The sequence below is a fragment of the Pseudoxanthomonas kaohsiungensis genome (assembly GCF_010211765.1).
Classification (GTDB): Bacteria; Pseudomonadota; Gammaproteobacteria; order Xanthomonadales; family Xanthomonadaceae; genus Pseudoxanthomonas; species Pseudoxanthomonas kaohsiungensis.
The window spans coordinates 167475-250433 of record NZ_PDWO01000004.1 but is presented as its reverse complement, the minus strand read 5'-3'; the positions used below and the strand labels follow the sequence as shown (position 1 = coordinate 250433).

The 82959-nt window shown below is 71.2% G+C and carries 70 protein-coding genes (1 of these 70 cut by a window edge); 22 read left to right on the top strand and 48 right to left on the bottom strand.

All coding sequences use genetic code 11. The features are described 5' to 3' along the window. Positions 1-583: 583 nt before the first annotated feature. Both CSC66_RS06795 and CSC66_RS06790 read right to left on the bottom strand, forming a co-directional pair. Positions 584-2350, bottom strand: a complete 1767-nt coding sequence (locus CSC66_RS06795) for an amidohydrolase (RefSeq protein ID WP_162376631.1) — start codon at positions 2348-2350, stop codon at positions 584-586. 605 nt (positions 2351-2955) lie between these two features. Then, on the bottom strand, positions 2956-3390 hold the full coding sequence (locus tag CSC66_RS06790; RefSeq protein WP_162376630.1) for an OsmC family protein: 435 nt from the start codon (positions 3388-3390) through the stop codon (positions 2956-2958). A 416-nt stretch (positions 3391-3806) separates the two neighbouring features. Between CSC66_RS06790 and fusA the strand changes: the two genes are divergently transcribed. Further along, positions 3807-5867: an elongation factor G gene (gene fusA, locus CSC66_RS06785; RefSeq protein WP_162376629.1), complete on the top strand. Its 2061-nt coding sequence runs from the start codon at positions 3807-3809 to the stop codon at positions 5865-5867. 1013 nt (positions 5868-6880) lie between these two features. Here fusA and CSC66_RS06780 read toward each other — a convergent pair. The 6 genes from CSC66_RS06780 to CSC66_RS06755 all read right to left on the bottom strand — a co-directional run bounded on the left by CSC66_RS06780 (position 6881) and on the right by CSC66_RS06755 (position 13633). After that, the gene (locus CSC66_RS06780) at positions 6881-7789 is read right to left on the bottom strand and encodes a DMT family transporter (RefSeq protein ID WP_162376628.1); all 909 of its coding nucleotides are present in this window, start codon (positions 7787-7789) and stop codon (positions 6881-6883) included. After that, complete coding sequence (gene hutG / locus CSC66_RS06775) at positions 7786-8562, bottom strand: N-formylglutamate deformylase (protein WP_162376627.1); 777 nt, start codon at positions 8560-8562, stop codon at positions 7786-7788. The genes CSC66_RS06780 and hutG overlap by 4 nt, the downstream gene beginning before the upstream one ends. 381 nt (positions 8563-8943) lie before the next feature. Further along, positions 8944-10365 carry a glutathione-disulfide reductase gene (gene gorA / locus CSC66_RS06770; RefSeq protein ID WP_162376626.1) on the bottom strand — a complete coding sequence of 474 codons (1422 nt, stop codon included), beginning with the start codon at positions 10363-10365 and terminating at the stop codon, positions 8944-8946. A gap of 52 nt (positions 10366-10417) precedes the next feature. After that, complete coding sequence (locus CSC66_RS06765; protein ID WP_162376625.1) at positions 10418-11686, bottom strand: NAD(P)/FAD-dependent oxidoreductase; 1269 nt, start codon at positions 11684-11686, stop codon at positions 10418-10420. Positions 11687-11836: 150 nt separating this feature from the next. Beyond that, a complete protein-coding gene (locus CSC66_RS06760; RefSeq protein ID WP_162376624.1) occupies positions 11837-12244 on the bottom strand; it encodes a hypothetical protein in 408 nt (135 codons plus the stop codon). A gap of 147 nt (positions 12245-12391) precedes the next feature. Further along, the gene (locus CSC66_RS06755) at positions 12392-13633 is read right to left on the bottom strand and encodes a DUF418 domain-containing protein (RefSeq protein ID WP_379655870.1); all 1242 of its coding nucleotides are present in this window, start codon (positions 13631-13633) and stop codon (positions 12392-12394) included. A 145-nt stretch (positions 13634-13778) separates the two neighbouring features. Between CSC66_RS06755 and dnaE the strand changes: the two genes are divergently transcribed. The 6 genes from dnaE (at position 13779) to CSC66_RS06725 (ending at position 21861) form a co-directional block, all read left to right on the top strand. After that, complete coding sequence (gene dnaE / locus CSC66_RS06750) at positions 13779-17354, top strand: DNA polymerase III subunit alpha (protein WP_162376622.1); 3576 nt, start codon at positions 13779-13781, stop codon at positions 17352-17354. A gap of 737 nt (positions 17355-18091) precedes the next feature. Then, positions 18092-19051, top strand: coding sequence for an acetyl-CoA carboxylase carboxyltransferase subunit alpha (locus CSC66_RS06745; protein ID WP_162376621.1), 960 nt, complete (start codon positions 18092-18094; stop codon positions 19049-19051). A gap of 81 nt (positions 19052-19132) precedes the next feature. Then, the gene (locus CSC66_RS06740) at positions 19133-19312 is read left to right on the top strand and encodes a hypothetical protein (RefSeq protein WP_162376620.1); all 180 of its coding nucleotides are present in this window, start codon (positions 19133-19135) and stop codon (positions 19310-19312) included. 52 nt (positions 19313-19364) lie between these two features. Then, entirely contained in the window at positions 19365-20690 is a 1326-nt protein-coding gene (gene tilS / locus CSC66_RS06735) for a tRNA lysidine(34) synthetase TilS (RefSeq protein WP_162376619.1), read from the top strand. Between the two features lie 48 nt (positions 20691-20738). After that, on the top strand, positions 20739-20996 hold the full coding sequence (locus CSC66_RS06730; protein ID WP_162376618.1) for an exodeoxyribonuclease VII small subunit: 258 nt from the start codon (positions 20739-20741) through the stop codon (positions 20994-20996). Further along, positions 20986-21861: a polyprenyl synthetase family protein gene (locus CSC66_RS06725; RefSeq protein ID WP_162376617.1), complete on the top strand. Its 876-nt coding sequence runs from the start codon at positions 20986-20988 to the stop codon at positions 21859-21861. The genes CSC66_RS06730 and CSC66_RS06725 overlap by 11 nt, the downstream gene beginning before the upstream one ends. Positions 21862-21947: 86 nt before the next feature. Here the strand turns inward: CSC66_RS06725 and CSC66_RS06720 are convergent, their stop codons facing one another. Both CSC66_RS06720 and pmbA read right to left on the bottom strand, forming a co-directional pair. Then, complete coding sequence (locus CSC66_RS06720) at positions 21948-22358, bottom strand: DUF4870 domain-containing protein (RefSeq protein ID WP_162376616.1); 411 nt, start codon at positions 22356-22358, stop codon at positions 21948-21950. An 81-nt stretch (positions 22359-22439) separates the two neighbouring features. Continuing rightward, positions 22440-23795: a metalloprotease PmbA gene (gene pmbA / locus CSC66_RS06715; protein WP_162376615.1), complete on the bottom strand. Its 1356-nt coding sequence runs from the start codon at positions 23793-23795 to the stop codon at positions 22440-22442. A gap of 537 nt (positions 23796-24332) precedes the next feature. Here pmbA and yjgA point away from each other — a divergent pair. Next, entirely contained in the window at positions 24333-24923 is a 591-nt protein-coding gene (yjgA, locus tag CSC66_RS06710; protein WP_162376614.1) for a ribosome biogenesis factor YjgA, read from the top strand. Between the two features lie 71 nt (positions 24924-24994). Here the strand turns inward: yjgA and tldD are convergent, their stop codons facing one another. Then, on the bottom strand, positions 24995-26440 hold the full coding sequence (tldD, locus tag CSC66_RS06705) for a metalloprotease TldD (protein ID WP_162376613.1): 1446 nt from the start codon (positions 26438-26440) through the stop codon (positions 24995-24997). 139 nt (positions 26441-26579) lie between these two features. On the opposite strand from tldD, the gene CSC66_RS06700 reads away from it, so the two are divergent. Next, on the top strand, positions 26580-27332 hold the full coding sequence (locus CSC66_RS06700; RefSeq protein WP_162376612.1) for a DUF6065 family protein: 753 nt from the start codon (positions 26580-26582) through the stop codon (positions 27330-27332). A gap of 142 nt (positions 27333-27474) precedes the next feature. Here the strand turns inward: CSC66_RS06700 and CSC66_RS06695 are convergent, their stop codons facing one another. The 3 genes from CSC66_RS06695 to CSC66_RS06685 all read right to left on the bottom strand — a co-directional run bounded on the left by CSC66_RS06695 (position 27475) and on the right by CSC66_RS06685 (position 33626). Next, entirely contained in the window at positions 27475-31407 is a 3933-nt protein-coding gene (locus CSC66_RS06695) for a YhdP family protein (protein ID WP_162376611.1), read from the bottom strand. Positions 31408-31524: 117 nt separating this feature from the next. Continuing rightward, positions 31525-33012: a ribonuclease G gene (rng, locus tag CSC66_RS06690; protein ID WP_162376610.1), complete on the bottom strand. Its 1488-nt coding sequence runs from the start codon at positions 33010-33012 to the stop codon at positions 31525-31527. 8 nt (positions 33013-33020) lie between these two features. Further along, the gene (locus CSC66_RS06685) at positions 33021-33626 is read right to left on the bottom strand and encodes a Maf family protein (protein WP_162376609.1); all 606 of its coding nucleotides are present in this window, start codon (positions 33624-33626) and stop codon (positions 33021-33023) included. Between the two features lie 154 nt (positions 33627-33780). On the opposite strand from CSC66_RS06685, the gene CSC66_RS06680 reads away from it, so the two are divergent. Next, a complete protein-coding gene (locus tag CSC66_RS06680; protein WP_162376608.1) occupies positions 33781-34497 on the top strand; it encodes an SIMPL domain-containing protein in 717 nt (238 codons plus the stop codon). A gap of 272 nt (positions 34498-34769) precedes the next feature. Beyond that, positions 34770-35426 carry an energy transducer TonB gene (locus tag CSC66_RS06675; protein ID WP_162376607.1) on the top strand — a complete coding sequence of 219 codons (657 nt, stop codon included), beginning with the start codon at positions 34770-34772 and terminating at the stop codon, positions 35424-35426. A gap of 42 nt (positions 35427-35468) precedes the next feature. Here the strand turns inward: CSC66_RS06675 and rlmH are convergent, their stop codons facing one another. After that, positions 35469-35939: a 23S rRNA (pseudouridine(1915)-N(3))-methyltransferase RlmH gene (rlmH, locus tag CSC66_RS06670; protein ID WP_162376606.1), complete on the bottom strand. Its 471-nt coding sequence runs from the start codon at positions 35937-35939 to the stop codon at positions 35469-35471. Between the two features lie 117 nt (positions 35940-36056). Here rlmH and CSC66_RS06665 point away from each other — a divergent pair, with 117 nt between their 5' ends. Beyond that, positions 36057-37820 (top strand): glycoside hydrolase family 43 protein, encoded by a 1764-nt coding sequence (locus CSC66_RS06665; protein WP_238394309.1) that lies wholly within the window; start codon positions 36057-36059, stop codon positions 37818-37820. Positions 37821-37844: 24 nt separating this feature from the next. On the opposite strand, the gene rsfS is transcribed toward CSC66_RS06665, so the two are convergent. The 5 genes from rsfS to leuS form a co-directional block, all read right to left on the bottom strand. Then, positions 37845-38243 carry a ribosome silencing factor gene (rsfS, locus tag CSC66_RS06660; protein ID WP_162376605.1) on the bottom strand — a complete coding sequence of 133 codons (399 nt, stop codon included), beginning with the start codon at positions 38241-38243 and terminating at the stop codon, positions 37845-37847. A gap of 69 nt (positions 38244-38312) precedes the next feature. Continuing rightward, on the bottom strand, positions 38313-38954 hold the full coding sequence (gene nadD / locus CSC66_RS06655; protein WP_162376604.1) for a nicotinate-nucleotide adenylyltransferase: 642 nt from the start codon (positions 38952-38954) through the stop codon (positions 38313-38315). A gap of 17 nt (positions 38955-38971) precedes the next feature. Continuing rightward, on the bottom strand, positions 38972-40015 hold the full coding sequence (gene holA, locus CSC66_RS06650; RefSeq protein ID WP_162376603.1) for a DNA polymerase III subunit delta: 1044 nt from the start codon (positions 40013-40015) through the stop codon (positions 38972-38974). Between the two features lie 13 nt (positions 40016-40028). Further along, on the bottom strand, positions 40029-40745 hold the full coding sequence (locus CSC66_RS06645; protein WP_162376602.1) for an LPS-assembly lipoprotein LptE: 717 nt from the start codon (positions 40743-40745) through the stop codon (positions 40029-40031). 454 nt (positions 40746-41199) lie between these two features. Next, positions 41200-43851, bottom strand: a complete 2652-nt coding sequence (gene leuS, locus CSC66_RS06640; RefSeq protein ID WP_162376601.1) for a leucine--tRNA ligase — start codon at positions 43849-43851, stop codon at positions 41200-41202. Between the two features lie 237 nt (positions 43852-44088). Between leuS and CSC66_RS06635 the strand changes: the two genes are divergently transcribed. Together CSC66_RS06635 and CSC66_RS06630 are read left to right on the top strand one after the other, a co-directional pair. Continuing rightward, complete coding sequence (locus tag CSC66_RS06635) at positions 44089-45411, top strand: metal-dependent hydrolase family protein (protein ID WP_162376600.1); 1323 nt, start codon at positions 44089-44091, stop codon at positions 45409-45411. Further along, positions 45408-45659 (top strand): SemiSWEET transporter, encoded by a 252-nt coding sequence (locus CSC66_RS06630; RefSeq protein ID WP_162376599.1) that lies wholly within the window; start codon positions 45408-45410, stop codon positions 45657-45659. The genes CSC66_RS06635 and CSC66_RS06630 overlap by 4 nt, the downstream gene beginning before the upstream one ends. Here CSC66_RS06630 and CSC66_RS06625 read toward each other — a convergent pair. Further along, positions 45640-46254 carry a DUF998 domain-containing protein gene (locus CSC66_RS06625; RefSeq protein WP_162376598.1) on the bottom strand — a complete coding sequence of 205 codons (615 nt, stop codon included), beginning with the start codon at positions 46252-46254 and terminating at the stop codon, positions 45640-45642. The two genes, CSC66_RS06630 and CSC66_RS06625, sit on opposite strands and share 20 nt — an antisense overlap. After that, the gene (locus CSC66_RS17580; RefSeq protein WP_274381858.1) at positions 46251-46466 is read right to left on the bottom strand and encodes a helix-turn-helix transcriptional regulator; all 216 of its coding nucleotides are present in this window, start codon (positions 46464-46466) and stop codon (positions 46251-46253) included. The genes CSC66_RS06625 and CSC66_RS17580 overlap by 4 nt, the downstream gene beginning before the upstream one ends. A 248-nt stretch (positions 46467-46714) precedes the next feature. Between CSC66_RS17580 and trxA the strand changes: the two genes are divergently transcribed. Next, positions 46715-47572 carry a thioredoxin gene (trxA, locus tag CSC66_RS06615; protein ID WP_162376596.1) on the top strand — a complete coding sequence of 286 codons (858 nt, stop codon included), beginning with the start codon at positions 46715-46717 and terminating at the stop codon, positions 47570-47572. 86 nt (positions 47573-47658) lie between these two features. Here the strand turns inward: trxA and CSC66_RS06610 are convergent, their stop codons facing one another. The 5 genes from CSC66_RS06610 to CSC66_RS06590 all read right to left on the bottom strand — a co-directional run bounded on the left by CSC66_RS06610 (position 47659) and on the right by CSC66_RS06590 (position 53130). Next, on the bottom strand, positions 47659-47814 hold the full coding sequence (locus CSC66_RS06610) for a hypothetical protein (protein WP_162376595.1): 156 nt from the start codon (positions 47812-47814) through the stop codon (positions 47659-47661). Positions 47815-47857: 43 nt separating this feature from the next. Further along, positions 47858-48646 (bottom strand): LytR/AlgR family response regulator transcription factor, encoded by a 789-nt coding sequence (locus tag CSC66_RS06605; RefSeq protein WP_162376594.1) that lies wholly within the window; start codon positions 48644-48646, stop codon positions 47858-47860. Continuing rightward, positions 48643-49878, bottom strand: a complete 1236-nt coding sequence (locus tag CSC66_RS06600; RefSeq protein ID WP_162376593.1) for a sensor histidine kinase — start codon at positions 49876-49878, stop codon at positions 48643-48645. The genes CSC66_RS06605 and CSC66_RS06600 overlap by 4 nt, the downstream gene beginning before the upstream one ends. Before the next feature lie 129 nt (positions 49879-50007). Further along, positions 50008-51654: a serine hydrolase gene (locus CSC66_RS06595; protein ID WP_162376592.1), complete on the bottom strand. Its 1647-nt coding sequence runs from the start codon at positions 51652-51654 to the stop codon at positions 50008-50010. A gap of 126 nt (positions 51655-51780) precedes the next feature. Continuing rightward, on the bottom strand, positions 51781-53130 hold the full coding sequence (locus CSC66_RS06590; RefSeq protein ID WP_162376591.1) for a formimidoylglutamate deiminase: 1350 nt from the start codon (positions 53128-53130) through the stop codon (positions 51781-51783). Between the two features lie 84 nt (positions 53131-53214). Between CSC66_RS06590 and hutI the strand changes: the two genes are divergently transcribed. Beyond that, the gene (gene hutI, locus CSC66_RS06585; protein WP_162376590.1) at positions 53215-54444 is read left to right on the top strand and encodes an imidazolonepropionase; all 1230 of its coding nucleotides are present in this window, start codon (positions 53215-53217) and stop codon (positions 54442-54444) included. Between the two features lie 75 nt (positions 54445-54519). Here hutI and CSC66_RS06580 read toward each other — a convergent pair whose 3' ends face one another. Together CSC66_RS06580 and CSC66_RS06575 are read right to left on the bottom strand one after the other, a co-directional pair. Continuing rightward, on the bottom strand, positions 54520-54702 hold the full coding sequence (locus CSC66_RS06580) for a 30S ribosomal protein THX (protein WP_162376589.1): 183 nt from the start codon (positions 54700-54702) through the stop codon (positions 54520-54522). A gap of 73 nt (positions 54703-54775) precedes the next feature. Beyond that, entirely contained in the window at positions 54776-55192 is a 417-nt protein-coding gene (locus CSC66_RS06575) for a MerC domain-containing protein (protein ID WP_162376588.1), read from the bottom strand. Positions 55193-55288: 96 nt separating this feature from the next. Between CSC66_RS06575 and CSC66_RS06570 the strand changes: the two genes are divergently transcribed. Continuing rightward, positions 55289-57463, top strand: coding sequence for a TonB-dependent receptor (locus CSC66_RS06570; protein WP_162376587.1), 2175 nt, complete (start codon positions 55289-55291; stop codon positions 57461-57463). Positions 57464-57566: 103 nt separating this feature from the next. On the opposite strand, the gene CSC66_RS06565 is transcribed toward CSC66_RS06570, so the two are convergent. Both CSC66_RS06565 and gltX read right to left on the bottom strand, forming a co-directional pair. Then, complete coding sequence (locus tag CSC66_RS06565; RefSeq protein ID WP_162376586.1) at positions 57567-58055, bottom strand: Fur family transcriptional regulator; 489 nt, start codon at positions 58053-58055, stop codon at positions 57567-57569. Between the two features lie 25 nt (positions 58056-58080). Beyond that, the gene (gltX, locus tag CSC66_RS06560) at positions 58081-59484 is read right to left on the bottom strand and encodes a glutamate--tRNA ligase (protein WP_162376585.1); all 1404 of its coding nucleotides are present in this window, start codon (positions 59482-59484) and stop codon (positions 58081-58083) included. A gap of 275 nt (positions 59485-59759) precedes the next feature. Here gltX and lpxH point away from each other — a divergent pair, with 275 nt between their 5' ends. Next, positions 59760-60497 carry a UDP-2,3-diacylglucosamine diphosphatase gene (gene lpxH, locus CSC66_RS06555; RefSeq protein ID WP_162376584.1) on the top strand — a complete coding sequence of 246 codons (738 nt, stop codon included), beginning with the start codon at positions 59760-59762 and terminating at the stop codon, positions 60495-60497. Positions 60498-60522: 25 nt separating this feature from the next. Here lpxH and CSC66_RS06550 read toward each other — a convergent pair whose 3' ends face one another. The 7 genes from CSC66_RS06550 to CSC66_RS06520 form a co-directional block, all read right to left on the bottom strand. Beyond that, positions 60523-61341 carry a ferritin-like domain-containing protein gene (locus tag CSC66_RS06550; protein WP_162376583.1) on the bottom strand — a complete coding sequence of 273 codons (819 nt, stop codon included), beginning with the start codon at positions 61339-61341 and terminating at the stop codon, positions 60523-60525. A 122-nt stretch (positions 61342-61463) separates the two neighbouring features. After that, complete coding sequence (purF, locus tag CSC66_RS06545) at positions 61464-62936, bottom strand: amidophosphoribosyltransferase (protein WP_162376582.1); 1473 nt, start codon at positions 62934-62936, stop codon at positions 61464-61466. Between the two features lie 24 nt (positions 62937-62960). Beyond that, positions 62961-63596 carry a CvpA family protein gene (locus tag CSC66_RS06540; protein ID WP_162376581.1) on the bottom strand — a complete coding sequence of 212 codons (636 nt, stop codon included), beginning with the start codon at positions 63594-63596 and terminating at the stop codon, positions 62961-62963. A 34-nt stretch (positions 63597-63630) separates the two neighbouring features. Continuing rightward, positions 63631-64656, bottom strand: a complete 1026-nt coding sequence (locus CSC66_RS06535; protein WP_162376580.1) for an SPOR domain-containing protein — start codon at positions 64654-64656, stop codon at positions 63631-63633. 62 nt (positions 64657-64718) lie between these two features. Continuing rightward, on the bottom strand, positions 64719-66002 hold the full coding sequence (gene folC, locus CSC66_RS06530) for a bifunctional tetrahydrofolate synthase/dihydrofolate synthase (RefSeq protein ID WP_162376579.1): 1284 nt from the start codon (positions 66000-66002) through the stop codon (positions 64719-64721). Between the two features lie 24 nt (positions 66003-66026). Then, positions 66027-66671, bottom strand: a complete 645-nt coding sequence (locus CSC66_RS06525; protein WP_162376578.1) for a histidine phosphatase family protein — start codon at positions 66669-66671, stop codon at positions 66027-66029. 167 nt (positions 66672-66838) lie between these two features. Next, on the bottom strand, positions 66839-69004 hold the full coding sequence (locus tag CSC66_RS06520) for a S46 family peptidase (protein WP_162376577.1): 2166 nt from the start codon (positions 69002-69004) through the stop codon (positions 66839-66841). A gap of 218 nt (positions 69005-69222) precedes the next feature. On the opposite strand from CSC66_RS06520, the gene tdh reads away from it, so the two are divergent. Next, a complete protein-coding gene (gene tdh / locus CSC66_RS06515; RefSeq protein WP_162376576.1) occupies positions 69223-70257 on the top strand; it encodes an L-threonine 3-dehydrogenase in 1035 nt (344 codons plus the stop codon). Between the two features lie 81 nt (positions 70258-70338). On the opposite strand, the gene CSC66_RS06510 is transcribed toward tdh, so the two are convergent. The 6 genes from CSC66_RS06510 to CSC66_RS06485 form a co-directional block, all read right to left on the bottom strand. Further along, on the bottom strand, positions 70339-71040 hold the full coding sequence (locus tag CSC66_RS06510) for a TorF family putative porin (RefSeq protein WP_162376575.1): 702 nt from the start codon (positions 71038-71040) through the stop codon (positions 70339-70341). A 186-nt stretch (positions 71041-71226) separates the two neighbouring features. Next, on the bottom strand, positions 71227-72264 hold the full coding sequence (locus CSC66_RS06505) for a sulfate/molybdate ABC transporter ATP-binding protein (RefSeq protein WP_162376574.1): 1038 nt from the start codon (positions 72262-72264) through the stop codon (positions 71227-71229). Between the two features lie 9 nt (positions 72265-72273). Beyond that, entirely contained in the window at positions 72274-73209 is a 936-nt protein-coding gene (gene cysW, locus CSC66_RS06500; protein ID WP_162376640.1) for a sulfate ABC transporter permease subunit CysW, read from the bottom strand. Between the two features lie 31 nt (positions 73210-73240). Next, complete coding sequence (cysT, locus tag CSC66_RS06495) at positions 73241-74053, bottom strand: sulfate ABC transporter permease subunit CysT (RefSeq protein WP_274381859.1); 813 nt, start codon at positions 74051-74053, stop codon at positions 73241-73243. Between the two features lie 133 nt (positions 74054-74186). Then, complete coding sequence (locus CSC66_RS06490) at positions 74187-75212, bottom strand: sulfate ABC transporter substrate-binding protein (protein WP_162376573.1); 1026 nt, start codon at positions 75210-75212, stop codon at positions 74187-74189. Positions 75213-75244: 32 nt separating this feature from the next. Continuing rightward, a complete protein-coding gene (locus CSC66_RS06485) occupies positions 75245-76702 on the bottom strand; it encodes an OprO/OprP family phosphate-selective porin (protein ID WP_162376572.1) in 1458 nt (485 codons plus the stop codon). Positions 76703-76883: 181 nt separating this feature from the next. Here CSC66_RS06485 and kbl point away from each other — a divergent pair, with 181 nt between their 5' ends. Continuing rightward, on the top strand, positions 76884-78080 hold the full coding sequence (kbl, locus tag CSC66_RS06480) for a glycine C-acetyltransferase (protein ID WP_162376571.1): 1197 nt from the start codon (positions 76884-76886) through the stop codon (positions 78078-78080). A 31-nt stretch (positions 78081-78111) separates the two neighbouring features. Here the strand turns inward: kbl and CSC66_RS06475 are convergent, their stop codons facing one another. The 4 genes from CSC66_RS06475 to CSC66_RS06460 form a co-directional block, all read right to left on the bottom strand. Then, positions 78112-78402 (bottom strand): hypothetical protein, encoded by a 291-nt coding sequence (locus CSC66_RS06475; protein WP_162376570.1) that lies wholly within the window; start codon positions 78400-78402, stop codon positions 78112-78114. A 148-nt stretch (positions 78403-78550) separates the two neighbouring features. Next, positions 78551-79357, bottom strand: coding sequence for a pseudouridine synthase (locus CSC66_RS06470; RefSeq protein WP_162376569.1), 807 nt, complete (start codon positions 79355-79357; stop codon positions 78551-78553). Positions 79358-79365: 8 nt separating this feature from the next. Continuing rightward, entirely contained in the window at positions 79366-79878 is a 513-nt protein-coding gene (locus CSC66_RS06465; protein ID WP_162376568.1) for a hypothetical protein, read from the bottom strand. A 149-nt stretch (positions 79879-80027) separates the two neighbouring features. Beyond that, positions 80028-81110 carry an OmpA family protein gene (locus CSC66_RS06460; protein WP_162376567.1) on the bottom strand — a complete coding sequence of 361 codons (1083 nt, stop codon included), beginning with the start codon at positions 81108-81110 and terminating at the stop codon, positions 80028-80030. 321 nt (positions 81111-81431) lie between these two features. Here CSC66_RS06460 and CSC66_RS06455 point away from each other — a divergent pair, with 321 nt between their 5' ends. Both CSC66_RS06455 and CSC66_RS06450 read left to right on the top strand, forming a co-directional pair. Further along, complete coding sequence (locus tag CSC66_RS06455; RefSeq protein WP_162376566.1) at positions 81432-82451, top strand: zinc-binding alcohol dehydrogenase family protein; 1020 nt, start codon at positions 81432-81434, stop codon at positions 82449-82451. A 131-nt stretch (positions 82452-82582) separates the two neighbouring features. Beyond that, positions 82583-82959 carry the start of an NADPH-dependent 2,4-dienoyl-CoA reductase gene (locus tag CSC66_RS06450; protein WP_162376565.1) on the top strand. It continues 1672 nt past the right edge of the window, so only the first 377 of its 2049 coding nucleotides appear in the window; it begins with the start codon at positions 82583-82585; the stop codon falls past the right edge of the window.

Here is an 82959-nt window from a genome sequence, read left to right as displayed (position 1 = left end):
ACGCCATCGCCCGTCCCACGCCCTCGGGTCGCCCATGAGGATGGGCTCCTACAGGAGGCGGCGGCGCGGGCGCCTTTGTAGGAGCCGATTCATCGGCGACCCGAGGGCGTGGGACGGGCGATGGCGTCGGTGATCCCGGCCGCCTCGGGTCGCCAGCAAGCTGTGCTCCTACAAAGGCGGGATCGTCGCGACCGGGGCGCGGTTGTAGGAGCCGGGCTTGCCCGCGACCCGAGGGCGTGGGAGGGGCGATGGCGTCGGCGATCCGGCCGCCTCGGGTCGCCAGCAAAGCTGGGCTCCTACAAAGACGGGATCGCGGCGACCGGCGGCGCGGTTGTAGGAGCCGGGCTTGCCCGCGACCCGGGGGCGCGGGATGGGTGGTGGCGTCGGTAATCCGGCCGCCCTCAGGTCGCCAGCAAGCTGGGCTCCTACAAAGGCGGGATCGCGGCGACCGGCGGCGCGGTTGTAGGAGCCGGGCTTGCCCGCGACCCGAGGGCGTGGAAGGGGCGATGGCGTCGGTAATCTGGCCGCCCTCGGGTCGCCAGCAAGCTGGGCTCCTACAAAGGCGGTGCGCCGCCGGCTGGGGCTACTCCGCCTCGTATACCGGCTGGCCGTCGACCCAGGTGGCCTGGATCTTCAGGTCGTCCAGCTCGGCGGCGGGGACCGCCAGCGGGTCGCGGTCCAGGACCACGAAGTCGGCGCGCAGGCCGGGGGCCAGACGGCCGACCTCGCCCTCGTCGTGGCCGGCCCAGGCGGCGGTGGCGGTGAAGCCGCGCAGGGCTTCGGCGGCGGTCAGCTTCTGCCCGGGCAGCCAGCCGCCGGGCGGGTGGCCGTCGCGGTCGGTGCGGTTGACCGCGGCGAACAGGCCCAGGCGCGGGTCGACCTGTTCGACCGGGAAGTCCGAGCCCAGCGCCAGCGGCACGCCCAGGTCCAGGAACCGGCGCCAGGCGTAGGCGCCTTCCAGCCGGTCGGGGCCTAGGCGGTCGCCGGCCCAGGGCATGTCCGAGGTGGCGTGGGTGGGCTGCATCGAGGCGACCAGCTTGAGCTGGGCGAAGCGCGGGATGTCCTCGGCCGCCACCACCTGCGCGTGCTCCACCCGCCAGCGGCTGTCGGGCTGGGCGGTGCTGCCGGCCAGCGCCTGCGCGTAGGTGTCCAGCACCAGGCGGTTGCCGCGGTCGCCGATGGCGTGGCTGGCCACCTGCACGCCGCAGTCGCGCGCCTTGTACACGGCGATGGCGTAGGCGGCCGGGTCGGTGACCAGCAGGCCGCGGTTGCCGGGGTCGTCGCTGTAGTCGGCCAGCAGCGCGGCGCCGCGGCTGCCGAGCGCGCCGTCGATGTACAGCTTCACGCCCTCCATCTGCAGGCGTCCGCCGGGGTGGCGGTAGCGACCGTGCGCGCACAGGTCGGCCAGGGCGTCGCTGTTGCCGTCGGCGTAGGCGTCGATGCGCAGCGGCAGGCGACCGTCGTCGGCGAAGCGGCGCATCAGCGCCAGGTCGGCGCGCGAGACGCCCATGTCGTGCACGCCGGTGAGGCCGTTGCGCACGGCCGCCTCCAGCGCGCGTTGCAGGGCCAGTTCGCGGTAGGCCTCGGTGGGCGCGGGGATGGCCTTCTCGACCAGGCGCATGGCCGCGTCGACGAATACGCCGCTGGCCTGCCCGCCTTCGCGGACGATGCGGCCGCCGTCGGGCTGCCAGTCGCCGGCCAGCGCGCGCGCGTCGGCGGCCGCCTCGGCCGCGCGCAGGGCGGCGCGGTTGCCCCAGCCGGCATGGCCGTCGATCCGCACCAGCCAGACCGGGCGGTCGGGGAAGGCGGCGTCGAGGTCGGCGGCGGTCGGGAACTGCTGGCCGGGCCAGCGGTTCTGGTCCCAGCCCCAGCCCTGGATCCAGGTGTCGGCCGGCGCGGTGGCGGCGAACGCGCGCAGGCGCTCGATGACCTCGTCCTTGCTCGCCGCGCCGGACAGGTCGGCGCGCAGCAGCGCGTAGCCCAGCTCCATCACATGGGCGTGGGCGTCGATCAGGCCGGGGACGACGGTGGCCTTGCCGGCGTCGATGCGCCTGGCCTTGGGATAGCGCTTGCGCAGCTCCTGCGCGGTACCGGTGGCGACGATGCGGCCCTGCCCGTTCCAGGCGATCGCGGTGACCTGCGGCTGCGCGAGGTCTTCGGTGTGGATGCGCGCGGCAGTGAGGACGGTGATCTGGTCGGCGCCGGGGGGCGTGGGCGGCGGGGTGTCGTCGGCATCCGCGGGCGTGGCGGCGGGCGTCGATGCAGGCGCGGTGTCCTGGGCGGCGTGGGCGCCGGCCCCGGCACAGGCCAGCAGCAGCGCGAACGGGAGGACGTGGGCACGCAGGCGCATCGGTTTCTCCGGAAAGGACAGGCGCCGACTATGCCGGCGCCGGGCATCCGGGGGCAAACGGGGGCCTGCGTCACCGCCCTCTCTCCTCTTGTAGGAGCCGATTCATCGGCGACCCGGGGGCGCGGGACGGGCGATGGCGCCGAGGATCCGGCCGCCTCGGGTCGCCCATGAAGATGGGCTCCTACAGAAAGCGGCGGCGCGGGTAGCCTTTTGTAGGAGCCGATTCATCGGCGACCCGAGGGCGTGGTACGGGCGATGGCGTCGGTAATCCGGCCGCCTCGGGTCGCCCATGAGGATGGGCTCCTACAGAAAGCGGCGGCGCGGGTTGCCTCTTGTAGGAGCCGATTTATCGGCGACCCGAGGGCGTGGGACGGGCGATGGCGTCGGTAATCCGGCCGCCTCGGGTCGCCCATGAGGATGGGCTCCTACAGAAAGCGGCGGCGCCGGTTGCCTTTGTAGGAGCCGATTTATCGGCGACCCGAGGGCGTGGGACGGGCGATGGCGCCGGTGATCGGCCGCCTCGGGTCGCCCATGAGGATGGGCTCCTACATACGGGAAGGCGCCGACATGGCGTAGGCGCCTTCCCGCCTGCAGGGAGCGGCCGCTCAGCCGGCCAGTTCGGCTTCCAGGCTGATCGGCACCGCCGACAGGGCCTTGGACACCGGGCAGTTCTGCTTGGCGTCGTCGGCGATGGCGCGGAACTTCGATTCGTCGATCCCCGGGATCACCGCCTTCATCTTCAGGCGGATGTGCGACAGGGTCGGGCCGCCTTCCATCGACAGGTCCACTTCGGCGCGGGTGTCGATCGAGGTCGGGGTGAAGCCGGCCTCGCCGAGCTTGGCCGAGAACGCCATGGTGAAGCAGCCGGCATGCGCGGCGGCGATCAGTTCTTCCGGGTTGGTGCCCTTCTCGTCGCCGAAGCGGCTGTTGAAGCCGTAGCGGGTGTCGGCCAGCAGCCCGCTCTGCGGAGTGTTGAGCTTGCCCTTGCCGGTCTTCAGGTCGCCTTCCCAATGCGCGGTCGCGTTGCGGGAAATGCCCATGGTTCGTTCCTTGGTGGGTGGAGGGGACGGCCAGCCTAGCGGCGCGGATGTTAGCGGCCTGTTGCCGGGCGCCGTCCCAGAGCCTCGGGTCGCCGATGAATCGGCTCCTGCGAAGGGACCGCGCCACCTCTTGTAGGAGCCCATCCTCATGGGCGACCCGAGGTCGTCGAATATCCGTCGCATGGAGTGGCCGCCTCGGGTCGCCCATGAGGATGGGCTCCTACAACAACAACGCACCGCCGCCCGTTGTGCGCCGCAACGCCGGGCGAACGAAGGACGCGCTAAGGTACCCGTCCGCCATGACCGCCCGCCGGGTCCGCACCCCGGGCTGCACGCAATCGGCACCTCCTGGCACGCGCTCCCGGCCCGGACAGCCATGACGGCCCTTCAGACCCATCCACGGGAGGAACGGCCTCATGTCGTACGCAACCCATGACATCCGCAACGTGGCCCTCGCAGGCCACCCCGGCGCCGGCAAAACAACGCTGTTCGAAGCCCTGCTGCATGCCGGCGGCGCCCTGACATCGGCAGGCACGATCGAACGCGGCACCACGGTGTCGGACTTCGATCCGATGGAAAAAGCCCGCGGGCATTCGATGGACATCGCCATCGCCAGCATCGACCACGCGCCCACCAGCGACCGCGCTTTCCACCTCAACCTGATCGACACCCCCGGGTATCCGGAATTCCGCGGCCCTGCCCTGTCGGCGCTGGCCGCGGTGGAAACGGCGGTGATCGTGGTCGACGCCGACACCGGCGTGGAGCACGGCACGGTGCGGCTGATGGAACGGGCGAAGGAGCGCGGCCTGTGCCGGGCGATCGTGGTCAACAAGATCGACCACGAGCAGGCCGACTGCGCGCGCGTGCTGGCGCAGCTGCGCGAGATCTTCGGCCCGGAGGTGCTGCCGCTGAACCTGCCGGCCGACGGCGGCCGCCGCGTGGTCGACTGCTTCGGCAGCGGCACCGGCGAGTCCGACCTGGGGCCGGTGGCCGACTGGCACCAGCGCATCCTCGACCAGGTGGTGGAAGTGGACGAGGCGGCGATGGAGCACTACCTGGAAAGCGGCGAGGCCGGCATCCCGCCGCAGGAGCTGCACGACGCGTTCGAGCAGTGCCTGCGCGAGGGCCACCTGGTGCCGGTGTGTTTCGTCTCGGCGCGCAGCGGCGTCGGCGTGCAGGAGCTGCTGGAGATCACCGAGCGCCTGTTCCCGGATCCGACCGAGGCCAATCCGCCGCCGCTGCTCAAGCGCAACGGCCACGGCGACGAGCCGCTGGCCACCCGCGCCGATGCCGGCGGCCATGTGATCGCCGACGTGTTCAAGATCGTCAACGATCCCTTCGTCGGCAAGCTGGGCGTGTTCCGCGTCTACCAGGGCACGGTGCGGCGCGACTCGCAGCTGTTCGTCGACGACGGGCGCAAGTCGTTCAAGGTCGGGCACCTGTTCAAGCTGCGCGGCAAGGAGCATGCGGAGATTGAGGAGGCCATCCCCGGCGACATCGCCGCAGTGGCCAAGATCGAGGACCTGCACTTCGACGCGGTGCTGCACGACAGCCACGACGAGGACGGCGTGCACCTGGCGCCCACCGAGTTCCCGCGGCCGATGTTCGGGCTGGCGGTGCAGGCGGCCAGCCGCGGCCAGGAGCAGAAGCTGTCGCAGGCGTTGCAGAAGCTCACCGAGGAGGACCCGGCATTCCTGGTCGACCACAACGTCGAGCTCAACGAGACCGTGATCCGCGGCCTGTCCGACCTGCACCTGCGGGTGATGCTGGACCGGCTCAAGGACCGCTTCGGCGTGGACGTGGCCACCCGGCCGCCGCGCATCGCCTACCGCGAGACGGTGTCGACCCGGGCCGAGGGCCACCACCGGCACAAGAAGCAGACCGGCGGCGCCGGGCAATTCGGCGAGGTGTTCCTGCGGGTGGAGCCGCTGCCGCGCGGGAGCGGGTTCGAGTTCGTCGACGAGGTCAAGGGCGGGACGATTCCCGGCCAGTTCCTGCCGGCGGTGGAGAAAGGCGTGCGCCAGGTGCTGCAGGGCGGCGCGATCTCCGGCCATCCGCTGCAGGACGTGCGCGTGGTCGTCTACGACGGCAAGCACCACCCGGTGGACAGCAAGGAGATCGCGTTCGTCACCGCCGGGCGCAAGGCCTTCCTCGATGCGATCGCCAAGGCGCGGCCGCAGGTGCTTGAGCCGATCGTGGACCTGGAGGTGGGCGCGCCGGAGGCGCAGCTCGGCGACGTGACCGGCAGCCTGGCGTCGCGGCGGGCGCGGATCACCGGCACCGATTCGGTGCACGGCGAGGTCGTGGTCAAGGCGCAGGTACCGATGTCGGAGCTGGACGGCTTCGCCGCCGAGCTCAAGTCGCTCACCGCCGGCAAGGGCCGCTACGCGCTGGACTTCAGCCACTACGAACCGGTGCCGCCGCCGGTGCAGCAGAAGCTGGTGGAGGCGTACAAGCCGAAGCACGAGGAGGAGTGAGACGCCGTGCCGCGCGGGTGCAGGTGCAGGAAGGCGCCACGGCCTCCCCTTGTAGGAGCCGATTCATCGGCGACCCGAGGGCGTGGGAAGGGCGATGGTGGCGCCGATCTGGAGACCAGGGCCTTCCCCTTGTAGGAGCCGATTCATCGGCGACCCGGGGACGTGGGAAGGGCGACGGTGTCGGCGACCCGGCCGCCTCGGGTCGCCCATGAGGATGGGCTCCTACAAGAGCGGGTCGGCGCCGATCTGGGACCTTCCCTTGTAGGAGCCGATTCATCGGCGACCCGAGGGCGTGGGAAGGGCAATGGTGTCGGCGATCCGGCCGCCTCGGGTCGCCCATGAGGATGGGCTCCTACAAGAGCGGGTCGGCGCCGATCTGGGACCTTCCCCTTGTAGGAGCCGATTCATCGGCGACCCGAGGACGTGGGACGTGCGATGGTGTCGGCGATCCGGCCGCCTCGGGTCGCCCATGAGGATGGGCTCCTACAAGAGCGGGTCGGCGCCGATCTGGGACCTTCCCTTGTAGGAGCCGATTCATCGGCGACCCGAGGGCGTGGGACGGGCGACGGTGTCTGCGATCCGGCCACCTCGGGTCGCCCATGAGGATGGGCTCCTACAAGAGCGGGTCGGCGCCGATCTGGAGACCAGGGGCCTTTCCCTTGTAGGAGCCGATTCATCGGCGACCCGAGGGTGTGGGAAGGGCGATGGCGTCGGCGATCCGGCCGCCTCGGGTCGCCCATGAGGATGGGCTCCTACAAGAGCGGGTCGGCGCCGATCTGGGACCTTCCCTTGTAGGAGCCGATTCATCGGCGACCCGAGGGCGTGGGACGGGCAATGGTGTCGGCGATCCGGCCGCCTCGGGTCGCCCATGAGGATGGGCTCCTACAGACGAGGGCCGCGTCGATCTGGAGAACGAGGGCCTTCCCCTTGTAGGAGCCGATTCATCGGCGACCCGAGGGCGTGGGACGGGCGACGGTGTCTGCAACCCGACGCCCCTGCCCGGCCCCGCCCCGTCAACGCCCCGCCGATGGCGCGCGGCTCACCAGCAGCACGCCGCCCAGCACCAGCAGCGTGCCGGCGACCTGCCACGGGCCCATCGGTTCGCCCAAAACCAGCATGCTCAGCACGATCGTCGATACCGGGCCGAGCATGCCGATCTGCGCGGCCAGCCCGGAACCGATCCGGGCGATGCCCAGCATCACCATCAGCACCGGCGCCACCGTGCACAAGGTGCCGTTGAGCAGCGACAGCCAGTACACCTCGCGCGGCAGCAGTGCCAGCGTCGCCACCGGCCGCAGCAGCAGGAACTGGCCGATGCACAGCACGCTGGCCACGCTGCTGGCGTAGGCGGTGAGCCGCACCGCGCCCACCTTCGCCACCATCTCGCCGCTGCCGACCAGGTACAGCGCGTAGGCCAGTGCGCTGCCGAACACCAGTGCCCCGCCGAGCACGATGCCCTTGTCGCCGCCCTGCAGGTCGTGGCCGAAGGCCAGCGCCACGCCGAAGTAGCTGACCAGCAGCGCGAGCCACTGCGTGCGACTGGGCCGGCGCCCGAACGCGAACCAGCCGATCAGCAGCACCAGGGTCGGAGTGAGGTACAGGATCAGCCGTTCCAGGGTGGCGCTGATGTAGGCCAGCCCGGCGAAGTCCAGGAAGCTGGCCAGGTAATAGCCGAAGAAGCCCAGGCCGAGGATGCGCCAGCGCTCGCCTTTCGCCAGCGGCCGCGGCGCACGCCACGCCGCCCACCAGGCCATCAGCGCGAACAGCGGCAGCGCGACCAGCATGCGCAGCGCCAGCAGGGTGACCGCATCGGCACCGAAGCGGAAGCCGAGCTTGACGATGATCGCCTTGCCCGAGAACAGGATCGCGCCGCCGGCGGCCAGCGCGATGCCGGCCAGGCGCCGGCCCTGCGCGGTGCTCACGCCAGTGCGGCTTCCAGCAGCCGGCGGATCACGCGCTGCAGCTTCTCCGCCCTGTCGGGCAGGTACTCGAAACTGTCCTCGTCCATGTAGGCGTGCTGGGCGATCTCCAGCTGCACCGCTTCCACGCCGATCTCCGGATCGCCGTAGTGGCGGGTGATGTAGCCGCCCTTGAAGCGGCCGTTGACCACGTGGGTGTACTCGCCCTGCGCGGCCAGCACCTCGGCCAGGCGCTGCTGCAGCGCCGGCGTGCAGCTGGCGCCGGCGGCGGTACCCAGGTTGAGCTCGGGCAAGGCGCCTTCGAACAGGAACGGCAACGTGCCGCGGATCGAATGGCCCTCCCACAGCACCGCGCGGCCATGCTCGCCGCGGATGCGCTGCAGTTCGGCGTCGAGGTTGTCGTGATAGGGGCGCCAGTAGGTTTCGACGCGCGCGGCGATTTCGGCGGGGTCCGGCTGCATGCCGTCCCGATAGACCGGCTCGCCGCTGAACTGCACCACCGGGCACAGGCCGGTGGTGTTCTGTCCGGGATACAGCGAGGTGTCGTCCGGCGGACGATTGAGGTCGACGACATAACGCGAATGGCGCGGCACCAGGATCGAGGCGCCCAGCTCGCGGGCGAAGGCATACAGGCGGCTGACGTGCCAGTCGGTATCGGGCACGCGGCGGGCGCTGTCGGTCAGGCGCGCGGCGATGGCCTCGGGCACCGCGGTGCCGTCGTGCGGCAGGCTGACCAGCAGCGGCGCGGTGCCCTGGTGGAGTTCGTAGATGTCCATGCCGCGATTGTACGCCGCCCCCTCGGTGTGGCCCGGCAGGCGCAACGTCGCCCGGTCGACCGCCTCGGGTCGCCGATGAATCGGCTCCTACAAAAGCGCGCGCACCCGGCCTCGTCGCGTCTGCCCGGCCTCGTGTAGGAGCCCATCCTCATGGGCGACCCGAGGCGGCCGGACCAACGGCGCCATCGCCCGTCCCGCGCCATCGGGTCGCCGATGAATCGGCTCCTACAAAGGCCAAGCCCCCGTCTCCAGACGGCACCGCCCCTCGTGTAGGAGCCCATCCTCATGGGCGACCCGAGGTGGCCGGACCAACGGCGCCATCGCCCGTCCCGCGCCATCGGGTCGCCGATGAATCGGCTCCTACAAGAAGGCGCGCGACGCTTACCGCATCAGCACCACTTCCTCGGCGCTGGTCGGGTGGATGGCGACGGTGTCGTCGAGCTGGGCCTTGGTCACGCCCAGCTTCAGCGCCACGGCGAAGCCCTGCAGGATCTCGTCGGCCGACTCGCCGAGCAGGTGGATGCCGACCACGCGCTCCTCCTCGCCCACGCACACCAGCTTGAAGAAACTGCGTTGCGGTGAATCGACCAGCGCGGTGAGCATCGGCCGGAAGCGGCTGGTGTAGACCTTGACCGCCTCGCCGTGGCGCTCGCGCGCCTGCTCCTCGGTCAGGCCGACCGTGCCCAGCGGCGGGTGCGAGAACACCACCGTCGGCACGTTCGCGTAGTCCAGCTTCGCCCCGGCGCGGCCGCCGAACAGGCGGTCCATCAGCCGCCGCGCGGCGGCGATCGCGACCGGGGTCAGTTCCAGCTTGCCGGTGACATCGCCCACCGCATGGATGCCGGGCACCGCGGTGTCCTCGAACTCGTCGACCACGATCGCGCCATCGTCGTCGAGCTGCACGCCCAGCGCCTCCAGGCCGATGCCGGCGCTGTTCGGGCGGCGTCCGGTGGCCAGCAGCACGCAGTCGAAGGCATCGGACGGATGGGCCGGGCCCTTGTGCAGCACGCGCACGCGCACGCGCCCGCCGTCGCCGTCCTGGCCCGGCCCGGCGCGCTCCAGCGCCTGCACCGGCGTGTCCAGGTGCAGGCGCACGCCGTGCTGGGCCATGTCGTCCTGCAGCTGGGTCGCCACCTCGGCGTCCATGTGCGCCAGCAGGCGCGGGCCGCGCACGAACAGCTCGACCCGGCTGCCCAGCGCCTGCAGCACCCCGGCCAGCTCCACCGCGACGTAGCCGCCGCCGATGATCGCCACGCGCGCCGGCGCGCCGCAGAGCTTGAAGAAGTCGTCGGACACGCCGGCCAGCTCGGCGCCCGGCATGTCCGGGCGCACCGGCGAGCCGCCGGTGGCCACCAGCACGTGCCCGGCGTGCAGGTGCACGCCGGTGTCGGTCTCCACCGTGCGCGCATCGCGCAGGCGGCCGCGGCAGGGCATCCAGACGATGCCGGCCTCGTCGAGCATGCGCTGGTAGATGGCGTGGATGCTGGCGATGTAACGCTGGCGTTGGGCCACCAGTTCCTTCCAGTCCAGGAAACTCCCGTCCGCGGCCTGCGCCGGTACCGCGAAACCCAGGTCGGCGGCCAGGGCGATCTTCGAGGCGAGGTCGGCGGCCAGCCACATCGCCTTCTTCGGCACGCAGCCGTGGTTGACGCAGGTGCCGCCGAACTCGGCCGGTTCCAGCAGGGCCACGCGCGCGCCATGGGCGGCGGCGCGGAAGGCACCGGCCAGGCCGGCCGAGCCGCCGCCGAGCACCACCAGGTCGAAGTCCATCCGCGATGGATCGGAATCACGCGACGGTTTCATGCACTGCTCCTTTGCGTCGTGCCGCGGCGCGGGCACGCGCGGCGCGGATGGCTTACTGGAACCGCTCGACCCGGTAGGGTGCCGGGTCGATCGCCGGGGCGCGGCCGGTCATCAGGTCGGCCATCAGCTGGCCGCTGGCGGTGCTCATGCTGATGCCCAGCATGCCGTGCCCGGCCGCCAACCAGACGTGAGGATGGCGCGGCGAACGGCCCAGCGCCGGCAGGTCGTCCCAGGTCATCGGCCGCCAGCCGTACCACTTCTCCTGGATCGTGGCCGGATCGGGCGGCTCGCGCAGGTATTCGCGTGCGGCACGCTCCAGCGCCGACAGGCGCAGCGCGTTGAGCGTGCTGTCGCGGCCGGAGAACTCCATCGTGCTGCCCAGGCGGAAGCCGCTGCCCCAGGCGGTGACGCAGACCGAGCGGTCCTTGAGCACGATCGGCCGCTGCGGCGCCAGGGCAGGACGCGCGTAGGTGATCGAGTAGCCCTTGCCCGGCTGGATCGGCAGGCGCAGGCCCAGCGGGCGGATCAGCTCGGGCGTCCACGACGCCATCGCCACCACCGCGTCGCGGCCGCGCCGCTCGCCACGTTCCCCGTCCCGCCCGGCGACGTGCACGCGCACGCCATCGGCGCCCGGTTCGATCGCCTCGACCCGGCAGCCCTCCTCGATCACCCCGCCGCGTTCGCGCACGGCGCGGGCCAGCTCGGCCACGTAGCGGTCCGGGCGCAGGTGGGCGTCGTCGGGGAAGCGGATGGCGCCGACGATCCCGTCCTTCAGCGACGGCTCCTGGCGCAGGTAGTCCGCCCCGTCGATCACCTCGGTGCGGATGCCCATCGCGTTGAGCGGCGCGCACTCGGCGACGTAGTGCTCGAAGTTGCGCGGGTCGCGGAACACGTAGTCCAGTCCGGTCTCGCCGAACTCGCAGTCCAGGCCATGACGGCCGATCCACTCGACCAGGCGCGCGCGCGAATCGTCCAGCAGCGCGGCGCGGCCGCGGGCGCTGGCCATCCACGCGCTGGCGTTGCAGCGGGCGGTGAAGCGGCCCAGCCAGTACCACAGCGCCGGATCGATCCGCGGCTTCAGGTACAGCGGCGCGTCGGGGGTGAACATCCAGCGCAGCGCGCGCATCGGCACGCCCGGCGCGGCCAGCGGCGGCGCGTGGCTGGGCGTGATCGTGCCGCAGTTGCCGTGCGAGGTGGCGCCGCCGACCGTGGCGGCTTCGAGGATGCGCACGCCGCGCCCGGATTCGAGCAGGGCCAGCGCGGTGGCCAGGCCGATGGCGCCGCCACCGAGGATGAGGACGTCGTCGTGGGGGGGATTCACCGCGCAAGTCTACCCGCCGCGGCGGAAGCGCCGCATCCGTTGCCGGCGTATCCATCCGGCGCAGCGGGGCTGCGCGCGGTGGCCGCACGGGCCGCACGCCGGGGTAGCAGCCGGCGCGATGCGCGGTCGGGCGCCGGCCGTGCCTGCCCGCTATTCGCGGTCCAGGCTGATCCGCAGTCCGTCGGCGGTGTTGCGCACGACGATGATCTCGAAGTCCGGCGTGCTGCCGCGCTTCTTGACCAGCACGTCCTCGCCGTCGTCGGTCTCGACCTTGTAGACGTCCTTGCCGAAGGTGGCCTTGAGCGTGTCGCGGACCAGGCGCGCGGCGGCGTTCTCGCCCGTGCCCTTGGCGACCGGGACGACCACGCTGCTGGCGGTGCCGCCCTTGGGCGTGAATGACAGCTCGATCTCGCCGTCGACCTTGGCGTGGCCGCTCATCTGCAGCCGCCACTTGTTCGAGGGCGAGGCCCACGCCGTCGATGCGGCCAGCAGCACGAGCAGCAGCAGGGACGCCAGCGTCCGCGCCGCCCGCCGCGGGGAGTGGGAGGGAGTGCGCATCGGATATCTCCTGTCAGGGCCGGCAGGTGGCGTCCGCGGCCTTCCGGCGCGCACCGCGGACGGGGTTGCTGCCCCATGCTGCCGCACATCCGGCGGCGGCGACATTGGCCCGAAGGGCACCGTCGGCCAAGAACCCTGCCCGGACGCCTACCCCAGGAACGTCACCGGATGGCGCACCGGCTGCAGCTTCCAGTAGGTCAGCGACCGCCACAGCCATTCGACCGGGCCGAAGCGGAAGCGCGCCATCCACCATTGGCTGTACATCACCTGCACCGCGAACAATCCCAGCGCGAACGGCACCTGCCAGAAGCGCGGCAGGTGCTCGAAGAAACCCAGCCCGTAGCCGTAGAACACCAGGGTGCACACGATCGACTGCACCAGGTAGTTGGTGAGCGCCATGCGCCCGGCCGGCGCCAGCAGCTGCAGCCATCGCGCGACCGCGGGCAGCTCGAGGCCGCGCATCACCCAGGCCAGGTAACCCAGGCACATCATCGCCGCGGCGACCGCGCCCAGCGCCTGGGCCAGGCCGGTGCGCAGGTCGAACACGGTCAGCGAGAAGCCCGACGCGACCACGAACGAGGCCAGCATCAGCAGCAGGCCCAGCGGCAGCACCGCCCAGCGCAGCCACGGATACAGGCGCGGGTACAGCTCCGGCCGCTGGATCGCGCGGCTGCGGGTGAACGCGGCGCCAAGCAGGAACATGCCGAAGATCATCACCCCGAACACCATCAGGTTGGACAGCATCAACCCGAAGTCGCGCACGCGCTGGGCCACGGCCTCGGCGTAACCGCCGGAGGCGTAGGCCTGCCGCTGCGCCTCGGCCACTTCGGTCATCTCCTTGCCGGCCTGGGCCATGAACGCATCCCAGCCGGGGACCCACTGCGACAGCAGGCCCAGCCCGAGCAGCATCGCCGGCGCGGCCAGGTAGCAGGCCACGCCCAGCCAGGCCAGCCAGCGCGCCGGCACGTCGCGGAACGCCAGCAGCGGGATCGCCAGCAGTGCGTACGGCACCAGGATGTCGCCGGACCAGATGAGCAGCGAATGGACCAGGCCGATGCCGAGCAGGGCCAGGCTGCGCCGCCAGTACAGACCGGCGAACGGGCGCCCGGCCGCTTCGGCGCGCTGCACCATCATCGCGAAGCCCATCCCGAACAGCAGCGAGAACAGGGTGAAGAACTTGCCCTGCACCAGGAAGTAGACCAGGCCATCGGCGATCCGGTCGGCGCCGGTGAGCGCCGGGTCCAGCCCGGTATTGGCCTGGAACACGGGCCCGACGAAGGACTCCATGTTCATCAGCAGGATGCCGCCGAGGGCGAAACCGCGCAGCACGTCCAGGGTGGCGATGCGCTCGCCGGGGGCGATGGGATCCAGTTGCGTCGGGTTCACCACGGTCTCCATTCCGGGGGAGTCGGGCGATGATGAACGAAAACCCCAGCCGGCGGGGGTCCGGTTGTTTGTAGGAAAAGGCGTGGCGCCGGCACGCCTGACGTCAAGCCTTGTCCCCCCTCCCCCCCGCCGGTACCCTCCCCGGGGCATGTCCGGCTTCGTCCACCTCCACGTCCATACCGAGTTTTCGCTTGCGGACTCGACCATCCGCGTGCCCGAAAAACCCGAGCAGGCCGATCCGGCCAAGGCCAAGCAGCCCAACCTGCTCAGCCGCGCGGTGGAACTGGGGCTGCCGGCGCTGGCGGTCACCGACCTCAACAACCTGTTCGCCCTGATCAAGTTCTACAAGGCGGCCGAGGCCGTGGGCATCAAGCCCATCGCCGGCGCCGACCTGGCGGTGGCCGCGGGACCGGGCGAGGCGCCCTGGCGCCTGACCGCGCTGTGCCGCGACCACCGCGGCTACCTCAACCTGTCGCGGCTGCTGACTCGGGCCTGGATGGAAGGCCATCGCGCCGAAGGCGGGGTGGTGGTGACGCCGGCGTGGATCAAGGACTGCGGCGAAGGGCTGGTCCTGCTGGCCGGGCGCGAGAGCCTGGCCGGCCGGCTGGCCGCCGAACACCGCCATGACCTGGCCGAGCAGCAGCTGGCCGACTGGCAGCGCGCCTTCGACGGCAACCTGTGCCTGGAACTGGTGCGCACCGGCCGCGACGGCGAGGAGGCGTTCAACGCGTTCGCCCTGCACGCCTCGGGCGCGCGCGGCATTCCGGTGGTGGCGTCCAACGACGTGCGCTTCCTGGACAAGTCCGGCTTCGACGCGCACGAGGCGCGCGTGTGCATCGCTTCCGGCCGGGTGCTCGACGACCCCAAGCGCCCGCGCGACTACAGCGACGAGCAGTACCTGAAGTCGGCCGGCGAGATGGCCGCGCTGTTCGCCGACGTGCCCGACGCGATCGCCAACACGGTCGAGCTGGCGCGGCGCTGCAACCTGGAACTGACCCTGGGCAAGTACGCGCTGCCGGCCTACCCGGTGCCGTCGGACGAGACCCTGGACAGCTGGATCCGCAAGCAGGCCCACGACGGCCTGGAGGCGCGGCTGGCGAAGAATCCGCTGGCCGAGGGCAAGACCCGCCAGGACTACGTCGAGCGCCTGGACTTCGAGCTGGACACCATCTGCAAGATGGGCTTCCCGGGCTACTTCCTGATCGTGGCCGACTTCATCCAGTGGGGTAAGAACCACGGCATCCCGATCGGCCCGGGCCGCGGCTCGGGCGCCGGCTCGCTGGTGGCCTGGGCGCTGCAGATCACGGACCTGGACCCGATCCCGTACAACCTGCTGTTCGAGCGCTTCCTGAACCCCGAGCGCGTGTCGATGCCCGACTTCGACATCGACTTCTGCATGGACCGGCGCGACGAGGTGATCGACTACGTCGCGCGCAAGTACGGGCGCGAGCGGGTCAGCCAGATCATCACCTACGGCACCATGGCGGCCAAGGCGGTGGTGCGCGACACCGGCCGCGTGCTCGGCTTCCCGTACGGCTTCGTCGACGGCGTGGCCAAGCTGATCCCCAACATCCTGGGCATCACGCTCAAGGACGCGATGGGCGAAGGCAAGGACAGCGAGATGGCCTCGGCCGAGCTGATCCAGCGCTACGGCGCCGAGGAGGACGTGCGCGACCTGATCGACCTGGCGCGCGAGCTCGAGGACCTGACCCGCAACGCCGGCAAGCACGCCGGCGGCGTGGTGATCGCGCCAGAACCACTCCACACCTTCTGCCCGCTGTTCGCCGAACACGACCAGGACGGCCTGGGCCGCAACCCGGTCACCCAGTTCGACAAGGACGACGTCGAGGCGATCGGCCTGGTCAAGTTCGACTTCCTCGGCCTGCGCACGCTGACGATCATCGACTGGGCGGTGAAGGCGATCAACGAACGCCACGCCCGCGCCGGCATCCCGCCGCTGGACATCGCCACGCTGCCGCTGGACGACGCCAGCGTGTACCGCGACATCTTCGCCAACGGCAACACCGGCTCGGTGTTCCAGTTCGAATCCTCCGGCATGCGCCGCGCGCTGAAGGACGCCAAGCCCGACCGCTTCGAGGACCTGATCGCGCTGAACGCGCTGTACCGCCCCGGCCCGATGGAGATGATCCCGTCGTTCGTCGCGCGCAAGCACGGCCAGGAGGACTTCTCCTATCCGGACCCGCGCACGCAGCCGATGCTCGAGGAGACCTACGGCATCATGGTCTACCAGGAGCAGGTCATGCAGATGGCGCAGATCGTCGGCGGCTACTCGCTGGGCGGCGCCGACCTGCTGCGCCGGGCGATGGGCAAGAAGGTGCCGGCGGAAATGGCCAAGCACCGCGAGATCTTCCGCGAGGGCGCGGCCAGGGGCGGGGTCGGCGAGAAGAAGGCCGACGAGATCTTCGACCTGATGGAGAAGTTCGCCGGCTACGGCTTCAACAAGTCGCACGCCGCCGCCTACTCGCTGGTTGCCTACCAGACCGCGTGGCTGAAGAAGCACTACCCGGCCGAATTCATGGCCGCCACGCTGTCCTCGGACATGGACAACACCGACAAGGTGGTCGGCTTCCTCAACGAAGCCCGCGGGCTGGGCCTGACCATCCTGCCGCCGACGGTCAACGATTCGCCTTTCATGTTCGAGGCCGTGGCCGCCGACACCATCCGTTATGGGCTGGGCGCGATCAAGGGCGTGGGCCGCGGCCTGTGCGAAGCGATCGTGGCCGAGCGCGACAAGGGTGGCGACTACGCCGACCTGCTCGATTTCTGCCGCCGCGTGGACTCGACCAAGCTCAACCGCCGGGCGCTTGAAGCGATGATCAACGCCGGTGCACTGGATGCGCTGGGCCGCAACCGCGCCACGCTGATGCTGCAGCTGCCCGAGGTGGTCAAGGCTACCGACCAGATGGCCAAGGAGGCGGCCGCCGGCCAGGTCTCGCTGTTCGGCATGCCGTCCGGCGACAGCGGCGGCCCGGCGCTGAAACTGGACCTGCCCGAAGCCGACGAATGGCCGCTGCGGCAGCTGCTGGACGGCGAGCGCGACACGCTCGGCCACTACCTCAGCGGGCACCCGTTCGACCCTTACCGCGAGGAAGTGCGGCAGCTGGTCGGCTCGGACCTGGGCGAGCTGGACCGCCTGTGGGGCGCCGCGCCGCAAGGCGAGAAGCGCGGCTGGCGGCCGGAAGTGCAGGTGGTGGTGGCCGGACTGGTGGTCGGCATCCGCCGCAAGGGCGACAGCCAGGTATTCGTGCAGCTGGAGGACGGCCGCGGCCGGCTGGAATGCGGCGTGTTCGCCGAGGCGGCCGCCGACCTGTCCAGCCTGCTGGTGCGCGACCGCGTGCTGGTGGTGCAGGGCGGCCTGCGCGAGGACGAGTTCAACGGCGGCTGGAGCCTGCGCCTGAAGGCGGCCTGGGACTACGAACAGTTGTGCGCGCAGCACGCGCAGCGGCTGTCGCTGCGCCTGGACCTGCGCGACCCGGGCGCCTGGCAGCGCGTGGACGCGGTGCTGGCCCGCCATCGCCCCGGCCCCACGCCACTGCGCCTGCACCTGCAGGTGGGCCGGCCCGGCCAAGACGGCGCGACCGGCGTGCTCGACCTCAACGGCAGCAACTCGGTGCGCATCGCCCCGCCGCTGCTCGACGCCCTGCGCGCCCAGCCCGGCGTGCGCGCGGTGAAGGTGGCCATCGGCCGTCCCTGGGCGAACTGAGCGACGGATCCGCCGGGCACTGCCTGCTACAGCTTCGGCCAAGACAGCAACAGCAACGGCGTCAGGGGCCCCGGCTCCGGCGGGAGCCGCGGCAGGCATGGGGTGTCGCGGTCCCCGCGGCCGGACGTCCTGTCCGGACGCGGTGACGTGGGCCATCCATGGCCCACTGCCGCGACACCCCATGCCTGCCACGTCTTCGGCGACCCTTCAGGGTCGATGCTTCGTTCTTCCGCGCTTCCCGTACCCGCGATGGCTTTCCCGTAGAGCGGGGCTTGCCCCGCTGCTTTCCCCGCCATGGTCCCGGCCCATCAGAGAGCAGCGGGGCAAGCCCCGCTCTACGAGAGCGCTGCGCATTCAACCCACGCGCTGCCTGAGCTCTCGCGCTTCGATCGAAGCCACGACCCCGCCGACACCCGAGGACGTCGTCCCATGGGGGCATGGCGCAAGTGGCACAGGGATGTGCCACGGCCCCTCGTACGGACAGGACGTCCGCCCGAGGGGTAAGCCATGCCCCCATGGGACGGCGGCCCCGTCCGGAGCCGTGCCCCGTCTTCGGCGTTGGCTTTGGCCTTGGCCCACGCTTCGGCTTTGGCTTCGGCTTTCGCCTTGCCTTGGCTCAGGCCGCCAACCCCGATGCGGCGCACCGACCCCTCCTCCATACCGTACGGTCCGGTCCCGCCGGGGGCGTTCGGCTACACTTCCGGGCCACTGCACTCCCCGGCATCGCCGGCCAACGGATGAACCCGAACTACCTCGATTTCGAGCAGCCCATCGCCGACCTGGAAGCCAAGATCCAGGAACTGCGCAACGCCAGCACCGGCCCGGCCGTCAACGTGGACGCCGAAGTGCACGCGCTGCAGGACAAGCTGCGCAAGCGCACCGCCCAGATCTTCCGCGACCTGTCCTCCTGGCAGGTCTCCCAGCTCGCCCGCCATCCGGCCCGTCCGTACACCCTGGATTACGTCCGGGTGATCTGCGACGAGTTCCAGGAACTGGCCGGCGACCGCGCCTTCGCCGACGACAAGGCGATCGTCGGGGGCCTGGCCCGCATCGACGGCCGCCCGGTCGTGGTGATCGGCCACCAGAAGGGCCGGGATACCAAGGAGAAGATCCGCCGCAACTTCGGCATGCCCAAGCCCGAGGGCTACCGCAAGGCCCTGCGCCTGATGAAGCTGGCCGAGCGCTTCCGCCTGCCGATCCTGACCTTCATCGACACCCCCGGCGCCTGGCCGGGCATCGACGCCGAGGAACGCGGCCAATCCGAAGCCATCGCCCGCAACCTGCTGGAGATGGCCGAGCTGAAGGTGCCGATCATCTGCACCGTGATCGGCGAAGGCGGCTCCGGCGGCGCCCTGGCCATTGGCGTGGGCGACTGCACGCTGATGCTCGAGTACAGCACCTATTCGGTGATCTCGCCCGAAGGCTGCGCCTCGATCCTGTGGAAGGATGCCGGCAAGGCCAAGGACGCGGCCGAGCAGCTGGGCCTGACCGCCAAGCGCCTGCACGGGCTGGGCCTGGTCGACAAGGTCGTGCGCGAGCCGACCGGCGGCGCGCACCGCAACCCGCGGCAGATGGCGCGCCGGCTCAAGGCCGTGCTGCTCAACGAACTCGACGCGCTGGCGCAGATCCCGGCCGCCGAGCTCGTCCAGCGCCGCTATGCGCGCCTGCACGGCTATGGCGCGTACGAGGCGGCCTAGTACGCCGTTCGGGGTGGCGTGGCCCGGCAAGGGCCGCGCCCGCGCGCCGTCCCGCCCCGCCCGTGACCCGGAGGACCGCTCATGAGCGCACTGCCCGGCTGGGCCCTGCCGCTGGCGCTGTTCCTGGTGCCGTTGCTGGTGGCGGTGATCGTGAACCGCCTGTTCCGGCACCGTCCGACCAATCCCAACTACGTGCTGGCCTGGTTCGTCGCCGTGTGCTGGATCTCGGCGCTGGTGGTGATCTGGCGCCAGGTGCGTTGAACGCGCCGGCGGCGGCCGCATGGCCGATCCCTGCGCACCTGGCTCCATGGTGATGAACACCGCAGACGCCCGCCCCCTCGCCCTGCCCGCGCTTCCGGTGGAAACGGCCGGCGCGCTGGTGGTCGGCTACAGCGGCGGCCTCGACTCGACCGTGTTGCTGCACCGGCTAGCCGCCGAGCCGGCGATGCGCGCGCGCGGCCTGCGCGCGGTGCACGTCCACCACGGCTTGCAGGCCGCCGCGGACGCCTGGGCGAACCACTGCGAACAACAGGCCGGTGCACTGGGCGTGCCGCTGCAGGTGCTGCGCGTGGCGGTACCACGCGACGGCGGCAGCGGGCCGGAGGCGGCCGCGCGCGAGGCCCGATACGCCGCGCTGACCTCGACCATGGCCCCCGGCGAGGTGCTGGCGACCGCGCATCACCGGGACGACCAGGCCGAGACATTCCTGCTGCGCGCCCTGCGCGCCTCCGGGCCCGAGGGCCTGGGCGCGATGCGCCCGTTGCGGCAGCTCGGCCCCGGCTGGCACTGGCGGCCGCTGCTGGCGCTGCCGCGCGGCGCCCTGCAGGCCTATGCCCAGGACCACGGCCTGGCCTGGATCGACGATCCCAGCAACGCGGTCGCCGACGCCGACCGCAACTTTCTGCGCCTGCAGGTGCTGCCGCTGCTGCAGGAGCGCTGGCCGCACGCGGCCGCGTCGCTGGCGCGCAGCGCGGCGCTGTGCGCCCAGGCCGACGCGCTGCTGGCCGACGAGGACGCGGCGCTGTTGCGGATGCATGCCGGCGACGACCCGCGCACCTTGCGCGTGCCGGCCCTGATGGCGCTGCCTGCCGCGCGGCGCGCGCGGCTGCTGCGCCACTGGATCCGCACGCTCGAACTGCCGCCACTGCCGGCGCACGGCGTGGAGCGGATCGAGGGCGAGCTGCTGCATGCCCGCGCCGACGCCGACGCCCGCTTCGCCTGGGCCGGCGCGCGGGTGCTGCGCTGGCGCGACTTCCTGCATGCCGACACCCTCCGCGCCCCGCTGTCGCCAGGCTGGGAGACCGAGTGGGACGGCCGCACCCCGCTGGCCCTGCCCGACGGTGGACGGCTGCTCTTGCGCGACGACCACGGCACGGCGACCGGCGGCTTCGACGCGCCGCTGCGCGTCCATGCCCGGCGCGGCGGCGAGCGCATCGTCCTGCCCGGCCGCAGCCACTCGCACCTGCTCAAGCACGTGCTGCAGGAGCGCGGCGTGGCCCCGTGGCGGCGCGCGCACCTGCCGCTGCTGTCCGCGGCCGACGGCCGCCTGCTGGCGGCCGGCGACATCGCCTGGGCCGACGACATGGCCCGCTGGCTGCATGCCCGCGGCTGGCACCTGGCCTGGCAACCGCCGGCGTGAACCGCGCCGCGCGTTGACCCTCCCGGTCGCACCGCGCACACTTCGCGCATGCCGAAGAAAGCCCCCCAAGACGCCTCGCCGGTCGCCCAGTTCGAGCACTCGCTGGACGAGCTGGAACAGCTGGTCGAGAAGATGGAACAGGGCGAGATGAGCCTGGAGGATTCGCTGGCCGCCTACGAGCGCGGCGTCGGCCTCTACCGCCGCTGCCAGTCCGCGCTGGAACAGGCCGAACTGCGCGTGCGCCTGCTCACCGACCCCGAACAGCCCGACAGCGCCCAGCCCTTCGCCGGTCCCGATGGGCAGTGAGGCCTTCGCGCGCTGGGCGGCGCGCACCGAAGCCACGCTGGACCGCTTGCTGCCCGATCCCTCGCTGGAGCCGCGCCGCCTGCACGCGGCGATGCGCCATGCCACGCTGGGCGGCGGCAAGCGCATGCGCCCGCTGCTCGTCTACGCGGCGGGCACCGCGTTGGGCGCCGCCGAAGCGCTGCTCGACGCGCCGGCGGCGGCAGTGGAACTGGTCCACGCCTATTCGCTGGTCCACGACGACCTGCCGGCGATGGACGACGACGACCTGCGCCGCGGCCAGCCCACCGTGCACGTGGCCTTCGACGAGGCCACCGCGATCCTGGCCGGCGACGCGCTGCAGACCCTGGCGTTCTCGGCGCTGGCGCGCGCCGAGGCACCGGCGCAGCTGAGGATCGACTGGGTCGACGCGCTGGCCACCGCTTCCGGCGCGACCGGCATGTGCGGCGGCCAGGCGCTGGACATCGATGCCACCGGCCACACCCAGGCACTGGCGCAACTGCAGCGCATGCACTCGCTCAAGACCGGCGCGCTGGTCCGCGCCGCGGTGCGGATGGGCGCGCTGGCGGCGGACGCCGATCAAGACACCCTCGCCCGCCTGGACACGTTCGCCGCCGCATTCGGCCTGGCCTTCCAGGTCCGCGACGACCTGCTCGACATCGAAGCCAGCTCCGAACAGCTGGGCAAGACCGCCGGCAAGGACGTGGCCCAGGCCAAGTCCACCTATCCGGCGCTGCTGGGCATGGACGGCGCGCGCGCCCGGCTCGGGGAACTGGCCACGTCCATGCGCGACGCGCTGGCCCCATTCGGCGCGCGCGCCGCCGCGCTGGCCGCGCTGGGCGAACTGGCGGTCCGCCGCTCGCACTGATCCGCCGCGACATCCACGGACAGAACGAAGCGGGGCCCGGATCGCTCCGGGCCCCGCGCGTATCGCTTGCCGCCAGTCGCCTGGAACTACTTGACCAGCCTCAGCGCGAACGGATACCGGTAGGCGATGCCGTCGTTGGCCTTGACCGCGGCGATGATCGTCAGCACCAGCCAGGCGATGAACACCAGCAGGCCCAGCGGCGCGGTCACGATCACGCCGATGCCGAAGGTCACCAGGGTGATGAGGAACAGGATCACGCCCACGATCAGCAGGGTGATGTTGAAGTTCAGCGCTTCCTTGGCCTGGTCGCTGGCGAAGGGCATGGAGTCCTTCTTAACCAGCCATATGACCAGCGGGCCGACGATGTTGCCGACGCCGCCGGTGAACAACCCGGTCAAGGCCGACAGGTGGCCGAACAGCGCCCATTGCCGTTCCTCGCGGCTGGATTCTTCCTGCGGCGCCGGCGGTGGCGCGGTGTACGTCTCGAATTCGCTCATTGCCTGATCCCCTTTGCGGTGGCGTTCTCTTGGTGACGGAATCGGCGCCGACTCCCTCGACGCCTCACGCCCGAGCATACGTCATTCGCCGCCGGCAACGGTCATGCGCCCCACCAGGATGGGCCCGGTGCGGATGTGCGAGCGTGGGTCGACCTCGCTGCCGACCGCTTCGATCCGGGCGAACATGTCGCGCAGGTTGCCGGCGATGGTCAGTTCGTCGACCGGATACGCCAGCGCGCCGTCCTCGACCCAGAAGCCGGCCGCGCCGCGCGAGTAGTCGCCGGTCACGCCGTTGACGCCCTGCCCCATCAGCTCGGTCACCAGCAGGCCGCGACCCATGCCGCGCAGCAGCTCGTCCTGGGTGCCGGCGTTGGCCCCCACCTGCAGGTTGTGCACGCCGCCGGCATTGCCGGTGGTCTGCAGGCCCAGCTTGCGCGCCGAGTAGGCGCCGAGCACGTAGCGCTGGAGCACGCCCCCGGCCACCAGCGCACTGTCGCGGGTGGCGACGCCGTCGGCGTCGAACGCGGTCGAGCGCAGTCCGCGGCGCAGCAGCGGCCGCTCGTCGATGTCGAACCACTCCGGGAACAGCCGGGTGCCGACGCTGTCGAGCAGGAAGCTGGCGCGGCGGTACAGCGCACCGCCGGAAACGGCGTTGAGCAGGTGGCCGACCAGGGAACGTGCGATCTCGGCCGAGAACAGCACCGGGAACTCGCCGGTGGGCGCGCTGCGCGGCTGCAGCCGCGCGACCGCGCGCTCGGCCGCGCGGCGACCGATGGCCACCGGCGCCTCCAGGTCCTCGCGTGCCAGGCCGATGCTGTACCAGCCATCACGCTGCATGCCGTCGCCGCGGCCGGCGATCAGGGCCACCCCGAGCGAATGCTGGGTTTCGCGCTCGCGGCCGACGAAGCCGTGGCTGTTCGCGTACACCGACAGGCTGCCGCCGCTGCCGAAGGAGGCGCCATCGGAGTTCTCCACGCGCGCGTCGGCCTCGCGGCCGGCCGCCTCGCAGGCCAGCGCCAGGTCGATCGCCTCGTCCGCGTCCAGCCGCCACGGATGCCAGGTCTCCAGGTCCGGGAACTCGCGCGCCATCAGCGCCGCGTCGGCCAGGCCGGCGGCCGGATCGTCCTCGGTGTGGCGCGCGATCGCGCAGGCCTGCTCGACGGTGGCTTCCAGGCTGGACTCGTGCAGGTCGGCGGTACTGGCACTGCCCTTGCGCTGGCCGAAGTACACGGTCACCGCCACGCCGCGGTCGCGCGTGGATTCCACCGTTTCCACCTCGCCCATGCGCACCGACACGTTGAGCCCGTGTTCTTCGCTGCAGCTCACCTCGGCCTGGCTCGCGCCCAGCGCGCGGGCGCGCGCCAGCAGCCGCTGCGAGATCTCCGCCAGCCGGTCCAGCCGGGCATGGCTGTCGTCGTCATGCACGATGTCGTTCACGTGTTCCACCTCGGAAGATTCGGTCTTTGATCAGAAAGCAACAAGCGCCGCGCCGGATCGATGCGATGTGGGCGGACAGCTTGCCCATTGCGCGGAACACGCCGTGAATCCATCCATGGAGGCTCGACGGCGCCATCCATGGCGCCGACGGTTCCGCGCAACGGGCAAGCCGTCCGCCACCCCAGGCAGCAGGCTGTTCCAAGCGGCAAAACGAAAACCACGGCCGGCACGATCGCGAAGGACGCGCCATGCCAGGGGTGCCGCGACAAGCGGGACATGGATGTCCCGCGCCGGCGTCGGGACAGGACGTCCCGCCGCGGGAAAAGCGGCACCCCTGGCGTGGCGCGGCCCCCTCCGGAGTCGCTGCCGTGCAACGCCGTTGATGTTGCCGTTGTCGTTGCCGTGGCCGTAGCCCGACGCGCCTGCCGGACATGACAGGTCGCGGTCGCCAGCAAGCCGGACTCCTGCCAGGGCCGCCAACCCGGAATTCAGGCCGTCGCGGGTAGAATCCCCGGCAACCGACAGAGCCCCAGCCCCATGCGCGGACGCGACGAAGACACCGGCGAATTCCTTTCCCCCAGCCGCAGCCAGCAGCGCCGCGACGCGCTGGAAGTGCTGGAGCTGGCGGAGAAGCTGGCCTCGCTCACGCCCACCCAGCTGGCCAAGCTGCCGATCCCCGAAGACCTGCTGCCGCACCTGGAGCACACCCGGAAGATCACCGCCCATATCGCCCGCAAGCGCCAGCTGGCCTTCCTCGCCAAGCAGATGCGGCGCGAGGACGACGAGGCGCTCGAAGCGATCCGCGATGCGCTGGACGAGGATGGCGTGGCCGCCCGCCGGGAAGTGGCCGCGATGCACCGGGTCGAAGCCTGGCGCGAGCGCCTGCTGGCCGACGGCGACGCCGCGCTGGCCGAACTGCTGGAGGAGCATCCGGCCGCCGACCGCCAGCACCTGCGCCAGCTGGTCCGCAACGCCAACGAGGAAAAGCTGCGCAACAAGCCGCCGCGGGCCTTCCGCGAGCTGTTCCGCGAACTGCGTATGCTGCTGCTCGGCGGCAGCAACGGCCAGCAGGATGACAGTCCGGTCGATCCGGACGACGACGGCGACAGCGACGGCCGCCAGGACTGAACCGGCGGACGCTGCGCCGCCTGCGCGCGGCTCGTCCGGCACTGCCGCCCGGCCCGCAGCCCGCGCGCGACTCACGCGCGCGTGCCGCCCACGGTCAGCCCGTCGATCAGCAGCGAGGGCTGGCCCACGCCCACCGGCACGCTCTGCCCGTCCTTGCCGCACACGCCCACGCCCTCGTCCAGGGCCAGGTCGTGGCCGACCATGCGCACCTTCTGCATCGTCTCCGGGCCGTTGCCGATCAGCGTCGCGCCCTTCACCGGCGCGGTGACCTTGCCGTCCTCGATCAGGTAGGCCTCGGTGGCCGAGAACACGTACTTGCCGCTGGTGATGTCGACCTGGCCGCCGCCGAAGTTGACCGCGTACAGGCCCTTCTTCACCGAGCGGATCATCTCCTGCGGATCGTGCGAGCCGGCCAGCATGTAGGTGTTGGTCATGCGCGGCATCACCAGGTGCGCGAACGATTCGCGGCGGCCGTTGCCGGTCGGGGCCATGCCCATCAGCCGCGCATTGAGCGAATCCTGCATGTAGCCGACCAGCACGCCGTCCTCGATCAGGGTGGTGCAGCGCGTCGGCTCGCCCTCGTCGTCGATGTTGAGCGAACCGCGGCGGCCCGCCAGCGTGCCGTCGTCGACGATGGTGACGCCCGGCGCGGCCACGCGCTGGCCCATGCGCCCGGCGTAGGTCGAGGTGCCCTTGCGGTTGAAGTCCCCTTCCAGGCCGTGGCCGACCGCCTCGTGCAGCAGCACGCCCGGCCAGCCGGCGCCGAGCACCACCGGCATCGTCCCGGCCGGCGCATCGATCGCCTCCAGGTTGACCAGCGCCTGGCGCAGCGCTTCGCGCGCCAGCTTCTCCGGGCGCCCGCCGGAGAACAGTTCTTCGTAGGAGTAACGGCCGCCACCGCCGGCGTAGCCGGATTCGCGGCGTCCAGCCTGCTCGACGATCACCTGCACGTTCAGCCGCACCAGCGGGCGCACGTCGGCGGCCAGCACGCCGTCGCTGCGCGCCACCAGCACCGTGTCCACGCCGCCGGACAGGCTCACCGACACCTGCACCACGCGCGGGTCGGCCGCGCGCAGCAACCGGTCGAGCGCGCGCAGCTGGCCGACCTTGTCCTCATTGCCCATGCCGTCGATCGGATCGACCGCCGCGTACAGCGCATGCCCGCCTGCGCGCACCAGCGAGCGCGGCGCGTGCGCGGCGCCCTCGCGCGCGATCGCGCGCGCCGAGCCGGCGGCCAGCCGCAGCGCGTCGGCGTTGATGTCGTCGGAATAGGCGAAGCCGGTCTTCTCGCCGCTGATCGCACGCACGCCCACGCCCTGTTCGATCGAGTGCGCGCCGTCCTTGACGATGCCGTCCTCCACCGTCCAGCTCTCGCGGCGCGAATGCTGGAAATACAGGTCGCCGAAGTCGATGCCGGGGCCGAGCAGGGTGCCGAAGGCCCGGTCCAGGCCGGCGGGATCGAGGCCGCCGGGCAGCAGCAGGCGGGTTTGCGCGAGGGTCAGGGCGGAATCGGTCATCGTCTTGGGATGGGGGCGCCGGTCAGGGAAGGCAACCACGGTCGCCTGGGCGACGCGGCCGCCTATGATGACAGCCCGGCCGCCCCGGACCTTCACCCGTCCGCCGCTGCCCGCCCGCACACGCCCCGGAAAGCGCTGCATGAAAGTCACCGCCCACGTCCTCGACGGCCACACCCTGGACATCCGCCCCGCCCCGCGCGAGCGCGAATGGATGGACCGCACCGACCAGCGCTACGCCTACCGCTGCCTGCCGCTGGACATGGCCAACGCCCATGGCTGGGAACTGCTGTGCCAAAGCGGGTTCCAGGCCGAATGGGACGGCACCGACGCGCTCGAGGCGATCCGCGTGATCCCCGATCCGGGCACGCACGCGCCGGCGATGAGCCACTTCGGCTACGGCGTGCTGACCTTCCACGTGCCCTGCCTGTTCCGCACCGAGGCCGGGATCGAGTTGATGGCGATGGCACCGATCAACCGGCCCAAGGACGGCATCGCCGCGCTGACCGGCCTGGTGGAGACCGACTGGAGCCCGTACACCTTCACCATGAACTGGAAGTTCACCCGGCCCGGGCGCGTGCGCTTCGAGGCCGGCGAGCCGTTCTGCCACCTGCTGCCACTGCAGCGTGCGCTGCTGGAACAGGTGCAGGCCCGGTGGCGGCCGATTTCCGAGACGCCGGACCTGGCCGAGCAGCACCAGCGCTGGACCGCCAGCCGCGGGCATTTCCTGGCCGAACTGCCCGATCCGGATTCGGCGGCCGCACGCGAGCAGTGGCAGCGCGGCTACTTCCGCGGCGTGGACCTGCATGGCTGCCCGGCGAAGGAGCACCGGGTGAAGCTGCGCCTGCCCGGCTTCACCCGCGCATCGGCCACCGACGACGCCTCATCTCCGTAGAGCCGGGCTTGCCCGGCTGCGCATCACCGTATGCCGGGCCGCCCGGTCACGGCGAGCGACGCAACGGCAGCGGGGCAGGCCCCGCTCTACGAAGGACGGCGAGGGTTCCAGGCCCGCTGGCGCTCGCAAACGATGCCGGAACTCAATGCATCCCGGCGTCGTGACCCGCTGCGGCGGCGTCCTCTTCGCGGCGCGACTGCTCGCGGCTGATCACCTCGACCTTCGGCTCCTTCCACGGTCCGCTGACCCGGTAGGTCTTGGCGCCGATCTCGCCCAGCGGCTTGGCCAGCACCGCGTTGGCCGCCGCGCCGACCGCCGCGCCGACCGGGCCGCCCGCCACCGCGCCGACCACGGTGAGCAGGTTGCCGGACTTGGGCAGCACGTCGATGGTCTGGTCGAAGCGCTGGGCGCGCAGGTCGGTATCGCCGCGGATGCGGATGTCGGCGGCCGGGCCGTCGATCACGATCCCGTCGGTGTGCGCCTGGCCGTCGGCGAAGCGCAGCTCGCCTTCCAGCTGGTCGAAGGCGAAGCCCTTGGAGAAGAAGTCGCGGAAATCGAGCATCAGCCGGCGCGGCAGCTGGGCCAGGCTGAACAGGCCGAGCACGCGGCCGGCGCCCGGCTCCACTTCCAGCAGTTGGCCGTCCCTGGCGGCGATGCGCAGGCTGCCCTGCAGGCCGGCCAGGCGGAAGCCGGCGGGCGGGCCCGGCCAGCTGGCATCGAAGTGGACCTGGCCTTCGCCGCGGGCCAGCCAGTTGCGGTAGCCCAGGCCGTCCATCAGGCCGCCCATGTCCTGGCTGTCGACCTGCACCGTCAGGTGGGTGCGCGCGGCATCGCCGCGACCGAGCCATTCGCCGGTGGCATCGACGGTCTGTTCCCCGGCGCGGATCTGCAGCCGGTCCAGGCGCAGGCCGCCGGGGACCGGCCGGGTGCGCAGCGAGGCCTTGCCCAGTTGGGCCTGGCGGAAGCGCAGGTCGTCCACGTCCAGGGCCAGCGGCGGAATGCCGGCCGGGTCGAACCCGTCGTCGGCCGGCGCCGCCGCGCCATCGGCGGTGGCATCGCCGACCGGCGTCGCCGCATCGGCCCGCGGGGCTGCGGCGGGCGTTGCCTCCGCCGGCGGCGCGACGCCGGCGGCAAGCGCATCGGCCAGCCGCTCCTCGCCGCTCGCGGTCGTATCGACCGGCTTGGCGACCGGCTGCCAGTGCAGGCGCGTGAAATGCCCCTGCACCGGCGCATCGGCGGCGTCGGGCACGGTCACCGTCCCGGCCAGCGCGGGGCCGTCCACCTGCACCGCCAGCGCCTGCGCACCGGGCTGCAATCTCAGGCGCGTGGCCGGGAAGGCACCGCCCAGCAGGCGCAGCTCGTCGGCCAGCACGTCGATCTGGCGCAGCGGCACGCCGTCCTTGCCGCCGCCCTTGGCCAGGGCGATCCATTCCAGCGCGTCCAGCGAGGGCGTATGCCCGCCTACGACAATGCCCGATGCCGGCGGCTCGGCGTCGACCGTGGCCCGGCCGAGGCTGACCCGCACGCCGGTCTGCCCGTTCTGCTGCCGCGCGCGCAGCGCCATGCGCTCGCCGAAGGCCACGTCGATCGCGCCGCTGCCCAGCGGCAGCCCGACCTGCACCCGGGTTGGCAGCGTTTCCGCCGCCGGCTTCGCCAGCGGCGACGGCAGGTCGAGCGCGGTCCCCACCAGTGACGAGTCCAGCCACAGCGTCCCGGCGCTGCCGGCGACCGGCTGCTTCGGCAGCGCCACCGCCAGCGTCCACGGGGAGCGGCCGCGCACGCGCGGCGCCAGCCAGTCCAGTTCCGGCGCACGCGCGAACAGGTCGGCCGCGTCCAGCGGTGCGTCGAGGCTGGCCTCGAACACGTTCGCCGCATCCTGCACGTGGCCGCCGGAGCGCAGCCCGAGCGTGCCGTCCTGGCCGGCATAGCGCACCGACAACTGCTCCGCTTCGAAGCCGTCGCGGTCGTAGCGGGCGCGCCCTCGCACCTGGTCGAACACCAGGTTCCAGCGTTTTTCCGCCAGCCGTGCCCCCTGCAGGTCGACCGAGCCATCGACGAGCGCCGGGCCGCGCCCGCTGCCCAGCGGCAGGTCCAGGGCGAAGGCGGTGGCGGCCGGCCCGGACGCCTGCAGGTGGTCGAGGGTTTCGGCGTTCTCGGCATGCAGGGGACTGTGCCGCAGCAGTTCTAGCAGCGCGGCGGCATCGCCGCGGCTGTCGGCGCGCACCTTCAGCGGCGCACGCCTGAAGTCGGCGATGCCGGCCTGCAACCGTTGCACGGGAACGCCATCGAGGTTGCCCTGTCCCTCCACGGTGAAACCGTTGCCGACGAAGGCGACCTCGCCCAGCATCGCCTCCATGGCCGGCCAGTCTTCCTGGAAGCGGATGCGCCCGTCGCGGATCGTGGCGGTGGCTTCGAAGCGGCCGTTGCCCTCCACGAACGGCCAGTCGTCCAGGTCGCCGGCGACCAGGCCGCGGCCGCCGGCGACGGTGCCGCCTTCCAGCGCCATGTCCAGCCAGTCCACCGCGGCCTTGGACATCTTGTGGTGGATCCAGAACTTCTTCGCCACCGGCACCTCGGTATCGGCGATGTCGGCGGCGATCCCGATCCAGGGCCGGGTGCCGTCGCCCTGGAACCACAGGCTGCCGCGCGCATCGACGGCATAGTCGCCGCCATCCACCCGCAGCGCCGAGGTGCCTACCTCCCAGCCCTCTCCCTCGCGCCAGGCCTGCAGGTCGCCGTCGAGCCGCAGCTCGTGGACCACGCCGAAGCCGCTGGGCCAGTCGAAGCGCAGCGCGCTGCGCGTGTCCAGCGCCAGCTTCATGCCGTCGGCGTCGCCTTCGAAGCGGCCGGCCAGGCCATCGATGCCCGGCGCGTTGCCGACCGGTGCGAACGCGATCCGCTCGATCCGCCCCTGCATGCGCAACGGCCCTCCGCGCAGCGCGGCCACTTCGACCTGCGACAGCGTGGCCTGCGGCGCCGCGTCCAACATCCACGCACGCAACGATGGCGACAGCCGGTCGCTCAGGGCGGCAACGGCCAGCAGGGGCGTCGCGTCGACCCGGTCGGCCTGCAGGGCCAGGCGGCGTCCACCGGCGACGAGCAGCCCGTCCAGCGACTGCGTCCCGCGCGCGTCGGCCACGCGCAGCAGCGGTGCGTCCAGGCGCCAGCCATCCGCGGTGACCCGCCAGCGCGCCAACCCGCGCAGCTCGTCCAGGCGCACTTGCGGCAGCAGCCCGTCGGCCAGCGGCGCGCCGGACAGCAGCAGGTGCCGCAGCTGGAACTGCGTGGTCACCAGCACCACGCGATGGTTCCGCACCTCGGCCCAGGCCTGGACCTGTCCGCGTCCGTCGACGGGCGCGATCCCGGCGTGGTGCAGCAAGGGCGCCCAGCCGCCCAGCGCCCCGGTCTCCAGGTCGAAGGAGCCGCGGCCATGGCCGCTGTCGCGATCGAACTCGAACGCCAGTGCCGCCGGCGCCGCATCGGGACGGATCCAGGCACGCGCGCCGGCGCTGACCCGGCGCCCGTCCACGCGCAGGCGCAGGTCGATCTTCGGGATGCGCGTGCGCAGGCCCAGTGCCGGCGCGCGCACGTCGAGCTGGCCGCCGATCACCTGCAACTCGCCCAGGCCCTCGAGGTAGTCGAGCGGATCGGCGGTACCGGTCATCGGCAGGCCGCGCACCGACCAGCGTCCGTCGTCGGCGCGCTCCAGGGTGAGCGCGGGCCCGCGCAGCCTCAGCTCGGTGAACGAGCGCCCCGGCAGCAGGCCGGCGTACATCGACACCAGCACCTCGGCCTGGCCGATGCGCACGCCTCCGTCGGGCTCGCCGATATGCAGCCCTTCAAGCTGCAACAACGGTCCGCGGCGGGTCCATTGCGTGTCGACGCGATCGAAGCTGACCGGCCGCCCGGCCTTCTCGCTGAGCCAGGCGGCGATGCGCTCGGGATGACGCTCGGCCAGTGGCAGCACCTGGCTGGCCGCGCCCAGCACCAGCGCCATCAGCACCAGCACCACGGCCAGCAGGTAGGCGGCCCAGCGGCGGGCCAGGCGCAGGCGGCGGCGGACGGGGGTGGGCATCAGCGTGCCGCCCGGGCGCGCGGCCACGCGTGCGCCGGGCACGCCGCGTCGCACCGTGCGTGCGGCGGCGCGATCGTTTCCCTGCGTGTGTCCAATCCCTGGTTGCGGTAGCCGGGCCTAGAGCAGGACCACATCGAACTGCTCCTGCAGGTACTGCTCGTCCGCCTGGAAGCGGATGGTCTTGCCGAGGAACTCCTCCAGCTCGGCCACCGCGGCCGACTCCTCCTCGGTGATCCGCGCCACCACCTTGGGCGAGGCGATCACCAGCAGGCGCGCGGCGTCGAACTGGCGCACCGCGCGGGTGATCTCGCGGAACACCTCGTAGGTCACCGTCTCGGCGGTCTTCACCGAGCCGCGCCCGCTGCACTGCGGGCAGGTCTCCGACAGCTGCCGCTCCAGGCTCTCGACCGTGCGCTTGCGGGTCATCTCGACCAGCCCCAGCGGCGAGAAGTCGTAGACCGTGGTCTTGGCATGGTCGCGCGAGAGCGACTTCTCCAGCGTGCGCAGCACCTGGCGGCGGTGCTCCGGATCGGTCATGTCGATGAAGTCGATGATGATGATCCCGCCCAGGTTGCGCAGGCGCAGCTGGCGGGCCACCGCCTGGGCGGCCTCGAGGTTGGTGCGGTACACCGTCTCCTCGAGGTTGCGCTGGCCCAGGAACGAACCGGTGTTGACGTCGATGGTGGTCATCGCCTCGGTCTGATCGATGACCAGGTAGCCGCCGGACTTCAGCGGCACCTGCTTGTCCAGCGCGCGGCCGATCTCGTCCTCCACCCCGTACAGGTCGAAGATCGGGCGGTCGCCGGCGTACAGCTCGATCTTCTCGGCCAGCACCGGCATGTACTTGGCGACGAACGCCTGCAGCCGGTCGTAGGTGTCGCGCGAATCCACCCGCACCTTCTCCACGTCGCGGCGGATCAGGTCGCGCACCGCGCGCAGCGGCAGGCTCAGGTCCTCGTAGATGATCGTTCCGGCGGCGGCCTCGCGGCCGCGGCGCTCGACCACGTTCCACACCCGCGACAGGTAGGCGATGTCTTCGGCCAGCGCCTCGGCCGGCTGGCCTTCGGCGTTGGTGCGCACGATGTAGCCGTGGCCGCCGTGGCTGGCCGACAGGTCGGAGACCAGCGTCTTCAGGCGCAGGCGCTCGGCCTCGTCCTCGATCCGCGCCGACACCCCGACCGTGCGCGACTGCGGCAGCAGCACCAGGTAGCGCGAAGGGATGGAGATCTGCGTGGTCAGGCGCGCGCCCTTGGTGCCGATCGGATCCTTGACCACCTGGACCACGATCTCCTGCCCGTCGCGCAGCAGCTCGACGATGGACGGGGTGGAGATCGGCTGCGGCGGCGCGTCCTCGGTCTGGCCGGCATCCACCGGCGCCGGCCGCACCACGTCGTTGGCGTGCAGGAACGCGGCCCGCTCCAGCCCCAGTTCGACGAAGGCCGCCTGCATGCCGGGCATCACCCGCTGCACGCGCCCCTTGTAGATGTTGCCGACCACCCCGCGCCGCCAGCCGCGCTCGATGTGCAGCTCCTGCAGCATGCCGTTCTCGACCACCGCCACGCGGGTCTCGCGCGGGGTGACGTTGACCAGGATCTCCTCGGACACGGCGCCCCTCACCCGGCCATGGCGGCGCGGGCGCCGGTATCGTGCTGCGCGGCGGCGGTCGTGGCGTCGAGCAGGCGCGCGGTCTCGTGCACCGGCAGGCCCATGACCCCGGAGTAGCTGCCGGACAGGTGTTCTACGAAGGCTTCGGCACGGCCCTGGATGGCGTAGGCGCCGGCCTTGCCCATCGCCTCGCCGGTGGCGACATAGGCGGCGATGGCGGCTTCGTCCAGCGGCGCGAAGCGGACCGCGGTGCGGGACAGGGTTTCGCGCTCGCCGGCCGCGTCGACCACCACCACCGCCGACAGTACCGTGTGGGTGCGCCCGGACAGCCGCCGCAGCATGGCCGCCGCATCGGCGGCGTCGGCCGGCTTGCCGAACACCTCCTCGTCCAGGACCACCTCGGTGTCCGCGCCGAGCACGCGCGCGCCGGGCTCGCCGGCGACCAGCGACCAGCCGGCGCGGGCCTTGTCGCGGGCCACGCGGCGCACGTAGTCGGCCGCACCCTCGCCCGGCGCCCGGACTTCCGGGACGTCGACATCGAGGAGGCGGTGGGACAGGCCGAGCCGTTGCAGCAATTCGGCCCGGCGGGGGGATTTCGAGGCCAGATACAGCATGGTGCAAGGATAACCCGCGGCGGCTGGCTGAACCGTGGGCCCATGCCCGTCCCGGGGGTCCGACCCCATCCGGGCTCACGGCGCGTTCATCCCCCCGACCCGACCCTGCCGCGCAGTCCCGTGCGGACCCTGAAAACCCGACAAGGAGAATCCGATGCGCCACCCGTTCGTCGCCCTGCTCGCCGCCATGGCCCTGTCCGCCCCGGCGGTCGCCGGCGCACAGGCCACCCCGACCGTGCCCGCCGACGCCACCCTGCTCTCGGTCTCGTCCCAGGCCGAGGCCCGGCGCGCCCCCGACATCGCCACCGTCTCGGCCGGCGTCGTCACCCAGGCTGCCGACGGCAACACCGCCATGCGCCAGAACGCCGAACAGATGAGCCGCGTGCTGGCCGCGGTCAAGGCCGCCGGGGTGGCCGCCAAGGACGTGCAGACCAGCGGCATCAACCTCAATCCGCAGTACCGCTACGAGGAGAACCAGCCGCCGCGGATCACCGGCTACCAGGCCAGCAACACCGTGACGGTGAAGCTGCGCGACGTGGCGAAGATGGGCCAGGTGCTCGATGCGCTGGTGGCCAGCGGCGCCAACCAGATCAACGGCCCGAGCTTCGGCATCGACGATCCGGAGCCGCTGTTCGACCAGGCGCGCGCGGACGCGCTCAAGCAGGCACAGGCGCGCGCGGCCACCTACGCCGACACCCTGGGTCTGCGCGTGCGTCGCATCGTCAGCATCAGCGAGGGTGGCGCAGGCATGCCGGTGCCGATGCCGCGCATGGCGATGAAGGCCGAAGCCTTCGACGGCAGCACCCCGGTCGCGGCCGGCGAAAGCAGCGTCTCGGTGCAACTGGACGTGGTGTTCGAACTGGGCCGCTGAGGCCACCGGCACGCGGCAGGCGAAGCCCGGCTCCGGCCGGGCTTCGCTTTTTGGCGGAACGGTTCGGGTCCGATTCCGCTGGCTTCGCCAACGCTGCGCCGGCATGCCGGCGCGGCCGGCTGGCCAACCTGTACGCCTTTCGTCCAGGCCGCCTGGCAGGGGATTGCCATCACCGCGGGGGCGGGCGCAGTCTGGAACCGGCCATCGCGGCCAACCCCGGCCGCCCTGTCCGTGCGTTGTTCCTCCCGTCATTCCCGCAATGGAGGTGGATCATGGTTCGCACGCTGCCGTCCGATGTCTCCCCCCGCCTGGACCCCTCGCGCATCCTCGCCATCAGCTTCGCGATGGCCGTGCATGTCCTGGCGCTGCTGGTACTGCTGTTGCCGTTGAGCCAGACACCTCCGCTGGGCAAGGACCCGGAACCTGCGCCTACCCGCTGGGAAGTGCGGCAGGTCGTTCCGGTCACCCCGTTGCCGCCGCAGCCCGTCGCGCCGAAACCCGACGTCGTCCCTCCGCGCACAACGACGCCCGTGCAGCGCACCGCAGCGGTGACGACACCGGCGGTGGTCGACCAGGGCACGTTGCAGGCCGACCCGCCCGCCGACCTCGCCGGTCCGGCCGACGTCGTGGCGCCCGACATCGGCGGCCCGCTGCAGGGCACGCAGCTGCGCTATGCGGTCGCCCCGCCGCCGCGCTATCCGCGCGATGCGATCGCCAGCGGCGCCGAAGGCACGGTGCTGCTGCGCGTGCTGGTCGATGTCGACGGCCGGCCGCTGCAGGTAGTGGTCGACCGCAGCAGCGGGCATCGCTCGCTGGACCGCGAGGCGGTGCGGCACGTGCAGCAGCGCTGGCGCTTCGAGCCGGCGATGCACGACGGCCGGCCGGTGCAGGCCTGGGGGCTGGTGCCGATCGACTTCAGCCTGCAATGAAGTCGCGCCCGGGCGCGTCGCCCGGGCATCGAGCCAGCGCCGTCAGGCGCGGTGGTAGGGATGGTTGGCCAGCAGCGCGGCGGCGCGGTACAGCTGCTCGGCCACCAGCAGGCGCACCAGCATGTGCGGCAGCGTCAGCGGGCCGAGCGACCAGGATTCGGAAGCGGCGGCGAGCACATCCGGCGCGTGGCCTTCGGGGCCGCCGACCAGGAACGCCAGGTCGCGGCCCTGCTGGCGCCAGTGTTCCATGCGCTGGGCCAGCTGCTCCGAGGACCAGGCGCGGCCGGGCACGTCGAGCGCGACCACGTGCGCGTTCTTCGGCAAGGCGGCGAGCACGCGCCTGCCCTCGTCCTCGATCGCGCGCTGGGGGTCGCGTCCCTTGCCGCGCAGGCCCGGCTCGACCTCGACCAGTTCCAGCGGCAGCCAGTGCGAGAGCCGCTTGCGGTATTCGCCGAAGCCTTCGGCCACCCAGGACGGAGCGCGTTCGCCGGTGGCGATCAGTCGTGCCTTCATGGCCGCCATGATATCGCCGGCGAGTTATTCCGCGGCGTGAGCGCTGATATGCCGCGGCATGCGCGTGCTACGTTCCGCCGCGCCCCGCATCGTGCGGGCGTCATGGAGGGAGTACGCATGGGCCGGATCGGTCACGCCTTGCAGGCCGGCATCGCCGCGCTGCTGCTGGCTTCCACGACGGCCGCGGCCGCGCCGGCGCACGCTTCCGCCGGCGACGGGCACGACGCGCCGCTGGAGGCCTCGTTCGACTGGTTCGAGTACGAAGGCAGCGACCCGGCCGACGCCCGTTACGCACCGGGCCCGGGCCAGTTCCGCAATCCGGTGCTGAAGGGCTTCTATCCCGATCCGAGCGTGGTCCGCGTCGGCGCCGACTACTACCTCGTGAACTCCACCTTCGGCTGGTTCCCGGGGATCCCCGTGTTCCACAGCCGCGACCTGGTGAACTGGACCCAGATCGGCAATGCCATCGACCGCGCCGACCAGCTCGACTTCGGCAGGCACGACCTGGTCAACGGCGTGTTCGCACCCGCGATCGAGTACCACGACGGCCTCTTCTACATCACCAACACCTGCTTCCCGGCGTGCGGCGGCAACTTCGTGCTGACCGCGCGCGATCCGGCAGGGCCGTGGTCGGACCCGGCCTGGCTGCCGGACCTGGCCGGCGGCATCGACCCGTCGCTGTTCTTCGACGACGACGGCCGCGCGTGGATCGTCAACAACGACCTGCCCGAGGGCGGCCAGGAACGCTATCCCGGCCACCGCGCGATCTGGCTGCAGGAGTTCGACGCCAAGGCGCTGCGCACGATCGGCCCGCGCCGGGTGTTGCTCGACGGCGGCGTGGTGCCCGCGCAGAAGCCGGAGTACGTCGAAGGCCCGCACCTGTTCAAGAAGGACGGCTGGTATTACCTGACCGCCGCCGAGGGCGGCACCGGCGAGATGCACCAGCAGGTGGTCCTGCGCAGCCGCGAGGTGACCGGACCCTACGAGGCGTGGTCCGACAACCCGGTCCTGACCCAGCGCGACCTGCCGCGCGATCGCCCGCTGCCGGTCACTTCGGCCGGGCATGCCGACTTCGTGCAGACCCAGGACGGCGACTGGTGGGCGGTGTTCCTCGGCAACCGCCCGTATCCGCCGAACACCGGTCACTTCGTCAACACCGGACGCGAAACCTTCCTGATGCCGGTGCGATGGGAGGACGGCTGGCCGCGGATCACCGCGCCCGGTGAACGGATTCCCTGGGTGCTGGACGCGCCGGCGCTGCCGGCGGGCAGCGCGCCGGTGCCCACCAGCGGCAGCTTCGCGGTCCGCGTCGGCTTCGAAGGCCGGCAGCTGCCGCTGGAGTGGATCACGGTGCGCAACCCGCGGCAGCGGTGGTACCGGCTCGACGGCCAGGCCCTGCACCTGCAGGCCCGCGCGGTGGGCCTGGGCAAGCGCGACAATCCCTCGTTCCTCGCGCGCCGGCAGCAGCACCAGGACGCGCTCGCCTCCACCGTGGTCCGCTTCGCGCCACGGCGCGACGGCGACATCGCCGGCCTGGCCGCGTTCCAGAACGAGGACTTCTGGTACCTGCTGGCCGTGACCCGCGAGAACGGCGCGCCGAGGGTGGTGCTGGACCGCCGCGACGGCCGCCGCAATGACGAAGCGCGGACGGGCACGCGGCTGGCCTCGGTGCCGTTGCCGGCGGCCGCCGCCGGTCAGCCGCTGTACCTGCGCATCCGTGCGCGCGGAGCGGAGTACGACTTCGAGTACGCCACCCGGCAGGGGCAATGGCAGTCGCTCGCAGGCCGCCTGGATGGCACCCTGCTCAGCACGGCGGTGGCCGGCGGCTTCACCGGCGCGGTGTTCGGCCTGCATGCCGCGCGGCGGGAATCGCCGTTGTAGGCGCCGGGCTCCTACCGAAGAGCGTCAGGCCGGGCCAGCTTCTTCCGGCTCGTCGCCCACCGTCCACAGCCGCTCCAGCGCGTAGAACTCGCGCACGCGCGGCAGCATCACGTGGACGATCACGTCGCCCAGGTCGACCAGCACCCATTCGGCCTCGCGCTCGCCTTCCACGCCCAGCGGCATCGCGCCGAGCTTCTTGGCGAACTTGATCACCTCGTCGGCGATCGACTTCACGTGCCGGGTGGAGGTGCCCGAGACGATCACCAGGTGGTCGGCGACGCTGGTCTTGCCGCGCACGTCGATCTCGACGACATCCTTGGCCTTGATCTCCTCCACCGCGGCGCGCACGTTCGCCAGCAGGACATCGACGGGCGGCGGCGGTTCGGGAAGGCGGGTCTTGATGACGTGGGCTTGGTTGCTCAAGGAGGACTCTGCGGAACGGCGGGGGCGGGACACGCGGCGATTATACCGGCCCGGGTGAGCGGGCCGTGTTCATGGGCGCCGATACAGGCCCTCGGTCCGGATCCAGGCCTCCACCTCCGGCGGCACCTGGTCCGGCCAGGCCGGGTCGCCTTCGGCGATGGCCCGGCGCACCGCGGTGGCCGATTCGGCGCGCAACGGCTGCCGCAGGGCATACACGCGACCGGCGGGGCGGGTGGCCAGCTCGGCCGGATCGTCGGTCCAGCGGCCCTCGACTTCGCCCGCCAGGTCGCTCGACAGCGGCGCGTCCCCGTCCGAGTCGCGGCCGGCCACGATGAAATGGGCCAGTTCGGGCAACTGCCGCCAGTGCTTCCAGGTCGGCAGCGAGCGGAAACTGTCGGCGCCCACCAGCAAGGCCAGCGGCGCCGCCGCGCCGCGCTCCGCACGCAGTTCGCGCAGGGTGTCCACCGTCCACGAAGGGCCGGGGCGTTGGAGTTCGCGCCGGTCCACGCGCAGGCGACGGTCGCCCGCCACGGCCAGGTCGAGCATGTGCGCCCGCTGCGCGGCATCGGCACCGGGCGCGGTCCGGTGCGGCGGATCGGCGGCCGGCACCAGCGTCACCGGCACGCCGAAGGTATCGGCCGCGGCGCGGGCGATGGCCAGGTGGCCGTTGTGCACCGGATCGAAGGTGCCGCCGTACCAGATCGCCAGCACGACAGGACAGCGCCCGCTCAGCGACCGGCGCCGGCCAGCAGCCGCGTGGCCGGCGCCTGCTCGGCGATGGCCAGCAACAGCCGTTCCAGCAACTGCCAGGGCTCGCCGGCGCCGCGCCCCTTGGCGGCGCGATCGATGCGCGAGGCGTAGGCGGCGAAGCGGTTCCAGCGCAGCGGCGTGGCGTGGCGCTGCAAGGCGCGCTTGAACGGCGCCTGGCGGGACTCCCACAGGCCTTGCGACTTCATTTCCGCGGCCAGGTTGGCGCCGCGCGCCTGCGCCCGTGCCAGCGTGGCGGCGCGCAGCAGCTCGCGGATCACCATCGGCATCAGGCCGGCGACCTGCTCGCCTTCGGCACGCAGGCCGGCGAGCATGCGCCGCACCTGCGCCGGCTGCCCGGACAGGGCGGATTCGAGCAGGCGGAACACGTCGTAGCGCGCCGCGTCGGCCACCAGCGACTGCATCCGCTCCAGGTCCAGGATGCCTTCCGGCGCCAGCAGCGCCAGCTTGTCGATTTCCTGCGCGGCGGCAAGCAGGTTGCCCTCCACGCGTTCGGCCAGTCCCTGCACCGCGTCGGGCGCTGCACGCAGGCCGCGCTCGCGCAGGCGCCGGTCGATCCAGCCCGGCAGTTCGTGCGGCTTGACCGGCCAGGCGACCGAGACCACGCCCACGCGCGACACCGCGTCGACCCACTTGCCGTGGTGGGCCTTGCTCCAGTCGCCGGCGACGATCAGGAGCGTGACATCGCCGGGCGGATCGGCGCAGAACTCGCCGATCACCTCGGCGCCGGCCTTGCCCGGCTTGCCCGATGGCAGGCGCAGTTCGATCAGGCGGCGGCTGCTGAACAGGCTCGGGGCGTTGAAACTGGCCGACAGCGCGTCCCAGTCCGGCTCGCGGCCGTCGGCGTCGAAGACTTCGCGCTCGATGCCTTCGCTGCGCGCGCGCGCGCGGATCGCATCGGCCGCCTCCAGGACGAGCAGCGTTTCCGATCCGGCGACCAGGTAGACCGGCCGCAGCGGCTGGCCGGCGGCCTGGGCGGCCAGCTGGTCGGGCCGCAGTTCCATCAGCGCACGCCCCTCACGGCGTGGACGTCGGCGCGGCCGCGGGCGCCGGCTCCGCATCCGCATCCACGTCCGCATCTGCCGGCGGTGCCTCCGGCAGCGACGGCATGGCCGGGGATGCGCCCGGCGCAGATGCGGGCTCCACCACGGGCGATGCGTCATCGCCGGGCTCGGCCGCCGCGGCGGCCTCGCGGGCCAGGTTGGCGCGGACCACGCTGTCGATGCGGCGCATGATCGACGCGGCCATCTCGCGACGCAGCTCGTCGGCCAGGATCTCGCGCTCGGTGCTGGTGCCGGTGGCATCCTCCGGCGGCGACACGTAGTCGCGCGACAGCTCCACCACCTGCTGCGGCACCAGGACCGTGCCATCGGCCAGGCGGAAGGTGAAGATGGTGGCGTAGCGCAGGCTGAACTCCTGGGCGCGGCCCTGCTCGTCGATAGCGATCGGCAGGTCACCCCAGCGTTCGGACAGCACGTCCAGCCGCGCCATCTTCGGCGCAGGCGTGGTCGAGGCCGGCACGGCGCCGGTCGGTCTGGCCGGCTCGCGCGGCGCGACGGTGGCGCCGGCATTGCGCAGGTTGCGCTCGAGGATGGTCACGAGTTCGCTGTACGGCGTGGTCGAAACCACCTGCACCGGTGGCGTGTCCTCCGGCAGCGCCAACTTGTCGCGCAGGTGGAAGCCGCAGCCGGCCAAGGCCACAACGAGGAAGACGGACAAGGCGGGTCGGATCATGGGCGCAAGTCTGGACGAGCCGGCAGGGAGCGGCAACAGGCCCCAGCCTGCCGTACTCCACGTGAACGTGGAGCACGCGACCGCCCGTGGGCCGCCCATGCCACGGGTTTCCTGTGGAAACCCGGGCCCCAGTCCTGTTCTCCCTCCCCTATTCCGCGCCAAGCGCCGATCGCCCCCGACTCGGGGGCTGACGAAGGTTGCTCCAAGAATCGCTGGCGAGAGCGTTCGGTTCGGAACCAAGCGGCGGCCCAACGCTCCGCAGTCGGCCGCGATCAATCCGCAGTCACCGGATCGAGGCGCGTTGAGAGAGCGCACCGCGCCACGCATGCAATCCAGCGTTCAAGCCCCCTGGTTGGGGGCGATCCGCGCATAGCGCGGATGGGGGATGGGTGCTCAGGCGCGGGGCCCAAAGTTCCGCGAGCGGAACTTTGGGGCGTAGATCGCCGCTGGCGATCTACCCCGCCACGATGTTGACGATCTTGCCCGGCACCACGATCACCTTGCGCACGGCCAGGCCTTCCAGGAACTTGGCGGTGTTCGGTTCGGCCCTGGCGAGGGCCTCGACCTGCTCGCGCGGGGCGTCGGCGGCGACCTCGATGGTGCCGCGCAGCTTGCCGTTGACCTGCACCGCCAGGGTGACGGCGTCGCGGACCAGCGCGGCCGGATCGGCCTGCGGGAACGGCACGTCCTCCAGCAGCGCCTGCGCATGGCCCAACAGCTGCCACAGCGCATGGCTGGAATGCGGGGTGATCGGGTTGAGCAGCAGCACCGCCGCCTCCAGCGCCTCCTGGCGCACGGCCCGACCGGCGGGGCTGGCGTCGTCGAACTTCGCCACGGCATTCATCAGCTCCATCACCGCGGCGATCGCGGTGTTGAAGCTGTGGCGGCGGCCATAATCATGACCGACCTTGTCGATGGTCTCGTGGGTCTTGCGGCGCAGCGCCTTCTGCGCGCCGTCCAGCGCGGCCGCGTCCAGCGCCGGGGCCGCGCCGTCGGCCACGTGCTTCTGCACCTGGGTCCACAGCCGGCGCAGGAAGCGCGCCATGCCGTCGACGCCGGCCTCGTTCCATTCCAGCGACTGCTCCGGCGGCGCGGCGAACATCGAGAACAGGCGCACCGTGTCGGCGCCGTACTTGTCGACCATCGCCTGCGGGTCGACGCCGTTGTTCTTCGACTTGGACATCTTCTCGGTGCCGCCCACCAGCACGGGCTGGCCGTCGGCCGCCAACGTGGCGCCGGTGATGCGGCCGCGCTCGTCGCGCTGGACGTCCACGTCGGCCGGGTTGATCCAGTCCTTCGAGCCGTCCGCGTTCTGCCGATAATAGGTGTCGGCGATGACCATGCCCTGGGTCAGCAGGTTGGTCGCCGGCTCGTCGCTGTCCACCATGCGCGCGTCGCGCAGGAGCTTGTGGTAGAAGCGGAAGTACATCAGGTGCAGGATCGCGTGCTCGATGCCGCCGATGTACTGGTCCACCGGCAGCCAGTAGTTGCCGCGCTTGTCGACCATGTCGCGGGCCTTGGGCGAGGTGTAGCGCGCGTAGTACCAGCTCGACTCCATGAAGGTGTCGAAGGTGTCGGTCTCGCGCTCGGCCGCGCCGCCACAGTCCGGGCAGGTGGTCTTGCGCCACTGCGGGTCGGTCTTGATCGGGGAACCCATCCCGCTGAACTCCACGTCCTCGGGCAGCACCACCGGGAGCTGGTCCTCCGGTACCGGCACCGCGCCGCAGCGCTCGCAGTAGATCACCGGGATCGGGCAGCCCCAGTAGCGCTGGCGGCTCACGCCCCAGTCGCGCAGCCGGTAGTTGACCCGGCGCTGGCCGCGACCCTGCCGCTCGAAGCGCTCGGCCAGGGCTTCGAACGCGCCCCAGTAGTCCAGGCCGTCGAATTCGCCTGAGTTCACCAGCTCGAGGTCGGCGCGGGTCTTGTCGCCGTACCAGTCGCGCCAGGTGGTCGGATCCCAGGACCGCTCGTCGTCGTTCTTCGGTTCCTTCAACGCGATCACCTGCACGATCGGCAGGCCGTAGTTGTTGGCGAACTCGAAGTCGCGCTGGTCGTGGCCGGGCACCGCCATCACCGCGCCGGTGCCGTAGCCCATCAGCACGAAGTTGGCGACCCAGATCGGCACCTGCTCGCCGGTGACCGGATGCACCGCCTTCAGACCGGTGTCGATGCCGCGCTTCTCCTGGGTCTCCAGCTCGGCCTCGGACACGCCGCCATGCTTGAGTTCCTCCAGGAACGAAGCCAGCGCCGGATTGCCCGCCGCGGCCCTCAGCGCCAGCGGGTGTTCGCCGGCGATGGAAACGAAGGTCACGCCCATCAGCGTGTCCGGGCGGGTGGTGAACACGCGGATCGGCTCCAGCGCGTTGCCGGCGCCGTCCAGCACGTCGAACTGGATCTCCAGGCCCTCGGAGCGGCCGATCCAGTTGCGCTGCATGGTCTTGACCGACTCCGGCCAGCCCGGCAGGTTGTCCAGGCCGTCGAGCAGTTCCTGGGCGTAGTCGGTGATGCGCAGGAACCACTGCGGGATCTCGCGCTTCTCCACCAGCGCGCCCGAACGCCAGCCGCGGCCGTCGATCACCTGCTCGTTGGCCAGCACGGTCTGGTCGACCGGGTCCCAGTTCACCACCGAGTTCTTGCGGTAGGCCAGGCCCTTGCGCATCAGCCGGGTGAACATGCGCTGCTCGTGGACGTAGTAGTCCGGCGAGCAGGTCGCGAACTCGCGCGACCAGTCGATCGCGTAGCCCAGCGACTTGAGCTGGCTGCGCATGTGCGCGATGTTCTGGTAGGTCCACTTCGCCGGCGCGACCCTGTTCTTGATCGCCGCGTTCTCCGCCGGCAGGCCGAACGCGTCCCAGCCCATCGGCTGCAGCACGTTGTGCCCGGTCATGCGCTTGTAGCGGCTGATCACGTCGCCGATGGTGTAGTTGCGCACGTGGCCCATGTGCAGCGCGCCGGACGGGTACGGCAGCATCGACAGGCAGTAGTACTTGGGCTTGTCGGAGGCTTCGTCGACCTCGAAGGCGCGGGTGCCGTCCCAGAAGGCCTGGGCGGCGGCTTCCACCGGCTTGGGATCGTAGGACGGGACGTTTTCGGGAACGGCGGACATTGCGGGTCGCGGTGGCTGCGGCAAAGTCGCCAAGGGTACCGCAGCGCAGCATGGGGCTCCACCTTGAACCCCCTCGACGGCGCCCACGCCCCGCGGGCGTATCCGGCGGGCCGGCGACCCGGCACCGGCCGGCCTCCGCCGAGGCCACCAGGACGCTGGCCATTTCCGCCGGGCAGGCACCGCCCGCGGCCACCGTTGCTCCGGCTACCATCGATTCATCTTCCGGAGACCCATCGAATGCGCGCCCTGCTGCTGCCGCTCGCCCTGCTTGCCCCCTGCTCCGCCCTCGCCCAGTCCACGCCGCCGCCGGCCAGCACTGAACTGCATTGCGGCCAGCTGTTCGACGCGCGCAGCGGGCGGCTGGCGGGTCCGCACACGGTGAGCGTGCGCGACGGCCGGATCGCGGCGCTCGCCGCCGGCATCCCCGCCACGTCCAGCCGTGGCGCGGTCGACCTGCGCGGCCACACCTGCATGCCCGGCTGGACCGACCTGCACGTGCACCTGGAGGACCAGTCCAGCCCGCAGAGCTATTCGGAGGGGTTCCGCCTGGACCCGGTCGACTACGCCTTGCGCAGCGTCGGCTACGCCGAGAAGACCCTGCTGGCCGGCTTCACCAGCGTGCGCGACCTGGGCGGCGAAGTCGCCCCGCACCTGCGCGACGCGGTGAACCAGGGCCGGGTGCGCGGCCCACGCATCTTCGCTGCCGGCAAGTCGATCGCCACCACTGGCGGCCATGCCGACCCCACCAACGGCTACAACTCCACCCTGTCCCACCTGCTCGGCCCGCCCGGCCCGACCGAAGGCGTGATCAATTCGATCGACGACGCCCGCCAGGCGGTGCGCCAGCGCTACAAGGAAGGCAGCGACGTGATCAAGATCACCGCCACCGGTGGCGTGCTCTCGTACGCGAAGTCCGGCGACGCGCCGCAGTTCACCGTCGACGAGGTCAAGGCGGTGGTCGACACCGCCCGCGACTACGGCTACCGGGTGGCCGCCCACGCGCACGGCACCGAGGGCATGAAGCGCGCGGTGCTGGCGGGCGTGACCAGCATCGAGCACGGCACCTACATGGACGACGAGGTGGTGCGGCTGATGAAGCAGCGCGGCACCTGGTACGTGCCGACCATCTACGCCGGCCGTTTCGTCGCCGACAAGGCCAGGATCGACGGCTACTTCCCCGACGTCGTGCGACCGAAGGCGGCGCGGATCGGCGCGCAGATCCAGGACACGTTCGCCCGGGCGTACAAGGCCGGGGTCAAGATCGGCTTCGGCACCGACATGGGCGTCGGCCCGCACGGCGACAACGCGCGCGAGTTCATCTACATGGTCGAGGCCGGCATGCCGGCGGCGGTCGCGCTGCAGGCCGCGACGATCCGCGCCGCCGAGGTGCTGGGCGTGGACGACCAGGGCGTGATCGAGGCCGGCAAGCGCGCCGACATCGTCGCCGTGCCCGGCGATCCGCTGGCCGACATCGCGCAGGTGATGAAGGTGGACTTCGTGATGAAGGACGGCACCGTCTACCGGCGGCCGGACGACAACGGTGCCGCGGGTGCGCCATGAGCGGTGAATGGGTCGGCTATGTCGCCGCGACGCTGACCACGGTCGCGTTCGTACCGCAGGCGCTCAAGACCCTGCGCACGCGCGACACCAAGGGGATCTCGCTGGGCATGTACGTGGTGTTCACCGCCGGCCTGTGCTTCTGGCTGGCCTACGGCATCGTGCTCGGGTCCTGGCCGATGATCTTCTCCAACGTCGTCACCCTGGTGCTGGCGCTGCTGATCCTGGGACTCAAGCTGCGCCACGGTTGAGCGGCGCCAGTGCCGCCAGCACGCCCCAGCCCAGCCATGCGGCGAACGCCACGCGCTGCGCGCCGGCGGCGCCGATCCAGCCGCTGCCGAGGAACCCGCCGGCCACCACCAGCATGCCGGCCAGCGCGGTGAGCGCGGCGAAGCGGCGCCATCCACCCATCCGCCACAGGCCGCCGGCCAGCAACAGCGCGCCCAGCGGGAACGCCAGCGCCCAAAGGAGCCAGGCGGTGGCATGCAGGCGGCTGGCGCCTTCGTCGACCGCCTCCAGGTCCAGCGGCAGCACCCCCTGCGCGGCGAAACCCAATGCCGCCAGCAAGGCGAGCTGCGTGCCGATCCGTGCCGCCCAGCCGGCCGCGGCGGGCAGGCGTCCCCGGAGCTCCAGCGCCAGCCAGGCGCCGCCCAAGCCAGGCAGCACGAACGCGAACAGCCCGAACAGCGTGCCGGGCACGCCCAGCTGCCGGGCGCCCAGCCAGCCCAGCGGATGGCGCAGCTGCGAGTAGCCCTCGGTGGCCATGCCCGCCAGCAGCGCGGCGATGACGACGCTGGCGATCGCCGCCAGCGCGACCGGCAGCCGGAGTCTCGCCGACAGGCTCATGCATTCCTCCAATGGAAGACGTCTTCCACGCCGACGCCGAACGCGCGGGCGATGCGGAACGCCAGCTCCAGCGACGGAGCATAGCGCCCCGCCTCCAGCGCGATGATGGCCTGGCGGGTCACCCCGCAGGCGTCGGCCAGCGCCTTCTGGGTCATCTCGCCGCGCTCGGAGCGCCAGCGGCGGATGTCGTTGCCGATCGGCGTGCCGGTCACGCGTGTACCTCGCGGTGATGCGTCCGGCGCCCGCCGGGCGAGGCGCCGGCGAGGCGCCCTCGCCGGGCCCGCAGGCAGCAGAACCTGGAGCGGAACGTCACTTCCATCGAAGCCGCCCTTGCCGGACAGGAGGTAAGCCATACGTTACATTCCGGCCGGCCGATGTCAACTCGAGTTGACATCGACTTGTAAGCTGGCCCGCCCGGCACCATCTCGGCGCCATCCACAGTCCCCACACCGGAAGCCCCATGGCCGACCTGCCCCACGTCGTCGACATCACCACCGATACCTTCGAGACCGAAGTCCTGCAGAAATCGATGCAGACGCCGGTGCTGGTCGACTTCTGGGCGACCTGGTGCGGGCCGTGCAAGTCGCTAACTCCGATCCTGGAGAAGCTGGCCGGCGAGTACGGCGGTGCGTTCGTGCTGGCCAAGGTCGACGTCGACAAGGAACAGCAGATCGCCGCGGCGTTCCAGATCCGTTCGGTGCCGACCGTGTTCCTGCTGATCGGCGGGCAGCCGGTCGATGCCTTCCAGGGCGCGCTGCCGGAAGGCCAGCTGCGCCAGTTCCTGCAGCAGCACGGCGTCGAGCCGCTGGCGGCTGCCGATGCCGGGCCGGCCGAACTGGCACCGCTGGATCCGCACGCCGAGGTGGTCCGCCTGCGCCACGCGGTGGAGGCCGAGCCGGACAAGGCCGAGCTGAAGCTCGACCTGGCGCTGGCGCTGCTGAGAACGGGCGCGGCCGGCGAAGCCGAGCAGCTGCTCGACGCGCTGCCCGCCAACCTGTCCACCGACGACCGCGCGGTCCGCGCCCGCGCGCGCCTGGGCTTCGCCGCCCTGCTCAAGGATGCCCCGCCGGTGCCGGTGCTCGAGCAGGCCATCGCCGCCAACGAGGGCGACCTCAAGGCGCGCCACCTGCTGGCCGTGCACCACCTGGTCGGCGGCGATCCGGCCGCCGGGCTGGAGCAGCTGATCGAGATGCTGCGCCGCGACCGCGGCTACGAGGATGGCTTGCCGAAGAAAGCGCTCATCGACGCCTTCCGCATCGTCGAGGACGAGGACCTGGTCGGCCAGTACCGGCGCAGGATGGCGTCGCTGCTGTTCTGAACCACGGCGCCGGGGCGACATGGCCCGCCCCGGTGACCTCAGCGCGGAATGGCCCGGCGATCGCGGCCGAAGATCGCGATCGACGCTCAGAACGCACCGGCCAGCGCCACCGCCACGAAGCCCGGGCCGATACCGGTGGCGCGCGCAAGCGCGGGCAGGCATGCGGCAACGAAGGCCGCCTGCAAGGCGACCAGGATGCGCAGGCCGGCCGGGACGTTGTAGAGCGCGCGCAAGTGTTCCATCGCAGCCCCCGGGATCCTCTGGCAACAGGTTTTCCGCGCAAGCCTACATCCCGCGGAAGCGGTGCAGGAACGCGCCACTGACCGGCAAACGTTCGGCATGGCCTTTCAGGCTCAGGCTATGCCGGCCCAGTTCGTTCTTCGATACCCGGTCGATCGCCTGCACGCGCACCACCGTGCCGCGATGCACCTGCCAGAAGGCGTCCGGGTCCAGCCCGGCCAGCAGGTCCTTCAGCGGCGTGCGGATCACGCCTTCGCCGCTGCCGGCGACCACGCGCACGTACTTCTCCTGCGCCTGGAAGAACAGCACCTCGTCGATGCCGAACATGCGCACGCTGTCGCCGGCGCTGGCGCTGATCCAGCGGATCAACCGCTCGCCCTGCGGGCGCAGCCGCGACTCCAGGCCATCGATCAGCGCATGCAGGTCCGGGCCATCGGCGCCGGCACGACGTTCCTGGAGGCGCTCGCGCAGCCGCGCCACCGCCTGCTCCAGGCGCGCCGGCTGCACCGGCTTGAGCAGGTAGTCGACCGCGCCGGCATCGAATGCGCGTACCGCGTAGTCGTCGTACGCGGTGGTGAACACCACCAGCCCGCCCTGCTCCACCACCGCCCGCGCCACGTCCAGGCCGCTCACCCCGGGCATGCGGATGTCGAGGAAGGCCACGGTGGGACGATGGGTCGTCGCCGCTTCCAGCGCCGAAACGCCGTCCTCGCAGACCGCCACGATTTCCAGTCCGGGCCAAGCCTGCAGCAACTGCTCGTGCAATGCGCGCCGCTGCGGCGCCTCGTCCTCGGCGATCAGCGCGGTCGCCGGCTGGGGGGAACGGGCGCTCATGCCGCCGCTCCGGCCAACGCATCCAGCGGCAGCTCGATCTGCGCAACGGCTCCGTGGCCGTTCGCCGGCTCCAGGCTCAGGCGGGCCCGTGCGCCGAAGCGATGGGCCAGCTGCTCGCGCACGTTGGCCAGTCCCATGCCACCGCCGATGCCCGGCTGCAGGCCCGCGCCGTCGTCGACGACGCGCACGCGCAGCCGATCGCCCTGGCACACCGCGGCCACCTCGATCCGCCCCGGTCCCGGCCGCGGCTCGATGCCATGCTTGATCGCGTTCTCCACCAGGGTGATCAACAGCGACGGGGGGAACGGCAGCGTGCGCAGCGCCGCATCGGCGTCCACCGAGTAGGACAGGCGCCCTCCCATGCGCACCTGCATCAACGCCAGGTAGCTGGCGCAGATGTCCAGCTGCTGGCCGAGCGTGGAGTGCAGGCCGCTGTCGTCGCGCAGCTTGGGGATGGTCGCGCGCAGGAACGCCACCAGCGCATCGAGCGTGGCTTCTGCCTGGGCCGGGTCCTGCCGCACCAGCGCGCGCACCGAGGCCAGGGTGTTGAACAGGAAGTGGGGCTCCACCTGCGCCTGCAGCACGCCCAGGCGCAGGTCGGCCTCGCGCACCCGCCCGGTCATCTCGTCGAGCCTGCGCGCATGGCGGTGCTCGTCCCAGCGACGCCGCTCGCTGAAGTAGGCGCGCAGCGCCAGGCCACCGCCGAACAGGCCGTAGACCACGATGAGTGCGGCGATGTTCAGTGCAAGTCCGAATGCCTTGAGCACCATCCCCGCCTCGGCGGCCTTGGGCGGCACCATGCCCAGCGCAGTCAGCTGCGGGTTGACCAGCGACATCACATAGCCCGAGGCGACCTTGTCGATCCCATAGCTCAGCACCATACCCGCGAGCACCGCCAGCACCACCGCCTTGCGCTCGCGCGATTCGGGCCAGCGCCGATGGCGGACCACGGTCGCCAGCGCCGGACCGAGCATCGCCATCAGGCTGAAAGCGACAAGCTGGGCCAACCCCGCCTTCGCGCCGATCAGCGGATCCCGGGTCGCCAGCCCGACGCCCGCGCCGGTGAAGGCCGTGACCACGGCCAGGACGCTGCAGAACAGAAGGCTGCGCCCCGCCAGCCAGCGTGCGCTGAACACCGGGTACTGGCGATAGCGGCTCCACACCGCGTTGCCGCCGACCAGCACCTCGGCCGGCAGCACCTGTCGCAGCGGATAGCCCGGTCCGTCACTCATACCCGACTCCCTAGTCGTCCGTCGACCTGCGCTGCCCGACCGTGGGCACCAGCAGGAGCAGCACCGCCAGCGGCGCCAACAAGTCCATGATCGTGTCCATCCGACCCTCCTTCAATGCCGGCGGCGTGCTTACTGGCGCGCACCGCGCATCACCCGGCCGCCCTGGTGCAGTTCCAGCGACTGCACCTTGCCGGCGCCATCGCGCTGGAAGCGGATCTCGATGCCGTAGGCCGGCGCCTCGAAGGTGTCGGCCGCCGTCGCCGCGAGCGGGAATGCGCCCTGCCCGGTCGCCTGAGCCTGCAGCACGCCGTCCTGCTCGCGCACCGCCAGCGAAAACCCCGGCATCAGCGGGTAGTCGCCCGCGTACGCGGCCAGGTCCGCGGGCGACAGCTGCGGCACCGGCGGTGCGTCGCGATCGACGCGGACCGCCGGGAACACCGCGCCCAGCTGCGTCCAGGTGAAGCCGTAGTTGCCGTCGGCCTTCCGCTGCGGACGCAACACCGCGTCGAGCGCCAGCGGGTAGAAGTCGCCCGCATCGTCATGGCCCATCTCGTATTCGCCCTGGCCCTCGGCCTGCACGAAGAGCCGGCCGTCGCGCTCGCGCAGGGTCATCTTCATCGCGCCCTGCAGCTGGTACTCGCCGGCCAGCGCCTGCAGCAGCGCCGGGTCGGCGGCGACCGCCTTGCGCGGCTTGCCGAGCGGCAGCGAGTCATCGACCAGGTGCATGCCCAGGCTGCCCAGGCTGCCGATCGAGTGCCAGGCGGTATCGGAGAGGATCACCACCCCGCGCTGCTGCTTCGGGTCGAGCGAGACGAACGCGGAGAAGCCGCCGGTCCCGCCCTCGTGCATCAGCACGGTGCGGTCCTTCACCGGTACACGCATCCAGTTCATGCCCATCGGCGGCTGTTCCGACACCGCCGCATGGGTGGCTTCCAGCGCGGTGCGGATCGGCGCATCGACCTGGCCCAGGCCGCCCTGCACGTAGCGGACCATGTCGTCGAGCGTGGCGCGCACGCCGCCGACGCCGGCCAGGTCGGTCGAGAAATTCCAGGCGGAGGCGGGCTTTCCGTTGGGCGTGTGGCCGACCGCGGCGCGCACACCCGCCGGGCGCTCGTTGATGTAGGCGTGGTCCATGCCCAGCGGCGTGAACAGCTCGCGCCGGGCCAGGCTATCGAAATCGGTGCCCGCCCGTCGCGCGACCGCGTAGGAAAGCAGCATCGAGGCGAAGTTGGAGTACTCGAACTGCGTGCCGGGCGCGGCGTCGAGCTTCGCATCCCCGAGCGATGCCAGCAGCGCGGCTTCGTCGAGGTTGGCGTAGGGATCGTCCATGCTCGTGGCGCCCAGCCGCGACGGCAGCGCCGGCAGGCCCGAGGTGTGGGTGACGACGTGCCGCAGCAGGATCGGCTGGCCCTGGTAGTCGGGCACCTTGGTGCCGGCGGGCAACCAGGAGGCCAGGGTGTCGTCCAGCGAACCCTTGCCCTGGGCGACCAGTTGCGCCAGCAGCGCAGCGGTCATGGTCTTGCTGACCGAACCGATCTCGAACGCGGTATCGGCGCCGATACGCGAGGCGTCCGCGTCGCGCGCGCACTGGTACGTCCGCGCGACCCGCTCCGCTTCGACCACCGCCACCGCCATGCAGGCGCCGGTGCGGTCGCCCTGCAGGCGCTGCCGGACCACGTCGGCCAGTTGCGCGTCGCTCATCGCCCGGGCTGGCATTGGCAGGGTGGAGAGGGTCGCCGCGACGGCGACGGCGAGTGAGGCGAGCCGGATGGTCATGTGGGCACTCCTGGGTCGGGATGCGGCCATGCTCCGGCGACTGGCGTACGCCCGTCGGTGTTTGCGACGAACGCCCCCCCTTCGGCGACGGACGCGGCGCCGACGGCGACCGGGCGACCGGACGGCTCAGTCGGCCAGCAGCGCCGCGACCGTGCTGCGGTAGCGGGCCGCGATCGCCTCGCGGTCGCGGTGGCGACCGCCCCTGACCACGGCCTCCCCGGCCACGCGCACCTCGCGCACCAGCGGGCGGTTGCCGGCGAACAGCCAGCGATCGGCCACGTCCGCCGGACGCGCGCCGGCGAATACCGGCGCCTGCGCGTCCAGCACGATCCAGTCGGCGGCCTGGCCCGGCGCCAGCAGGCCGACCGCCTGGCCGGTCGCCGCAGCGCCGCTGGCCAGGGTTCCGTGCAGCAGGGTCTCGCCGACGCTGCCGTTGTCGGCGCGCACGGCGATGTTGCGGTGGCGCGTCTGCAGGCGCTGGCCGTACTCGAGCCAGCGCAGCTCCTCCACCGGCGACACCGACACGTGCGAGTCCGAGCCGACGCCCCAGGCGCCGCCGGCATCGAGGTACTCGCGCAGCGGGAACAGGCCGTCGCCGAGGTTCGCCTCGGTGGTCGGGCAGATCGCCACGGTGGCGCCGCTGGCGGCGACGGCCGCGGTTTCCGGCCCGGTCAGGTGGGTGGCATGTACCAGCGTCCAGCGCGCGTCGACCGGGGCGTGGTCGAGCAGCCACTCCACCGGACGGGCGTTGCGCACGGCCAGGCAGTCCTGCACCTCGCCGATCTGCTCGGCGATGTGGATGTGCAGCGGGATGTCCGGCGGCAGCGCCGCCAGTGCCGCGTCCATCGCTTCCGGCGGCACCGCGCGCAGGCTGTGGAAGGCCACGCCGACCCGCAGGGCCTCGTCTTCCAGTGCACGCAGCGATTCAACCAGCCGCAGGAAGGCGTCCAGGTCGTGGCCGAAGCGGCGCTGTCGATCCGACAGCGCGCGCCGGTCGAAGCCGCCGGCCATGTACAGCACCGGCAGCAGGGTCAGCCGGATGCCGGTCTCCCTGGCCGCCGCCACCAGCGCCTTGGACATCGCCGCCGGATCAGCATACGGACGCCCGTCGGGTGCATGGTGCAGGTAGTGGAACTCGCACACGGTCGTGTAACCGGCCTCGAGCATCTCGACATAAAGCTGCGCGGCCACCGCCTGCAGGCTGTCCGGATCGAAGCGCGCGGCGATGCGATACATGGTCTCGCGCCAGGTCCAGAACGAGTCCTGCGCATGGGTCTGGCGCTCGGCCAGGCCGGCCATCACGCGCTGGAACGCATGCGAGTGCAGGTTGGGGATCCCTGGCAGCACCCAGCCGCCGTCCCAGCTCGGTTCGGCATCGAGCACCCGCGTGATCCGGCCGCCCTCGGCTTCCAGTCCCGCATCCCCGCGCCAGCCGGCCGGGGTCCACAGCAACGAGGCATCGCGCAGTTCGTCCATGCGCCCATTCTCGCGCGAACGGCAACGGCTGGCGATTGCCGGCTGACCCGGCCGGCAACGGCGCCCCCGCTTACAATCCCCGCCATGGAAAACACACACGCCGCCGTTTGGGACGGCCTGGTCGTCAACGCCCGCCTGGCCACCCTGGCGGGCGATGCCGGCTACGGCCTGGTCGAAGACGGCGCGCTCGGCTGGAAGGACGGCCGCATCACCTACGCCGGCCCGCGCTCGCGCCTGCCAGGAGCGGCGCGGGCGGCCGAGGTGGTCGATGCGGACGGGCGGCTGCTCACGCCGGGCCTGGTCGACTGCCACACGCACCTGGTGTTCGGCGGCGACCGCGCCGGCGAGTTCGAACAGCGCCTGCAGGGGGCCAGCTACGAGCAGATCGCCCGCGCCGGAGGTGGCATCGTCTCCACCGTGCGCGCCACCCGCGCCGCCGACGAGGAAACCCTGCTCGCGCAGTCGTTGCCGCGCGCCCGTGCGCTGCTGGCCGATGGCGTGACCACGGTGGAGATCAAGTCCGGCTACGGCCTGGACCTTGAAGGGGAGCGCCGCATGCTGCGCGTGGCGCGGCGCCTTGGCGAGGTGCTCGGCCTGCAGGTGCGCACTACCTTCCTCGGCGCGCACGCATTGCCGCCGGAATTCGCACGAAGCGCGGACGCCTACATCGACGCGGTCTGCGACTGGTTGCCGCGATTGCACGGCGAAGGACTGGTCGATGCGGTCGACGCGTTCTGCGAACGCATCGGTTTCGACGCTGCGCAGACCCGGCGGGTGTTCGAAGCTGCGCGGACCCTTGGCCTGCCGGTGAAGTTGCATGCCGACCAGCTCAGCGATGGCGGCGGCGCGGCGCTGGTCGCCGGCTTCGGCGGCCTGTCCGCCGACCATGTCGAGCACACCTCCGCCGCCGGCGTGCGCGCGATGGCCGATGCCGGCACCGTGGCGGTGCTTCTGCCCGGCGCCTTCCACGTGCTCCGTGAAACGACGCTGCCACCGCTGGAAGCGTTCCGCGCGCAGGGCGTGGCGATGGCCGTGGCCACCGACTGCAATCCCGGGACCTCGCCGCTGCAGTCGCTGCGGCTGGCGATGTCGCTGGCCTGCACCCATTTCCGGCTCACGCCGGAGGAGGCCCTGCGCGGGACCACGGTCAATGGCGCCCGCGCCCTAGGACTGGCCGACCGCGGCCGACTGCAGCCCGGGCTGCGGGCGGACCTGGTGCTCTGGAACGCGGAGCAGCCGGCCGAGCTTGCCTACTGGCTGGGAGGCGGACTTCGGGCCGCGAGCTGGATCGGCGGCCGTCGCGCCGGCGATTGAGCGGCGCAAACAAAAACGCGGCGCCAGGCGCCGCGTTTTCCTTCCAGGCCGGGCATGCGCCCGGACGTGGCCGGGTCAGCCCTTGGCGACGGCCTTCTTGGCCACGGCCTTCTTCACCACCGGCTTGGCGACGGCGGTCTTCTTCGCCACCGGCGCAGCGGCGCCCGCGGCGGCCCGGGTACCCCCATGGCGGCGCGCGTTGCCGTAGCTGGCGTTGTAGCGCTTGCCCTTGGCGGTCTTGCGGTCACCCTTGCCCATCTTTCGACTCCTTGATCTGCATGAAATAGCGCCCGCGCCCCGCGCGAGAGACCGGAAAGCCTAGCACGGGCCATCAGTGGGCGCAGCTGGCGTCATGCACGTGGCCGTGGTTGAGCCGCAGGTTGAGCAGGTGCGCCAGCCCCACCAGGGTGCCGCCGAAGGTCATCACCACGGCGTGCGGCACCACCGATTCGTGCAGGGGCGCGTACAGCAACCCCGCCCAGAGCGCGGCCAGGCCCGGTACCAGCAGCCCCAGGGCGCGCAGCGCGCGATGCCGCCGGTAGCTCCAGCCCAGGCTGAGCAGGCCCAGCAGGGTGACGAACGACACCAGCGCGGCCTCGAGGCTGCCATCGAACCAGAGCGACAGCCCCAGCGAGGGCAGCGCCGCCAGCAGCAGCGGCGTAAGCGCGCAGTGCAGCGCGCACAGCAGCGAACCGGTGGCGCCGAAGCGGTCGAACAACGAATGCCGGTGTGGGTGGTGGGGGCTCATCGGGGAGGCATGACGTTTGGGAAGGGTGTCGTCCAATGTGGATACATTATAACATTCTCGTTCGACTGTCACCCTCCCCTCCCAACCGGTCCCCTCATGCCTGCCACGACTCGTCCGCTCCGCCGCCACGCCCTGTCCGCCGCCCTGGCGCTGGCCTGCACCACCGCCGTTTTCGCCGCCGCCGCCCACGAACCCTCGGACCTGCCCACCGTCGAGGTGACCGCGTCGCCGCTGGCCGGCGATGCCGAATCGCTCGCCCGTCCGGTCGAGGTGTTGCAGGGCGATGCGCTGGACCGGGCCAAGGCCGCGACCCTGGGTGAAACCGTCTCGAAGCTCCCTGGCGTGCAGAGCACCTATTTCGGCCCCGGCGTCGGCCGGCCGATCCTGCGCGGCCTCGACGGCCCGCGCGTGCAGGTCCTGTCCAGCGGCCTGGGCACCATGGATGCCTCCACCGTCAGCGCCGACCACGCGACCAGCGTGGAGCCGTTCCTGGCCGACCAGGTCGAAGTGCTGAAAGGGCCGGCCACCCTGCTGTTCGGCAGCGGCGCGATCGGCGGCGCGGTCAACGTCGCCGACGGCCGCATCGCCCGCGACCTGCCGGAGGAGCCACTGAGCGGGCGCGCGGAAGTCCGCGGCAATACCGTCAACGACGAGCGCGCCGGCATGTTCCGGCTGGACGGCGTCAACGGGAACTGGGTCATCCATGTCGATGGCCTGGTCCGCAACACCGGCGACTACGAGATCCCGGGCGTGGCCGCCGTCGAGCATGACGACCACGACGGCCACGACGACGACGACCATGAGGGCGAGGACGGGCAGGCGCGCGGCGTGCTTCCCAACAGTTCGATCCGCACCCGGGCCGGCGCGCTCGGCGCGACCTGGCTGGGCGAGGCCGGCTATTTCGGCCTGTCGGCGAGCACCTACCGCACCAATTACGGCATCCCGACCGGCGCGCACGTGCATGCCGACGACGACCACGACCACGACGATGCCGACGACGACCACGCGCACGAGGAGGAAGAGGGCGACGTGCGCATCGACCTGACCCAGAACCGGATCGAGCTGAAGGCCGGGGTCTACGAGCCGCTGTCGTTCCTGGAAAGCGTCGAACTGCACGGCGCCTACAACGACTACGAGCATGTGGAACTCGAAGGCGGCCAGGTCGGCACCCGCTTCACCAGCGAGGGATACGACGCCCGCCTGCAGGCGGTGCAGCACGAAGTCGCCGGCTGGCGCGGCGCGTTCGGCCTGCAGCTGGGACGGGTCGATTTCGCCGCGGTCGGCGAGGAGGCGTTCGTGCCGGCGACGCTGACCGACAGCTGGGGCCTGTTCGTGGTCCAGGAGAAGAATTTCGATCCGTTCAAGCTCGAGCTCGGTGCGCGCTACGACCGCGTGGACATCGCGCCCGACGACGCGCAGCCCCGTCGAAGCTTCGATGCCGGCAACCTGTCCGCCGCGGCGATCTGGCGCCTGAACGAGGCCTTCGACCTGCGGGTAGGCGTCGACCGCTCCGAGCGCGCGCCGACCCAGGAGGAGCTGTACGCCGGTGGCCTGCACGTGGCCACCGCGTCGATCGAGATCGGCGACAACGCGATGGACACCGAGCGCGCCCTGCGCGGCGAGATCGGCCTGCACGCCCACAACGAGCGCGTCGACTTCAAGGTCTCGGTCTATCGCAGCGCGTTCGAGGACTTCATCTACCTGGCCGACACCGGAATCGAGGAGCACGGCACCCCGGTTCGCCTGTGGACCCAGGCCGACGCGACGTTCACCGGCGCCGAGGCCGAGGCGGTGCTGCACCTGGCCGACAGTGCGCACGGCGCCTGGGACCTGCGCGTGTTCGGCGACATGGTCCGCGGTGAACTGGACGGAAGCGGGTCGCGGACCGTCGCGTTCGACGTGCCGCATGGCGACCATGCCCACCACTACACCACGCAGCTGGCCAACGGCGGCTACCTGCCCCGGATCGCACCGGGCCGCTTCGGCGCGGACCTGTCGTGGGCACTGGGCGGATGGCGCGCGTCGCTGGGCGCGGTGCGCTACCTGGAACAGGACCGCGTCGCGCAGAACGAGGAGGCCAGCCCGGCCTACACCCTGGTCGATGCGCACCTGGCGTACCGCTGGGACCGTTCGGCCGGCAACAGCTGGGAGGTCTTCCTCAACGGCAGCAACCTTGGCAACGAGGAGGTACGTCCGCACACCTCGCTGCTGCGCGACTACGCGCCACTGCCGGGTCGCGCGGTGGGCTTCGGCATCCGCGCCTGGTTCTGAGCCGGCAGTACGTTCACCCCGTCGCGATCCGGTCGTCCGGTCGCGACGGGGGCGCGCCTTCAGGGCAACGACGGGCGGACCAGGCCACGCTTGCAGCGTGGCTTCAGCTCGCCGCGCAACGCGCGCACAGGCCGTGCACTTCCAGGGTCTGCGCCTGCGGCTGGAAACCCAGCGCTTTGGCCCGCGCGTCCAGCTGGGCCACGACCTCGCTGTCCTCCAGCTCCACTGCGCTGTGGCAGCGGTCGCAGATCAGGAACGGGACCGAGTGCTGGGCGCTGTTGGGGTGGTGGCAGGCGACGAAGGCATTGACCGACTCGAGCTTGTGCACGAAACCGTTGGCCATCAGGAAGTCCAGCGCGCGGTACACGGTCGGCGGCGCGTCGGCGCCGGCGCCCTTGCCCTCGCGCACCTTCTCCAGCAGCTCGTAGGCCTTGACCGGCTTGCCGGCGTCGGCGATCAGGCGCAGCACGTTGGCGCGGATCGGCGTCAGCCGCAGGCCGCGCTCGTTGCACGCGCGTTCCACCGCATGGACGAACGCATCGGCGCTGTCGACGTGGTGGTGCGGATCGGTGCAGGCATGCCGGGCGGGCATCGGTAACTCCGGTTGCGGGGCGGACTCAGGCCTTGCCCACCTTGATAAGCGCTGCGTCGATTCGTTTCAAGGCTTGCTCGCGGCCGGCCAGGTAGACCGTATGGGAAATGTCCGGGCTGACCTGGGTGCCGGTGATGGCCACGCGCAGCGGCTGCGCGACCTTGCCCATGCCCAGCTCCAGCGCCGCGGCCGCGTCGTGCAGGGCCTGGCCGACACCATCGACGTTCCATTCCGGCAGCGCGGCCAGCAGCTCGCGCGCCTTGGCCAGCGGTGCGTCGGCGCCGGCCTTGAGATGCTTGGCCACCGCGGCCTCGTCGTAGCTCTCGAGCGGCACGTACCAGACCACCGCCTTCTCGGCCATTTCCTTCAACGTCTGCACGCGTTCGCGCAATGCCACCACCACGTCCACCGGCGCCGGGCCGGCGGCCACGTCCAGGCCCAGCTTCTCCAGCTGGTAGACCAGCTGCGGGGCGATCGTCGCCGGGTCGTCGGTCTTGAGGTAATGCTGGTTGACCCAGCCAAGCTTGGCCATGTCCAGGCGCGCGGCCTTGGAGTTGACGTTGGTGACGTCGAACAGCTCGACCAGTTCCTGGCGGCTGAATATCTCCTGGTCGCCGTGCGACCAGCCCAGCCGCGCCAGGTAGTTCACCAGCGCGTGCGGCAGGTAGCCGGCGTCCTTGTATTGCATCACGTCGGCCGCGCCGGTGCGCTTGGACAGCTTGGCGCCCTGCTCGTCCAGGATCATCGGCATGTGCGCGAACTTCGGCACCGGCGCACCCAGCGCTTCGTAGATGTTGATCTGGCGCGGGGTGTTGTTGATGTGGTCGTCGCCGCGGATGACTTCGGTGATGCCCATGTCCCAGTCGTCGACCACCACCGCGAAGTTGTAGGTCGGGTAGCCGTCCGGGCGGAAGATCACAATGTCGTCCAGCTCGCTGTTGGCGATCTCGATGCGGCCCTTGATCAGGTCGTCGAACGCGACCACGCCGTCCAGCGGGTTCTTGAAGCGGATGACGCGGTTGGGATCGTCGCGATGCGGCAGGCCGGCCTCGCGCGCGGCGCCGTTGTAGCGCGGCTTCTCCTGCCTCGCCATCGCCGCCTCGCGCATGGCGTCCAGTTCCTCGCGGGTCTCGTAGGCGTAGTACGCCTTGCCCTGCGCGACCAGCTGCTCGGCCACTTCGCGGTAACGGTCGATGCGCGCGGTCTGGTACACCGGGCCCTCGTCGTAATCCAGGCCGAGCCAGTCCATCGCCTCCAGGATCGCGTCGATCGCGGCCTGGGTGCTGCGCTCGCGGTCGGTGTCCTCGATGCGCAGGATGAAGTCGCCGCCGCGGTGGCGCGCCTCCAGCCAGCAGTACAGCGCGGTGCGGGCACCGCCGATGTGCAGGTAGCCGGTGGGACTGGGGGCGAAGCGGGTGCGGCAGGTCATGGTGGGTGGTGTTCCTGGAAGTGCGGCCATTTTACCCGCACGGGCCAGGCGGCTCCGCGCCAGTCCTCCCGGGCCCGCGGCCCGGGCCGGGCCGGGCCTGCAGTGGAACGGCGGGCACGGGTAAACGAACGTCTTCCAGGGGGCGATGCGTGCCCACGGGAAGGCAGGACGGTCCCGGCAGACGCAAGGACCGCAGGGCAGGAGCCGCGGACGGGCGTGGCACGGTGCCCGGCACGGCAGGTTTTTCCGCGGTCTGGCGGCACTACAATCGGTCCATGACCACCTTGTTCGTCTCCGACCTGCACCTGGACCCGGCGCGCCCGCAGGTCACCGAACTGTTCCTGCGCTTCCTCCGGGACGAAGGACGACGGGCCGACGCGCTCTACATCCTGGGCGACCTGTTCGAGGCCTGGATCGGCGACGACGATCCCTCCGACGCCGGCGAGGCCGTCGCCGCCGGCGTGCGCGCGGTCGCCGATGCCGGCGTGCCGGTGTATTTCATCCACGGCAACCGCGACTTCCTGGTCGGGGCCGACTATGCGCGGCGGGCCGGGATGCGCCTGCTGCCCGATCCGGCGGCGGTGGCGCTGTACGGCGAACCGGTCCTGCTGATGCACGGCGACCTGCTTTGCACCGACGACACCGCCTACCAGGCCTTCCGCGCGCAGACCCGCGACCCCGCCTGGCGACAGCGCTTCCTCGCGCAGCCGCTGGCCGCGCGGCAGGCGTTCGCGGCACAGGCGCGCGAGGCGAGCATGGCCCGCCAGCGCGAGATGATCGCCGGCGACCGCGGCACGTTCGAGACCGTCACCGACGTCGCACCGGCCACGGTCGAGGCCACCCTCGTCCGTTTCGGCGTATCGACCCTGATCCACGGGCACACCCATCGCCCGGCGATCCACCCGCTGCAGGCGGCAGGCCGGGCGTGCCGGCGGATCGTGCTGGGCGACTGGTACGAGCAGGGCTCGGTGCTGCGGGTGGATGCCGACGGACTGCGCCTGGACGCGCTCTGAGCGACCGCACTACCCGCTCTACAATTCACGCCTTCGACTGCGCGGCCTCGGCGTATTCCAGCGCCGCAAGCTCGTCCTCGTCGAACCCGGCCAGCAACCTGGCTTCGACATTGAACGGACCGTGCAGGTAGCCGCCCGCATACTCCTGCAGCAGCTCGCGGAAGCGCGCACGCGGCTCGACGCCGGCGCGCTCGCAGTACCAGCGGAACCAGCGCGAACCGGCGGCCACGTGCGCCACTTCCTCGCGCAGGATCACCTGCAGGATCTCCACCGTGCGCGTATCGCCCAGCGTGCGCAGGCGCTCGATCATGCCCGGGGTCACGTCCAGCCCGCGCGCCTCCAGCACGCGCGGCACCAGCGCCATCCGCGCCAGGCCGTCGTGCGCGGTCTTCTCGGTCATTTCCCACAAGCCGTTGTGCGCATCGAAGTCGCCGTAGTCGCGACCGAATTCGCGCAACCGCTGGCGCAGCATCACGAAGTGGCGGGCTTCGTCGCCGGCCACCCGCACCCCGTCGCGATAGAAATCGCCGGGCAGCCCGCGGAAGCGGTAGACCGCGTCCCAGGCCAGGTCGATGGCGTTGAGCTCGATGTGGGCGATGGCGTGCAGGAACGCGGCGCGTCCTTCGTCGCTGCCCAGTCCGCGCCGCGGCAGCTCGCGCGGATGCACCAGTCGCGGCCGCGCCGGCCGGCCCGGCATGCGGATCGGACCGGGCGGCGGCGCATCGGCAGGCACGTGGCGTTCGCCACGCGCGAACGCCGCCGCGTGCAGGTGGGTCAACGCGACTTTCTCCGCCGGATCGGCGGCGGCCAGGCACTGGGCGGCGGCTTCGAACAGTGAAGTCATGGAATCGGCACGCTACCGGGATCCCTTCCCGGCGACTCGGGCGAGCACGGCCACCCCCGGCTGCTTGCGGATGCGGCACGCATGCCGCCCCCGGGCGAACCATGCGATGCCGCAGCGCCCCATCAGGACGCGACGCGGCGCTTCTTCTTGGCCTCGTCCGAGCGCAGCTGCTGGATGCGCTCGAAGTAGCCCGGCTCGATGCCGGTCACGTAATCGCCGTCGAAGCACGAGGAATCGAAGCGCTCCAGCTCCGGATTGCCCTCGCGCACGGCCGCCTCCAGGTCTTCCAGGTCCTGGTAGATCAGCCAGTCGCAGCCGAGCAGCTTCTCGATCTCCTCGATGCTGCGCCCGTGGGCGATCAGCTCGTCCGGCGAAGGCATGTCGATGCCGTAGATGTTGGGATGGCGCACCGGCGGCGCAGCGCTGGCCAGGTACACCTTGCGCGCGCCGGCGTCGCGCGCCATCTGCACGATCTGCTGGCTGGTGGTGCCGCGCACGATCGAGTCGTCGACCAGCAGCACCACGCGGTTGCGGAATTCCAGGTTGATCGGGTTGAGCTTGCGCCGCACCGACTTCACCCGCTCGCCCTGCCCCGGCATGATGAAGGTGCGGCCCACGTAGCGGTTCTTGATGAACCCCTCGCGGTACTTCACGCCGAGCACGTTGGAGATCTCCAGCGCCGCGTCGCGCGAGGTGTCCGGGATCGGGATGATGGTGTCGATGTCGTGGTCCGGGCGCAGGCGCAGGATCTTCTCGCCCAGCTTGACGCCCATGCGCATGCGCGCCTTGTGCACCGAGACGTTGTCGATCATCGAGTCCGGGCGGGCAAAATACACGTACTCGAAGATGCACGGCGCCTGCGGGGCGGGCTCGGCCACCACCTCGCTGAACAGCTCGCCGCGCGCGGTGATCACCAGGGCTTCCCCCGGCTGCACGTCGCGCACGCGGACGAAGCCGAGGATGTCCAGGACCGCGGACTCGGACGCAACGACGTACTCCGTGCCCTCGTTGTGCTCGCGCTTGCCCAGCACCAGCGGGCGGATGCCGTGCGGGTCGCGGAACGCCACCAGGCCCAGGCCCAGCACCACGCTGACCACCGCGTAGCCGCCCTTCACCCGCTTGTTGACCCCGGCCACGGCGCGGATCGCCGCTTCCGGCGACAGCGTGCGCTGGGTATCCAGCTCGTGGGCGAACACGTTCAGCAGCACCTCGCTGTCCGAATCGGTGTTGATGTTGCGCCGATCCTGGGCGAACACCTGCTGGCGCAGGTGGTCGGTGTTGATCAGGTTGCCGTTGTGGGCCAGGGCGATGCCGTAGGGGGAATTGACGTAGAACGGCTGCGCCTCGTCCATGCCCTCCGAACCGGCGGTCGGGTAGCGGCAGTGGGCGATGCCCACCCGCCCTTCCAGCACGCTCATCGCCTTGGCGTTGAACACGTCGCGCACCAGGCCGTTGTCCTTGTGCACGCGCAGGCGGGTGCCGTCGGCGGTCGCGATACCCGCCGCGTCCTGGCCGCGATGCTGGAGGACGGTCAACCCGTCATAGAGCTGACCGGCAACATTCTGGTTGCCGACGATTCCGACGATGCCGCACATGTTCCGGGGGTCTCCGCAACGGTCCTACTGACCGGGGGTGGACGGGGGTGGCGGCTCCGCGCCGGATGGGGTTCCGTTCTCTTCGACCGGGACGGGCAGCGCCCCGGTGATCGTTTCGACCACGGCACCTGCGTGTTCGAGGAGCGCATTATCGCCGCTCGCCCGGCCATTGCCAAAATCCAGCTCCTGAACGGCCCAGTCAGGCAGCCAGCGCGCCATCCACTGCGCGCCCGGCGTCAGCACGGCCACCGCCCGCGACTGCGGCCAGGCCGGCTCCTGCGGCAGGCTGCTGAAGGCCATCAGCAGCACCAGCATGCAGGCGACCAGCAGGCCGCGGGCCAGGCCCAGGCCCAGGCCCAGGACGCGGTCCACGCCGGTCAACCCGATCGATTGCAACAGCTTGCGCGCCACCCAGCCGACCATGCCGACCAGCAACAGCACGCCGATGAAGGCCATCGCGTAGCCCGCCAGCAGCTCGGTGGCGCCGGGCTGGCCATCGTCGGCGAACCAGAACGCCAGTTCGGCGCCGTAATGGAACGCGCACCAGCCTGCGCCGATCCAGGCCACCAGCGAAGCGATGGTGCCGACGAAGCCACGAAACAGCCCCAGCAATGCCGAGGCGAGCAGGACGCACAGCAGGACCAGGTCGATCGTGTTCATGCGTCGCAGCTTCCGCGTGCGGCGGCGTCCACGGTCACGGGTGCGGGACCACCATGCCGGCACCGAATCCCGAGGCCAGCCGCGCCTTCAGCTGGTCGGCCTCGGCACGGGTGGACACCGGCCCGACGCGGACCCGGTTGAGCGTGCCCTTGTCGGTCCGCACCGGCTGGACGATGGCGCTGAACCCGGCCGCGCGCAGCCGGTCGCGCAACGCATTGGCCTCGGCCGTGCTGGCGAACGCACCCATCTGCACCGCGAAGCCGACACCCGATGCGGCCGGCGCCGGCGCGGCGGGCTCGGCCTTGGCGGCGGCGGGCGCAGCGGCGGCCGGTGCCGCCGGCTTCGGCGCCGGCGTGGCGGGCGTGGCGACGGCGGGCCGCGGCGTCGGCGCCTCGGCCGGCAGGCTCTCGGTACGCGTGGCCGCGGGCGATGCGGCCGCGGTCGCCTGGCTGGCAGCCGGCGCGGCGGCGGCAGGCGCGGGGCTGGCGGCGGGAGCAGGCGCGCTGGCAGCGGCGTCCTTGCCCGCATCGAGCGCGATGACCTGGGCGTTCACGTCGCTACGGATCCGGACCGCCTGCAGGCGGCCGGCTTCGGCCAGCGCCCGGTCCGCATAGGGGCCCACGCGTACGCGCCAGGCCTGGCGGCCGTTGATGCTGGCCTCCTCGCGGAAACCCTCCAGGCCGGCCTGGCGCAGGCGCTGCAGCACGGCATCGGCGTCGCGGGCGCTGGCATAGGCGCCGAAGCTCACCGCCCACTGGCCGGCGGCGATGGCCGGATCGGGCGATGCGGCGGGACCGGCGGGCGACGCCGGTTCGGCCGCGGTGGTCGCAGGCGCCGTGGCGGGCAGGGCCTCCGGCCCGGCGGGCGTGGTCGCCGCGGGCCCGGCGAGCGGCAGTTCGCGGGTCTCGAATCCCTCGGCCGGCGCGTCGGTGACGCGCGTGGACACATTGGCCACGCCGCTGTCGGGCGCAGGCCCCTGCACGAGCATGGGCAGGAAGATGACTGCCAGTGCGACCAGCACGGCGCCGCCGATCAGGCGTTGTTTGAGCTGGGTATCCACTCGGACTCGGGGGAAGCGTCGGGAGTGCGGGGATTATAGGCCGCCGGCTCGGGGTCGCGCCGTCAGGCCGCTGAATGCAGTGCCGCCAGCGCGGCGGCCGCGGTATGGAACGAACCGAACACCAGCACCCGGTCGCCCGGCGCCGCGGCGGCCAGCGCACGCGCCAGGGCATCGGCCACCCGTGCATCGCGGCTGGCCGTGGCCGCGGCGGTCGACGTCAGCCGCGCCGCGAACGCCTCCACGTCCTGGCCGCGCGCCATGCCGTCCAGGCCGGCCAGGTGCCAGCCCGCCACGGAGCCGGCGAGCGCGTCCACCATCGCCGCCGCGTCCTTGTCGGCCAGTGCCGCGAACACCGCCCGCGTCGTGCGCGCACCTGGCTGTGCCAGCAGCCAGGCCGCCAGGCCGCGCGCGGCCTGTGCGTTGTGGGCGACATCGACCACCACCTCGACGCCATCGCGTTCGAAGCGTTGCAGGCGCCCGGCCAGGCGCGCGCCGGCCACGCCCTCGGCCCAGGCATGCGCCGGCAGCGCGCGTGGCAACGCGCGCAGCGCGGCGATCGCGGTGGCGGCGTTGGCCCGTTGTGCCGGTGCGTCCAGGCGCGGATGGGGAAGAACCAGTTCGGCACCGACTTCGCGCCAGCGCCAGTGCGCGGCGTCGACCGGCTCGTGGAAGAAGTCGCTTCCCAGCCGGATCGCGTTGGCGCCGATCGCGTAGGCATGGCGCAGCACGCTGGACGGCGGATCGACCTCGCCCAGCACCAGCGGCTTCCAGGCGCGGGCGATGCCGGCCTTTTCCCGACCGATCGCCTCGCGGTCGCTGCCGAGCCAGTCGGTGTGGTCGATGTCGACGGTGGTGACCACGGCCACGTCCGCATCGACGATGTTGACCGCGTCCAGGCGTCCGCCCAGGCCGACCTCCAGCACCGCCAGGTCCAGCGCGGAGCGGCCGAACAGCCACAGCGCCGCCAGCGTGCCGTACTCGAAGTAGGTCAGCGGGGTGTCGCCGCGCGACGCCTCGACCGCGGCGAAGCCCGCGACCAGCGACTGGTCGGATGCTTCTTCACCATCGATCCGCACGCGCTCGTTGTAGCGCAACAGGTGCGGCGAGGTGTAGGCGCCGACCTTCCAGCCGCCGGCGCGGGCGATGGCCTCGACGAAGGCGACCGTCGAGCCCTTGCCGTTGGTGCCGGCGACGGTGACCACCTGCGCGGCGGGACGGCCGAGCGCCATGCGCGTCGCGACTTCCCGCACGCGCTCCAGCCCCAGCTCGATGGAGCGCGGATGCCGTGATTCGATGTAGGCGAGCCAGGCGTCCAGGCCCGCTGCGGTCGTCGGCGCGTCAACCATGGCCGGGGTTCCGCGTGCCTGCGCTCACAGCGCCCGGTGCTTGGCCTCGCCGAAGAACGGGGTGTGGTGCGCGCAGTCGTTCAGGCGCACCACTTCCAGGCTCTCCAGGTCGGGGCCTTCGAGCAGGTTGAGCGTGGTCGGGGCCTGGCGGAAGGTCCACAGCTTGCCGATCGGCAGGCCCAGGATCCGGCACAGCACCACCCGGTTGACCGCGTCGTGCGCGACCACCAGCAGGGTGTCGTCGTCGGCCAGGCCCTCGGTGGCGCGGGCCAGGCCGCGCCAGGAACGGTCCAGCACCTGGCGCAGCGATTCGCCGCCGGGCATCAGCACGGTATCCGGCTCCTCGCGCCAGGCGCGCAGGCGCGCCGGATCCTTCTCGCCGATCTCGCTGGCCAGCAGGCCTTCCCACTCGCCGTGGGCGATTTCCTGCACCTCCGGCTCCAGCTGCAGCATGGATGCGCGCTGCTCGCCCAGCGCCAGCTCGGCGGTGCGCCGCGCCCGCGACAGCGGCGAGGCCACCGCACGGGTGATCGGAACCTCGCGCAGGCGCTCGCCCAGGGCGCGCGCCTGCGCCTCGCCCACCGGCGAAAGCGGAATGTCGATCTGGCCCTGGTAGCGGCCTTCGGCGTTCCACGGCGTCTCTCCGTGACGGGCAAGCAGGATTCGCATGGGGTCCCCGGTGTGGCGGTCTCCCGCGCCGGGCGGCGCGGGGGTGCGAATGATAACCCGCCGGCGGCCGGCCGGACCGCCATCGCACATGCATCCGCGCGTCCGTTCCCGATAACGGAAAAGGCGCCGGCAACGGCCGGCGCCCTCCCATGGATGCCGCGGCGCGATCAGCGCGGCGCGACGTCCATTTCCTCAAGCAGCTGCGGCGCCGGGAAGACCTCCTGCATGATCCAGCGCATGTAGCGCTGGTCGACCGAGATCATGCGCGTCATCGTCGGGTCGAACACCCAGTTCGACGCCACCGACTCCCAGTTGCCATCGAACGCCAGGCCGACCAGGCGCCCGTGCGCGTCGAGCACCGGCGAACCGGAGTTGCCGCCGGTGATGTCCAGGTCGGAAAGGAAGTTCACCGGCACCGAGCCCAGGCGCTCGTCGGCGAGCCCGCCATGGCGCCCGGCGGCCACCGCGTCGAGCAGCGCCTTGGGCGAGTCGAACGGATCGGCCCCGGTCTCCTTGGCGACCACGCCTTCCAGGGTGGTGAACGGCGTGTACTTGACGCCGTCGCGCGGCACGTAGCCCTTCACGTTGCCGAAGGTGATCCGCAGCGACAGGTTGGCGTCCGGATACACGAATTCGCCCTGGCTCTTCTTGTAGTCGGCCAGCGCCTGCAGGTAGACCGGACGCGCGGCCAGGTTCTCGCCGGCGCGGGTCTTGCGCTCCTGCTCGAGCTTGAGCAGCGTCGGCATGACCGCCACCGCGTACTGGATCGCCGGATCGGTGCTGGCCTCGAACGCGGCGCGGTCGGCGCCGAACCACTTCAGGCGCTCCCCGGTGCTGCCCAGCTTGGTGCCGGCCAGGCGATCGAGCGCGCGCTTGACCGCCGCGGCGTCGTTGCCGCCCAGCCACTGGTCCACCGCGGCCACGCGCTGGCCGGCAGGCAGCTTGAGGTACTCGTTGAGCCAGTACTCCTGCAGCTGGCGGTCCATCGCCGGCACGTAGCGGCGCTCGAGCTGCTTGAGCCCACCCTCGATCGCGGTCAGGTCGCGATCCTGGTAGCCCGATTCGCGTTCGGCATCGGGCTTCTGCCGCTCGATCGACAGCCGGTACAGCTGGGTGGCGGCGCCGAGCATGGCGGTGTTGTTGAACATGGCCAGGGTCAGGTCGCGTTCGCGCGTGGCCTTGGCCTGCTCCAGCAGCGCGATCAGCTGTGCGTGCGCGTCGAGCGCCGCGGAGCCCTTGGCCCCCTGCCCCTTCAGCCACGCCAGCACCGCCGCTTCCTCGGCGCGCTTCTGCCCGGCCGCGTCGATGCGCTTGAAGCCTTCCAGCTGGCCCTCGTAGTTCTTGCTGGTGTTGTTCCAGCTGGCCATGGTGTTGGCGTAGCGGACCTGGACCTCCGGATCCTTCTTGCCGGCCGCCTCGACCAGGGCGATCTGGTTCTTGTAGTGGCGGGCGACGGTCGGGTAGGTCCATTGCGCGGTGTTGTCGAACTCGGCCGCCAGCGCGTAGCGGTTGGTCGAACCCGGGTAGCCGGCGACCATGACGAAGTCGCCCTCGCCCAGCGGCTTGTCGGCGATCTTCAGCCAGCGCTTGGGCTTGAACGGGACGTTGTCGGGCGAGTACGCGGCCGGCTTGCCGTCCTTGCCGACGTAGGCGCGGTAGAAGGCGAAATCGCCGGTGTGGCGCGGCCACATCCAGTTGTCGATGTCGCCGCCGAACTTGCCCACGCTGCCCGGGGGCGCATAGGCCAGGCGGACGTCGCGGATCTCCAGGTTCTTGAACAGGCGGTAGGCGTTGCCGCCGGAGAAGCTGTACAGCCGGCAGCGGAAACCGGCGTCGGCTTCGCAGCCGGCGATGAGCTTCTTCTCGAAGGCTTCCAGTGCCTTCGTCCGGCCCAGCGCGTCGTCGCCCGCCGCCGCGATCGCCGCCTGCGCCTCGCGGGTGACGTCGGTGATCTCGTCGAGCACGAACACGCGCGCATTCGGCCCGGCGCTGACTTCGTCGGCGGGGGTCGGGGCGTTGAAGCCGTTGCGGATCAGGTTGTTCTCGGGGGTCGAATTCAGCTGGATCGCGCCATAGGCGCAGTGGTGGTTGGTCACCACCAGGCCCTCGGGGGAAACGAAGCTGGCGGTGCAGCCGCCCAGCGCCACCACCGCGCCCATGGGATCGCCGGTCAGGTCGGCCAGCTGCTGCGGCGACAGCTTCAGCCCGGCCTCCTTCAGCGGCCTGGCGATCTCCGGCAGCTGCTGCGGGACCCACATGCCCTCGCCCGCCTGGACGGCAGGGGCGGCGGCCAGCGCGGCCAGGACGGAAGCGGTAAGCAGGCGTAGGCGCATCGGGACGGTTCCAGTTGAAAGGATTCCCGATTCTAGCGGTGGCGCCCGCGGCGCCGGCCCATGACCTTCGGCAGGGGGCGGGATGGGGTCAGCGTGTCTTTCCCCCCGTCTGAGTGGAGGTGCTGACCCCATGTAGCGGGAAAAGGCACGCTGACCCCCGTCCGGTGGTTTCCCCCGCAACCTATAATGTCGCTCTTTCCCTGCCGAGGTTCCCGACGATGGCCCGTACCATGAAGGCGCTGGTCAAGCGCCAAGCCGCCAAGGGCATCTGGCTCGAAGAGGTACCGGTGCCGGCACCCGGCCCGAACGAGGTCCTGATCAAGGTCGAGAAGACCGCCATCTGCGGCACCGACCTGCACATCTACCTGTGGGACGAGTGGAGCCAGCGCACGATCAAGCCGGGCCTGGTGATCGGCCACGAGTTCGTCGGCCGCGTCGCCGAGCTGGGCCCGGGCGTGTCCGGCTACAAGGTCGGCCAGCGCGTGTCGGCCGAGGGCCACATCGTCTGCGGCCACTGCCGCAACTGCCGCGGCGGCCGCCCGCACCTGTGCCCGAAGACCGTGGGTATTGGTGTGAACCGCGATGGCGCGTTCGCCGAATACATCGTGATGCCGGCCTCCAACCTGTGGCCGATCCCCGACCCGATCCCGTCGGAGCTGGCCGCGTTCTTCGATCCCTACGGCAACGCCGCGCACTGCGCGCTGGAGTTCGACGTGGTCGGCGAGGACGTGCTGATCACCGGCGCCGGCCCGATCGGGATCATCGCCGCGGGCATCTGCAAGCACATCGGCGCGCGCAACGTGGTCGTCACCGACGTCAACGACTTCCGCCTGAAGCTGGCCGCCGACATGGGCGCCACCCGCGTGGTCAATGTCGCCAACCAGTCGCTCAAGGACGTGATGAACGACCTGCACATGGAAGGCTTCGACGTCGGCCTGGAGATGAGCGGCAACCCGCGCGCGTTCAACGACATGCTCGACTGCATGTACCACGGCGGCAAGATCGCCATGCTCGGGATCATGCCCAAGGGCGCCGGCTGCGACTGGGACAAGATCATCTTCAAGGGCCTGACGGTGCAGGGCATCTACGGCCGCAAGATGTACGAGACCTGGTACAAGATGACCCAGCTGGTGCTGTCCGGCTTCCCGCTGGGCAAGGTACTCACGCACCAGCTGTCGATCGACGAATTCCAGCAGGGCTTCGACCTGATGGAACAGGGCAAGGCCGGCAAGGTCGTGCTGAGCTGGAACTGACCTGCCCCCTGCGCTGCAGGCAAAGAAAAAGGCGCCCTCCGGCGCCTTTTTCTTCATCCGGACTACTGCTCCGGCAATCGCTCAGTTGCCTACCGTAAGGGTCAGCACGACGCGGTCGTCGGCAAGGTCGCCGAACAGGTCGGTCCCGCTGCCATCGGTGCCCACGTACGACAGGCCAGCGGTGAACAGGCCCCAGCTGCGGCTGACGCCGATGTTCCAGTCGAGGTAGTCGTCGCCCAGCGCGTCATCGGTCATGTTGTAGCCGACGCCCGCGCTGAGGCCGAACTCGTGCGGCAACTCCCAGCTGCCACCGGCGTTGAAGTACCACGCGTCCTCGTCGGTGCCGCCGAAGTCGTCGCTGTAGGCGACCAGCAGGCTATAGGTGTCGATGAAGGTGAACTTGGTGATCAGCTCGTTGAAGTTCAGGCCGCCGGCATCGGGGTACATGTAGCGGTTGATCATCACGTCGAAATTGACCGAATCGCTGAAGTCGGTGTTGTAGCCGACGAAGCCGTCGACCTCGACGCTCGGGTCGCCCGGGCCGAAGTCCACGCCCGAACCCCAGACACCGGCATAGAACCCGGAGTCGTGCGAATAGGTCAGGCCGGCCTGGGCAGTGGGATCTTCGTCGGTCTGCGAGACGCCGCGCCAGACGTAATCGGAGACCGCGGAAACGGACCAGGTGAACGGCGAGGAGGCTTCCTCGGCTTCCTGTGCGAACGAAGCGAACGGTACGGCGGACAGCACAACGGCGAGCGAAGCGGCGAGCTTGGACGGCTTCATCCTGGATCTCCTGTCGGTGGGGGCTGCTGCGGCGGGCGGGACCGTGTGCGTTTCGCGAACGTGCGCACGGCTTCACAAATAATTAACCGACCCGATACTGCGATGCAACATTACCGACATCAAGTCCCGGAACGCATGCGTCCTGCCCTGTCCGGAATGGACATCACAGGACAGCGAAACGCCAGTTCACGCGGCTGGAAACGCGCCGTACCGCGCCGGCAGCAAGCCAATCCGGCTGCCCGGCGGATGCGCGGCGGCCGCGTCCACCGGCAGCTCCAGCTCCACTTGTTCGTCCACGCCATGCAGTTGCGCGCGCAACCGTACCCGCGGGCCGCTGCGCTGGCTGCCCACCACGGTCGCTTCCCAGCCGCCCTCGCCGACGCGCAGGTCTTCCGGCCGCACGTAGAGGTCCAGCTCGCCGTCGCCGGATGAACCTGCGGCGGCCGGCAACGCAAGGCCCGCCACTTCGATCCGGTCACCGCTGCGGCGACCGCGCAGGCGGTTGACCGCGCCGACGAACGAATACACGAACGGCGTGGCCGGCAGGTCGTAGGCATCGGCCGGGGTGGCCAGCTGTTCGATGCGCCCGCCGTTGAGGATGGCGACCCGGTCGGCCAGTTCCAGTGCCTCCTCCTGGTCGTGGGTGACGAACACGGTGGTCAGGCCGGTCTGCTCGTGCAGCTGGCGCAACCAGCCACGCAGGTCGCGGCGCACCTGCGCGTCCAGCGCGCCGAACGGCTCGTCCAGCAACAGCACGCGCGGCTCGATGGCCAGTGCACGCGCCAGCGCCACGCGCTGGCGCTGGCCGCCGGACAGTTGTGCCGGATAGCGCCCACCCAGGCCCTGCAGCTGCACCAGCGACAGCAGTTCCTCGACGCGGCCGGCGATCTTCGCGGCCGGCCAGCGATCACGGCCTCGACGCACCTTCAGGCCGAAGGCGATGTTGTCGGCGACGCTGAGGTGGCGGAACAGTGCGTAATGCTGGAACACGAAGCCGACCCGGCGGTCCTGCACGCTCAGCTGGGTGGCATCCTCGCCGCCGAACAGTACCCGCCCGCCGTCGGCGTGTTCGAGCCCGGCAATGACCCGCAGCAGCGTGGTCTTGCCCGAGCCGGACGGACCGAGCAACGCCAGCAGCTCGCCCTCGCGGATATCCAGGCTGATGTCGTCCAGTGCGGCGAACGCGCCGAACTTCTTGTCGAGGTGTTCGATCCTGATGCCCATCTCCGTTCCTCAGTGGCGGTGGTTGGCGGCCAGTGATTCGCCGTGGCGCCATTCCAGCCAGGTCTTCAGCACCAGCGTGACCAGTGCGCTCAATGCCAGCAGCGAGGCGGCGGCGAACGCGGCGCTGTAGGCGTACTCGTTGTAGAGGATCTCCACGTGCAGCGGCAGCGTATTGGTGCGTCCGCGGATGTGGCCCGACACCACCGACACCGCGCCGAACTCGCCCATCGCCCGTGCCCCGCACAGCAGCACGCCGTACAGCAGCGCCCAGCGGATGTTGGGCAGGGTGACCCGCCAGAACGTCTGCCAGCCGCTGGCGCCCAGACTCAGCGCGGCCAGCTCTTCGTCGGCGCCCTGCTGCTCCATCAGCGGCATGAGTTCGCGGGCGATGAACGGGAAGGTGACGAAGATCGTCGCCAGGACGATGCCCGGCACGCCGAAGATGATCTTCGGCAGCTGCAGGTGCACTTCGCCCCACATCGGCAGGGTGAAGCGCCAGCCCTCGTCGATCAGCGGCCAGGCCCAGCCCTGCGCGCCGAAGATCAGCACGAACACCAGGCCGGCGACCACCGGGGATACCGCGAACGGCAGGTCGATCAGGGTGACCAGCCAGCGCTTGCCGGGGAACTCGTGCTTGGAGACCAGCCACGCCGCGGCCACGCCGAACACCAGGTTCAGCGGCAGCACGATCGCGGTGATCAGCAAGGTCAGCTTGATCGCAGCCAGTGCATCGGGCTCGGTGACCGCCTGGACGAAGGCGTGCGCGCCCCCGCGCAGCGCTTCGGCGAACACCAGCACCAGCGGCAGCAGCAGGAACGAGAGCAGGAACAGCAGCGCGCCGGCGATCAGCACCCACTGCACCCAGCGAGGCTCGGTGGTCGGCGAGGCCGGATGGGACCGACTGCGTTCGCGCGCGCGTTGCGCCACCGACCCGCCTGCATCCATGGCAAGGCCCGCACCCGATGTATCACCCATGTCAGCCGCCTCCCCTGCGCTCGCCGCGCGCCAGCCGCGACTGCAGGCTGTTGATCACCAGCAGAAGCGCGAACGACAGCAGCAGCATCGCCGCGGCGATCGCGGTGGCGCCGGCATAGTCGAACTCCTCCAGCTTGATCGTGATCAGCAACGGAGCGATCTCGGACACCTGCGGGATGTTGCCGGCGATGAAGATCACCGAGCCGTACTCGCCGACGCCACGCGCGAACGCCAGCGCGAAGCCGGCCAGGACCGCCGGCCACAGCGCCGGCAGCACCACCCGGCGCACGATCTGCCAGCGGCCGGCGCCGAGGGTGGCCGCGGCCTCCTCCAGCTCGCGCTCGACCTCGGCCAGCACCGGCTGCACTACGCGGACGACGAACGGCAGGCCGATGAAGACCAGGGCCACGGTGATGCCCAGTGGCGTGTAAGCGACCTGGATACCGATCGCCTCCAGCCATCGCCCCAGCCAGCCGTTGGGCCCGTAGAGCGCGGTGAGGGCGATGCCGGCCACCGCGGTCGGCAAGGCGAACGGCAGGTCGATCATCGCGTCGAACAGGCGCCGGCCCGGGAACCGGTAGCGCACGAACACCCATGCCACCAGCGTGCCCATCACCGCGTTGAACGCCGCCGCCGCCAGCGAGGTGCCGAAGCTGATCCGCAACGCGGCCAGCACGCGGGGCTCGGTCCATATCCGCCACAGCCCGTCCAGCCCCAGCTGCGCCGAATGCACGAACAGCCCCACCAGGGGAACCAGCACGATCAGGCCCAGCCAGGCCATCGTGTAGCCCAGGCTCAGGCCGAAACCAGGGATCACCCGGCGCCTGCGTCCGCCCACGGACACGCCGCCCGCAGGCGGCGTGGATGGCGACGACACACCGGCTCGCATCGCGGTCATCACCGCGCGCTCCGGCCGGTCACGCCGGTGCGGGGTCCGATCGGCCGGATCACTTCTTGGCCTGGATCTGGTCGAATTCGCCGCCGTCGGCGAAGTGCTTCTTCTGCGCGGCGGCCCACGAGCCGAATACGCCTTCGATCGTCACCAGCTCGACCTGGGGGAAACGTGCGATGTCGGCCGGATCGGCGTGCTGCGGATGGCGCGGGCGGTAGTAGTGCCTGGCCGCGATGCGCTGGCCTTCCGGCGAGTACAGGTACTGCAGGTAGGCCTGGGCGACCTCGCGGGTCCCATGCTTGTCCACGTTCCTGTCGACCAGCGCCACCGGCGGCTCGGCCAGGATCGACAGCGAGGGCACGACGATGTCGAACTTGTCCGGGCCCAGTTCCTCGATCGACAGGAACGCCTCGTTCTCCCAGGCCAGCAGCACGTCGCCGATGCCGCGCTGGACGAAGGTGGTGGTGGAACCGCGCGCACCGGTGTCGAGCACCGGCACGTTGCGGAAGAGCGCGGCCATGAAGTTGCGGGTCTTGGCCTCGTCGCCCTTGAAGATCTTCAGGCCGTATGCCCAGGCAGCCAGGTAGTTCCAGCGCGCGCCGCCGGAAGTCTTGGGGTTGGGCGTGATCACCGACACGCCGGACTTGAGCAGGTCGGGCCAGTCGCGGATGCCCTTCGGGTTGCCCTTGCGCACCAGGAACACGATCGTGGAGGTGTACGGCGCGCTGTTGTCCGGCAGGCGCTTCTGCCAGTTGGCCGGGAACAGCTTGGCCCGCTCGGCGATCGAGTCGATGTCATAGGCCAGCGCCAGGGTGACCACGTCGGCCTCCAGGCCGTCGATCACCGCGCGTGCCTGCTTGCCCGAGCCGCCGTGCGAGGTCTCGATGGCGACCTTCTGGCCCTTGGTCGCCTGCCAGTGCCTGGCGAAGGCGTCGTTGAAATCGCGGTACAGCTCGCGGGTGGGGTCGTAGGAGACGTTGAGCAGTTGCGCATCCTTGGCCACCGCGCCCATCGACAGCACCAGCCCGAAGGCGGCCGCGGCCAGGCGCAACGTGGTCCTGCGGCGGTTGTGAGTCTTCATGTGCATCGCTCCGGTTGTCGTAGGGGTGCAGGTCAGAACGCGACCTGCAGCCGGGTGAACACCGCCCTCTCGTCATCGCGATCGGCGCCGGCGGCGCCGCCGCCATCGAAGCGGGTCTGCAGGTAGTTCGCGACCAGCTTCAGGTTGCTGTTGAGATACCAGTTGACGCCGACGGTCCAGGATTGCGCGCTGCGCGCGGCCACGGCCGGGTCGGCGAACAGGGGGAACGCACGCTCATCCACGTCCAGTTCGCCGTAGCGACCGACCAGTTCCCAGGCGCCCCAGCCACCCTTGCCCGGGCTGAAGGGACTGGAAGGCTTGGCCACGCCGCGGTAGCTGGCGTCCTCGCCGGTCAGCACCCAGCTGACGGTGGCCTGCCAGGCGTTGTTTTCCAGTTCGGCGCGGGTGGCGCCCACGCGCAGCTCCTGCGCCGTCTCGATGTACTCGGCCAGCAGGCCGAAGGCGTTGCGGTAGAAGTAGCCCTGCGGCGACCAGCGGGTGCGGCGGCCATCGGCAGCCACCGCGGCGTGGTAGTTGAAGAACTGCACCTGGCCCGGCGTGCGGTAGCGCGGCAGGAAGTTGTTGCCGGTGCCCTCGGTATCACCGACGCTGCCGCCGATACCGAAGCCCAGGCCCGACCAGAAGCTGGCGTCGTTCTTGAACGGTTCGAAGAACAGGCGGCCTGCGTACTCGAACTCGTTGTCCGGGTTGCTGGTGATCGCATCGCGACCATCCACGGTGCCATTGAACACGCCGATGCCGTATGAAACCGTGCCCTTGGCCACCTCGCCCTGCAGCTGCACGCCGATGTCGCGGTTGGGCGCCAGTTCGCTGGGCAGCGCGCGCTCGATCGCCGACAGCGCCGAAGAGGACTCCAGCCGCTCCAGTCCGACCGGCGAGGTGAACTTGCCGACCCGCACCGTGGCCGCCGGCGAGAACTTCAGGTCCGCATAGACATCGACGATGCTCGCGCTGTCTCCGGCGAACTCCGGGGTGAACCGGTAGCCGATCCACTTGCCCAGCGTGCCTTCGATGGTCGGCCGCGCGGTGCGCAGCAGGAAGGTGTCGTAGGTGCCGGCCGGCTCGCCGCCGCTATAGAAGCGCCCGTCGCCCTGGATCAGGCCACGGATCCTGACCTCGTAGTCGCCATTGGCCGACCTGAACGAGGCGCCCTTGTCGTTGACGGCCACCACCGCGGCCTCCTTCTCCCTGGCCACGCGCGCCTCTTCCTGCAGTTCCAGGTTGCGCTCCAGTACGCGCAGGCGCTGGTCCAGGGCTGCCACGTCCAGGGCCTGGCCGTCGGCGGTGGCCTGCGCGGCAGTGCCGCCGTAGCGCTGCTCCAGTGCTTCCAGGCGCCGCTGCAGTTCCTCCAGGGTGGGCTTGGACTGGGCCAGCGCAGGCGCCGCCAGCGAACAGGCCAGCGCCCCGGTCAGCCAGAAAACCGGCCTCCCGCCGGCACCACGCCTCTCGCCCGCTGGTCGCTGCTGCATGAGCTGTCCCCTTCGTCATGGCCGGATGGCCGATAGGGATGCTCCCTATTCAGGTTCCAGGCGGGAAATGAATAACGGGCCGGCCGATATAGCGGATGAGCATGAGCCGGCCTGCCTCGCAGCGGCCGGGTAAAATGCCGCCCCTGCTCCGCCCGACCGTTGCCAGAAAAGGATTTGCCCCATGTCCGACGCCGCCCTCGCCCGCTACGCCGCCCAGCTCGAGGGCCTGCGCGCGCAGGGCCTGTTCAAGTCCGAGCGGATCATCACCAGCCCGCAGTCGGCGGAGATCGAACTGGCCGATGGCCGCAAGGTGCTGAACTTCTGCGCCAACAACTACCTGGGCCTGGCCGACCACCCGGACGTGATCGCGGCCGCCAAGGGCGCGCTGGACAGCCACGGCTTCGGCATGGCGTCGGTGCGCTTCATCTGCGGCACCCAGGACCTGCACAAGCAGCTCGAACAGGCCATCGCCGGGTTCTTCGGCACCCAGGACACGATCCTGTACGCGGCCTGCTTCGATGCCAACGGCGGCCTGTTCGAGCCGCTGCTGGACGAGCACGACGCGATCATCTCCGACGCGCTCAACCACGCCTCGATCATTGACGGCGTGCGCCTGTGCAAGGCCAGGCGCTACCGCTACGCCAACTGCGACATGGCCGACCTGGAGAAGCAGCTGCAGCAGGCCCGGGCCGACGGCGCGCGCACGATCATGATCACCACCGACGGCGTGTTCTCGATGGACGGCTTCATCGCCCCGCTCGACGAGATCACCGCGCTGGCGAAGAAGTACGACGCCCTGGTCCATATCGACGAATGCCATGCCACCGGCTTCCTCGGCGCGACCGGCCGCGGCTCGGCCGAGGTCAAGGGCGTGATGGACCGGATCGACATCTTCACCGGCACCCTCGGCAAGGCGATGGGCGGCGCGCTGGGCGGCTTCACCACCGCGCGCGCGGAGGTGATCGAGCTGCTGCGCCAGCGCTCGCGCCCGTACCTGTTCTCCAACTCGCTGCCGCCGCACGTGGTCGCCGCGGGCATCAAGGCCTTCGACATGCTGGCTTCGGCCGGCGACCTGCGCGTCCGCCTGCAGGAGAACACCACCTACTTCCGCGAGCGCATGGCGGCGGCCGGCTTCGACATCAAGCCCGGCACCCACCCGATCTGCCCGGTGATGCTTTACGACGCGCCGCTGGCGCAGAAGTTCGCCCAGCGGCTGCTGGAAGAAGGCATCTACGCGATCGGGTTCTTCTTCCCGGTGGTGCCGCAGGGCCAGGCCCGGATCCGCACGCAGATGAGCGCGGCCCACACCCGCCGGCACCTGGACCAGGCGATCGACGCGTTCACCCGCATCGGCCGCGAACTGGGCGTCATCCGCTGAGGCTGGCCCCCGGCGGACACGGCGGGCGCCGTCAGTCGCGCTTGCGCTTGTCCTTGGACTTGGACTTGGCGCCCTTGGCGTCCGGGCCCTTGGCGATGCGCAGGCCGTTGGCCTTCATCCACGCGTCGAAATCGTCGGCGCTCATCTTCTTGCCGCGCTGGGTCATGTCGAAGCGATAGGCCTTGGCATCGGTACCCTTGACCACCACCGCCGGCGTCCCAGCCTCGGCCCTGGCCTGCTGCCGGGCACCGGAGCAGGCCGACAACAGCAACGCGCCGGCGAACAGGCACGCGAAAGGAAGCAGGCGCAGCGAAGTCGTCATGGAATCCCCGGGGCAATGGTCGCGCGCAGTGTAGTCACGGCCTTGCCGCGCAAACCGTGCGGCAGTGCGTAAATGGCGCACGCGGTGCGGGCGACGCTTCCCCACCCACGCCTCCGGCACCGTCCGGCAGTGCGTGCCCGGAGCCAGCTCATCGCTGTCCACGTGACGGCACGCCGGGCGTGGCCCGCGCCAGCGCGTCGCGCTCGTGCGCGTCCAGCGCGCGCCACTGGCCCTTGCCCAGCGTGCCCAGCGGCACCCCGCCGATGGCCACGCGGACCAGGCGCAGCACCCCGACGTCGAAGGCCTCCAGCAACCGCCGGATCTGCCGGTTGCGGCCTTCGTCCAGCACGATCTCCAGCCACGCGTTGCGCCCACCGCTACGCAAGGGGACGACGGACTTCGCGCGCAGCCACTCGCCGCCGTCGCCGGCGCCGTGGCGCAAGGCCGACAGCAGCGCCTCGTCGGGCTGCCGGTCGACCTGCACGTGGTAGGTCTTGTCCGGGCCGCTGGCCGGATCCAGGATCGCGGCGGCCCACTGCGGGTCGTTGCTGAAGAGCAGCAGGCCCTCGCTGGCCTTGTCGAGGCGGCCGACCGGCGCCAGCCAGGGCAGGCCCGCGCCATCGAGGCATCGGTACACGGTGTCGCGGCCGCGCTCGTCGCGCGCGGTGGTGACGAGGCCGCGCGGCTTGTTGAGCATCAGGTAGTGCCGCTGCGGTGGCGACGGATCCAGTCCATCGATGCTGACCCGGCGCATGCCATCGTGGATCGGATACTCGGGATCGCGGACGATGCGCCCATCCACGCGCACGCGGCCGTCGCGTATCCAGGCCGTGGCATCGGTGCGCGAACACAGCCCGGCCTTGGACAGTACCCGTGCCAGGCCATGGCGCACGGAGCCGGCCGGAACGGCGGTGCGCGTCGGCGGAGCCGGCGGACGGGATGGCCTCCCGCCCATGCCTGGGATCAGTCCTTCTTCGGCGGCGTCGCCGGGGGCGTGGCCGCGGCCGGCTGCGCCGCGCCGTTGGGCTTGGGCTTGCCCGTGGCCACGCGCGCACCACGCGCCTTCATCCAGGCATCGAACTCGTCTGCGGTCATGCGCTTGCCGCCCTGGGTCATGTCGAAGCGCCAGGGGGTGTTGTCGAACTCGGTCTTGGGCTTGTAGGCGGCCGGATCGTTCGGGTTGGCCGCGGCCGGGGTGGCCGGCAACGCCTTGGCGACATTGCGGCAGCCCTCGATGCGCAGGCGCAGCAGGACGCGGTCCAGCGACTGGGCGCTGTCGCCGCCGGGGGCGAGCACGCCACTGGGCATGCCCAGCTGCGAGGTGCGCGAGCCGAGTTCGGCGGCGACGGGCGCGACGGCCGTGGCCGGCAGGGGCAGCGGCGGTTGCACCGTGGGACCGGTGCAGTTGGCGGCGGCGATCGCGGCAGCCGGGACGGAAGCAAGGCCGAACAGGCCGGCAGCGACGAACGCGCGCATCGGAAGACTCCCTCGTAACAGTGCGCACGAGTGTAGGCAGCGCGTCCCGGCGATTCAAGGACGGGTCGCCCGCAAATCCCTCGACGCGCGCACAAAAAACAAGGCCCGGCATCGCGCCGGGCCTTGTGGTGTTACCGCTTCGCGTCCGCTCAGTTCTGGACGTTCAGCTCGGTGCGGCGGTTACGCTCGTTCTTGCAGCCCGGCAGCGTCTGCGCGGTCGGCTCCAGCGGACGGCTCTCGCCGTAGCCCACCGGACCGGCCAGGCGCGAGGACTCGATGCCATTGCTGGTCAGGTAGTCGTACACGGCCTGGGCACGACGCTCGGACAGCTTCTGGTTGTAGTCCTCGGCACCGCACAGGTCGGTGTGGCCAGCCACTTCGACGCGGATCTGCGGGTAGCGACGCAGGATCTCGGTCGCCTCGCCGAGCACGGCCAGGGCGTCCGGACGCAGGTTCGCCTTGTCGAAGTCGAAGTTCACGCCCTTCAGGTCGATCGACACCGGCACCGGGCAGCCATCCGGACCGACGACGGTACCGGCCTGGGTGTCGGGGCACTTGTCGTCGCAGTTGTTGACGCCGTCGCCGTCGTCATCCAGGTCGGCGCAGCTCGGCGCGACCGGAGCCGGCGGAGCCGGGGCGACCGGCGGCGGGCCCAGCGGGATCACCACGCCGATCGAGGCGAGGATGTCGCCGAACCAGTCTTCGGTCGGGGCATTGACGCTGCGGTCGTCGAAGTCGGCGCGGTAGGCGACTTCGGCGCGCACGGCGACGCGCTGGTCGAAGGTGGTCTGCAGGCCCAGGCCGACCTTGGCGGCCAGGTTGCCGTCTTCGCGCTGCTGCGGCGAATCCGGGTTCGGGAACGCATCCCACTCTTCCTCGGCCTGCTGGTAGCCGACGCCGAACAGGAAGTACGGGTTGTAGTCACGGCCGTCCTGGATCCAGAAGCGGCGGAAGTCCAGCGACACGCCGTACTGGCTCCAGTTCAGGTGGCGGTTGCTGTTCAGACCGGGGTTCTGGTAGTTCAGTTCGCCGTCGATCGACCAGTTGGGGCTGACGAACTTGCCCAGGCCCAGGCCCAGGAAGGGGACGTCTTCGGTGCCGCGATCGCTATCCTGGAAGTTGAAGCCCGCCGAACCGGTCAGGTACCAGCGGTCGTCGAACTCCTGCGCGGAGGCAGCCTGTGCCATGGCGAGGCCGCCAAGCAGTGCTGCGGTCAGAAGTTTCTTGTTCATCTCATCTAGCTCCTTGCTGATTCGGGGGTGAAGAAACCTTGTTGCCTCAGGTCACACCAGATGCCCACGTGTTCGTTTTTTTCGGCGGACATCCCTGACGGCCGTTCTGCACGTCGTCCCGCGAAAGCCTAGGCGGGACCAGGTGAAGACGGTGTTAACAGTACCATAACATGTGAAAACCGTCGATCCGGTTGCACTTTTACCCATTCCTTAATGCTCCGCAAGCGGTTTTGTGGTTGGCAACCGACCCCTCCGACCAAAGGACCGGGACCCGGATCGGGGGCGGCGGCATACTGGCCAGGCACCCACCGGGATGACCGCATGAAAGCCGTAGCCCTGACCCGCTACCTGCCCATCGAAGACCCCGCCTCCCTGGAGGACGTCACCCTGCCCGACCCGACGCCCGGCCCGCGCGACCTGCTGGTGCGGGTCGAAGCGGTATCGGTGAACCCCGTGGACGCCAAGCTGCGCGCCCCGCGTCCCCTGGTCGAGGCGATGCCGCGCGTACTCGGCTATGACGCGGCGGGGGTGGTGGAGGCCGTGGGCAGCGAGGTAACCCTGTTCCAGCCCGGCGACGAGGTCTACTACGCCGGCGATGTCACCCGCCCGGGCTGCAACGCGCAGTACCACCTCGCCGACGAACGCCTGGCCGGACCCAAGCCCACCACGCTCGACTTCGCCGAGGCCGCCGCCCTGCCGCTGACCACCATCACCGCCTGGGAGCTGCTGTTCGAACGCATGCCGTTCGACTTCGACAGCGAGGACAACCGCCGCAGCCTGCTGGTCATCGGCGGCGCCGGCGGGGTCGGTTCGATCGCGATCCAGCTGGCCCGGCACGCCGGCTTCCGCGTGGTCGCCACCGCCTCGCGGCCGGAAACGGTCGACTGGTGCCGCCGGCTCGGGGCCCACGACGTGATCGACCACCGGCAGCCGCTCGCGCCGCAATTGCAGGCGCTGGGACTGGCCAGCGTCGACGCGGCGATCAACTTGGCCGACACCGACCGCTACTGGGAGGTGCTGGGCGAGGTCCTGGCGCCGCAGGGCCACCTGGGCCTGATCGTCGAACCCGCCGGTGCCCTGCGCATCGGCGATCCCTACAAGGCCAAGTGCATTGGCATGCACTGGGAATTCATGTTCGCCCGGCCGCGCTTCCGCACCGACGACATGGTCCGCCACCACCAGATCCTGTCGCGGGTCGGCAGCCTGGTGGAAGCGGGCGAGCTGCAGACCACCCTCACCGAGGTACTGGGCCCGATCAACGCGGCCAACCTGCGCGAGGCGCACCGGCGCATGGAATCGGGCAGCACCATCGGCAAGCTGGCGCTGGCTGGCTGGGACTGACGCCCCGCCCCCGCCCCCGCCCCGGGACCGGCTGGACCGGCCGGTCCGGCTCGACCGCCGACCGGGCGCGAGGCTTGCCGCGATCCGCGTTTGGCGGGAGGATGCGACATCCGTACGCCAGCGTATCCGCAATGACGCCGACCACCGACGCCGCCACCGACACGCCCTATCCGCACCTGTTCGCGCCGCTGGACCTGGGCTTCACCACCCTGCGCAACCGGGTGCTGATGGGCTCGATGCATACCGGCCTGGAGGACCGCGCCCGCGACTTCCCGCGGCTGGCAGCGTACTTCGCCGAGCGCGCCGCCGGCGGCGCCGGCCTGATCGTCACCGGCGGCTTCGCACCGAACACGGTCGGCTGGCTCAAGCCGTTCGGCGGCAAGCTGTCGTGGCCGTGGGAGGTGGCACCGCACCGCCAGGTCACCCGGGCGGTGCACGAACACGGCGCGAAGATCTGCCTGCAGCTGCTGCATGCCGGCCGCTACGGCTACCACCCGCTGTCGGTGGC

What these genes read in the sequence shown, in the direction of transcription:
- CSC66_RS06760 (WP_162376624.1), bottom strand. Translation starts at nt 12,244, where the DNA reads ATGCGCACTCCCTCCCACTCCCCGCGGCGGGCGGCGCGGACGCTGGCG.
- CSC66_RS06550 (WP_162376583.1), bottom strand. Translation starts at nt 61,341, where the DNA reads ATGACTTCACTGTTCGAAGCCGCCGCCCAGTGCCTGGCCGCCGCCGAT.
- CSC66_RS06745 (WP_162376621.1), top strand. Translation starts at nt 18,092, where the DNA reads ATGAACCCGAACTACCTCGATTTCGAGCAGCCCATCGCCGACCTGGAA.
- CSC66_RS06695 (WP_162376611.1), bottom strand. Translation starts at nt 31,407, where the DNA reads ATGCCCACCCCCGTCCGCCGCCGCCTGCGCCTGGCCCGCCGCTGGGCC.
- CSC66_RS06580 (WP_162376589.1), bottom strand. Translation starts at nt 54,702, where the DNA reads ATGGGCAAGGGTGACCGCAAGACCGCCAAGGGCAAGCGCTACAACGCC.
- CSC66_RS06635 (WP_162376600.1), top strand. Translation starts at nt 44,089, where the DNA reads ATGCGCGCCCTGCTGCTGCCGCTCGCCCTGCTTGCCCCCTGCTCCGCC.
- CSC66_RS06675 (WP_162376607.1), top strand. Translation starts at nt 34,770, where the DNA reads ATGGTTCGCACGCTGCCGTCCGATGTCTCCCCCCGCCTGGACCCCTCG.
- CSC66_RS06470 (WP_162376569.1), bottom strand. Translation starts at nt 79,357, where the DNA reads ATGGGCGGGAGGCCATCCCGTCCGCCGGCTCCGCCGACGCGCACCGCC.
- CSC66_RS06595 (WP_162376592.1), bottom strand. Translation starts at nt 51,654, where the DNA reads ATGACCATCCGGCTCGCCTCACTCGCCGTCGCCGTCGCGGCGACCCTC.
- CSC66_RS06485 (WP_162376572.1), bottom strand. Translation starts at nt 76,702, where the DNA reads ATGCAGCAGCGACCAGCGGGCGAGAGGCGTGGTGCCGGCGGGAGGCCG.
- CSC66_RS06725 (WP_162376617.1), top strand. Translation starts at nt 20,986, where the DNA reads ATGGGCAGTGAGGCCTTCGCGCGCTGGGCGGCGCGCACCGAAGCCACG.
- CSC66_RS06455 (WP_162376566.1), top strand. Translation starts at nt 81,432, where the DNA reads ATGAAAGCCGTAGCCCTGACCCGCTACCTGCCCATCGAAGACCCCGCC.
- gltX (WP_162376585.1), bottom strand. Translation starts at nt 59,484, where the DNA reads ATGACCTGCCGCACCCGCTTCGCCCCCAGTCCCACCGGCTACCTGCAC.
- rlmH (WP_162376606.1), bottom strand. Translation starts at nt 35,939, where the DNA reads ATGAAGGCACGACTGATCGCCACCGGCGAACGCGCTCCGTCCTGGGTG.
- tdh (WP_162376576.1), top strand. Translation starts at nt 69,223, where the DNA reads ATGGCCCGTACCATGAAGGCGCTGGTCAAGCGCCAAGCCGCCAAGGGC.
- CSC66_RS06720 (WP_162376616.1), bottom strand. Translation starts at nt 22,358, where the DNA reads ATGAGCGAATTCGAGACGTACACCGCGCCACCGCCGGCGCCGCAGGAA.
- folC (WP_162376579.1), bottom strand. Translation starts at nt 66,002, where the DNA reads ATGGTTGACGCGCCGACGACCGCAGCGGGCCTGGACGCCTGGCTCGCC.
- CSC66_RS06700 (WP_162376612.1), top strand. Translation starts at nt 26,580, where the DNA reads ATGAAAGTCACCGCCCACGTCCTCGACGGCCACACCCTGGACATCCGC.
- trxA (WP_162376596.1), top strand. Translation starts at nt 46,715, where the DNA reads ATGGCCGACCTGCCCCACGTCGTCGACATCACCACCGATACCTTCGAG.
- CSC66_RS06570 (WP_162376587.1), top strand. Translation starts at nt 55,289, where the DNA reads ATGCCTGCCACGACTCGTCCGCTCCGCCGCCACGCCCTGTCCGCCGCC.
- CSC66_RS06505 (WP_162376574.1), bottom strand. Translation starts at nt 72,264, where the DNA reads ATGGGCATCAGGATCGAACACCTCGACAAGAAGTTCGGCGCGTTCGCC.
- dnaE (WP_162376622.1), top strand. Translation starts at nt 13,779, where the DNA reads ATGTCCGGCTTCGTCCACCTCCACGTCCATACCGAGTTTTCGCTTGCG.
- CSC66_RS06630 (WP_162376599.1), top strand. Translation starts at nt 45,408, where the DNA reads ATGAGCGGTGAATGGGTCGGCTATGTCGCCGCGACGCTGACCACGGTC.
- CSC66_RS06740 (WP_162376620.1), top strand. Translation starts at nt 19,133, where the DNA reads ATGAGCGCACTGCCCGGCTGGGCCCTGCCGCTGGCGCTGTTCCTGGTG.
- CSC66_RS06590 (WP_162376591.1), bottom strand. Translation starts at nt 53,130, where the DNA reads ATGGACGAACTGCGCGATGCCTCGTTGCTGTGGACCCCGGCCGGCTGG.
- CSC66_RS06610 (WP_162376595.1), bottom strand. Translation starts at nt 47,814, where the DNA reads ATGGAACACTTGCGCGCGCTCTACAACGTCCCGGCCGGCCTGCGCATC.
- tilS (WP_162376619.1), top strand. Translation starts at nt 19,365, where the DNA reads ATGAACACCGCAGACGCCCGCCCCCTCGCCCTGCCCGCGCTTCCGGTG.
- CSC66_RS06605 (WP_162376594.1), bottom strand. Translation starts at nt 48,646, where the DNA reads ATGAGCGCCCGTTCCCCCCAGCCGGCGACCGCGCTGATCGCCGAGGAC.
- CSC66_RS06510 (WP_162376575.1), bottom strand. Translation starts at nt 71,040, where the DNA reads ATGAAGCCGTCCAAGCTCGCCGCTTCGCTCGCCGTTGTGCTGTCCGCC.
- hutG (WP_162376627.1), bottom strand. Translation starts at nt 8,562, where the DNA reads ATGGACATCTACGAACTCCACCAGGGCACCGCGCCGCTGCTGGTCAGC.
- leuS (WP_162376601.1), bottom strand. Translation starts at nt 43,851, where the DNA reads ATGTCCGCCGTTCCCGAAAACGTCCCGTCCTACGATCCCAAGCCGGTG.
- fusA (WP_162376629.1), top strand. Translation starts at nt 3,807, where the DNA reads ATGTCGTACGCAACCCATGACATCCGCAACGTGGCCCTCGCAGGCCAC.
- tldD (WP_162376613.1), bottom strand. Translation starts at nt 26,440, where the DNA reads ATGACCGATTCCGCCCTGACCCTCGCGCAAACCCGCCTGCTGCTGCCC.
- CSC66_RS06490 (WP_162376573.1), bottom strand. Translation starts at nt 75,212, where the DNA reads ATGAAGACTCACAACCGCCGCAGGACCACGTTGCGCCTGGCCGCGGCC.
- CSC66_RS06790 (WP_162376630.1), bottom strand. Translation starts at nt 3,390, where the DNA reads ATGGGCATTTCCCGCAACGCGACCGCGCATTGGGAAGGCGACCTGAAG.
- CSC66_RS06465 (WP_162376568.1), bottom strand. Translation starts at nt 79,878, where the DNA reads ATGCGCGCGTTCGTCGCTGCCGGCCTGTTCGGCCTTGCTTCCGTCCCG.
- purF (WP_162376582.1), bottom strand. Translation starts at nt 62,936, where the DNA reads ATGTGCGGCATCGTCGGAATCGTCGGCAACCAGAATGTTGCCGGTCAG.
- CSC66_RS06540 (WP_162376581.1), bottom strand. Translation starts at nt 63,596, where the DNA reads ATGAACACGATCGACCTGGTCCTGCTGTGCGTCCTGCTCGCCTCGGCA.
- CSC66_RS06795 (WP_162376631.1), bottom strand. Translation starts at nt 2,350, where the DNA reads ATGCGCCTGCGTGCCCACGTCCTCCCGTTCGCGCTGCTGCTGGCCTGT.
- hutI (WP_162376590.1), top strand. Translation starts at nt 53,215, where the DNA reads ATGGAAAACACACACGCCGCCGTTTGGGACGGCCTGGTCGTCAACGCC.
- CSC66_RS06475 (WP_162376570.1), bottom strand. Translation starts at nt 78,402, where the DNA reads ATGACGACTTCGCTGCGCCTGCTTCCTTTCGCGTGCCTGTTCGCCGGC.
- CSC66_RS06645 (WP_162376602.1), bottom strand. Translation starts at nt 40,745, where the DNA reads ATGATCCGACCCGCCTTGTCCGTCTTCCTCGTTGTGGCCTTGGCCGGC.
- kbl (WP_162376571.1), top strand. Translation starts at nt 76,884, where the DNA reads ATGTCCGACGCCGCCCTCGCCCGCTACGCCGCCCAGCTCGAGGGCCTG.
- CSC66_RS06600 (WP_162376593.1), bottom strand. Translation starts at nt 49,878, where the DNA reads ATGAGTGACGGACCGGGCTATCCGCTGCGACAGGTGCTGCCGGCCGAG.
- CSC66_RS06575 (WP_162376588.1), bottom strand. Translation starts at nt 55,192, where the DNA reads ATGAGCCCCCACCACCCACACCGGCATTCGTTGTTCGACCGCTTCGGC.
- CSC66_RS06665 (WP_238394309.1), top strand. Translation starts at nt 36,057, where the DNA reads ATGGGCCGGATCGGTCACGCCTTGCAGGCCGGCATCGCCGCGCTGCTG.
- CSC66_RS06565 (WP_162376586.1), bottom strand. Translation starts at nt 58,055, where the DNA reads ATGCCCGCCCGGCATGCCTGCACCGATCCGCACCACCACGTCGACAGC.
- holA (WP_162376603.1), bottom strand. Translation starts at nt 40,015, where the DNA reads ATGGAACTGCGGCCCGACCAGCTGGCCGCCCAGGCCGCCGGCCAGCCG.
- CSC66_RS06460 (WP_162376567.1), bottom strand. Translation starts at nt 81,110, where the DNA reads ATGAACAAGAAACTTCTGACCGCAGCACTGCTTGGCGGCCTCGCCATG.
- CSC66_RS06685 (WP_162376609.1), bottom strand. Translation starts at nt 33,626, where the DNA reads ATGCTGTATCTGGCCTCGAAATCCCCCCGCCGGGCCGAATTGCTGCAA.
- CSC66_RS06525 (WP_162376578.1), bottom strand. Translation starts at nt 66,671, where the DNA reads ATGCGAATCCTGCTTGCCCGTCACGGAGAGACGCCGTGGAACGCCGAA.
- CSC66_RS06680 (WP_162376608.1), top strand. Translation starts at nt 33,781, where the DNA reads ATGCGCCACCCGTTCGTCGCCCTGCTCGCCGCCATGGCCCTGTCCGCC.
- CSC66_RS06730 (WP_162376618.1), top strand. Translation starts at nt 20,739, where the DNA reads ATGCCGAAGAAAGCCCCCCAAGACGCCTCGCCGGTCGCCCAGTTCGAG.
- cysW (WP_162376640.1), bottom strand. Translation starts at nt 73,209, where the DNA reads ATGGATGCAGGCGGGTCGGTGGCGCAACGCGCGCGCGAACGCAGTCGG.
- yjgA (WP_162376614.1), top strand. Translation starts at nt 24,333, where the DNA reads ATGCGCGGACGCGACGAAGACACCGGCGAATTCCTTTCCCCCAGCCGC.
- lpxH (WP_162376584.1), top strand. Translation starts at nt 59,760, where the DNA reads ATGACCACCTTGTTCGTCTCCGACCTGCACCTGGACCCGGCGCGCCCG.
- gorA (WP_162376626.1), bottom strand. Translation starts at nt 10,365, where the DNA reads ATGAAACCGTCGCGTGATTCCGATCCATCGCGGATGGACTTCGACCTG.
- CSC66_RS06520 (WP_162376577.1), bottom strand. Translation starts at nt 69,004, where the DNA reads ATGCGCCTACGCCTGCTTACCGCTTCCGTCCTGGCCGCGCTGGCCGCC.
- CSC66_RS06625 (WP_162376598.1), bottom strand. Translation starts at nt 46,254, where the DNA reads ATGAGCCTGTCGGCGAGACTCCGGCTGCCGGTCGCGCTGGCGGCGATC.